Origin of the sequence: Photobacterium sp. GB-1, assembly GCF_003026165.1 — a bacterium.
GTDB lineage: Bacteria > Pseudomonadota > Gammaproteobacteria > Enterobacterales > Vibrionaceae > Photobacterium.
The window spans coordinates 403,700-519,042 of sequence record NZ_PYOB01000001.1 but is presented as its reverse complement, the minus strand read 5'-3'; the positions used below and the strand labels follow the sequence as shown (position 1 = coordinate 519,042).

The following is a 115,343-nucleotide window of genomic DNA, read 5'->3' as shown; positions in this document are numbered from 1 at the left end:
CAAAACTTTATCCTTGTTGTTCAAAATCTAAATGAATAGATTAGAGTCGTTTGTGAACCATAGAGAAGTTTATTAAGCTCTGATCTGAATTTCATTGGATACCTATTTGAGGGAAATGGCTTGTTATATCCGATAGATGCTTATGATCAGCATGGACAATTAAAAATTAATACCGTGTTGTGGTTCGTCTTGCTATTTAACGCCAAAGCTTGGTTAGTGTTTGTTATGGCGGGGGTTAGCCGTACTCAAGGCGGTGAATTACTTGAGCTTATTTATCCAATAAGAGATGTTTTATATATAGGTATGGCAATAGGTAGTCCCGCAATATTATTGATGTGGTTATCAGGTCAACGAAATAAAAATAATAAATTAATACATTTTCTGTGGCGGCAAGGGAAAAGAGTGTTACTTGCTGCATATAGTTTTGATTTTTTAATGCAAATATATCATTTGGTTATCAGTCATGGTGAGTTTAGCTGGATACGGGCAACCACATTACTGTTAACAGCATGGCTTGGGTTGTACCTTCTAAGAAGCTCTCGAGTTAAAGATATATTTGCAGACTAGCCTGTAAAGGGGAGCTGTAATGAATGATTTTAGTCGAGGACAATTGCTGTTAAGCACGTTACTGAGCCCGTTAGCGATGGCTGATTGGTTACTTGATGTTAGCTTTGAATTGAGCAGTTACTGTCATTCGAAGCATACAGTGAATACCTCATTATCATTAGTGCCTGGTGAAGAAACGATATTTTTTAATGGCTTAAGTCAAAGTAAACATAACTTGTGTCGTGAAGTGATTGGTCGTGCTCAACTACTTGATGTTTCTCCAGATGAAGTGAAAATTGCTTTTCAGATCCAAGAGCGATTAGATGATGGTGGTTGGCGTACTATTTTAGCCAAAACTTTGTCTACTGGGCTTAATATGCCAGTATTATTTGAAAGTGAAAATACCGACTTAGAAGAGCGCGTTAAACTTCAAATTGAAATAATGACGGCATAATGTATTAACATCGATAGTTGATCTTTTTCTTCTTAATAACGCCTTCTTTTTAGAAGGCGTTTTAGTATTAAGTCGGTATCAAAATGTCCTATATCGTTGGGATAAGAGTAAAACTTTCTACTAATGTATTAAGATCAAGTGATTTACGTCTTTATATCGTTATAATTACTTTTCATTTTTGACTAAACATCCTGTTAGGAGAAGACACCTATGAGTATTGCCCAACCAGCAATCGTTCCAGATCGTGGCGCCTTTGCCCTTTATGTGGTGATGAATGTTGTAGGTAATAAGCAAAATGTTATTGCTCAATGCCAGTCAATTCATCAGTTACTTGCGGATCTCAATACTGAGCAGCAAGACGCAAAGTTACATGCAAGTGTTGCCTTCGGTAAGGCATTTTGGGAGTCTTTAGGTCAGCAAAGCCCAGCTGAATTAACAGAGTTTCGTCAGTTAGGTGAAGGTGAGACTATTGCGCCAGCAACAGGGGGTGATGTCTTACTGCATATCCATTCTAATCGCCATGATCTTAACTTTTATGCGTTTCGCGTTTTCTTAGAAAAATTGTCTCAAGACGTAGAAGTGTTAGATGAAACCTATGGTTTCCAATACCTTGACCACCGTGACATGACAGATTTCATTGACGGCACAGAGAATCCACAAACAGCAGAAGATCGTGCTAATGTGGGTGTTATTGCTGAAGGTGAGTTTGCGGGTGGTAGCTATGTAATGGTACAGCGTTATGTTCATAACCTACCAGCATGGCATCGTCTAAACGTAAAAGCACAAGAAAAAGTGATTGGTAGAACGAAACCAGATTCTATTGAACTAGAAGATGTGCCAGCTGCGTCACACGTTGGCCGCGTTGATATTAAGGAAGATGGTAAAGGCTTAAAGATTCTGCGCCACAGCTTGCCATATGGCTCTGTAACATCAGATCATGGCTTACTATTCATTGCTTACTGTCAGCGTCAGCATCACTTTGATGCGCAGCTTGAAAGCATGTTTGGTGAAACGGATGGTAAAACAGACCAAATGTTACGTTTCTCAAAACCGGTAACTGGCGCATACTTCTTTGCACCATCGATGGCGATGCTAAAGAGCCTTTAATCACTATAAAATCGATAGATACAAGCATGCGATGAACTCTGTTTTAAGCATGCTTTTTTAAAGCTCAGATAAACAAAAAGCGCTACCGAAGTAGCGCTTTTTTATCAGTTATAGAACTTAACTTATTTCTTAACGCGTAGTACTGGTGTTTCACCAACGTTTACTGCGCCAGAAAGCTTAGTTAGCTCTTTGATCTCGTCCATGTTAGAGATAACAACTGGAGTCAGAGTTGACTTCGCTTTCTCTTCTAATAGTGCAAGATCGAATTCGATGATAGTGTCGCCAACTTTAACAGTTTGGCCTTCTTCAGCGATGCGAGTAAAACCTTCGCCTTTAAGTTCAACAGTATCAATACCGAAGTGAACGAAAAGTTCGATGCCATCGTCAGACTCAATAGAGAAAGCGTGGTTCGTTTCAAAGATCTTACCAATAGTACCGTTTACTGGTGCAACCATTTTGTTGCCAGCTGGTTTGATAGCGATACCATCACCAACAATTTTCTCAGCAAATACGACATCTGGCACATCTTCGATGTTAACGATTTCGCCAGAAAGTGGTGCGATGATTTCAATTGCACCAGCTTCACTGCTGTCGTCAGAAACCAGTTTCTTCAATTTGTCAAACAGACCCATATCGATGCTCCTAAGCGTTGTTATATTATCTGCAGCTATATTAGCAGATGGTCTTTTCTGCGATGAATTTTTCTACGTGCTCTTCGATTTCAGCAGCTGTTGGTAGAGTTAAAGCATACTCTGCCATTGCTTTTACATCAGCAAAGTTAGCGTTACGGATAACTTTCTTGATGCGAGGGATAGAAATCGCACTCATACTGAATTCGTCAAGACCCATACCTAAAAGAAGTAGGGTAGCACGTTCGTCGCCGGCAAGCTCACCACACATACCTGTCCACTTACCTTCAACGTGAGAAGCATCAATAACTTGCTTGATCACTGTAAGTACAGCAGGCGATAGTGGGTTGTAAAGGTGAGAGATTAGCTCATTACCACGGTCAACTGCTAGAGTATACTGGGTTAAGTCGTTGGTACCAATACTAAAGAAAGAAACTTCTTTCGCTAAATGGTGTGCAATTGCTGCAGCTGCTGGCGTTTCAACCATCACACCGATCTCGATGTCAGTATCAAAAGCTAAACCTTCAGCCGTTAATTCAACTTTAAACTCTTCAATTGCAGCTTTAAGTGTACGTACTTCTTCAACCGAAATAATCATCGGGAACATGATACGGATCTTACCGTGTGCAGATGCACGAAGAATAGCACGGAACTGATCACGTAAAATTTCACGACGGTCAAGGCTGATACGAATTGCACGCCAACCCAAGAATGGATTCATTTCTTTTGGTAGATCTAGGTATGGAAGATCTTTATCACCACCGATATCCATAGTACGGATAATCACTGGCTCACCGTGCATTGCTTCTGCAACTTCTTTGTACGCTTGGTATTGCTCTTCTTCTGTCGGTAGAGAATCGCGATCCATGAACAAGAATTCAGTACGGTATAGACCTACACCTTCACCACCATTACGGTTTACGCCGTCACAGTCTTTCACTGTACCTACGTTACCGCAAACTTCTACTTGCTTACCATCAAGCGTGATTGCTGGAAGATCTTTTAGCTTAGCTAGTTCTTCTTGCTCTGCTTTATGTGCGTCGCTGATAGCTTTAAATTTGTTTAATTCATCATCTGTTGGATTGATTACAACCTGATTATTGATTGCATCAAGTACTAGCATATCGCCAGATTTAACTTTTGATGTGATATCGTTTGTACCAACAATCGCTGGGATCTCAAGCGAGCGTGCCATGATTGAAGTGTGTGAGGTGCGACCACCGATATCAGTGATAAAACCACGAACATAATCAAGGTTAATCTGTGCTGTTTCAGACGGTGTAAGATCGTTAGCAACAAGGATAACTTCTTCGTTGATAGCACTTAGGTTGATTACGTTAATGCCTAATGCATTCTTAACAAAACGGCTACCGATATCGCGGATATCACTTGCACGTTCTTTTAAGTACTCATCATCTAAAGATTCAAGTGTTTGTGCTTGTTCTTCGATAACAGAGTAGATTGCAAAGTCAGCAGACATTTTATCTTTAATAAGGGCTATGATTTCTTCTTCAAGCTCCTCATCTTCAAGCAACATGATGTGACCTTCAAAGATCGCTTCTTTCTCTTCACCAAAGGTGACACGTGCTTTTTCTTTGATTACTTCTAGCTGCTCAGACGATTTCTTTCGTGCGTCGAAGAAACGTTGAATTTCGTTATCGATTTGGTCTGCAGAGATCGGTGTTTTATTTAGAACAACCTCTTCTTCTTGCAGCAGTAGTGCTTTAGCAAAAGCAATACCTGGAGATGCCAAGATACCTGAAATCATAGCCTTACCTTAAATTAACTAAAAACTGAAAACTCGTTTGTATATAAACGTAGCTTAGATTTCGCGGAACATTGCAACTGGAGAACCGTCGTGATCTTCTTTTAGCTGAATTAGAGCATCAACAGCTTCTTGAGCTTGAGCACCTTCACCAGAGATAGTGATTTGTGCGCCTTTAATTAGGCCAAGAGTTTGAAGCTTGAATAGGCTTTTCGCACTAGCGCTTTTGCCATTAGCAGTTACAGTCACATCTGCATCGAATGATTTAGCTTCTTTAACGAACTGAGCCGCTGGACGAGTGTGTAAACCATTTGGTGCTGTGATTTCAACTTGCTTCTGATACATAATTCACCCCGATAGATATAGTATTTTATTTAATAATTAAATTATTTATGACAAGCATAATACAGATAATTTGCTTGTGCTGCTGCAGTATAAACTACCTAATATCATATTGTCTTAGCTTTAATCCAAGTCAAAGTTTTATCAGAAACTTACTTGTTAGTAATTAAAGCGCATTTTCACCCCTTTATTTCGGAGCGAAAAATAAAACGTGCGAGTTTTATATTAAAGCTAAGTCCAAAATGCAACAAAAAAGCCCGCAGAGGGGCTTTTTTCATAGTGATATACCTATTAAAAATTATAAAGTGTGATCACTGTTGTGTTTCTTTTTCTGTGAAAATGCCTGCAAATAGTGCTGTTGATAGGTAACGCTCACCTGAACTAGGCAGTATTACAACAATATTTTTATCTGCAAATTCTGGGCGAGCTGCAATGTTATTTGCAGCAACAACCGCTGCTCCTGATGAAATACCAGCAAGAATACCTTCTTCATCCATTAGGCGACGCGCCATTTCAATTGCGTCATCTGAGCTTACTTTTTGAACTTCATCAATTAATGATAAATCTAAGTTACCAGGAATAAAACCAGCACCAATACCTTGGATTTTGTGCGGCGCTGGTTGAATAGTGTCGCCATTTAATGTTTGGGTTATAACAGGTGACTCTAGTGGCTCAACTGCAATTGTAGTAATGGCTTTACCTTTTTGCTGTTTAATAAAACGGCTAACACCTGTAAGTGTACCGCCTGTGCCCACACCTGAGACAAATACATCGATTTCACCATCTGTTGCATCCCAAATTTCAGGACCTGTGGTTTTTTCATGGATCTCTGGGTTTGCTGGGTTATTAAATTGCTGTAGCAGTAGGTATTTAGTTGGATCTGAATTTACAATTTCTTCAGCTTTATCAATCGCGCCCTTCATGCCTTTAGGCGCTTCAGTTAGTACAAGATTTGCACCTAACGCTTTTAATAGTTTACGACGCTCAAGACTCATGCTCTCAGGCATGGTTAATGTGAGTTTGTAACCACGTGCAGCAGCAACAAAAGCAAGTGCAACACCAGTATTACCACTAGTTGGCTCTACAAGTTCAACGCCTTCTTTTAAAAGACCTTTTTTCTCAGCATCCCAAATCATGTTAGCGCCAATACGGCATTTAACACTAAAGCTTGGGTTACGAGCTTCTACTTTAGCTAACACTTTACCGTTACTTACACGGTTAAGGCGCACTAGCGGAGTATTACCAATAGTTAGTGAGTTATCTTCATAAATCTTGCTCATGCTTCGTTCCTTCGTGACACGTTAAAAGTAATATAAATTAAGAATATACTGGATAAGTGATTTGAAAAGTAATTAATGGTTATATCTTATTGTTATCAATGTGTGAATTATATTGAACTAAAGATATATAGTGGGATGAAAAGCGTCAAGTGACTAATTTACAAATATGTTTTACTCAAATAACGATAAACAATGGTGTTTGCAGCAAGGGTAATAGAAAAGAAAAGAGCACTAGAATAAGTGCTCTTTGGTAGATATTTATCGTTGATCTTAATAGCGTTTAAATTGCTCGCGGTAATGATCAACCCACATTGCTGTCGCACCACAAACAGCAACAGGCATGACAAGTAAGTTAATAATTGGGGTCATAGTGAAAAACATTACGATGGCACCAAAACTTAACGCTTGGCCACGATGTTCTTTGAGGGCATCTCGCATATCAATAAATGGCACTTTGTGGTTATCAAACGGATAATCAACATATTGAATCGTCATCATCCAAGCGCTAAATAAAAACCATAAAATAGGACCAAGCGTTTGGCCGATGGCAGGGATCCACATTAGGATCAATAAGCCAATTGCTTTGGGTAAGTAATACTTTAATTTAGTCCACTCTCTGCCCATGGTTCGAGGTAGATCTTTTATTAACGCTTTAAAACTATCATCAGGTGGATTATTACCTGTGAGTTTAGCCTCTATATATTCAGCTAATAGCCCATTAAATGGCGCAGCAATCCAGTTGGCTATGGTACTGAAGAAATAAGAAAACGTCACTAATGCAGCAATAGCAAGTAACGGCCATAACACATAAGATAGCCACTCAAGCCAGCTAGGCAGGTAACTTAACCAACCATCAATCCAGCCATTCAACTGAGTAAGTAAGGTGGCAAATGCGCCACCTAATAAAAGAATATTGATGAGCAATGGGATGATTACAAAACGACGCGTTCCTGGTTGGGTAACCAGTTGTAACCCTGTAAAAAAGTATCCAGCACCGCTGGTTGTTGATTTTATGGCATGCTGTTGCGACATTCGATTTCCTTAATCGGATCTCTCACATTTATTTTGATGAGGGATGATAGAGAGATTATATAGAGTATGTTAACGGGCTATGTAGGATGGAATCAAATGAAAATATGGTTGTCACAGTTTTGACAAACCATTAAATCTCATCATTCATAATGAAAAATGGTGTATAAAGTGTACAAAACTCACGTTGTAAAGACTATCTTGCCTGAATAGCGATATTCAACTTCTCATTATCATTTGAGTTTTGGTACAGTAAGTCATCGGCAAGAAATTCTAGCTAGAGATTTTGTCTGCCTAGTTGATTTTTTACTATTATTAACCCCGTCTAGGGATAACGAGTTAATTTCAGAGTATTCGTATGCAGGAATTGCGTCTAGTTCTTATTATTGTTGGTGCGCTTGCGATTACAGCGCTTCTTTTTCATGGTCTATGGACAAGTCGAAAAGAAAAACCGGCCAAGTTTGGTGAAAAGCCAGTAGGTAAAATCGATGAAACGGCATTTGATCTTCAAGGTGACGTTGAAGAGAGTGTCAGTGAAGCACGTGTTGTAAGTAAGCCACAGGAAGTGGTTGAAAAGACAAAGCCAACAAAACGCAAAGAGCCTGGTTTTAGTTTTGGTGAGCGTCCACAGCAAGATCCATTATTAGGCAATGTTACGGTTGATGACGGTGATGATGATCTCCCTAGAATGTCAGCAACAGATAATGACGATGTACCTACAAAAGTGACAACCGTTCAACCACAAGCTACGACAGTTGAGCAACCTCAGCAAGTATCACCACAAACATCTGTGCAATCTGTACAACCTGTAAATGTTCAACAATCGGCTGCTCAACCGAATAGCGCTCATGTTGAACCTGTTATACAGCCTCAGGTTGCGGCAACTATTAACTCAGCGACTACAGCTCCTGTTGTAGAAACGCAAGCGCCAGTACAGCCTGAAATCATTCAGCAACCACAGCAGCCTACGTATACTCCAGTGCAAGAAACTGTTCAGCAACCTGTAGCGGCCGAGCCAGTGTTTCAGCAAGCACAACAGGTGGTCGTCGACATTCCTGTGGTTGAGCCTGAAATTATTGAACAACCGATTGAAAAATCTGCTGTTGAGCCTCAAGCACAATTTGTTCCTGCTGAAGAGCCTGCACAAGTTGAAGTAGCAACGCCAGTCGTTGAAGAAAACGTTGTGCAAGTTGCCGAGCCTTCGATTCAAGCCAAGCAAGAGCCAAGTGTATCTTTCATGCCAGAGCCAGAGCCAGAGCCAGAGCCAGAGCCAGAGCCAGAGCCATTACCACCAACTTATATATCGCTATGTGTTCATGCGCGCAATGGTAAGATTTTACGTGGGCCGTCACTGTTCGCATGTTTAGAGCGTCATGGTTTAATTTTTGGTGAGAATTCAGTGTTCCATCGTCATGCTGATTTAGCTGGCACGGAACCTGTTATTTTCTCAGTAACTAACTTGCTAAATCCAGGCTCTTTCCCTGAAACTAACTACCAACATTTTGAAACACCAGGTATCGGCTTTTTCTTAATGTTGCCTTGTTACGGTAAGGCAGCCAGTAACTTTAACTTAATGCTACAAACAGCACAGCAAATTGCTGATGAGTTAAATGCAGATGTTCTCGATCAAGATCGTGTAATGATCACGCCAAATCGTATTACGCAATATCGAGAAAAATCAGTGAAATATAATGATGCTTAATCTTTAAAAAGATGAAGTCATTAATGAGCAGGCTCCTTTAAGGGGCCTGTTTTTTTATTTAAATTTAGGCAATAGTCTTAATCGTTTTATTATCGATAGGGCGTTGTTTTGGCAGAAACTATCAAGATTTGTCAGGTAGAAAAAATGAGTATTGACCTTCAGCAACAATTATTAACGCTACGACAGCAACTCGATTACCACGGTCATCGTTATTACGTTGAAGATAACCCAGAAATTCCTGATGCTGAATATGACCGGATGATGCAGCAATTACTAAAGATCGAAGCTGAGCATCCAGAATGGATAACGGTTGATTCGCCAAGCCAACGTGTTGGTGGTACTGCGTTAGAGGGGTTTACTCAAGTTAAACATGAGATCGCGATGCTTTCGTTAGACAATGCGTTTAATGATGATGATTTACGTGCATTTCAAAAACGTTTACAAGATCGTTTGCGTTCAGGAGCAACACTTAGTTACTGCTGTGAGCCTAAATTAGATGGTCTTGCTGTGAGCCTAATGTATGAAAAGGGGGTGTTAGTACAAGCAGCAACCCGTGGTGATGGCGCAACAGGTGAAAATATTACTCATAATGTGCGTACTATTCGCGCTATTCCCTTAAAGCTTCAAGGCGACGACTGGCCTGAGCGATTAGAAGTTCGCGGCGAAGTCTTTATGCCTAAAAAAGGCTTTGAAGCGTTAAATATCAAAGCGCTTAAAAAAGGTGATAAGGCATTTGCAAACCCTCGAAATGCAGCAGCTGGTAGCTTACGTCAGCTAGATCCTAAAATTACCGCGACGCGGCCGTTAAGTTTTTATGCCTATGCTGTCGGTGTTGTCGATGGACGTGAACTTGCCAATACGCAATATGAACGCCTGTGCCAGTTAAAAGCATGGGGGCTTCCAATGTGCCCAGAAATTCGCAAAGTTGACAGTATTGAAGAAGTTATTGCTTATCATCAGAGTATTGGTGAAAAGCGCCAATCACTAGGCTATGAAATTGATGGTGTGGTGATTAAAGTTGATGATGTTGATACACAACAACAGCTTGGCTTTGTTGCTCGAGCACCTCGTTGGGCAATTGCTTATAAATTCCCAGCCCAAGAAGAGATGACAATTCTAAACAATGTCGAGTTTCAGGTTGGGCGTACAGGTGCAATTACACCCGTTGCTAAGCTTGAACCTGTGTTTGTGGGCGGTGTAACAGTCAGTAATGCAACACTGCATAATGCTGATGAAGTGGCGCGTTTAGGCGTGATGATTGGCGATACCGTTATTATTCGTCGTGCTGGTGATGTCATTCCACAAATCGCTTCAGTGGTTGAGTCTCGTCGCCCAGAAAATGCGCAAGCGATTGTATTTCCAACAGAGTGCCCTGTTTGTCAGTCAAAGGTTGAACGTATTGAGGGCGAAGCCGTCGCACGTTGTACCGGTGGCCTCTTCTGTCAAGCCCAGAGAAAAGAAGCGTTAAAACACTTCGTATCACGTAAAGCATTAGACGTTGATGGTTGTGGCGAAAAAGTGATAGAGCAACTGGTTGATCGTGAAATGGTAACCACACCTGCTGATTTGTTTAAATTCAGTGCAGGAGAAGTGACGGTACTTGAGCGTATGGGACCTAAATCAGCTCAAAAACTGGTTGATGCGCTGAATGCTTCAAAACTGACAACATTACCTCGTTTTATTTATTCTCTAGGTATTCGTGAGGTAGGTGAAGCAACGGCTGCAAACCTAGCGAATTACTTTGAGACATTAGAAGCAATTAGCCAAGCAACGAAAGAGCAGTTAATTGAAGTGCCGGATGTGGGCGGTATTGTTGCTGCGCATATCTTTAATTTCTTTCGTGAAGAGCACAATATGGTCGTTGTGAACGAGTTAAAAGAAGTTGGGATACATTGGCCTGAAATTGAAAAAATTGATGAGGATGTCGAATTACCGCTTGATGGAAAAGTGGTTGTACTAACAGGATCTCTATCTCAATTAACTCGCTCTGATGCGAAAGCTGCATTACAAAAATTAGGTGCAAAAGTCACAGGCAGTGTTTCGAAGAAAACTGATTTATTAGTGGCAGGTGAAGCGGCTGGCTCTAAATTAACGAAAGCACAAGAGCTAGGTATTGAGATCTGGGACGAACAAAAACTCGTTGATCTGATGGCTTAATACCTTTTTATAAGGTTGATAAACCTTGTTACAAAAAAAGTCGCTCAATTTTGGGCGGCTTTTTTTTATGAATTAAATGAAACAGTGTATATAACTGTGTGATCAATACGTGTAATAGATGTTTCATTATCAACAATAAATCATTGTGTTAATAATTTGTTTTTAAAAAAAATCAGGTATGTCAATAAAAATGAAAATACGATCAGGGTCACATATATATGCCGTCATGTTTGTAGGTTATTGTTTTTATTGTGATTTTATTTATTGGTGAAAACATTTGAACTGGATCACTATAGGCTGGAAACTTTGCACTGAATCAAATTTTTAACACAAGAAAGTAAGTTCTTATTGATGTTTTGCGCTGCGAAAGTAGTCTTAATAGCGAAGTTACACAAAGTTCAATTTTGAACGAAAAAAATATGAATTGGTCGAAATGATTCGGCTAACATATGGGAAATTTACTTGTAACCTTCGGCGGCCAACCTTTCAGGTTACAGGTAAACAGCTTATATCTTTTAGGAGTTATTCCATGGAATCAAAGTTTTTTAAAGTTTCTGCTTTAACAGCAGCAATGTTAGGTGCAGTAGCAATGCCAGCAATGGCAACGGAAGACAGTGCAGCTGGCCCTGAATATGTAGAACAAGTTAATGAGTTCCTTGAAGGTTCAACACTAGCTGGTGTTGCTGTTGTTGATACACGTTCACGTACTCGTTCAACTGGTGCTCCTGGCGGTGAAGATGGCGATGTATGGAGTCGTTTAAACTACTCTTCTTACAACCTTATTTTAGACTTCACTTCTGGCTACCACAATGGTTGGTTAGGCGCTGACATTGCTGGTTACCTTTCTGGTGACCTATACAATGATAGTGCAATGAACGGTGGTACTGGTGAGTACCTATGTAACGAAATTTCTACTTGTAATAACTTAGACTGGGGTGCTGGTGAAGGCGGTCCTGTTAAAGTTACAAAAGCAGCGCTTAAGTTTAAAGCTGGCGAAAACGTAGACGGTCGTTTTGGTTTCACTCAAGCGAATGGTAACGGTGTTTTAGGTAACGTTTGGTCTTTCGTACCAGGTACATACCGTGGTGCTGAACTTAACGCAAACATTGGTAACTTCAAAGCAACTTACTTCATTGCAGATCAGTTTACAGCTCCTTGGCTACTAAGCAAAAATGATTACGCTCCTGCTCTTTGGGCTGATACAACTTGGGGTATTGCACACTCTCTAGGTTTACAAGGTAATGCAACTGATGATTTATTCCTACAGTTTGGTCTAGGTCAAGTTACAGATGTTAAATACCAAAACGGTGTTGACTGGGCTAACGGTGTTGTAACAGGTTACCACGATCCAGTTGATACAACGGGTTACAAAGTTTACGCTAAATACAATATCAACGACACAATGTCTGTTGCATACGACTTCTACGGCGTAAATGATGATGTTCAGTATGATGGTCTTGGTTACACCACTGGTTTAGCATTTAACGCAAGCTTTGGTCAGTTCTCTTGGATGACTAATCTTAACTACGCTAAGAGTGATAACGACCGTGATGTTAACCCACGTATGATTTACACATACGGTATGACTAACGGTACTTACTCACTATGGTGGGATGCACTATCTGATTGGAACAAATCTGGTGAAGTTTCTATCTACAACCGTCTATCATTTGACCAAGGTAATGGTTGGAACTACTACCTAGGCTTCGGTTACGGTTCTGGCGGTAAGTCAGCAGCTGAAGGTGCTATAGGCGATTGGGATTACAAGAGCGAGTACGCAGTTAATGGTACAATCTCTTACTCTGTTCAAACTGGCGCACTTAAAGGTTCAACCGTTCGTCTACACGGTACAGTGCTAGAGCGTGACGAGTTTGAAGGTGCAAATTCTGCAGATGAAACAGATCTACGTTTCCAAGTTATCATTCCTTACACTTTCTAATATAACTGAAAGTTAAAGAATGTTTTAAAGACCCACTTTTAGTGGGTCTTTTTGTTTGTATTAAAAATAAGATAGTTAATGTTTTATTGGAGATAGCATCATCGACTGTTTATGCTTGTGGAACGAATGGGCATAACGGAATGAGTGGGGCGGGTAGTTATGGTCAAATCGCATGTGTTTACCAAATAGTGATCTCATTTTTTGCGCTTTGGTTTGCTTGTAAGAACAAAAGTGACATAACAAATGATTTTTAATTAAAAAAGAGAATCGATTCTCTTAACTCCTGTTAAAATTATTTATTCTAAATAATCATTGTCTACTGATTATTGTAGATTTACCTCACAGTGCTAAAATACTCCTCATTAGATAAGACACAGTAGTCCTTACTGTATAGTCATTCATAAGGTAATTCCAATGACGGTTAAAACTCGTTTTGCACCAAGTCCAACTGGCTTTTTGCACGTAGGTGGTGCTCGTACTGCACTTTACTCATGGTTATACGCTAAACATATGGGCGGCGAGTTTGTACTTCGTATTGAAGATACGGATCTAGAGCGTTCAACTCAAGAAGCTATCGACGCGATTATGGAAGGGATGGAGTGGTTAGAGCTTAACTGGGATGAAGGCCCTTACTACCAAACTAAGCGTTTTGATCGTTATAACGAAGTGGTTGATCAACTTCTAGCAGAAGACAAAGCGTACAAGTGTTACTGTCCGAAAGAGCTTCTTGACGAAATCCGTGAAGAGCAAATGGCAGCTGGTATTAAACCTCGCTACGATGCAAACCACCCTAAAATTATTGCAGCTAATGCCGCAGCAACAGAAGATTCACCATTCTGTATTCGCTTCCGTAACCCTAAAGAAGGGACGGTCGTTTTTGATGATAAAATCCGTGGTCACATCGAAATTGCGAACAGTGAGCTTGATGATCTTATCATTCGTCGTACAGATGGTAGCCCAACGTACAATTTCTGTGTGGTTATCGATGACTGGGATATGGGTATTACTCAAGTTGTTCGCGGTGAAGACCACATCAACAATACGCCTCGTCAAATTAATATCTATAAAGCGCTAGGTGCACCAGTACCTGAGTTTGCACACTGCGCAATGATTTTAGGTGATGATGGCGCAAAATTATCTAAGCGTCATGGCGCTGTAGGTGTAATGCAATACCGTGATGATGGTTACCTGCCACAATCATTACTGAACTACTTAGTACGCCTAGGTTGGTCTCATGGCGATCAAGAGATTTTCTCACGACAAGAGATGATTGATCTATTTAGCCTAGAATCAGTAAGTAAATCAGCATCTGCATTTAATACTGATAAGCTATTATGGCTAAATAACCATTACATCAAAACAGCTGAACCTGAGTATGTTGCGAAATACCTACAATGGCACTTAGATAAGAAAGAAATTTCTATTGAAAATGGCCCTGCTATTACAGATGTGATCACGCTAGTGGGTGAGCGTTGTAATACATTGATCGAACTTGCTGAACAATCTCGTTACTTCTACCAAGACTTTAACGAATTTGAAGCTGGCGCGGCGAAAAAGCATTTACGTCCTGTGGCAAAAGAAGCGTTAGCGCTTGCACTGGCTAAAGTTGAAGCACTTGAAGAGTGGACAACAGAAAATCTTCATGCCGTTATTGCACAAGTGTGTGAAGAACTTGAGCTAGGTATGGGTAAAGTGGGTATGCCTTTACGTGTAGCTGTTACAGGTCAAGGTCAGTCGCCTTCTGTTGATGCTGTGATGCAGCTTATTGGTAAAGAGCGTGTTGTCGCTCGTATCAAAATGGCGTTAGCATTTATTGCAGAGCGTGAAGCTAACGCATAAGCTTGTTAAATATAATATAAAAAAACGGAGCATTAATGCTCCGTTTTTTATATTTGCTAATTAGAATCTTGCGTTCACAAGAGGGAAAACAGGAAGATCTTTGCTAACGAAAGTACCCGAACGGTCGAAGTTGATTAAACCTATTTGAATACCTTTATTAATATGATTTGTTGCGTTCATAAAGCCAAATTGGAGTCCATTTAAACTACCTGCATAATTAAAGAGTCCCAATTGCGCACCTGTGAAATTACTTGCTGTGTAGTTTACTAGGCCGACATCAGCCCCTTTTGCTGTTCCGCCATTAAAGTTTGCTAAACCTAATTCAAACCCTTTCATACTTGTACGGGTACGGTTTGCACCATAGAACAAACCAAGGTTAATTCCTGTAAAGTTATCAATATCAGAAAGACCAAGAACGGAAAAATTTAACCCTTTCACATTGTGGCTTCGACCATAAAGTGCACTTACTCGAACACCTGATACATCACCTGCAGGCAAGTTAATTGTTGGAACAGAAAGTTGTACTGGAGAATCAGCGTAAACGGATGGAGCACAAATTGCCGCTGCGAGTAAAAGAGAGGTCAGTTGAAGCTTCATGAAAATAATCCTTAAGGTTAGTCGTCACCATTAAAGATATTTAACCGCACTTTATTACTAGAGGTGTCAATGGTAAGTAAATGATATAGGCGTGATTATTTTATGTTTGTTAGGGTTATATTTTTGAGTTAATTCACAAATATGCTTATATCTTTGTAGTTATGTTGACACTGATGCAGTGAGATTTTATTGTATTCTTGTTTTGGGGCTATAGCTCAGCTGGGAGAGCGCTTCGCTGGCAGCGAAGAGGTCAGCGGTTCGATCCCGCTTAGCTCCACCAAATTCTAAACCTCGCCTTGTGCGAGGTTTTTTTATGTCTAAATTTATCCATTTAAAACAAAGCCCCGCATAGTGGCGAGGCTCTTTATTGCTATAGCGAAATCTTAGAATCGCGCATTTACAATAGGGAATACAGGTAAGCTATTACTTACGAAAGTACCAGACTTATCATAGTTAATCAGGCCGATCTGAATACCTTTATTAATATGATCGGTTGCGTTCACTAAGCCAAACTGTAGGCCATTTAGTGTTCCTGCGTAGTTAAATGTACCGAACTGCGCACCTGTAAAGTTGCCAGCAGTATAGTTTACGGCACCAAAATCAGCCCCTTTCGCATTACCGTCGTTCAAGTTTGCAAGACCAAATTCAAGCCCCGTCATCATCGAACGAGTACGGTTCACACCAAATGCTAGGCCAAAGTTTAGACCTTTGAATGTATCAATATCTGAAAGACCTAATAATGAGAAGTTTACACCTGTTACAGAAGCGGTATGCCCATATAAAGCATTTAAGCGAACCCCTGTAACGTTACCTGCTGGTAGGTTTACGCCGGGTACTGAAAGCTGAACTGGTGTGTTAGCCATAGCTGCTGCAGGGGCAAGAAGAGCGGCAGATACAATAAGAGATGCTAATTTCATTTTCATAATGTCCTATACAAACTCATAACATGAGAGTTATGAAGTGCTGGCAGTATAAACACTAAATAATAAAAAACAACGTTCAAATATTGTAACGTTATGTTTCAAGTAATGAGCTAAATAAATCCATTTTATTGATTTAAAACAGTAAAAATATTTTTGATAATAATAGTTGTAGCCGTTTATTAGCCACAAAAATAAGGCTAATAACACGTTATAAAGCAGATTATTCAAAGAAGAGCAGATTAAATCATGCGACCCGAAGTGATAAAGACTGAATCTATATAGTATTGTTACGACACTACATTGTGTGGAAATAAAAAAGGCTTAGCAATAAAAAATCGCTAAGCCTTTGAAAAATATGGCGCTCCCTACTGGAGTCGAACCAGTGGCCTTCCCCTTAGGAGGGGGACGCTCTATCCATCTGAGCTAAGGAAGCATTTGAGTATTATACGGTATATTTTCAAAAATATAAGGGAATACTCTTAACGTCGCGTTTGCTTGGTTAGTAAATCACCAGGTTGGATGCTTGCTGCTAATTCTGGTTGATTAACAATAAGTTCCGCTGACTTTTCATAAACGCGATCAACGGTTAAGCTAATTTTTGTATCAACCATTCGATTCCGCGGTATACCTTTTTGATCAATAAATCCTGCGCTATGCCAAAGTTTTAATTTATCACCTTGTTTTACACCATGAATACGACCAACGTTCATTTGTGCGACATTATTATGGATGTTGATGATTTCTGGGAGGCTGGCTCGGCAAGAGAGCGCACTTTCAATATCTAGCATCATATTTTGGCTGATACGTTGAATGCTCTGTCCATAAGGTGAAACCCAAAAACGTGCTGATTTGGTATCCACATGGCTTGAGCGAGAAAACGGCCATAACCCAATTTCACGGTAGCTATTTTGGTAGATGATCTCGCCTGTTTTACCGTCCATTATTTCCAATGAAACAGCAAACTGGCGATTAACTTGATCTTTCTTAACTAATTTTTCATCAAGGGTGGCGGTCAAATCTGTTATTTCACCACCAATTAAATATTGCGCATCGTGATCTTCAGCCAGCATCGTCATTGCAGATGCTTGGGTTGCACTGAAAGGGACGGTTGTTTTACCAGTAACAATAAAGCTTTGGGAACGTTTTTGAATTTGCTTTCCGAGCATTGAAGCGAAATCAGTGCCTATTTTATAAACGCTACCCATGGCTGCTTGTTGTGGCTCTGTAATTGAAAAACTGCCTAATAGAATGCCTTTTTTATATTGGGTCTTGTGGCAACTTTTTGCCGATGGGTAAATGTCGATACGGCTGGTGACATACATTTTGCCGCCTGCTTTCTTTTGTTCAAGAACCGTTACATTACGGATCTCATTACCACTAAAACGGTATTGTTGCTTAGACTCTGCGAAATAAGGTTTTAATGACGGAAGTGTCGCTATTTCACCGCCCGCATGCCTCATCGCTTGATATACCGCATCTTCTAGTGCATTAACACGTGCTGTTTCTTCACTTTCTAAAATGACAGCTTCACCTGTTACTTCAACCCATTGGGCTGAGCTATAACATGAAAAAAACAAACAAAGTGCACTTAAGCTGCGTAAAAAAAATTTATTCATAAAAGCCCATTTAGGTATGTTTTTTGCTTTTTAATAGTTCGATGAAAAAGTGAATGCAAAGAGTGTTCCCAATTGGGCGCTTGTATTAAAGAATTTAAATGTTCATACGATATAAAGAAAACAATATTTGAGGGCGGGGAAGTAATGAATAAGTGGATTGTAATTGTGTTGTCGTTAGCGATGACTGCTTGTGCCGCACCTCCGGTTTATAACGGTAAAGAGAAATACTCATCAGGCGCCTATTCTTTATCAGACACGCCAAGACATACCGTTGATTATTTTATTGAAGGATTAGCGAATCAATTGGTAACGTCGAACCAATATTTAACGGCAAGTACGCCATTAGCCGTCACCTCGTTTGTTGATTTACAAGATATGACGGAAACCAACTGGCTCGGTAATGTGGTGAGTGAAAACTTCATGTACCAAATGCAGCAGCGTGGTTTTACTGTGGTTGATTACAAGTCAACAGGGGTAATTAAAGTGACTCGTAGTGGCGATTTTAGTATTAGTCGCAACTGGAAAGAATTAGCGTCACAGCAACCTGTTGATTACGTGCTAACAGGTACAATGCTGCGTCAAAGTGGTGGGGTGCTCATCAATGCTCGAATTATCGGTATGCGCTCAAATGTCGTAATTGCAACAGCACAAGGTTTTCTTCCGGCAGAGCGTATTGGCCGAGACTTGGATTTTATGAATAAAATTCAGTTACGAAATGGGGTAATTATGCGTACAGATGTGCGTAACCGTCCTGATAATAATGTAATTTTAAAGCCGTAAGGAAGTAACAATGAAATATTATGTGGCTTTAGCTGCTGCGATGTTATTACTGTCAGGTTGTACTAATACAACATCAGGCAGTGCAACGGTTCCAGGTCCTGACTTGACCCAAAGTAAAGATGTGATCCAAGCGGTAGGGTATGCTTCAATTAGTGAGCAAAAAGGGCGAACCAAAGAAGAAAAAAGTATTCGTGCAATGCGCGCTTCTAAGTTAGATGCTTACCGCGAATTATCAGAGCAAATTTATGGACTACGCATTAGTGCAACCACATCGCTTGATGATCAGCAGTTAGGGTATGAAAGTACAGATGGTGCAGTAGATGGTGTTATTCGTGGGGCAAAAATTATTCGCAGTTATCCTGTCGGTGACAGTTATGTCACGGAAATGGAGTTAAATATTGGTTTGATGGAACGAATGAAGCAACACGGTGAAGTGTTTCATGTGCCGAATAAACAAGAAGTCATGTTTTAACTTTACGCTTTTAGGTTGGTACCTAATGAACGAACATTTTGTGCGACACCATCACAATTGTAGGTCATTTGGTGCCGACCACGACTTTGCTGGAATAAGTTATTTAGCTTATGAAAGCTGAGGTGAGCGCGCTGTAATACTTCGCCATTGATATCATTATATTGTTGGCATTCTTTAACTAGATCTTGAATCGTATTCACTTGTGTTTGGTAATCGTTGATCTGTGTTAACTGGTCGCGCTCTTCATGGGAAGACAATAAATAATCGTGCTGTTGGACTTTGTAGATCAGATCTAACTTCTCTTTGGCAATCTGTTCAATTTCTAATGCCTTGCGGCGAGTAATTGCCACTCTTTCTTGTTTGAGAAGATCGATTAAAGACAATAAGGTGGTTTGTTGAACTTCAAGCAGTTGACCAAGTGTCTGTTTCATTACGCTGATCTCAATTTTAGTATGCAAATGTTATCTTAAAGCCCATTAAGCTCGTCTTCGAACTTTAACATATTTGATGCAAGTTTATCGGCATCAATAGTATATGAGCCATTTGCAATTGCTTGTTTGATCTCTGCCACTTTTCCTGCATCAAAGCTTGGCTCTGTTGCTAATTGTTGATGAATTTGGCCCACAGCTTTACCTTGAGAGCTTAAAGATACTTCGTCATGCTGTTCTTTAGCAATGTTTGAGGTGGTAGTTTGCTCTTCCGTTGTGGTTGTTTTTTGTTGGCCAACACGTGTGGTATTTACAGGTTGTCCACCACGTAGGTGATCAATACTTGCCATAATGTTTTACCTTGATAATTAACTGTGATACCTAGCTATCGGCAAAGTGTGAACAGACTTTAGTAAATATTATGAAGATAAAATGATTTATTTATCGTCATGCGCAATCAACTTTTCTGACTAATACTTTACGGTTACTTCACCAACTGCGGTAATAATAGCATCAATCATGCGTCTTGATGTTTTATTCTGAACTCGGATCTCTTCACCGATAGCTCCATCAGACAGTGCCTTGCCTTCTGTTACTATATTTAGTCCGCCTGTTCCGGCACGGATAATGACAGTGTCGTTACGGCATACTAAACAAATATCACGGGCTTGGATCATTTCTCCTAATTTTACTGAGCGTTTAACTTTTGATCCTATGATTTCATTAGGGTCTTCAAAGCTATTGCCTCGTTGGAAGCGACTTTCAACCATTTGAACGGAAAGTTTATCTCGAGTAATAACCATGCCTCGACCAAGAGCGACGCTGGCGACAACTTTAGGCAGTGTTAATTGTACATTTACAGGGACATAAAGCTGCCAGTTTTCGGTAGGACATTTAACAAGCACAGTAACATTACCACTTAAGTTTTGTTTGCCGGGTAGGCTGGCTTCAAGTGGCGCTGAACAAGTAGAAAAACGAAGACGGTTATCAAGCTCTGCTGCTGTAACTTTTAATTTCCCTTTTTCTGGTAAGGTAACTTGCTGTTTTATTAAGTTTTCAGCGGATTTTTCCACGGAATCTAGCACGTTATAATCAGAAGCAAAGATATTTGTACTAAAGAAAAATAGCAAAAGGCCGATAAAAATTGGCAAGAGTTTTTGATCTCTGTGGCTTGTCACGGTAAATGCTCTTTGGTCATGGTTAGAATTACTATAACATTCGCAGTTATAGCTAGATATTCTAATATCTTGATTATTTATCAGATGTGATCGTGAGTGGATAAAGTGTGTTCGCGAGCGCGATTTATAACACGACAGGGAGTTTATCCAATGACAGGTATTTTAGATTCAGTTAATCAGCGGACACAATTAGTTGGGCAAAACCGATTAGAGCTGCTGACATTTCGTCTTAATCGACGTCAACGTTATGGTATTAACGTATTTAAAGTTAAAGAAGTTCTGCAGTGTCCCCAATTAACATCAATGCCGAATTTACATCCATTGATTAAAGGTGTTGCTCATATTCGAGGACAAACCATTTCTGTTATTGATATGAGTTTAGCGACCGGTGGACGCCCAATCACCGATTTAACGAATTGCTTTATTATCATTTCGGAATTTAATCGTTCTATTCAAGGTTTCCTTGTGTCTTCTGTTGAACGCATTATTAATATGAATTGGGAATCGATTCTTCCACCTCCTCAAGGGGCTGGTCGAAGTAACTATCTGACTGCTGTGACAGAAATAGACGGTGAACTGGTCGAAATTTTAGATGTTGAAAAAATTCTCGATGAGATCTCACCGGTTAATACCAACATTACAGGAACCGTGCTTGAAGAGTTGGTTGAAAATGGCCCTGCCGTGCGTCGGGTTCTTGTTGCTGATGATTCAACCGTTGCACGTAAGCAGGTACAACGAGCGATAGAAGCGATTGGTTGTGAATGCGTACTCGTAAAAGATGGTAAAGAAGCCATTATTAAATTGCGTGAAATGGCCGCTCAAGGCTCTATTTATGATCAACTAGCATTGATTATTTCAGATATTGAAATGCCTGAAATGGATGGGTACACATTAACTGCTGAGATACGAAATGATCCTAAATTAAAAGACTTACATGTTATTTTACATACATCATTAAGTGGTGTGTTTAACCAAGCCATGGTTGAACGTGTAGGAGCAAATGCTTTTATTCCTAAATTTAACCCAGACGAATTGGGTCGAGCTGTAAAAGGGGCAATGCCTGATAGCTCAATTGAATCGGCGTAACAGTTTGAAATTATTAAAAATTATTGAGCATTTAATGCCGAATGTACTGACAAAGAAGAGTTGTAAATGACAGCAGTAACTGTAAATGACCAAGAATATCGTGAATTTTGCCGATTTCTTGAGTCTCAATGTGGCATCGTATTAGGCGATAGCAAGCAATATTTAGTGCGCAGTCGTTTAAGCCCGTTAGTGAATCGTTTTTCTTTATCGTCGCTTTCAGACTTGTTGCAGAATGTATTATCAGGTCGTAATCGTGAATTACGTATTGCCGCCGTTGATGCGATGACAACCAATGAAACATTATGGTTTCGTGATGGTTATCCTTTTACCGTATTATCAGACAAAATTTTGCCTGAACTTTCAGCAAATAAAAAACCGATCAAAATTTGGTCTGCGGCGAGTTCATCAGGCCAAGAACCGTATTCTATGGCGATGACGGTTTTGGAAACCCAAGCTAAGCGTCCTGGTTTACTGCCATCTATTCAAATTACTGCCACTGACATCTCACAGACGATGCTGGAAACATGCCGAGCAGGTGTGTATGACAATCTTGCTTTAAGCCGAGGGTTATCGCCGGAGCGTCGCCGTATGTTTTTTGAAGACAATGGTGATGGCCGTATGCGGGTTAACAATAAAGTTAAACAAATGGTTAATTTTAGGCCGCAGAACCTTAAAGATAGCTATGCATTGCTGGGGAAGTTTGACATTATTTTCTGTCGAAATGTTTTGATATATTTTTCTCCAGAGATGAAATCGAAAGTTTTAAATCAATTAGCGACCAGCTTAAATCCTGGTGGCTATTTGTTCTTAGGTGCATCAGAGTCACTAACAGGGTTAACAGAAAAATTTGAAATGATCCGTTGTAACCCTGGCATCATTTATAAACTCCGTTAATTGAAGAAGCGCTGCCGCTTGTTAATATTGCGTGTAGCGCTTTTTAGTTAATTATTCTCCTCTCTAGTTACCAACCATCTTCTTAATTTCTCAATTCTTAAAATTGGCACTGTCTTTGCTTTATTACTGCTAAGTAATTGTGGAGGCAAGATATGTCCATTTCGTTCGATAAAGCATTAGGGGTTCATCAGTATACTGTTGGCGTACGTGAAAAACGTGCCGAAACCCTAGCGAGTAATATCTCTAATGCCAACACTCCTGGCTATAAAGCAAAAGATTTAGACTTCAGTCGTGCGCTTAAAGCGGCAACATCTGGGGCAGATATTGGCCTAAGCCGAACAAATGGGCGGCACATTAATGCCTCTACACAAGTCAGTGGCGAGCAAAAATATCGCGTGCCAACACAGCCGGATACAGGGGATGGCAACACGGTGGATGCCCAACTAGAGCAAAACTTGTTTATGCAAAATAGTATTGAATATCAAGCATCGTTGGATTTTTTAGGTTCTAAATTTAAGAACCTGAGCAAGGCATTGAAAGGGGAATAATAATGAGTTTATTTAATGTTTTTAATGTAACGGGATCGGCAATGAGTGCTGAATCTGTACGTTTAAATACCACATCAAGTAACCTTGCTAACGCCAACAGTGTCAGTAGCTCAGCAGAAGAAACTTATAAAGCCCGTCATCCTATTTTTGCCGCCGCATTAAATTCTGCGTCTTATCATCAAAGCAGCAGCGTACCTGTGCAAGTTAAAGGTATTGTTGAAAGTGATAAGCCGCTATCAGCTGAATACAATCCAGAGCACCCGATGGCAAATGCTGAAGGTTTTATTTATAAGCCCAACGTTAATGTGATGGAAGAGATGGCGAATATGATTTCAGCATCTCGTTCATATCAAAATAATGTTCAGGTAGCCGATGCAAGTAAGCAGATGCTAATGAAAACCTTGCAGATGGGCAAATAAGGTAAGGAGTTGTCATTATGAGCACAGTTAATGGTGCAGGAAACAGCAATCTTTCTTACCTTGACCAGCTAAAAAGCATGCAAGATAAGAAAGTCGAACAAGAGCAAGAAGTCACAGGAAAAAATCAGCTAAAGCAAGATGATTTCTTGTCATTACTAACCAAGCAGTTAGCACAGCAAGATCCGTTTAAACCTGTGAGTAATGATCAAATGATCGCGCAAATGGCATCATTCGCTACCGTTGATGGCATTAACAAAATGAATGAGCAGTTTGGCTCATTAAATAGTGCGATGACGTCAAATCAAGCACTACAAGCTTCTTCTCTTGTTGGACAAGATGTACTTATTCCTAATTCAACCGCAATGCGCAGTAGCGAAGGCGAAATGTCTGGCATGACGCGTTTAACGCAAAGCATTGATAACGCAATGTTGCGCGTTGAAAATGAACAAGGTGAATTGGTTAAAACCATGAGTCTTGGTGCTAAATCAGCCGGTGAACATCCCTTTACATGGGATGGTAAAGATGATGATGGCAATATTATGCCGCAAGGTATGTATAAGTTTTCTGTGTCAGGCAATGTAAAAGGCGAAAGCCAGAATTTTGAAGTGCTTACACACGCAAACGTGAATAGCGTTTTATTAGGGAATAACGACGGTCAGGTGATGTTAAACCTTGCTGGTTTCGATAAGCCAGTTCAGTTGGCTGATGTTCTACAAATTGGCAAAGCAACACAAAAAGGATAATCGAATATGAGTATGAACATTGCGTTGAGCGGTCTAGGTGCAGCTCAAAAAGATCTAAATACCACCAGTAATAACATAGCCAATGCCAACACCTTTGGTTTTAAAGAATCACGTGCTGAATTTGGTGATGTCTATTCTAATTCGATTTTCTCTAATGGTAAAACGACAACGGGTGGGGGCGTACAAACCTCAACGGTTGCACAACAGTTCCATGAAGGTTCTAGTATTTATACCAATAACCCATTAGATTTACGTGTATCTGGTTCGGGTTTTTTTGCTGTGGCAGATAATAAGAATGAACCTTCGAATAATAATCTTACTCGCAATGGTGCATTTCATCTAAATAACGAAAATGAGTTAGTGAACTCTGAAGGTAAGTTTCTACTGGGTTACCCTGTCAATAAAGATTCAAATACCGTGGCTTCTTATGAAGCAAAATCGATGAAAATTGATGATGTATTTGGTCAGCCAACAAAATCAGGCACGATCAAAGTGTCTTTAAATTTACCTAATAAAGAAACAACGCCTAAAAATAGTCCATTTGACTTTAAAGATCCTGATTCTTTCAATAAATCAACGTCATCAACGATTTATGATTCATTAGGTAAACCGTATAAAATGACGACTTATTATGTCGCTAAATATGATCCTAATGCCGTTCCAACCAATGCTAATACATGGGAAGTACATCAAACTGTTACCAATAACAGTGGTCAAGAGCGGTTATTAAAGCCAGATCCAGCAAGCATCCCTGCAGCTTATCAAGTTATTGATAATACAAACCCTGCAGCCCCTGTAGTGACAGGCTATCGGATGCGATTTGATCAAAATGGTCAGCCATATCCTGGAGACCCTGGTAATCCACCTGCCGTTCCAGCAACTCCACCAATGCCATTAAATATCCAAATGGAGACATTCGCTTCTGCTGGTATTGATGTCGGTGGTGCTGATCCTACGCAATCGTTAACTATGAATTATGATGATCCGACGCAATATGCTTCAGCGTTTGAAGTGCGCAAATTTCAAGATGTAGACGGCGCGACAACAGGTTATTTATCGAAAGTTGATATTGATCCTGAAGGCAATATTTTGGCGTCTTATTCAAATGGTAAAGATATCGTTGTAGGACGTGTTGCCTTAGCCCGTGTTTCTAATGAACAAGGGTTAGCACAGTTAGGTGGCACGCTTTGGAATACCACCCAAGAATCAGGTCAGGCGATTTGGGGCGATGCATCACAAGGTTCATTTGGCTCTGTTAAAAGCGGAACGCTTGAACAATCAAATATCGATATGACTCAAGAGCTGGTGGATTTGATCACCGCGCAACGTAACTTCCAAGCCAGCTCTCGTGCACTAGATGTGAATAATCAGCTACAACAGAATATTCTACAAATTCGTTAAGCTTTATCCTTTCCAGTCCTATTGCCGTTTTACCTTTTCGTTGAAGCGGCAATTTTTTTCCCTCCAGCTTTACCTTCTTGCTCTTTTGCTCTCAATTCACTGTTATTAAACAATAAATATAATTGGCTTAGTTTTTGCTTTATTGATGCTGTTAGATAATAGGAGTGTCAAAAAAATGGATCGTGCTCTGTATCTTGCCATGAGTGGCGCAAAACAAGATATGTATGGTATGCAAGTTCATGCCAATAACTTGGCAAATGTCAGTACAACAGGTTTTCGTGCCGACTTACAACAGGCGCGCAGTATGCAAGCCTATGGTGAAGGTCTACCTAGCCGAGTGTTTTCAATGACTGAGCGCCCGGGTAATGATTTTGCACAAGGTTCAGTGATCAATACAGGGCGTGATTTAGACGTTGCTATTGAAGGTGATGGTTGGCTTGCTGTAATGGATGTCAAAGGCCAAGAAGCTTACACCCGTGCTGGGCATTTGAAAATTGATCAAACAGGCATGCTACAAAACAGTAATGGTCAATTGGTATTAGGCCAAAACGACAGTCCTATTTTTATCCCACTTCCGATCAGTAAAATTGAAATTGGTAAAGACGGTACGGTGTCGGTTTTACCACAAGGTGCGCCGCCTGATGCAATCGCAGTCGTTGATCGCATCAAATTGGTTAAACCTGATAATCAAGCGTTATTTAAAGATACTGATGGTTTATTTAAGTCCATCGGCGAGCGTATTCCGCTTGATGCAGATGCCAGTGTAACACTGGCGAAAGGTATGCTTGAAGGCAGTAACGTGAATGCGGTTTCTGAAATGACCAGCATGATAGATCTTCAGCGCCACTTTGAAATGCAAGTAAAACTGATGAAAACCGCAGAAGAAATGGATAAAGCCTCTTCTTCTCTTATGCGTATTGGCTAATTAAAAGGACAGAACAATGCATCCAGCACTATGGGTAAGTAAAACCGGTCTTGACGCGCAGCAGACAAATATCTCGACTATTTCTAACAACTTGGCTAACGCATCAACCGTTGGTTTTAAAAAAGGTCGCGCGGTTTTTGAAGATCTCTTTTATCAAAATATTAACCAACCGGGCGGTCAGTCAACTCAAGATACCACATTACCAACAGGTTTAATGTTGGGGGCGGGTTCAAAAGTGGTTGCGACACAAAAAGTCTTTACTCAAGGTAATACTCAAACCACCAATAACGCCATGGACATGATGATCGAAGGTGATGGCTTTTTCCAAGTGCTATTACCTGATGGCAATATAGGCTATACCCGTAATGGTCAGTTCACGATTAACTCTGAAGGTCAATTGGTTACCAGTGGTAGTGGCTATCCTGTCCAGCCTGAGATTGTGGTACCTGAAGATGCGGTAGGCATCACCGTCGGTACTGATGGTGAAGTTTCTGCCCGTATTCGTGGAGAGCAAGAAAACCAAGCCTTGGGGCAAATTACGACTGTTGACTTTATTAACCCAGGTGGTATGGAGCCTATCGGTCAGAACTTATTCTTACCAACAGGCGCGAGTGGTGATCCTCAAGAAGGAACGCCAGGCTTAGAAGGATATGGTTCTATTCGCCAATCTATGCTTGAAACGTCCAACGTAAACGTGACGGAAGAGCTTGTGAATATGATTGAAGCACAACGTGTTTATGAGATGAACTCGAAGGTGATTTCAACTGTCGATCAGATGTTGAGTTACGTTAACCAGCAGTTGTAATGATTGGTGGTAATGAATGAATTGCGCTCAGGTAAATAAAATGAATCGTCAGTGGATGAAAAAATCATTACTTCTATTAAGTTTGGCATTAACAGGCTGTGTATCTACACCACCTGATGTTGCTGGCAGTGATATTGAAAAAGCCACCACCAATGTTGATGCGGTAGAAGGTAAAGAGAAAGAGTCGAAAGGGCTGATTGATCGGATCCGTAAACGCGAAGATCCAGAAGCGGGCGATCCCGCTTGGAATCCTGTTCGTCCACAAGATAAACCTGAGCATTACGCAACCGCAACAGGCTCTTTATTTAATCAATCACAAGTGCAAGATCTGTATGACGACACTAAGCCCCGTGGTATTGGTGATATCGTCACAATTTTACTCGAAGAAAAAACCGCAGCGAAAAAGAGTGCAAGTTCAGATTTAGATAAATCTACCGATTTAAATATGAAGCCAATAGAGCTAGGGGGGAAACCCGTCACCATTCGTGATTACAGCTTGTCTTATGGTATGTCGAACAACAACACATTTGCAGGCTCTACTTCTGCCGATCAAAGTAACAGTATTAAAGGTTCTATTTCAGTTGAAGTGGTTGAGGTTTTAAATAACGGTAACTTGGTTGTACGTGGTGAAAAATGGCTAATGCTTAACACTGGCGAAGAATATATTCGGGTTAGCGGACATATTAGACCTGACGATATTAGCCAAGATAACACCATTGCATCAACACGTATTTCTAATGCGCGGATCCAATACTCAGGTACCGGTGATCGCCAAGATATTCAAGAGCAAAATTGGTTATCACGTTTCTTTAACGTTGCTTTCTAATCAGCCAATTTTTGTCAAAACATAGCGTTAGGGACAGGAGAATCCATTGAATTTTCGCGCAATTATTATTACTGGATTAATTTTATTATCTGGCACTGTGGATGCGGCACGTATTAAAGATGTCGCTTCCGTTGCAGGCGTTCGTAGTAACCAACTTGTCGGTTATGGTTTAGTCGTTGGTTTGCCTGGTACTGGCGAGACAACGCCTTTCACCGATCAAAGCTTTAATGCCATGTTGCAAAATTTCGGCATTCAATTGCCGGTAGGTACAAAGCCAAAGATCAAAAACGTTGCCGCTGTTGCCGTTAATGCCACTTTGCCTCCTTTTACCAAACAAGGTCAAAGCATTGATGTTACCGTCTCTTCAATTGGTTCCGCCAAGAGTTTACGGGGGGGGACGTTATTGCAAACTTTCTTAAAAGGTTTAGATGGCAAGGTTTATGCAATAGCTCAAGGTACATTGGTGGTTGGTGGCTTTAGTGCAGAAGGGGCAGATGGCTCTAAAGTGATCGGTAATACGCCAACGGTAGGTCGAATCTCTAACGGTGCAATGGTTGAACAAGAAGTACCGAACCCATTTGGACGTGGTGATTACTTAACCTTTAACCTGCATGATTCAGATTTTACCACGGCGCAGCGTATGGCAGATTCTATTAATCAGTTTTTAGGGCCTCAAATGGCATCAGCTGTTGATGCAACATCAATAAAAGTGCGAGCACCACGCGATGTTAGCCAGCGAGTTGCGTTCCTATCAACAGTTGAAAACTTAGAGTTTGATCCGGCAGAAGGCTCCGCGAAAATTATCGTAAACTCACGTACTGGTACCATTGTTATTGGCCAGCATGTGAAGTTAAAACCTGCGGCAATCACCCATGGTGGTATGACAGTTTCCATTAAAGAAAATCCACAGGTGAGTCAACCCAATGCCTTTGCCGGTGGTGAAACAACCGTGGTGGAGAACAGTAATATCAACGTACAGCAATCTGATGCACGCATGTTTAAGTTTGAGCCCGGTGTGTCGTTAGATGAGCTTGTTCGAGCGGTGAATCAAGTGGGCGCCGCACCATCAGATCTAATGGCAATTTTACAAGCGCTGAAACAAGCGGGTGCCATTGAAGGGCAGTTAATCATCATTTAACCCTGATGATTTAACTAAAAAGTAATCAACAAGGATTATAATATGAAGCAAATTGATCCCGGTTTTGTCCATGATATTAGTAACCTAGACCGTCTACGTGCGGGTATTGGTGAAGATTCAAAGGGATCATTGCGTCAGGCGGCTAATCAGTTTGAGTCTATCTTTACTCAGATGCTATTTAAGTCAATGCGCGAAGCGAACGAAGCGTTTGAATCTGATTTAATGAGTAGCAATAACAGTAAGTTTTATCAGCAAATGCATGATGAGCAGATGTCATCTCAGCTAAGCACCACTGGAAGTTTAGGCTTGGCTGATATGATTGTTAAGCAATTGGGTGGCGAAGATAACGAACAAAAGCCGCATACTCCAACGACAGATTTATTCCCGAAAAAAGACAATACGGATCCATTGCAGATTCGCCCAATCGATAATAAATCCCAGCCATTAACACTACCGCAACGAGAAGATCAAAACAGTGTTGCGGCACAACAGGTATTAGAAAAATATAAGCAGCGATTACAAACCGCTGATGTTCAGCCGCCATTACGACAACCAGAACCTGATCGTTTTGAAACGCCACAAGCATTTGTTGATCATATGGCACCGTATGCAACGAAAGCGGCACGTGCGTTGGGCACCGATCCTGCAATGTTGATAGCGCAAGCGGCGTTAGAAACCGGTTGGGGTAAAAAAGTGATCAAAAATGCGGCAGGAACGAGTAACAACTTATTTAATATTAAAGCCGATCCACGTTGGAGTGGGCAAAAGGTTGCCACGCGTACATTGGAATATCATAACGGTGTTGCTGTACAAGAAAATGCGGCGTTTCGCTCTTATGGCTCTTATCAAGATAGCTTTCAAGATTTTGTGAAGTTCTTACAACAGAACCCACGTTATTCAACTGCGTTAAAACATAGTGGTGAGCCGAATCAATTTATTCGAGAAATACATAAAGCAGGGTATGCCACCGATCCTAATTACAGTAATAAAGTATTAGCAGTAATGAAAAAGGTGAAAACATTAATGTAAAAAGAAGGGATATATAAAAAAAGCGAATTAAAATAAAATATTTATATTCTATCAAATAATATTTGATGGAAGGTTTTTAGTATCTGAAATATAGGGTTATACAACAATGTCAATAATGTTCGATACCATTTTAATTAGATCGTTACTTTCAAATAAAGCATTTTCTACTTCTTTTTCAGGAACTTGCTTTTCTTCTGTTTTTTTATCGTCAAAATGATCATTAACGAGTGGCACAACAACTTCTTTTAATGCGTAACCAATTAATCCTGATACTAATAAGTTCATAATCATTATCCTTTATGTTTTATTTTAATTTGGGTTGAGCTTTTAAATTATAAACAAATAGCGATTTATTACCATCCTTAAATACTCAAAAATAATCGTTTAATTAAAAAAACTTTTATTATTTTTAATTGGTTCGATTTTTGCAAAGAAGCTATCGTAATGCACGCCTTATATGAATAAGCGTCATTAAGATTGATATAAAACATCACGTTGTTAATGAGTTAGGGAATTAATATGGCGTCGGATTTAATGCAGCTTGGTATCAGTGGTTTGCGTACATCGCAAAAGCAACTTGATGTAACCAGCCATAATATTAGTAACGTGCATACCGCAGGTTATAGCCGTCAGGTGGTCGATCAAAAAGCGGCCGATGCACAATGGAGCGGCGGTAACTATTACGGCAGTGGTGCGTACATTGATAGCGTTAATCGTGCTTATGATCAGTTTGCTGCCCGTGAATTAACACTCTCTACCACCCAGCTTGAAGCTTCAAATGTTCGTCAACAGCACATGATGATGCTGGATGATTTCACCTCAAAAAGTGCTGTTAACACCGTTAATAGCATGAATAATTTTTATAACTCGGTACGTTCATTGTCAGATCACCCTAACGATCTTGGCTCTCGTCAAACCGTGTTAGAGCATGCCGAACAAGCGGCAAGAAGTTTTAATAATTCTTATGAAACGTTAACCAATATTCGTCGAGATGTGAATGAGCAACTGGATGTAACACTTGAGCGTGTGAATGCATTAGGGCAAGAACTTGCCGCTATTAATACCAGTTTACAAGGCATGCCTGATGGCGATAAAAACCATGACTTGCTGGATAAACAACGAGGCTTAATTAATGAATTAGCCAAATATACCAAAGTGACAGTATTGGCGGATAAAGGCAGCCTTGCCGATAAAGTCATTATTGGTAGCGGTGATACCTTGGTTTCTGGCGTTGAATCATCACAATTAAAAATGGTTAATGGTGATCCTGATTTGGAAGACAAACAGATGGCATTAATTAATGGGAATCAAGCCAAAGCCATTAAAAGTGATCACATTGGCGGCGGATTAGGTGCCATGTTGTCGATCCGTGATGATGTAATAGATAAAAGCCTCGATGAAATGGGGCGAATGGCGATTGGCTTTTCAAAGCAAATAAACGATTTGCAGCAATCGGGTACCGATCTCTCAGGTGCGGTTGGAGGTGCTATTTTTTATGATGTTAACAACCCTAACTTAATGAAAGAGCGAGTATTAAAGCCATTAGGTAGCCAAACTGACATTGATGTCAAAATTGATGATGTAAATGCGTTAAAAACGGGAGAATACCAGCTTACAACTGAATTTGATGGTACTGATTATAGTTTTCGCTTAATCGATCCCGCTGGCAATGAGATGAAACAGTCAAACGGCAATCCACTTATATCTCCAACGGCGACAATGCCTTTATCAGTCAGTGTCGATGGTTTAACGTTAACCATGAATACTGTGATGGGCAATCCCCCTGCGGCAGGACAAAGTGAGACCGTCATCATTCAGCCGATGCGTCGTGGTGCGGCTAACATTAGCGTGGAGATGTCAGATCCTCGTGGCCTTGCAGGGAATAAAATATCCAGTATTGAAGCTAACCCAAATAACGTTGGAACAGCAGAGCTCAATAAAGCCGGCGGGTTAGTGCCTGACCAATTAGCGGGCACCTACAGAGTCGACATTATTAACAGCGCTGATTTAACAGCGACCAATAATGCAAGTAACACTGGTACAGCGACGCTGACGGCTATTCAAGCTGCTGGTGCCACAGTGGCACAAGGCACGTATACCCTTAGCTTAAATGGTGCGGGCGATAAACTTAGCATGGTAGATGCTGCAAATAATCCGATTAATTTAGTGGATGCTACGGGTGCTGTTGTTAACGAGCTAGACTATCCACTGACAACAACGGGCAATGTATTAACCATGGTTGCTAGCAATGGTGATCAAATCAGCGTAGCAAGTTTAACTTCAGGTGCAGCGATTGGTGATACGTTTACGTTAGCCATCACCGCTTCTGACAAGTTAACAGTAACGAATACTCAAACGAACACCCTAATGGATTTAAAAGATGATGCGGGTAATACCGTCCAATCACTGGCTTATCCATTAACTAACGTGAGTAAAGAAATTACCTTTGCAGGCCAAACAGCCCCGACATTGTCACTGACGGATAATGGTCAAGTTGGAGATAACTTCACGGTGACTTTAGGCAGGACTAATGCGGTAGGTGGCAACAGTAACTTCTTAGCAATGCAGCAAATTCAGCATGGCAAAACCATGAATGAGGGCAAATCGAGTGTGATTGATTTGTTTGAAGGGTTAGCAACAGACATTGGTATGTTAAAGAATAATGCGGATAAAACTGCAGAAGTCAATCAATTGGATTTTGATGCCGCGTCCGAGCGAGTATCGAACTTATCGGGTGTTAATCTTGATGAAGAAGCCGCTAATCTTATGAAGTTCCAGCAATCTTACATGGCATCATCTCGGATCATGTCAGTGGCTAAAGAAACCTTTGATACCTTAATGCGTACCGTGTAGTAGGAGTAAATCATGATTAACCGAGTTTCTACTGCTAGCCAGTATCAAAGTTTAACCTCGAATTTAATGCGTAAGCAGGGTGAACTAAATACCAGTAATGAACATTTAGCGACAGGTCGACGCGTATTAACAGCCGGTGACGATCCTGTTTCATCAGTAATGATTCAGAATTATCGTCAAGAGCAGACACTCATCACGCAATATCAAGATGCGATAACATTAGCGACCAACCGCATGAATGTGACGGAATCAACGTTAACGGGTGTAGAGAATAATCTTGATGTGACGAAACAAAAAGTCATTCGCATGATCAACGGTGCTATGGCTGCAGAAGATCGCAGTGCATTTAAAGATGAATTGCAGAGCCTTTATGATGAATTATTAGGGCTGGCAAATACACAAGATGAATCGGGTAACTATATTTTTGCAGGTACACAATCAGCCACCAAACCGTTTATGCAAAATGGGCAAACGCCGCCAACCATTGTTTATCAAGGGGATGATCAAGCGCGTCATAGCCAAATAGATAAAAACTTAGAGGTGAAGACCAGCTTAACGGGTAATGATGTCTTCATGGAGATACCCAACCCTTACGGTGATTACCGGCCTGACTTTTCTGGTTTACAACCAGACTCGCAGCTACATGTTTTAACGGCAACAAATAGCAATCCGAATGACAGCAACAATTACAGTGTTAAGTTTGTCGATAATGCTGGTGTAATGGAATATCAACTTTATCAAGGGGACCCAACAACGGGGGTACTATTAGATCAAAATACTTATGATCCTACAGTGGGGGTAAACTTTGATCTCGCAGCTGCTGGTGGTGCGGGGACGTTAGACTTTCAATTTGATGGTGAAATCAAACTGGGTGATAGTGTCGCGTTAACCCCGAGTAAAACCTTTAACGTTTTAGATTCTCTTAAAGATGCGATTAACAACGCAGAGCAGCCAACGTCATCAGCAGAAGGTAATGCCAATTTACAACGTGTTATTGATGATTTAAATGGCGCATTCATTCACATGAACCAGCAGCGCTCGCAGGTTGGTAGTGTGTTACAAACCCTTGATAGACAGGGCGAACAACACAAAGATTTTGAATTAACCTTGAATAAAGCACAAAGCGGCTTAGAAGATCTTGATTACAGCAAAGCGATCATTGATATGAATGAACAATCGATGGCACTGCAAGCATCACAGGCTGCGTTTAATAAGACAAAAGAACTCACATTATTTAATTATTTATAGCTATCTGTCATAGAATTAAGCGGCAATAAGTTGCCGCTTTTTTTTGTCTAACTTACTGTAAAAAAATAAAGTTAACCCTTGATAAGAAAAAAATAAAAAAAAACATTAAAGCATTTTCTCGCCGTGCCGTTAAAGAAATCACAACAGGAAATACTTAGTTAGCCCGGGAATCGCTGGGTATCAAATCAAGGAGCTACAATTATGGCTGTTACAGTTAATACTAACGTCTCTGCAATGACCGCCCAGCGTTACCTAAACGGTGCAAGCAACGGCGTTGCTAATAGCATGGAAAAACTTTCTTCTGGTCTTCGCATTAACTCTGCAAAAGATGATGCTGCAGGTCTTCAAATCTCAAACCGTTTAACCAGCCAAACAAACGGTCTAAACGTAGCAATGCGTAATGCCAACGACGGTATCTCAATGGCGCAAACCGCTGAAGGCGCGATGTCAGAAACAACAAACATGCTTCAACGTATGCGTGATTTGTCTCTTCAAGCAGCGAATGGCTCAAACTCAGCTGAAGACCGTGAAGCACTTCAAAAAGAAGTAAGTGCCTTACAAACAGAAATGACCCGTATTGCAGATACTACAACGTTTGGTGGTCAACAGTTATTAGATGGTACTTTCGGTACGAAATCCTTCCAAGTTGGCTCAAATGCGAATGAGACTATTGATGTTTCATTATCAAGTGTTGCTTCTGGCGATATTGGTCAACACCAGAAATCAGGTGCTGGTACTGTATTTGGCGCAGCAGCAGCAGCAGGCACAGCATACGGTTTAGCAACAGGCGCAAGTGATATAGTTTTATCAGGTCCAAATGGTGTTTCAGCTACTACTGATATTTCAACAATGGATGCTAAAGCAGCAGCTGATGCCTTGAGTGCATTGGGTACTGGTGTTGAAGCTAAGGCTACGGCTCGTGTTGAGTTGGATAATTTGACTGCTTCCGATACTGGTACACTGGAGATTGGTACAACAAGTTATGACTTAAGCTCTTATAATGGTGATATGTCTGAGCTTGCAAGTGATATCGGTAAAGATGGTTATAATGCTACTTATGATAAGTCTACAGGTAAATTGCAGATCGAAGCTGAAGATGTTGCAGGTATTAAAGCTGTAGGTCCTGCAGGCGGTACATTAACTATGGCGGCAGTTGATCCTTCAACGGGAGTTGCTGGTACAGCTGCTACTGTTAATGTTGGTGGTGCTGTAGTTAATTCTGAATTAACTTTTAGTTCTAGTGATAAGTTTACGGTAACTGGTACTGCTACAGCCATTACTACTGCAGCTGGTAACTCATCTTTAAGTACTGTTAAAGATATCGATATTACAAGTCAGAGTGGTGCTCAAGGCGCACTAGACGTTATTGACGCAGCTATTGCTGGGATTGACTCACAACGAGCAGATTTGGGTGCGGTACAAAACCGTTTTAACCACACGTTAAATAACCTTGCGAACATCAATGAAAACGTAAATGCATCAAACAGCCGTATTAAAGATGTCGATTTCGCAGCTGAAACCACTAACATGACGAAGAACCAAATTCTGCAACAAGCAAGTACTTCAATTCTTGCGCAAGCTAAGCAGATCCCACAAGCGGCACTTAGCCTACTGGGTTAATCATTCAAATGAAGCCCTGTATATTCAATACAGGGCTTTTTACTTACAGCGATATCGCTAAGGACTGGCTATGGCGATCAATCCGATAACTATCTTTTCATCGTCTTTAACCTCTAATCAGGATATGGAAGGCGATAAGAAAGTTCGTCACACTTCCCCTCAAGGTGTAGAGCAACAAACTGTTAGCTCTGAATCTTCCCTATCATCGATAAAGGCTGTTAATCCTATTGATTCCAGTGACATTGACGATCCCCTTAATTCATCTTTGCTAGAGCAAAAGTCGGAACAAGAGAGAATTAAGCAGATTGAAATGGCATTACAATCTGCCAATCGTTCGTTACGTTTCCATCAAGATGATGAGTCAGGTAAACCAATTGCCACCATAGTTGATAACAAAACGGGTGAAGTTATTCGCCAAGTTCCGGCACAAGAATTGCTAGATTTAAACAAAAATTTGGCCAAGTACGGTTTAGGCTCGTTAAGTCATAAAGTGTAAAAGGAAAACTCATGGGGTTAAGTGCAGGTGGTTTAGCTTCTGGCTTAGATGTGGCGGGCATGACGCAACAATTGGTTGCCGCCGAGCGTACGCCAAAAGAGCAACGCATTAAAGAGCAGCAACAAAAACTGGAAGTACAGTTAAGTGGCTACGGGCAAATTAAATCGGCGGTATCTGGTTTAGAAGATATGGTGAAAAAATTTGCTGAAGATAAAGTATTTGCAGGTCAATCAGCTAAATCATCTGAGAAAGATTTTGTCTCTGTTGAAGCATCAGATAAAGCAAAAAATGGTAGTTATACCGTTGAAGTGTTAGAAATTGCCAAATCTCATAAAGTGGTCACTAACAGTGCTTTTGATGCCGATCCTAAAGCACAACTGGGATCGGGCGATTTGGAAATTACCGTTGATGGTAAAACCATGTCTGTCACCATTGATCAAGATAAAAGCAGCTTAAAAGATGTACTGAATGCAATTAACAATTCTGCAGATAACCCTGGTGTAACGGCAACAGTTATTAATGATGCCAATGGTTCGAAAATTGTTTTTTCAAGCACTGATACCGGTGTTGCCAATGAAATTTCTATTGATGCTTCAGGGATGACGGGCGAGCTAGCCAAATTAAGCTTTGATCCTGCCAATCCAACAGCCAATGCCGATATGGTTGAGATGCAAAACGGTGTTGATGCCAAAATAAAAATTGATAACTTCACCGAGATCACTAGTAGTAGTAATAAAATCGAAGATGCCATTGAAGGTGTGACGCTTGATATTAAAAAACTCACAAATACTGACGATGTTAAGTTCGCAACGATTGATATCACCAACGACACTTCAACGGCAAAGTCTTCAATTGAAGACTTTGTTGAAAAGTACAATGAGTTTATCGATACCGCTGATAGTTTAAGTAAATACGATACAGAGTCTAAATCTAGTGGGCCATTAAACGGTGATAGTTTAACCCGTTCAATTATCAGTCAAATGCGAAATATGATGAATGCGGGTATCGAAGTTGATGGTAGAACTTATAGCTTAAGTGACTTTGGTATTACCACTGACCGTTATGGAAAAATCGAGATTGATGATGAAAAGTTAGATGAGTCTTTAAAAGATAATTTTAATGCATTTAATTCTTTCTTCCATACCGATGAAAAAGGCTTTCTTGATAAGGCTGAAGCTATTTTTAAAGGTTACACCAGTTCAACGGACGGCTCTCTAACCAATAAAGAGAAAAGTTTAAAAGAGCAGCAAGACAGATTAAACGATGATATGGATGATTTAAATGAGCGAATGAAAGCTTATGAAGAACGAACCTATCAACAGTTTACCGCGATGGATGCAGCTATTGGAAAAATGAATAATCAGCTGAATACCATGATGAGCCTAATGACATTTTAAAGTGAATGAAAAATGGAAAAATTAACTCAACTCGAACAGCAGATTGAACAGCTTTTGCAGCAGCAAGATTATCCTGATGATTTTCCTCAACAATTGGAAAATTTGGTTGCTCTGCGTCATCAAGAAGTAGAAAACATCTTAGGGCAACCTGATTTAACGCGTGTCGTGTTTGATGATGTGGTTGCACGAACGAAAGCATTAAAAAGCTTAATTCAAAAACACAAAGACATTATTGGCGAGCGATTAGTGCGTTCTAAAAAGAGCAAACAATCGTTATCACTGTATAGCAATATTCAACAAAACGGTTTATAGCCTTCTTGGTTTTGTTGATTTTGATTTCACTTATTAAATAAGGGATTACATCATGCGTGGTTCTCTTCAGGCATATAAAAAAGTTTCAGTAAACGCACAATTAGCCAGTGCTTCTCCTCACCGTATTATTCAAATGCTGTATGCAGGGGCGATTGAGCGTTTAATTCAAGGAAAAGCGGCAATGGAGCAAGGCGATGTTGCGGTTAAATGCGAGCGTTTAAGCAAAGCATTAGATATTGTACTAAGTCTGCGTGATTGCTTATCAATGGAAGACGGTGGTGATATTTCCAAGAACCTTGATGCCCTATATGAGTTTATGGCTGCAGAGATCAGCCGAGCAAATGCCGAAAACCAAACTAAGCCCATTGATGATGTGATTGGTATGCTACGTGAGATCAAATCAGCGTGGGATCAAATCCCAACTGAGTATCATCATTTAAGTGAAGCGAGTTAATTAATAAAGTTAAGTGTTAAAATGCATATAGGCAGGATAACACTATAAAAAATGGTAATAACTCTTCAAATATAGGATGAATAGCTGTAAATGCGCAATATTCGTCCTATTGTTTTATCTATCCTTGTATTGGTATCACACCTTTCCGTTATCAAATATTGCCTTCTCCTATGGTTTAATTACAATAGATACCAATAATATTGGCAGTGGTTCGCATTTCTATTAAATAAGCCAATAATTACATCATTTTATGAAGGCAGGCTATATCCATTCTATGCAAGGTTTAGCAAAGACACTCGTTATTGAGGACGATCAACAGCAACGTCATGATCTCAGTGTAATTCTGGGGTTTGTTGGTGAGCAGTGTGAAATTATCTCGTCACAGAGTATTGATGCATCATTATGGCAGCAGTCATGGGGCGCATGTTTACTGGGCAATATTGAAGTAAATAAACATTTATCTCATATCGTAGATGCATTAAAAATTCATGCCCATATTCCTGTTGTATCGCTTGGAAATCACCGTGCTCATCTTTCTGGTTTAGCGAATTATGTTGGCGATCTAGAGTTACCTTTGCATTATAACCAACTCGTTGATGCTTTCCGTCATTGCCAAGAATACATGGGTAAACGTGCTTACCAAGTTCCTCAGCTAGGGCGTAAAAATACCTTATTCCGTAGCATGGTTGGTAGTAGTGCCGCAATTAGTCAGATCCGTCACCTTATGGAGCAAGTGGCTGCTTGTGATGCCAGTGTGCTGATTTTAGGTGAATCTGGTACAGGCAAAGAAGTCGTGGCACGTAACGTTCATTATCACTCTGCGCGTGGTAAAGGTCCGTTTGTTCCTGTTAACTGTGGTGCTATTCCGCCAGATTTACTGGAAAGTGAATTGTTTGGTCATGAAAAAGGGGCATTTACTGGTGCGATTTCTGCACGTAAAGGCCGTTTTGAATTAGCTGAAGGTGGTACGTTATTTCTTGATGAAATCGGTGATATGCCGATGTCGATGCAAGTTAAGCTCCTACGCGTTTTGCAAGAACGAAGCTTTGAACGTGTTGGTGGTAGTCAAACCATTAAAACCAACGTACGTATTGTTGCAGCAACACACCGCGATTTAGACAAAATGATCCATGAGAATTTATTCCGTGAAGATTTGTACTATCGCCTTAATGTTTTTCCTATTGATATGCCCGCATTGCGTGAACGTATTGAGGATTTGCCTTTATTACTTCAAGAGTTGCTTACTCGAATGGAAGCTGAAGGTGCGAAACGCATTCACTTCACACCGCGTGCGATTAATTCATTAATGGAGCATAACTGGCCGGGTAACGTACGTGAACTTGCAAACCTTGTTGAGCGTTTATGTATACTGTACCCCGGTGAAATGGTCGATACTAATCATTTGCCGATTAAGTATCGCTACGGCCAACTTCCTGACTTTACGCCAGAAAGTTCTCAACCAAGTGTTGAGGAATTAGAGCAAGAAGCATTAGCAAGTATGTTTTCATCATATGAAGATGAGCAAACAGGTGTAAATAGCGAGCTTCCTCCTGAAGGGCTAAATTTAAAAGAAATGTTAGCTGATCTTGAAGTTGATATGATCAAGCAAGCGTTAGATGCTCAGTCAGGTGTTGTTGCAAGGGCGGCTGATATGCTTGGTATGCGACGCACTACGTTAGTAGAAAAAATGCGTAAATATGGTCTGAATAAAGAAGGCTTATAGAGCGTCATGAATTTATACAAAGCCGATGCCATTAATTTGACATCGGCTTTTTTATTCCTCATAGCAATCGAAATAGCAGGTTGTTAATACATCACTTTCAACAGAGCGGGCTAACAATCCCTTTCTTTTAATTTATTTTTAGCAATAACCTCTCAAAAAACTGCTGCCAATCTGTATTTTTTTAGCCAATTCCATAAAACTCTAATATATTGTCATTTTTTTGACATTGTTTTTTTGTCATGACTATTTTGTAATTGCATGATTTAAAAGAATAATACATGGCATGTAAATTGCTTTTTTATGAATTAGATTGGATTTTTTGTTATTAGGTTTCATGCATGGATGATAAAGCGGTTGTGATTGGGGCATTAGAACAACAAGTTGAACGTTATCAACAAGTGCTGGAAGTGATGCCTGTTGGTGTCATTTTACTCGATCCTAAAGGCATTATTTGTGAAACCAATAATGAAGCATTACGTTTGCTCGGCGAGCCCCTTGAAGGTGAACGTTGGGTAGATATTATCCAGCGCTGTTTTCAGCCTCAGGAAGATGATGGACACGAAATTTCACTGCGCTCTGGCGCTAAGGTAAAATTAGCTATTTCAGCCTCTTCGGCTGGACAGTTAATTGTCATTACAGACATGACAGAAACGCGCCGATTACAATCACGATTAAGTGAAATGCAGCGACTGTCATCATTAGGAAAAATGGTGGCATCCTTGGCGCATCAAGTCAGAACACCATTATCGAGTGCGATGTTATACGCCGCTAATTTATCTGCCCCTAACTTGCCAGTAACAACCCGTGAACGCTTCCAAAGTAAACTTGTCGATCGTCTTCAAGATCTTGAAAAACAAGTTAATGATATGCTGCTGTTCGCCAAAGGTGGTGATAATAAAGTGGTTAATTGTTTTTCATTAGAAAGTTTACTTAATAGTATGGAAAACATGGTTGAAGCCTTGGTGATGAGCCAAAATGTTGATTTTAGTATTGACTGTGATGATGAATCACTGGCTATTTTAGGCAATGAAAATGCACTGGCGAGCGCTATCAGTAACCTAATTACAAACGCTATCCAAATGTCAGGTAAAGGCTGTACTGTTGCTGTGTCTTGTTATGCCGTAGGTGACGAAATTTTGTTATCTGTCACTGATAATGGCCCCGGTATTGCGACAGAGCTCCAAAGCAAGGTCTTAGAGCCTTTCTTTACCACTCGAAAACAAGGTACAGGGTTGGGATTAGCCGTTGTTCAAATGGTGGCACTCGCGCATCGTGGCAAGTTGTCTTTAATATCAGAGTTAGGTAAAGGGGCATGCTTTACTTTAACCCTTCCCATTGCCTCACAGCAGAATATGCAATCACAGTTAGCCGCATCGTGAGCATTAAAGTGCCAGAGCTTACTCATGGAGAGAAGAGATGAATCAAACGAGAGTCTTAGTAGTCGAAGATGATGAAGGATTACGTGAAGCATTGGTTGATACGTTAGCGTTAGCTGGCTATCAATGGATTGAAGCGGAAAGCGCAGAGCATGCTTTAGTGATCATGAAGTCGGAAACGGTTGATATCGTTGTCTCTGATGTACAAATGGCAGGGATGGATGGATTAGCATTACTTCGCAGTATTAAATTAAATTGGCCTAAAATCCCAGTACTATTAATGACGGCTTACGCCAATATTGAAGATGCAGTCGCGGCAATGCGTGAAGGTGCGATTGATTATATGGCAAAACCCTTTGCCCCTGAAGTGCTGTTAAACATGGTCGGGCGTTATGCGCCGATAAAAAAACAAAGCAGTAAAACCGTTGTTGCTGATCCGAAAAGTATCAAGTTATTAGCACTTGCTGATAAGGTCGCAAAAACGGAGGCGAATGTGATGGTGCTAGGGCCGAGTGGCTCAGGAAAGGAAGTACTGTCTCGTTATATCCATGATAACTCCGAGCGTAAAGATGGGCCCTTTATTGCCATTAACTGCGCTGCCATTCCTGAAAATATGCTTGAAGCGACCTTATTTGGCTATGAAAAAGGTGCATTTACGGGGGCGATTCAAGCCTGTCCGGGTAAATTTGAGCAAGCGCAAGGTGGTACCTTATTGCTTGATGAAATCAGTGAAATGGATTTAGGCTTACAGGCAAAATTATTGCGTGTATTGCAAGAACGTGAAGTTGAACGTCTAGGTGGCCGCAAAAGCATTAAGTTAGATGTACGTATTCTTGCGACCAGTAACCGTGAACTTAAAACTTATGTGGCAGAAGGGCATTTTCGTGAAGATTTGTACTACCGACTTAATGTCTTCCCAATTGCTTGGCCTGCTTTAGCTGAACGTCAGGGCGATATTCTGCCTTTAGCGGCATTATTTGCAGAGCGACACAGTATCAAACAAGGAAATGTGGTACCAAGTATAAGCCAATCTGCACAAGATAAATTAGTGCAATACCCGTGGCCTGGGAATGTGCGAGAATTAGATAACGTTATTCAACGCGCGTTAATTCTTTGCGATAACAACCACATTCAACAGCAAGATATTTTATTAGAACATTTTGATTGGCTAGATACGGAAATGCCTCAAAGTGTGCCAGAGCCTGAACCTTGCGTTGTGGCTGCTCGTCCTAAACCGGCGGCAACGGGAGAAGGGCTGGGTAGTGAGTTACGTGAACAAGAGTTTAGTATTATTTTAGATACTTTAATCGCCTGTGAAGGCAGCCGTAAAGATGTGGCAGAGCAGTTAGGGATCAGTCCTCGAACTTTGCGCTATAAATTGGCGAAAATGCGTGATGCAGGTATTGAAATTCCTGCGTAGTGAGCGGTTAAAATAAATACATTGATAGAGAGAATCACGGAATGAAAGTAAACGGATTACAAGCAGAAATGCAAGCAATGAGACTGGATGCTCAAAATACCACTTCCCCTGCAACAGCCCAACAAGTGAGCTCTGATTTTGGCAATCTTTTGAGTGATGCATTGCAATCTGTGAATCAGATACAAGGGCAATCCAGTGAGTTAGCAACGCGTTTTGATCAAGGTGATCGTAGCGTTTCATTAGCAGATGTCATGATTGCAAGAAATAAGTCTAGTGTGGCGTTTGAAGCAACCGTACAAGTTCGCAATAAAATGGTACAAGCGTACAAAGAATTAATGAATATGCCGGTATAAGCCTGACTTTTTAAAGTATGGAAAGTAACACCGTTATTCTTGCAGTTTATGGGTAAAAGTCGTGGCAGAAGAAAACATTAATCAACCTTTGGCGGTATCGGGCAATGGCGCCGCTCCTGTATTACATGATGATATGGGCGCAGATCAAGGTGCTGATATTTCAGAGAAGAAAGCCTCTTCGACTGATAGTATTTTGGGTAACTTGGATTTATTACGTCAAGTTATTCTAGTGCTATCGGTGGCAATTTGTGTAGCGCTAATCGTGTTGGTAACAATGTGGATCAAAGAGCCTGAGATGCGCCCATTAGGTACTTATGATACCGAAGAATTAATTCCAATCCTCGATCACTTTGATCAAAAGAAAATTGAATATCAATTAGATGGCAATACGATCCGCGTTCCTGCTGATGAATACAGTGCGATCAAGTTAGATTTAACCCGTACTGGACTAAATGCCCAAACGGCAGAAGGCGATGATATTTTATTGCAAGACATGGGATTTGGTGTATCACAACGAATGGAAAGTGAGCGTTTAAAGCTCAGTCGTGAACGTCAATTAGCCCGTGCCATCGAACAAATTAGCCAAGTACGTAAAGCGCAGGTTTTATTGGCGACACCAAAACAAAGTGTGTTTGTTCGTCATAATCAAGAAGCGACGGCAACAGTCTTTTTAACCTTATCTTCTGGTGGTTCATTAGGCCAACAAGAAGTAGATTCCATTGTTGATATGGTGGCAACAGCGGTACCTGGGCTTCGTCCAACACGAGTCACGGTAACCGACCAACATGGCCGGTTATTGAGCTCTGGTACTGAAGACCCTAGTACAACAGCGAAACGTAAAGAATACGAATTAGAGCGTAAACAGGAACAAGCATTACGCGAAAAAATTGATGCTATCTTAATGCCTGTTTTAGGGCTGGGTAATTATACTTCTCAAGTTGATGTTGCAATGGACTTCTCGGCGTTAGAAGAAACCCGTAAGCGCTATGATCCATCAACGGCGGCAACGCGCAGTGAATTTACGCTGGAAGATATTAATGGTGGTAACCAAGTTGCAGGTATTCCTGGCGCATTAAGTAATCAGCCGCCTGTTGAATCGGCTATTCCTCAGAATGTGAAAGACATGCAGTCGGGTACAAACGGCAGTGATGGCTCGGTACATAGAGAATCTACCCGTAACTATGAATTAGATACCACGATTAGTCATAAGCGTGCACAAACGGGGGTTATTGACCGTCAAACGGTATCTGTTGCGGTGGATTATAAGACCATCACAGATCCTAAAACGGGGGATGTGACTCGCGTACCTGTTTCAGAAGCAGAAATTGCTAAAATTCGCCGCCTGCTAATGGGGGGGATTGGTTTTTCAGAAGCGCGAGGGGATTTACTTGAAGTGCTTTCCGTTCCTTTTGCGTTACCAGAATCTCAATTAGCTGCCGATCTCCCTATCTGGGAAAATCCGAACTTTAGTAGCTGGGTACGTTGGATTGCAGCGGCGCTCGTTATTATTGTGGTGATTATGGTATTAGTACGTCCAGCAATGCGTAAGCTGTTGTATCCAAACCAAGCACCAGATGGTACGCCATTAGACGAAAATGGTATGCCAGTTATGGCAAACTCAGCGGATGCTGTTGGGCTTATTGGCGCAGAATTGGATGGCGGTGAAGGGTTTGAATTGAGCTCTAGTAGCTTAGATTTACCAAATTTACATAAAGATGAAGATTTACTGAAAGCCGTTCGAGCATTGGTGGATAATGAACCTGATCTCGCAGCACAAGTGGTTAAAAGTTGGGTGAATGAAGATGGCTAATGATGTTGCTATAAGTGAAAATAAATTTGATCCAAATACGCTAAGTGGGACAGAAAAAGCCGCCATTTTACTGCTTAGCCTTAGTGAGCAAGATGCAGCCAGTATTATTCGTCACCTTGAACCTAAGCAGGTGCAACGTGTGGGTGGTGCGATGGCGAGTATGACAGATCTTAGCCAAGAGAAAGTCTCCGGTGTACACCGATTGTTTCTCGAAGATATTCAAAAATACACTAGCATTGGCATGGGTAGCGAAGATTTCGTACGTAACACATTAGTTGCTGCGTTAGGTGAAGATAAAGCGAATAACCTTGTTGATCAAATCCTGATGGGCAGTGGCTCTCGTGGCTTGGATTCGCTGAAATGGATGGATCCTCGTCAAGTAGCGAGCATTATTCTCAATGAGCACCCGCAGATCCAAACCATTGTTTTATCATACTTAGAGCCGGAACAATCTGCGGAAATCTTAGCGCAATTTCCTGAGCGTGTACGTTTAGATCTGATGATGCGTATTGCGAACTTAGAAGAAGTACAACCAGCGGCACTGCATGAATTGAACGATATCATGGAGAAACAGTTTGCAGGTCAAGCTGGTGCGCAAGCGGCTAAAATTGGCGGCTTGAAAGCTGCGGCTGAGATCATGAACTACCTCGATAATAATGTTGAAGGCTTGTTGATGGATCAGATCCGTGAAACGGATGAAGATACGGCGACCCAGATCCAAGACTTAATGTTTGTATTTGATAACCTAACAGAAGTCGATGATCGCGGTATTCAGACCTTGCTCCGTGATATACCGCAGGATCTCTTACAAAAAGCACTAAAAGGTGCGGATGATATGCTGCGTGATAAATTCTTCGCCAATATGTCCAAGCGTGCTTCTGAGATGCTACGTGAAGAATTAGAAGCGATGGGGCCGATTCGTGTTGCTGATGTAGAAGCGGCGCAAAAAGAAATTCTAACCATTGCTCGTCGTCTTTCTGATGCAGGTGAAATTATGCTGGGCGGCGGCGGTGGCGGTGCAGATGAGTACCTATAAAATTATCCCTATTGTTGAATTAGCAGGTGGTCGTCATGAGTGATGAACGTCGTCGCGGCTTTTTTCGAGTTTCAGACCACCAAGCACAAGAGTTAGAACGTTGGGCATACCCTGATTATTCAGAACAGCGTCAAGAACAAAGTGACAACGCTTTTAATTACCAGCCTCGTCCTGTTATTGAAGAATTCGAGCCTGAAGAAGAAGCGGGGCCTCCGCCATTAACGGCTGCTGATTTAGAAGCGATGCAGCAATCGGCGTATGACGAAGGAATAGAGCAAGGACGACAAGCTGGACACAGTGAAGGGTTTAAAACCGGTCACGCTGAAGGGCTTGAATCTGGTCTTGTTGAAGGCAAAGAGCAAGGTTTACAACAGGGGCTAGAGCAAGCCCAACAACAAATAACAGAACAAGTGAATCATTTGGCGTCAGTGGCTGAAAAGCTATTAGCGCCAATTACACAAGTTGATCGTGACGTTGAAGAGCAGGTGATGCAACTTGCTTTAGGTTTAGCGAAAGAGTTGATCCGAGTGGAAGTGAAAACGAACCCACAAGTGATTTTAAATACGATTCGTGAAGTGGTGGCGACGTTACCGGTTGCCAATCGTGATATTACGATGAATCTGCATCCTGAAGATGTAGCCTTAGTAAAACAAAATTTTAGTGATGATGACTTGTTAGAGCGAAAATGGAAACTTATTGCTGAGCCAAGTTTAAATCGTGGTGATCTGCAATTAAATAGCCATGATACTTCGGTTGATTATTTTATCGAAGATCGTATTCGTCACTCTTTAAGTAGCTTTGAAGCGGTTAATAGTAGTATTCGAGATCAATCTAAATGACAGCCTCACTAGCCGAACGGTTAAGTCAATATAAAACGGAAGGGACGGGGTGTAAGCCTGTTGCTTCTGGACGTTTAGTGCGAGTTGTTGGTTTAACACTTGAAGCAATAGGTTGCCGTGCTCCTGTTGGTAGCTTATGTAAAGTAGAAACATTAAATGGTGAACTTGAAGCTGAAGTGGTTGGCTTTTCAGGTGAAACCTTGTTTCTCATGCCGAGTGAACAGCTGCTTGGGGTGATGCCAGGCGCTAAAGTCACGCCAATTCTGCACAATAGTGGTCTACCCGTTGGTCCTGAATTATTAGGTCGGGTTATTGATGGGGTGGGTAATCCGCTCGATGGCTTAGGGCCTATTTTTACCGAGCATCGAGCTTCATTTAATGCCACTCCTATCAATCCTCTCGCCCGTAAACCAATCAAAGAGCCGCTCGATGTGGGTATTAAAGCGATCAATGGCTGTTTGACGGTAGGCAAAGGCCAGCGTATTGGTCTGTTTGCAGGCTCGGGTGTTGGTAAGTCTGTGACTTTAGGCATGATGACTCGTGGCACCAGTGCCCAGATTGTTGTGGTTGGCCTTATTGGTGAGCGTGGTCGTGAAGTTAAAGAGTTTATTGAAGAAAGCTTAGGGCCAGAAGGCCGTGCGCGATCTGTGGTGGTGGCGGCACCTGCTGATGCTTCACCATTAATGCGCTTAAAAGGTTGTCAAACCTCATTGACGATTGCTGAGTATTTCCGCGATCAGGGCTTTGATGTATTACTGCTGATGGATTCTCTGACCCGTTTTGCACAAGCACAACGTGAAATCGCATTGTCTGTTGGTGAGCCGCCAGCAACCAAAGGTTATCCACCTTCGGTATTTGCAAAGTTACCTGCGCTGGTGGAACGCGCGGGTAATGGTAATGAAAATCAAGGTTCTATAACGGCTTTCTTTACCGTTCTTAGTGAAGGTGATGACTTGCAAGATCCTATAGCAGATGCCTCTCGTGCGATTTTAGATGGTCACATTGTGTTATCTCGTGAGATGGCAGACGCTGGACATTATCCTGCGATCGATGTCGAACGTTCGGTGAGTCGTGTTATGCCTGCGATTGTGAGTGAAGAGCATATGTTGATGTCAAAAGCGGTACGTCAAATTCTTTCTATATGCCGTAAAAATCAAGATTTAGTCTCCATTGGTGCTTATAAACCCGGAACGGATAATACGATTGATCAAGCTTTTAGTTTTAAACCGAAATTAGACGCTTATCTGCAACAAGAAATGAAAGAGTCAGTGCCCTATGAGATGTGCGTCAATATGTTGCGCTCAACATTAGGTGGTTAATTGCAGGTGATCATGGATAAGGAAATTAAGTATGTCTAACGCGCTAGGATTAATCATCGAGCAAGCGAAAGAGCAAGAGCATCAAGCCAGTTTAGCGTTAAACCAAGCCCGTATTGAGCAACAAAATTACTTACAGCAATTAGCGCAGATTGAAAAATATCGATTGGATTATCTCAATCAGTTATCTGTTAGGGGCCAACAAGGTTTAACCGCAAGTCAATATAGTCATTTACAGAAATTCTTAACGCAACTGGATCAAACATTAGAAAAGCAAAAGCAAGCGGGAGGGTACTTTGAAGAACAAATTCAAAAGTGCTCCCAGCACTGGCAAGAAATGCAACAAAAAAGACGTTCGGTTGAATGGCTGGTGGAAAAACGCGAACGTGAGCATAAACAGTGGCTTGATAAGCAAGAGCAAAAAATGATGGATGAATTTGTTACGTTGCAATTTGCGCGAAGGTTACAACAATAACCTTATTGATGAGTAACTGGTTTAGTTTTTGCATTACTCCAGCTTATCTCTTTTTGTCGTCGGAAGATCAAATGGTTACGTTTTGTTTTCTCCACGCCCAGTACTAGGTTTGAATTGGCTATGAATCTATTAAATCCCTTATCAACACCGCACGTAAAAGCCACACCTGCGGGATCTTCAAATACTAAAACGGTAGAAACAAATGAAGGTGACAATGATGCTTCGTTTGATTCTCAGTTACAAGCAGCATCAACAGAGAAAACATCGGTAAGCGATTTAAAAATAGAACAAAAAACACAAAAATCGACAGATGTTGAAGCTGGTGAAGAAGCGAACAATAATGCTGTTATTGTCTCTGATGATTTAGTTATCGATACTGAATCTAACGCTGAGGTAGTCTCTAATGAGGTTGTTTCAGATGAGATGGTATCTGTTGTTGATAGTGGCGTTGTATCTATTGATGATAGTGAGGATATCACCAGTGTTGATAACGTTGATGATGGCGAAAGTATTGCTGATGTCGAAAAAATGATGTTTGAAGGTGCGGATTTCCTTCAACGTTTGAACCAATCAAATCAGCAGCTTAGTCAACAATCTTCAGGTGGGGGCAAAGCTTTGCCGCCACAGTCAGAGCAAATGCCATCATCAGATGCGTCTTTAGATGTGAAACCAGAGCTCTCTAGTGACAAATTTGTATTAGATAGCTCTGAAATCACTTCAATCAAGCAAAATGAGCTAACTGAAAAAGAGAAAGTACTACAAACGGATGTGAAACCGAGTGAGTTAAAACTGGGCTGGCACGCTGCAACCGCTGCAGTGAAAGCGGAAAAAAGTGATGAAGCGACACTGCTTTCTCAACCCACAATCGATCCTGAATTAAAATCAACACTATCTGGTGTAAAAGCTGAACATGGTATCGTGAATGCGTTTCTTTCTGGTGAAAAAAATTCTGAACTGATCGCAACCAATGGAATGATGGAAGCGGTTAGAAAAACATTGGTTGATGGTCAGGAACAAGAGCAAGACACTATCTCTTCACAACCATTATCGGCACTAATGAGTAACCAGCAAACCAATGCGATGAAAATGGACTTACAACATGCAAATACACAGGTTCAGTCGCCATTACTGCTGACAAAAGAGCAGGCGGGAGAGCAAGTTTCTGAGCGGATTAATATGATGATGGCTAAGAATTTAAAGCAAATTGATATCCGATTAGATCCGCCAGAGCTTGGCAAAATTCAAATCAAATTAGCCTTGAATCAAGATCAAGCTTCAGTGCAATTTACCGTTAATAATAGCCAAACACGGGATATGGTTGAACAAGCAATGCCAAGGCTACGTGAGATGATGCAGCAACAAGGCTTGCAGTTAGCGCAAGGCTCTGTGCAGCAAGACAGTTCAAATCAATTTGCGCAGCAGTTCTCACAGCAGCATTCAGGGGAGCAATCATCAGGTACTGCCCATGATGAATCTTTTGCAGGCACTAATGAGACTAATTCAGATAAACATCTTGATGCGATTGAGATGTTTGTAACAAACAATAAAGATCGGGTTGATTACTATGCGTAATTAACAATTGCTAATAATTTAATTAATGAAAATAAAGATAAAAAGGAATAAAAATGGCGATGGGCAAGAAAAAGCTGATGTTAATAAGTGCAGTAGCCGTCATTGTAATATTGGCGGCAGGCATTGGCTTTTGGTTGCTAAATGGCGATGACGCTAAAGAGTCGCCACAAGTGGCTGCAACGGTTCAAGAAAGTACAACGTCACCAGCATCTGTAATGTCTGCTTACTATGTTGTATTACCTCAGCCTTTTACTTTCAATGTTACGGGTGATACACGAGATAGAGTGGTTCAAATTAAAGTGCAATTAATGGTACGTGGCGATAAAAATGAAGCCTTGGCGAAACAGCACATACCGTTAATTGAAAGTACTCTTCTTCAAGCATTCGGGGTCGCAACCGTTGAGCAATTACGTAGCCCTAATGGCCGTGATCAGTTACGCCAACAAGCGCTTGAAGCTGTGAAAGCGGCAATGGTTAAAGTGGCTGGAACACCTGCAGTTGAGCGGGTTCTTTTTACTGGTTTTGTAATGCAGTAGGTTTACAGTGAGTGATTTATTAACCCAAGATGAAATTGATGCGCTACTTCATGGTGTCGATGAGCCAGAAGATGAACTTCATGATCACGAGGTCGCGAGTGATGTTGCTACCTTTGATTTTTCATCACAAGACCGCATTGTTCGTGGTCGAATGCCGACACTTGAGCTTATCAATGAGCGTTTTGCGCGCCATATGCGTATCAGCCTGTTTAATATGCTGCGTAAAACGGCGGAAGTGTCTATTAATGGCGTACAGATGATTAAATTTGGTGAGTACCAAAATACACTGTATGTACCAACAAGCTTAAATATGGTGCGCTTTCGTCCATTAAAAGGTACCGCGCTTATTACGATGGAAGCGCGTCTCGTCTTTATTCTGGTTGAAAACTTTTTTGGTGGCGATGGTCGCTTTCACGCCAAAATTGAAGGTCGTGAATTTACTCCTACCGAACGCCGTATTGTTCAAATGCTACTCAAACTTGTGTTTGAAGATTACCGTGAAGCATGGTCTCCGGTGATGGGGGTTGAGTTTGAATATTTAGACTCAGAAGTGAACCCGACCATGGCAAATATTGTGAGCCCAACAGAAGTGATAGTGGTGAGTTCATTTCATATTGAAGTTGATGGTGGCGGCGGTGACTTTCATGTCGTCATGCCATATTCGATGGTTGAACCAATCCGTGAATTACTCGATGCGGGTGTACAAAGTGACAAGATGGACACCGACGTGCGTTGGAGTAAAGCATTGCGTGATGAGATCATGGATGTACCCGTTAATCTTCGCGCCAAATTACTGGATGTGGATTTATCGTTACGTGATTTGATGGAGCTACAAGTTGGCGATGTGATCCCTATTGATATGCCTGAGCAAGCGACCATTTTTGTGGAAGATTTACCGACTTATCACGCCAAAATGGGTCGCTCTGGTGACAATGTAGCATTGAAAATTAGTGAGAAACTACAACGTCCCGATATGGTTAAAACGGATTTGGCGTTTCTCGACCGTGATGAGCTAGGCACAGCATTACTTAATATTAATCGCGATAGTAACGAATAAGAAAAGGACGATGACAATGTCAAATAATAATGACCAACAAATGGCAGATGATTGGGCTGCAGCATTAGCAGAGCAAATTGATGATGTGCAACCAGCACCACTAGAAGAGCTGACTGATGAAACGGTACCGATCACCGATGATGAACGTCGTAAGCTTGATACTATTATGGATATTCCGGTTACCATTTCGATGGAAGTCGGACGTACGCAAATCAGTATTCGTAACCTACTGCAATTAAACCAAGGTTCAGTGGTTGAGCTTGATCGTATTGCGGGTGAATCATTAGATGTGATGGTTAATGGAACCCTTATTGCACATGGTGAAGTGGTTGTGGTCAATGACAAATTTGGTATTCGTTTGACTGATGTGATCAGCCAAACTGAGCGTATTAAAAAGTTACGTTAAGGCTGGCCATGAAAAGGATTATAGGCCAGATAGTTACAGTATTATCGCTATTATTTTTCACACTGTCCTGTTTCGCACAAACAGCGGTTGAGAAAACGATTGAAAAAGCGCCGCCGCCATTAAGACAAGCACCTGACTTAAATATCGCAACCACTCTGGCTTCTTTACTGCTTGTGATTGCGATTATTGTTTTCTTAGCTTGGTTATTAAAACGTATGCGGGTGGCTGGGATCAGTGGTAATGATTCGGGTTTAAAAGTAATTACACAGCTGGCAGTCGGGCAACGAGAAAGAGTCGTGCTATTGCAAGTCGGTGAAGAGCAAATGTTGGTGGGTATTACTCAACATAATATTTCTTTGCTGAGTAAATTGGATAAGCCTTTAAACATGGACGAATCGCCAAGCAGAGATTTCGCTTCTCAGCTTAGCAAGCTAATGAAAAATAATGTTAAAAAATAAATTCACCCTTATCACTTGGATGGCTTTTCTTGCTATCTCTGTGTTGTTATCGTCAATCAATATAGCGCATGCGGTTGAAGCGAACGTGGCTAATAGTACGACGGCGACAGCAATGAGTGCAGAAACAACCTCAGGTCATATGCAAGCAGCCCGTAATGGTGGGGGAATACCGGCATTATCGGTGACAGTAAACCCTGATGGTAGTGAAGATTATTCTGTCACCCTGCAAATTTTAGCGTTAATGACCGCGTTGGGCTTTTTGCCTGCGATGGTTATTTTAATGACCTCTTTCACCCGTATCGTGGTGGTAATGTCGATCCTGCGTCAAGCCATGGGTTTACAGCAAACACCTTCTAACCAAGTGATTATCGGCATAGCGCTGTTCTTAACGTTTTTTGTGATGTCTCCGGTGATTGATAAGATCAATGCAGATGCCGTTCAGCCTTATATTAATGAGCAAATCACGGCGAAAGAAGCGTTGGCAAAAGCGGAAGAACCGATGCGCCAATTTATGCTAAAACAAACCCGGGTAAAAGATTTAGAAACGTTTGTGAATATGTCTGGCTCAACGGCTGATGATCCGCAGACGGTGCCGTTAACGGTATTGATCCCTGCGTTTATTACTTCAGAGCTAAAAACGGCGTTTCAAATCGGCTTTATGCTGTTTTTACCATTTTTGATTATTGATTTGGTCGTTGCATCGATCTTAATGGCGATGGGTATGATGATGCTTTCACCTATGATTGTATCGTTACCGTTTAAATTAATGTTGTTTGTTTTAGTTGATGGTTGGAACCTGATCTTATCCACACTGGCAGGTAGTTTTGGCACCTAATGTGAATAAACATCGGATAAAAAGGATGCTTTTATGACGCCAGAAGCTTTTGTTGAGATATTTCAAGAAGCGCTATACATGGTACTTATCATGGTGTGCGCGATTGTCATTCCAGGGCTGTTAATTGGTTTAGTTGTTGCGGTATTTCAAGCGGCCACCTCAATCAATGAGCAAACATTGAGTTTCTTACCCCGCTTAGTGGTGACGTTACTCGCGCTGATGTTTTTTGGTCACATGATGACGCAAATGCTGATGGATTATTTCTATCGCATTATTGATCAAATCCCACAGTTGCTTTATTAGCAAACGAGCAGCCGTCGATTATGCATTACACCGCAAATCTTTTACTTGATTGGATAGCGAATTATTTTTGGCCTTTTACACGTATCTCATCAATGATGATGGCGATGACGTTTTTTGGGGCGCGCTTTGTTTCACCTAAAATTCGCTTATATTTAGCCTTAGCGATCACATTTGCGGTCTTGCCTGTTTTACCTAAAGTCCCACAAGATATTGAGTTACTTTCTTTAGCTGGATTTATTGTTACTACTCAGCAATTAATCATTGGTGTAGCAATGGGATTAGTGACACAGTTTATTACTCAAATATTTGTCTTACTTGGGCAAATATTAGGTATGCAATCGAGTTTAGGTTTTGCTTCAATGGTTGATCCTGCGAATGGTCAGAATACGCCCGTATTGGGACAGTTTTATATGTTTTTGGCCATTTTATTGTTCTTAGCAACAGATGGGCATTTAGAGATGTTAAATGCTGTTGTTGTGAGCTTTAAAACCTTGCCGATAGGTGAGGCTATGCTACAGCAAAAAGATTACTATCAGCTTGCAGGTTGGTTTGGGCATATGTTTAAAGCGGGCGTGAATATGGCGTTAGCAGGGGTGATTGCTTTGCTAACGGTGAATTTGTCGTTTGGCGTAATGACTCGAGCAGCACCACAGCTAAATATTTTCTCGTTAGGTTTCTCATTTGCGTTATTACTCGGTCTGGCAATTAGCTGGTTTATTGTACTCGGTATCGTGCCGCAATATGAAGCGATATGGCAAGTTGGCTTAGATCAAGTGTGTAGTTTGATCCGAATTGATTGTTAAGTTAAGACAGGGAGTAAATCAGTATGTCTGATTCAGATGGTCAAGAACGTACCGAAGACGCCACGCCCAGACGGCTTGAGCAGGCGCGAGAGAAAGGTCAAGTTCCGCGCTCAAGAGAATTAGCGTCTGTTGCGGTATTAGTGTCTGGTGCTGTTGGGTTAATGTGGTTTGGAGAAGGGTTAAGTAAAGCACTGAGTCATATCATGACAGCAATGTTTAGCTTAACGCGCGACGATATATTCGATCTTGATCGTTTATTCGTTATTATTTTAGATGCGATTGTTTATATTCTCGCGCCTTTATTTTTAGTACTCATTTTTTTGTTTGTTGCCGCTTTTATTGGAGCTGCTGGTGTCGGTGGTGTTCGCTTTTCCACTCAAGCTGCAATGCCTAAGTTATCAAAAATGAATCCGCTCAGTGGAATAAAGCGGATGTTTGGTATGCAAAGTTGGGTTGAGTTAATTAAGTCTATTTTAAAAGTTGGGCTGGTGGGGAGTATTGCTTGCTACTTGATATTTTCGAGTTTAGAAGACTTTTTCCAACTCAGTAATGAGGTTTTTCCTGCCAATTACTTTCATGCTATCGATATATTACTAAACTTTGTTCTTTTAATTTGTTGCTCACTGCTTATTGTTGTTGCCATTGATGTGCCATTTCAAATTTGGAATTTTAATCAGCAATTAAAAATGACCAAACAAGAAATTAAAGATGAATACAAAGATTCGGAAGGTAAGCCTGAAGTAAAAGGGCGTATTAGAATGCTGCAACGTGAAATGGCTCAGCGACGTATGATGGCAGATGTGCCGCAAGCTGACGTGGTAATTACTAACCCTGAGCACTTCTCTGTCGCACTTCGCTACGATCCTAAGTTGGACTCTGCGCCCGTTGTTATTGCGAAAGGAGGCGATCATTTAGCGCTTAAGATCAGGGAGATAGCCAATAAACATAATATTGATATTGTACCTGCCGCGCCATTAGCTCGTGCTATTTATTATACGACTGAATTAGAACAGCAAATTCCAGATGGTTTATTTGTTGCCGTTGCTCAAATATTAGCTTATGTGTTTCAGTTAAAAGAATACCGCAAAGGTAAAGGCAAAAAACCAACACTATCTAAAGCTGCAATGGATATACCTGAAGAATTACGCCATTAATGTTTAGGTACATGATTATTGAAATGATAATTAAGTATATTGTGGCTAAAAATTTATTGTTTATATATTAATCATTAATTCTTTTTTGGAATAAAGTCTATTAGGGGCGTTATTTAATTAAATGTTTATATTAGACAGGAAGTCACAAATATAGCGTTTATCTTTAGCTTTCTGTTATTAATTTGATAGTCTTTTCGCGCTGTCAAAAAAATGACTAATATGTAAGGCATGATAATTGCTTTACCTTATTTTATGCATTCATGGTTCATCGTCTTTATTAAATAACGGACTATTTAATTATCTTCTTTTGTTTATAAAACGAACATTGATACCAATAATAAAAGAATAGATCACTAGACAGAATGAAGCTTTCAATTCCCTTTGCAGATAGATTGCCGTTAGCCAGTATCAAGTCTATGCCATCAATAGGTGCGCCTATAATGGTATTGGCAATGTTAGCAATGATCATTTTACCAATGCCGCCGTTGCTATTGGATATGACGTTTACCTTTAATATCGCGCTTTCACTGGTGGTGTTATTGGTGACGGTATATACCCGTCGTCCGCTTGATTTTGCTGCTTTTCCTACCGTACTACTTATTGCCACGCTATTACGTTTAGCACTAAACGTTGCATCGACTCGTGTTGTTTTATTGCACGGTCATGAAGGGCCTGATGCGGCAGGACAAGTTATTGATGCATTTGGCTCGGTTGTTATTGGTGGCAACTATGCGGTGGGTTTAGTGGTCTTCCTTATTTTGATGATCATTAACTTTATGGTAGTAACCAAAGGTGCAGGTCGTATTTCAGAAGTTAGTGCTCGCTTCACCCTTGATGCCTTACCGGGTAAGCAAATGGCTATTGATGCTGATTTAAACGCAGGGCTTATTGATCAAGAGCAAGCGCGTACTCGTCGTTTTGAAGTGACAAAAGAAGCCGACTTCTATGGTTCTATGGATGGTGCGTCTAAGTTTGTTAAAGGTGATGCCATTGCCGGTATCTTGATCCTCTTTATCAATATCATTGGTGGTTTAATCATTGGTATGGGTCAGCATGGTCTGACATTTGGTGAAGCCCTCGAAATTTACAGTTTATTGACCATTGGTGATGGTCTTGTTGCTCAAATCCCATCGCTACTGTTATCCATCGGTGCGGCAATGATGGTAACTCGTCAAAATACTGACGAGGACATGGGGCAGCAAATGTATTTTCAGATGTTTAACAATCCTCAAGCGCTGATCATCACCGGTATGATTCTATTTGTTATGGGTATTGTTCCTGGTATGCCTCATATTCCTTTCTTATTGCTTGCCGCCATTATTGGTGGTGTCGCTTATTGGCGAATAAAGAAAGAGAAAGCAGAAGCACTTGTTGAAAAGCAAGCGCCGCCGACAGAGTTAGCACCGACCCAACCGCTAAAAGAACTATCGTGGGATGATGTACAGCCTGTTGATACTATTGGTTTAGAAGTGGGTTACCGTTTAATTTCAATGGTCGATAAAGATCAAGGTGGTGAGTTGCTAGAGCGCGTGAAAGGTGTTCGTAAAAAGTTATCACAAGACTTTGGTTTTCTTATCCCACCGGTTCATATTCGCGATAACTTAGAGCTGCCACCGAATAGTTACCGCATTAGTTTGATGGGCGTCGCCTGTGGCGAAGCAAATATTCACCCCAAAATGGATCTGGCTATTAACCCTGGCCAAGTTTTCGGTTCTATTGATGGTGAAATGACAACCGATCCTGCGTTTGGTCTTGAAGCGGTCTGGGTACAAGACTCACAACGTGAACATGCGCAAGCATTAGGTTATACCGTGGTTGATTCAGCAACAGTACTGGCGACTCATTTAAGCCAATTACTGACAAATCATGCATCGCAGTTACTGGGTCATGAAGAGGTACAAAACCTATTAGAAATGTTAGGTCAAACGACACCTAAATTGGTTGATGGTTTTGTTCCTGATCAATTACCTCTAGGGGTTGTGGTGAAAGTGATGCAGAACTTATTAAATGAAGCTATTCCACTGCGTGATATTCGAACCATTGTCCAAACTTTGTCGGAGTATTCCAGTAAGAGTCAAGATCCTGACATATTAACCGCCGCTGTTCGTATCGGTCTGAAACGATTAATTTGTCAAGAAATCAATGGAATAGAAGTTGAGTTGCCAGTGATTACCCTAGTACCTGAATTGGAACAAATATTGCATCAAACTATGCAATCTGCTGGTGGTGAATCTTCAGGTATTGAGCCTGGATTAGCGGAACGTTTACAACGTTCATTAACAGAAGCGACTCAGCAGCAAGAATTGAAAGGTGAGCCTGCGGTATTATTGACCTCAGGAGTGTTGCGTTCAACATTAGCTAAATTTGTTAAAAATACGATCCCAAGTTTACGGGTATTGTCATATCAGGAAGTGCCTGATGAAAAACAAATTCGAATTGTGAATGCGGTAGGTAATTAATGTTAGTGGTTGTAGATGCGCCTAAGCCCTTTCTGATATAGGACGATATTTTGAAAATTAAACGATTTTTTGCCAAGGATATGAGAACGGCACTTAGCGAAGTCAAAGAAGAGCTTGGGCCTGATGCCGTCATTATGTCGAATAAGAAAGTTTCTGGTGGTGTTGAGATTGTGGCAGCGGTGGATGTCGATACAACGCCTCCAGCTGCTCCAAATACTCAGCCTCGCTCTCGTGACGAAGTTACTCAAGGGTTAAATCAAGCAAGACGTAAACTTGCTGATGACAAGGTGCAGTTGAACCAATCCACGGCGCAGAAATTTGCTAGCGTATTACAAAACTATGCCTCAATCCAAGAGCAAAATGAGCAACCTAACGAGGTTGATTCACTTAGTGCATTACTTGATCGCCAATCTAAATTGCGCGAGCAAGGGGATAGTCACAGCTTATATTCAGAAGCGAATGCATTTCGACATGACCACAAGCCAGCATACAGTCCGCAAAATGAACGCGCATCGCAACAAAAGGCTAGTGGTTACTCTCGTTATTCTGACCAACATTATGCAGATACTCCTTCATCACGTGATAACCGTTCATCATCAACATCACCACTATTTCAGCGTCGTCAACCTGAAACCAATAAGCATGATTTAGATATCGGCGATTACCGTCGTCCATCATCAAAACAATATGAACGTGATTTATCCGTTGGTCGTGGGTTATTTGATAGCCCTCAGCATGATCATGGTATGAATGGACGTGAACAGTCACCGCAAAAGCCACGATTAGATCCTTCTCGTTACGAATCTAAAGCCCAACCGAGTAAAGATGAACTGGATCAAGTGCGATCTGAAATGATCTCGATACGTCGCTTATTAGAACATCAGCTATCTGGCTTAATGTGGCAAGAAGTTGAACGCCGCGAACCAATGCGCGCCATGATGATCAAACGTCTTGAAAAAATGGGATTATCAGAGCAATTAGCCGATCAATTAGCGTGTTATATCCCTGAAGATATTCAACCCAATGAAGCATGGCCGGCTTTACTTGATTTGTTATCGGATCAAATTATTACTACCGACGATTGTATTTTAGATACGGGCGGTGTGGTGGCTTTATTAGGCCCAACAGGTGTAGGTAAAACCACGACAATTGCCAAGTTAGCTGCTCGCGCGGCAATGGAGTTTGGTCCAGATCAAATTGCTCTAGTGACGACAGATACATATCGTATTGGTGCTCATGAGCAATTAGCGACTTATGGTCGAATTATGGGCTGTCCGGTAAGAGTTGCTAAAGATGCTGAAGAACTTGCCGATATCTTACATCAGTTGCGACATCGCCGATTGGTATTGCTTGATACCGCAGGGATGGGGCAGCGTGATATTCGGTTATCTGAACAGCTAGACACTTTAATGAAAAACAGCGGAGCGCATATTCGAAGCTACTTAGTGATGCCAGCGACATCACAGCGTCGAGTGCTGCAGGAAACGATTGAACATTTTCGTCGTATTCCACTTTCTGGTTGCGTATTAACAAAGCTTGATGAGTCATTAAGTTTAGGAGAGATCATCTGCGTGGCGATTCAAAATGCATTACCTATCGCTTATTTAGCGGATGGCCAGCGTGTACCAGAAGATATCAAAATAGCATCGGGGAACTACCTAGTGTCACGTGCTAATGAATTATTGGAGATAGAGATAAGCCAGCAATCACATTTCTGGTCTAGTGATAGTTCAGATAATAAGGCGGCAGATTATTATGATTGAGAGCAGAATGTACGATCAAGCAAGCGGTTTACGTCGAATGACTCAGTTAACCTCAACCAAAGTGATTACTGTAACCGGTGGTAAAGGTGGTGTCGGTAAAACCAATGTTACGCTAAATATGGCGATGTCGATGGCACGTCAAGGTAAGCGGGTCATGGTATTGGATGCTGATCTAGGCCTTGCGAACGTTGATGTGATGCTAGGACTTCGTGCAGGGCGTAACTTATCTCACGTTTTAGCGGGTATCTGTGAGCTGGAAGATATCATTATTGAAGGTCCATACGGGTTAAAAATTATTCCTGCTGCCTCGGGTACTCAAAATATGGCAGAGTTAACACCAGCGCAGCATGCTGGGTTAATTCGTGCTTTTGGTAATTTACAAGACGATCTTGATTTTCTACTGGTAGATACCGCTGCAGGTATTTCAGATATGGTGCTTAGTTTTGCTCGCGCTGCGCAAGATGTGCTGGTTGTTGTCTGTGATGAACCAACATCAATTACAGATGCTTATGCATTGATTAAAATCTTAAGTCGTGAATATGATGTTCAACGCTTTAAAATTGTTGCCAATATGGTGCGTAGTTACCGTGAAGGACGCGATCTGTTTACCAAATTGACGCGTGTTACGGAACGATTCTTAGATGCTAATTTAGAGCTCGTGGCATGTATTCCGCTTGATGATAATGTTCGCCAAGCCGTTAAGCGCCAAAAAATAGTGGTCGAAGCTTTCCCTCGTAGCCCTGCTGCATTGGCGTTGAATTCATTATCAACCAAAGCAATGACTTGGCCTATTCCGCATAACCCAGGTGGACATCTTGAGTTTTTTGTTGAGCGTTTATTGATCAAACGTTCTCAGGCCATGGAGGTGCCATACAGTGAATAAAGCGATGGCTTATGGTCAATATCAGCAGAGTCCACAAGCATTTATCGAACGATACTCATCGTTAGTTAAACGCATTGCTCATCACTTAATGGTTCGTTTACCGCCGAGTGTCTTAGTGGAAGATTTAATTCAGGCAGGCATGATAGGTTTACTTGAAGCGCAACAAAATTATGATCCTACGAAAGGGGCAAGCTTTGAAACGTTTGCTGGAATTCGTATTCGTGGGGCAATGCTTGATGATATTCGTCGTGGTGATTGGGTCCCTCGTTCAGTATATAAAAATAGCCGAAAGATAAGTGAAGCAATATCTCACCTTGAAAATGAATTAGGACGCGATCCTAATGACCAAGAAATTGCGCAATATCTCGATATGCCGTTAGAACAGTACCATCAAGCACTAAATGATGTTAATTGTGGACGCTTAGTCGGTATTAGTGATCTTGGAGTGGCAGAAGATACCGTCGCTAATGAAGAAAGTATCGGTGAAAACACACCCTTTCAAGGTGTTGTTGATGATAACTTTCGTGCGTCATTGGCTGAAGCGATAAAAACCCTCCCAGAACGAGAGGCGTTAGTGTTATCACTTTATTACGACGAAGAGCTTAATTTAAAAGAAATTGGTGCGGTAATCGGTGTTAGTGAATCACGAATTTGTCAGATACACAGCCAAGCAATGCAGCGATTACGTGCAAAATTAACAGCATGGACTGCTTAATAATTATTTATTTTTAGAACTAGAAGAACACTGGCTCTCAGTGGAGGCAAACTTGAATAAAAACATGAAAATTCTCATTGTTGATGACTTCTCAACAATGCGCCGTATTGTTAAAAACCTGCTTCGTGATTTGGGTTTTAACAACACCTTAGAAGCAGATGATGGATTAACCGCTTTACCAATGCTTAAAAAGGGTGATTTCGACTTCGTTGTAACGGATTGGAATATGCCAGGAATGCAAGGTATTGATTTACTTCGTCATATTCGTTCTGATGAACAATTGAAGCACTTGCCAGTATTGATGATCACTGCTGAAGCAAAGCGTGAGCAGATCATTGAGGCTGCACAAGCAGGTGTTAATGGTTATATCGTTAAACCATTTACCGCAGCAACGTTGAAAGAAAAATTGGATAAAATTTTCGAACGTTTGCAGTAACGATTACTAACAATAACCATCAGTAGTGCATAAGGACGATAAAGAAGCATGATTTCACTTGAACAGGCAAAACAGCTTGTCAGCTTGCTAGAAAATGGACAACAAGCTGAAGCCAATTCGCTTGTACAAACATTAGTTGCCGATAGCCATGAACCAATGTTTGCAGAGGTGGGTAAAATTACTCGCCAGTTGCATGATTCTTTAATTAATTTTCGCCTTGACCCTCGGGTTAATGATTTAGCGAAAACTGATATTCCTGATGCTCGTGAACGATTGCTTTATGTTATCGATAAAACGGAGCAAGCCGCAAATAAAACGATGGACGCAGTTGAAAGCACGCTACCTATTGCGGATAAACTGCATAACACGTTATTGCAAGTGCATCCTCAGTGGCAGCGTTTAATGGCAGGTAAGATTGGTCTTACTGAATTTAAAACATTGTGTCACGATATTGATTTATTGCTTGTTCAAATTGAAGGTGATAGCAGCACACTGCGTACCCACCTTACCGATATCCTTATGGCTCAGGACTACCAAGATCTCACTGGACAAATCATTCGACGTGTCATTGAGTTAGTTCATGAAGTTGAAGATAGGTTAGTTGAAATTCTTAAAGCTTTTGGCATGGAACAAGACGCGAATACTGTGATTGATGATAAAAAAGACGCCTTAAAGCCTGAAGGGCCAATCATCAATCCAGAGCAACGTAATGATGTTGTTGAATCACAAGATGATGTTGATGATTTACTTTCGAGTCTTGGATTTTAGGGGAAATTTATGAGCTTTGATTTAGACGAAGATATCCTGCAGGACTTTTTAATAGAAGCAGGCGAAATTCTTGAATTGCTTTCTGAACAATTGGTAGAGCTTGAACGAAGCCCCGATGATTCTGAGTTATTGAATGCTATTTTCCGTGGTTTTCATACGGTAAAAGGTGGCGCAGGATTTCTTTCTTTAACCGAACTGGTTGATGCTTGTCACGGTGCAGAAAACGTTTTTGACTTGCTGCGAACAGGCAAGCGTAGCGTAACATCTGAGTTGATGGATGTGATTTTAGAAGCGCTTGACTGTATTAATGTGATGTTTGAACAAGTGAAAGAACATCAGCCTCTTGATCGTGCTGATCAACGTTTATTAGATGCCTTACATTATTACAGCCAGCCTGCAACAGCAGATGAACTCGCTCCTATTTCTAAGCCCGTTGAAGCGCCATCGGTTGATGTTATTGCAGAGGTGACACCAGAACCCGCGAGTACGTCAAGTAGTGAGAATGTTACCACTGGTGACAGTGTTGATGACATGACTCAAGATGAGTTTGATCGTTTACTTGATGAACTTCATGGTACTGGACAAAGCCCATCCAAGCCAACGGCACCAGAGCCAACTGCGCAAAATAATGTAGAAGCACAATTAAATTTTGATAGCGGTGATATTACTGATGATGAATTCGAACGTTTGTTAGACGAACTACACGGTTCTGGCAAAGGGCCGGGAAATAGTGATACGCCTGCGGCAAGTGTTACAACACCATCATCGTCAGTAACCCTATCATCTACCGTGCCAGAAGATACTGGTGCCGGTGATAGTGATGACTTGATGACAGATGATGAATTTGAACGTCTGCTTGATGAATTACATGGTGCAGGTAAAAGCCCATCTTTAGAAGAACAAGCGTCTGCTGCACAATCTACAGCGAATGATTTAACCGAAGTTGAAGCTGCTGTTAGTTCGACTCAATCAACAGCAATGGTCACTCCACCTGCTTCTGCGGCACATCAACCGCCAGTAGAGCGCTCAGCGAAACCTGTTGCGGTCAAAGAGAAGTCAAAACCACAAGCGGATGCGACAGTGCGTGTTGATACTTCAACCCTTGATACCATTATGAATATGGTCGGAGAGTTGGTTTTAGTACGAAATCGTTTAGTTAGTCTTGGTTTAAACACCAATGATGAAGAAATGTCGAAAGCGGTCTCAAATCTTGATGTTGTAACGGCAGATCTTCAAGGCGCTGTGATGAAAACTCGCATGCAACCAATCAAGAAAGTATTTGGTCGTTTTCCTCGTGTTGTACGTGATTTAGCGCGTAGCTTAAAGAAAGAAATCGTACTGGAAATGCGCGGTGAGGAAACAGATTTAGATAAAAACTTAGTGGAAGCTCTTGCTGATCCTCTGGTTCACTTAGTACGAAATTCTGTAGATCATGGTATTGAAATGCCGGATGTTCGTGAGCAGGTAGGTAAGCCTCGTACGGGAACTGTCTTATTATCAGCATCACAAGAAGGCGATCATATTCTACTTACCATCGAAGATGATGGTGGCGGTATGGATGCAGAAAAGCTCCGCAGCATTGCTGTTGAACGCGGTGTGATGGATGCAGATGCCGCTTCTCGTATCACTGACAATGAAGCGTATAATCTCATTTTTGCCCCTGGCTTCTCGACCAAAAAAGAAATCTCTGATATTTCTGGTCGTGGTGTAGGAATGGATGTTGTAAAAACAGGGATTAATCAGCTTAATGGTTCAATTCATATTGATTCAGTGCTAGGTAAAGGCACTCGAATTGACATTAAAGTACCATTAACGTTGGCTATTTTACCGACATTAATGGTAGGTGTTGGTGAACAACCATTTGCATTGCCATTAGCGAGTGTGAATGAAATATTCCACCTTGATTTGAATAAAACCAATACTGTTGATGGCCAGTTAACAATTATTGTTCGTGATAAAGCGATACCCCTGTTTTATCTACAAGATTGGTTGTCAAATATGACAGGCGGTACGAATAAAGATCGTGGCCATGGTCATGTCGTTATTGTTCAAATTGGCCATCAGCGAATTGGTTTTGTGGTTGATACCTTAATTGGTCAAGAAGAAGTCGTGATAAAACCACTAGATAGCTTACTTCAAGGTACGCCAGGTATGGCAGGTGCAACCATTACCAGTGATGGTCATATTGCATTAATTCTTGATGTGCCAAGCTTATTAAAACACTACGCTGGTCATTAATTAGCACGACAAATAATAATAAAAGAGGGGGGCGATGACCCCCTTTGTTTAAGCGTTTCAACGGGATGAAAGTAACATGGCAGTTAAAGTATTAGTAGTTGATGACTCAAGTTTTTTCCGTCGAAGAGTAAGTGAAATAATTAATGCTGATAGTCGGTTGGAAGTTGTTGGCAATGCCGTTAATGGCAAAGAAGCGGTAGAGTTAACCCAAAAACTGCAACCTGACGTGATCACAATGGACATCGAAATGCCCGTAATGGATGGTATTACAGCCGTTCGCGAGATCATGAAAGTGTCACCAACTCCGATCTTAATGTTTTCTTCGTTAACTCATGATGGTGCCAAGGCGACGCTTGATGCCCTTGATGCTGGTGCATTAGATTTCTTGCCAAAGAAATTTGAAGATATTGCGCGTAATCGTGATGAAGCCGTTGAACTGCTTCAAAAACGTGTTGCAGAGCTTGCACGTAAACGTATTTTTATGCGCCGAAGTGCGACGACGCGTTCAACATCTCTTCCATCTTCGCCATTAACAAGCACTCATACATCGACGACGAAACCAACGCTAACGTCACGCTTGCAGGCTGAACCTTCATCTGTTTCATCTTCAAGAGCTGCGCGTGCATCTGTTGTCAAACCCGCATTACGTTTTAAAGCGTCAGGAAAAAAATACCAGATTGTTGCAATTGGCACATCGACTGGTGGCCCTGTCGCATTACAAAAAATATTGACTCAGCTACCTGCTAATTTTCCCTATCCGATAGTGCTTATTCAGCACATGCCTGCGACATTTACCGCCGCTTTTGCTGCACGATTAGATCAGCTGTGCAAAATTGGAGTGAAAGAAGCGGAAAATGGGGATATGTTGAAAGCGGGTATGGCGTATCTTGCTCCAGGCGGTAAACAAATGATGCTTGATGGTCGACCTGGCGCATCAAGGTTACGTATTATTGATAGCGGTGAGCGCATGAATTATAAACCATGTGTTGATGTAACATTTGGTTCTGCGGCTAAAGTCTATCAAGACAAAGTCCTATCAATGGTATTAACCGGTATGGGCGCTGATGGTCGAGATGGCGCAAGAATGCTAAAAAATAGTGGTTCAACTATTTGGGCGCAGGATGAAGACAGTTGTGTGGTATACGGTATGCCTCAAGCCGTTGCTAAAGCGGGTATATCAAGCCACGACTTACCTTTAGATCGTATTGCTGAATGTATGTTAATAGAACTAGGTTTACAGTGAGGATCAAGGGGTGATTGTTTGGAGTATTGCTAATCAAAAAGGTGGGGTGGGGAAAACCACAACCACAATTACATTAGCCGGATTGCTGAGTGAGCAAAATAAACGTGTTTTATTAGTTGATACCGACCCACACGCATCGTTAACAACGTATTTAAACTTTGATTCAGAGCAAGTACCCGCGAGTTTATTTGATTTGTTTCAATTACCCGTAGTGAATAAAGTCAGTGTAAAACCACTTATTCTTAAAACAGCATTTAATAATATTGATATTATTCCTGCCCATATGTCACTGGCAACACTTGATCGTGTAATGGGAAATCGCAGTGGTATGGGGTTAGTGTTAAAAAAAGCGCTGCATAGTTTAGTTGATGACTATGATTACGTACTGATAGATTGCCCACCGATTTTAGGGGTGATGATGGTCAATGCATTGGCGGCGAGCGATCGCATTCTTATACCAGTACAAACCGAGTTTTTAGCCATGAAAGGCTTGGAAAGAATGATGAGGACGTTACAAATTATGCAGCGTTCTAAGCCGTCTGGTTTTAATGTCACGATTGTTCCAACTATGTACGATAAACGAACACGGGCATCACTCCAAACGTTGCAAGAACTCAAGGCTCGTTTCCCTGAACAAGTTTGGGCGTCTGCGGTACCTATTGATACAAAGTTCCGTGATGCCAGTATTAAACATATGCCACCATCATTATATGCCCGAAACTGTCGTGGTGTGTTTGCTTACAAAACGTTATTAAAATATGTAGAACGGTTAGACAATCATGCAAAGTAAGCCACTTTCAAGTGATCAAGCCCTAGATGATTATTTTTTTGATTTATTAGAAGAATCAAATGAAGTTGCTGTACCTGCGGAGATTAAAGATCCCATTTTAGATGTCGATAAACCAAGTATTGAAAATGTTGAAGTCGCGTCTACGTTACTTCAACCTAAGTTAAATGTATTAAAGCCACAGCCTTATGTTGCTGTTGATTATGCAGAGCCGTCAAATCGACAAGATATAGCACGACTATTGAGTCAAGTTGATGAAAATTATGTTGATGATATTCAAGAAAATGTTATACAAACTGCAAATCCACAACAAATTTTTTCAGAAACAGAATACGTCATACCAGAGCAACTAACTTCTATTAAAGAAACTGAACCTAGGTGTGCGAGTACTGAAAATATAGCGGAAGATACCGTTGAAACTGAGGTTATCAAAACCGCAGAAATTGCTGAAGATGCAGGGTTAATTCCGCCAGAGCAGTGGACACATCATGGGATGGAACAAGCGTTTCAAGCGCTATTTTTTGAAGTTAATGGTGTGACATTTGCTGTTGCGCTCACGCAATTGGGTGGTATTCATCAACTTGGCGAGCTTAACCGTTTACTTGGGCGTCCTAATTGGTATTTGGGCCTACAGTCAACACGCGAGCAAAAGTTAGATGTAGTTGATACTGCGCGTTGGGTAATGCCAGAGAAGCTAGTTGGTGATGAGTATCGTGATAATTATCGTTATATTGTGATGCTTGGCGATAGCCAATGGGGGCTAGCTAGCGATAAACTGCATGGCACCAAAATGCTGAATGGCAATGATATTCGCTGGCGAGAGAAGGCAGGAAAACGCCCTTGGCTTGCGGGTATGGTAAAAGATAAAATGTGTGCACTTATCCATGTCGATGCGTTGATCGCAATGCTAAACAATGGATTGGATGTAAATAGTATTGAGTAATACAGGACCTTAAGAGGGAATAGCATGTCACAGGTAAATATCGCTGAGATCCAAAAAGACGGAGCGAATGATCAGGTTCTGCAATGGGTGACATTTCAGCTAGAAGATGAGACTTACGGTATAAATGTTATGCAAGTCCGTGAGGTTTTGCGCTATTCAGAAATTGCACCAGTGCCAGGTGCGCCTGATTATGTGCTCGGTATTATTAATCTTCGCGGTAATGTCGTTACTGTTATCGATACTCGCTCTCGTTTTGGCTTAGCTCCGGGTGAGATTTCTGACAATACACGTATTGTTATCATTGAAGCAGAAAAACAAGTGATTGGTATTCTTGTCGATAGTGTTGCTGAAGTGGTTTATCTCCGTAGTTCTGAAATTGATAGCACGCCAAGTGTGGGTACCGAAGAGAGTGCGAAGTTTATTCAAGGTGTAAGTAACCGCGAAGGACAATTACTTATCTTAGTTGATCTTAATAAGCTGCTATCTGATGAAGAGTGGGATGAGATGGCGTACTTGTAATGAATACTATTCTGCTCCAGTGGATACCTACTGTTATTAGTGTATTGGCGGTTTTAATCTTTACTGTGTTATTGCTTCGCGAGCGTAAAGCGCGACGGAGTTTAGAAACAAAATTTGCCGCTATTGAAACTGTATTGAAAAATGCCCGCTTACAAAATGAACGCTTGAATAAAGAGTTCAATGAATTGCGTGCAGGAACAATGGGTATGAGTCACAAACTGGCGGATATGTCACATCAGTTAGAAGTGGTTGAAGATCGTCAAACAGAGATCATGATGAACGATCCCGAAGGGCGTTTATATAGCCGTGCCAGTAAAATGGTAGAGTTGGGCGCAGATGTACATGAATTGATGAATGAGTGTGATTTACCTAAAGCTGAAGCTGAACTTCTGCTTCGCTTACAGCAGACGATGCAAAAACACCGTCGACGTTAATCGTTATACTGATATATTAATATCTTCAAGCCCCTCCCATCCCGGAGGGGTTTTTCCGTTTAAGTACCATGAAAAGGCAATCAGTTCGGCAATAATCAAGTATAACTCCTGTGGGATTTCATCACCGACATCAAAGCTATTTAGATATTGTGCCAGAACGGGATCTTGATGTATTAAGCCACCTTGCAGTTTCACTTGTTCAATAATATGTTCAGCTAATTGCTGGTGGCCTTTGGCTGTAATATAAGGAGACTTGTCACCATCATATTTAAGTGCAACTGCATGCGAGGTTGTTTTATTATCTGTAGTCATCACTCAGACCTTAATCAATAAGCCATTAGAAGAGGCTAGAGGGTCATTAGACTCTTTATCTTGAGCTTGCAGAAATTTAGGAGATTCACAGTTAATACCTAACTGTGCCATACGAGAAAAAAGTAGCGGCGAGACCTGCTCTATTTTATGTAGTAACAATGGATTAACGGTTTCAAATACCGTTGTTAATGTGCTGTTTTTCCATTGGGCTGTAACATTAAGTATATCGATTGCACCAATAGGTAATGCCAATTTGACCGTCCAACAGGAATTGATACTCTTGTCGGCATTTGAGTTTGAATCCTCATTTTCATTTTTTATTTTAATATCAATAGATTGGTTGTTATTCATCGGCCATTGCAGATAAATGCTACTGGTATCTTGTGTACGTTGTGTTTCTGGTCCTCGTTGCTCAGCGGCAAGCCTTAATAGAGCGGGAATATCTTGCTGTTGCTCAGGGCTTAACGTTTTTAACCATTGGTTTAACTGGCTTTGTGGTTGAGATAGTTGCTGTAATAACTGAGCTAAAGGTTTTCGTTCTCCACCTTGTTGTAACCAAGTGATTAAGCTGGTTTGATTTTGTGGTGCAAAGAGCTGCTGGAAAATAGTATTTAGGTTGTTAGAGGGCGATGTGGCTAATTTAGCTGTACCAGAGTTTAACGGGTTAGATAAAAGTGTAACTAAACGTTGCAAGCTGTTTATGGATAACAATAATTGCGGTAATTGAGAAATGAGGTTTTGCTCTTTTTCTCCTGAGCGAGTAAATAATGGCGCCTGGCTCTTTCGATTATCCGATAAAGGTTTTTCAATTTGAGCAGTGTTTGCTGCGCTAGGGGGGTGAGATGGCGTTAAATTGATGCGCATATATTTCACATTTACTTACGTTAGTTAACGATGAATATGTCCGTAGTTTAGCTAAATTATTAGCCATTGTGGTATCATGCGGACTGATTTGTGACACCTAGGATACATCATTTATATGTTGTCAGTAGCAGACTTAAGCTGCGTTCGTGATGAACGTTTATTGTTTGACGAACTCAGTTTCACTATATCAAGTGGCGAGTTAGTGCAAATTGAAGGCCATAATGGTGCGGGTAAAACCACACTGTTACGTATTATTGCTGGGTTAGGCCGCGCGGATAGTGGGCACGTTCTTTGGAATCAAGAAGATATTCAGGTTGCACGAGAAGATTACCATCAAGAGCTGTTGTTTCTTGGTCATCAAACTGGCGTAAAGCGTGAACTTACCGCCTTTGAGAACTTGGCTTTTTTTCAAGCCATGCATAAATGCAATCAAGGCTCAGATCTCAAGGGTTCACCACAAGTTATGGGTGAGGACGCATTATGGCAAGCATTGGCGCATGTTGGGTTAGCGGGGCGTGAAGATGTACCAGCAGGGCAACTATCTGCAGGTCAGCAACGCCGTGTTGCATTAGCGCGTCTATGGTTAAGTAATCATAAATTATGGGTGCTTGATGAGCCATTAACTGCGATTGATAAGCAAGGTGTCAAGGTGCTTGAAAACTTGTTTTTATCTCATGTTGAACGTGGTGGCATGGTGTTATTAACCACGCACCAAGATATGTTTACGGATAGTAATCATTTACGAAAAATTAAGTTAGGGTAGTGAGCACGGTGTTTAATTCTATTATTCAAATTATTCGTCGTGAATTGTTAATTGCTTTTCGTCGACGTGCAGATGTGATGAACCCATTGTGGTTCTTTATTATTGTGATCACCTTATTTCCATTAAGTATTGGTCCTGAGCCTAAATTGCTTGCACGTATTGCTCCTGGGATCATTTGGGTGGCGGCATTGTTAGCAGCGTTATTATCAATGGAACGCCTCTTTCGTGATGATTATGCCGATGGCTCGCTGGAGCAAATGTTATTAATGCCGACACCATTAGCGGTATCTGCCTTTGCTAAAATGCTTGCACATTGGTTGTTGACAGGTCTACCGCTGATATTAATTAGTCCCTTATTAGCGATTTTATTATCCTTAAATTGGGATACATGGGTCGCCGTTGTACTCACATTGCTAGTAGGTACGCCAACATTAAGCTTTTTAGGGGCAATTGGTGTCGCTTTAACGGTTGGATTACGAAAAGGTGGCGTTTTATTGAGCTTGCTCATATTACCGTTATATATACCTGTGCTTATATTCGCAACCTCTGCAATAGAAGCTGCAGGCCTAGGGATGGCATATAACGGGCAATTAGCATTAATGGCGGCAATGTTGGTGGCCTCTTTAACGTTAGCACCGTTTGCGGTTGCGGCATCGCTAAGGATCAGTGTGAATTAAATCAAGAATGGGAGCGATGATGTCTTCCATTTTGTTTATTTATCCAACCGGTAGAGATTTATAAGGCTAAGGGATGACACAAAATCCTATTATTTTGTGACTGAACTTGGTTTTAATGACGTATTTATAACTATATAACGAGTAGAGAGCATTATGTGGAAGTGGTTACATCCCTACGCTAAAGCCGAGAATACCTATCGCTTGTGCGGTAAGTTACTGCCTTGGTTTTCCATGATTAGCTTAATTGCCATTGTTGTCAGTTCTATTTGGGGCTTAATGTTTGCGCCAGCGGATTATCAACAGGGTGACAGCTTTAGAATTATTTACTTGCATGTTCCCGCTGCAATCTGGTCGATGGGTGCTTATGTATCAATGGCTATTGCCGCATTCATTGGTTTAGTGTGGCAGATTCGATTATCGGATATGGCCGCTGCTGCGATGGCGCCGGTTGGTGCAGTGTTTACCTTTATTGCATTGATCACTGGTGCTATTTGGGGTAAGCCAATGTGGGGCACATGGTGGGTGTGGGATGCGCGTTTAACATCTGAACTCATTCTTCTATTTTTATATCTTGGTGTTATTGCATTGTATAATGCTTTTGATGATCAAAAGACAGCAGCCAAAGCGGCGGGTATTTTAGCGATTGTTGGTGTGATCAATATTCCTATTATTCACTTCTCTGTCGAGTGGTGGAATACCCTTCACCAAGGTGCAACCATTACTAAATTTGCCAAGCCTTCTATGTCAACAGATATGTTATGGCCGTTGCTGATTGGTATTGTGGGTTTTGCTTTTTTCTTCGGTGCGGTGACTATGATCCGTCTACGTAATGAAATTCTTATCCGCGAAAGTCACCGCCCTTGGGTGCGTGAGCTAGTGAAGTGAGGTTGGTATGCATTTTGATTCTATGAGCGACTTTTTTGCCATGGGTGGTTATGCTGCTTATGTATGGAGTGCGTTTGGCATCTCATTTTTGGCGATGCTATGGATCCTCTTTTCTAGTATGGCCACCCATCGTCGCGTATTAGGTGACATTAAAAATAAAATCGCACGTGAACAACGCATTAAAGATGCGAAAAAGATGGAGAATACGCTATGACCCCAAGACGTAAGAAGCGTCTCGCCTTAGTGTTAGCGCTCGTTTTAGGCCTTGGTGCTACCATTGGTTTAGTGCTTTATGCGTTAAATCAAAATATGGATTTATTCTACACACCAACAGAACTGGTTAATGGTAAGCCTGATGGCACCAAACCAGAAGTTGGTCAACGTTTACGTATTGGTGGCATGGTGGTGAAAGGCTCTGTGAAGCGTGATCCTCAATCTTTAGAAGTGAGTTTTAAAGTTGCTGATGTCGGCCCTTCAGTAACTGTCACTTATGATGGTATTTTGCCTGATCTCTTCCGTGAAGGGCAGGGTATTGTCGCGCAAGGTGTACTCGTTGGCCCAACAACAGTAAAAGCACATGAAGTACTGGCTAAGCATGATGAAAATTACATGCCGGCTGAAGTCGCTGATGCGATGAAGAAAAATCACTCAAAACTTCAATATACTGAAGAACAACTACAAGGTAGTGCTCAATGATCCCTGAAATAGGCCATTTTGCCCTTATTACTGCCCTCGCCTTATCGGTACTGGCCAGTATTTATCCGCTATATGGTGCTGCAGTCGGTAACCAAGCAATGATGCGTATGGCACGACCATTGGCATACGGTATTTTTGCTTTTATATCGTTATCTTTTGTTATTTTATGTTGGTCATTCTATAACAATGATTTTACTGTTGCGTATGTAGCCAGTAACTCGACAAGTTTATTACCGTGGTATTACCGTATTACAGCGGTATGGGGCGCGCACGAAGGTTCATTGCTGCTTTGGGTACTTATCCAAGCCGGTTGGGCTGCTGCTGTGGCGCGTTTTAGCCGTGATATGCCACTTGAATCTGTTTCTCGTGTCTTATCGGTAATGGGGATGATTGCAGTGGGTTTCTTACTGTTTATTATCATTACTTCTAACCCATTTTTACGTACGCTACCGGTATTCCCTGTCGAAGGTCGTGATCTAAACCCATTATTGCAAGATCCGGGTCTAATTATTCACCCGCCAATGCTTTACATGGGCTACGTTGGCTTCTCTGTTGCGTTCTCTTTTGCCATTGCATCCTTGATGACTGGTCGTTTAGATACCGCTTGGGCACGTTGGTCTCGTCCATGGACAATCGCGGCATGGTCATTCCTAACGGTAGGTATCGCACTAGGGTCATGGTGGGCTTACTACGAACTTGGCTGGGGTGGCTGGTGGTTCTGGGATCCAGTAGAAAACGCATCATTTATGCCATGGCTTGCAGGTACGGCGTTAATGCACTCGCTATCAGTAACAGAAAAGCGTGGCACATTTAAAGCATGGACTGTACTGCTTGCGATCTCTGCCTTCTCATTAAGTTTATTAGGTACGTTCTTAGTGCGTTCTGGCGTATTGGTTTCTGTGCATGCATTTGCGTCAGATCCGGCTCGCGGTATGTTCATTCTTGGTTTCCTTGTGGTTGTTATCGGTGGTTCTTTACTGCTGTATGCATTACGTGGTGGTCAAATTCGTTCTCGTGGTAACTACAGCTTGTTCTCACGTGAAAACCTGTTACTAGCAAACAACATTTTACTTGTTGCAGGCTTAGTGGTTGTACTTATTGGTACATTATTACCATTGGTACATAAGCAAATTGGTTTAGGTTCTGTTTCTATCGGTGTACCTTTCTTCAACATGCTATTTACATGGTTGATGATCCCGTTTGCTTTTATTATGGGTGTTGGTCCTCTTGTTCGTTGGAAACGCGATAATTTCAAACATGTTCGCAAGCCAATGATTATCTCAGCACTGATCACGATTCCATTTTCATACCTTGTTATTTACTTTACGGCAAGTGTGGTTGAACCGCTTGCGGTGTTAGGGATGATGATGGCGGTGTGGATCATTGTGATGCATGGTTTTGAGTTATTCGAGCGTGCGACACACCGTCATACTTTTGTTGATGGCTTAGGTAAATTAGGTCGTAGCCATTGGGCGATGGTGTTAGGCCATATTGGTTTAGCGATATCTATCATTGGTATCACGCTAGTCTCTAACTACGATATCGAACGTGATTTACGTTTAGCGCCGGGTCAATCTGTTAATGTGAAAGGCTATGATTTCCACTTTGCTGGATTACGTGATGCAGATGGTCCTAACTATGATGGATATATAGCTGATTTCAATATTAGCCGTCGTGGTATTAATGTAACAACACTACATGCTGAAAAACGTTTCTACAGTGTGGCTGGCTCTATGATGACAGAAGCGGCAATTGATAGCGGGATTACTCGTGACTTATATGTTGCTATGGGTGAGAAGCTTGGTGATGGTGCATGGGCTGTTCGTATTTACTACAAACCATTTGTGAACTGGATGTGGGCGGGTGCATTTTTAATGGCGTTAGGTGGTGCATTGGCGATCAGCGATAAACGTTACCGATTCCGCACTCCTGCAAAACTGAGTAATAAATCGTCAGAGGAAAAATTAACCCATGAATAAGAAGTTCCTCTTTATTCCGTTAGTCTTGTTCATTGCACTGGTTATTATGTTTATGGTGCAGTTAACCCGCAATGCTGATGGTGATGATCCAACAAAATTAGAATCGGTATTGGTAGGTAAACCTGTACCGACCTTTAAATTAGAAGATCTATTCCAACCAGGAAAAGAGTATCAACAAACGATTTTCAAAGGTGAACCATTATTGCTTAACGTGTGGGCGACATGGTGTCCGACATGTTATGCAGAACACCAATACTTAAATACGTTAGCGAAACAAGGCGTTAAGATCATTGGTCTGAACTACAAAGATCAACGTGAGAAAGCGATTGGTTGGTTAACTGAATTGGGTAATCCTTATTTGCATACACTTTATGATGGTAACGGTATGTTAGGTATGGATTTAGGTGTGTATGGCGCACCTGAAACATTCATTATTGATGCTAACGGCATTATTCGTTATCGCCATGTGGGTGACGTTAATCCTGAAAATTGGAAAAAAACGCTTGAGCCGTTGTACAACAAGCTAAAAGCGGAGGCAAAAGGTTAATGAAACGTTTATTTGCCCTTGTTATAGCTGCAACGATTGCGCTAACCGCGGCGTTACCAGCATTTGCATCGATTGATGTCTATGACTTTAAAAATGCGGAACAAGAAAAGCAGTTTCAAGAGCTAACGGCAACATTACGTTGCCCTAAGTGTCAGAACAATAATATTGCTGATTCAAATGCAACCTTAGCGCAAGATATGCGACAGAAAACATTTGAGCTTCTTCAAGAAGGCAAAACCAGTCAGCAAATTATTGATTACATGATTGCGCGTTACGGTAACTTTGTTACGTACAATCCACCGATGACAGCTTCGACTGCAATTTTATGGGTTGGTCCTATTCTGTTTATCGTTATTGGCTTTACTGTTCTGGTTTATCGTACGCGTAAAAACGGTGAAAAAGTTGAGCAGGCTCAATTAGATGAGGAAGAAGCTAAACGATTAAAAGCACTGCTTGCAGAGATGGAACAGCAAGATGCTAAAAGTGTTGATACTCAATCAAAGGTAAACAAATGACGCTGTTTTGGATTATAACTGCTGTCTTAGTGCTTATTGCAATAGCATTTTTTGCTGTACCTATGTTGTATGGTAAAGAATACGATGATGTAGCAAGCCGAGATGAATTAAACAAAGCATTCTTTAAAGATCGTATTCATGAACTGGAGCACGAATCAGAAGAAGGCTTGGTTGAGAATCGCCAAGAATTAGTTTCTGAGCTTCAACAGTCATTGTTAGATGATATACCTGAAAGTAAAGAGAAGAAATCTACTCATGTTAGTGCTGGGATGTTGCTACCTGGCATTATCTTAATTGTTGGTGTGAGCTATGGCATGTACGCCTCTGTGGGCGGTATTCAGAAAGTAGAAGCGTGGCATGATGCGGTAAACCGTCTGCCTCAACTTTCTCAACGCTTACTGGGTGATAATGCCGCTAATGAGCCGCTGTCTGATCAAGATATGTCTGATTTGACTTTAGCATTACGTACTAAATTGCACGATGACGGTGATGATCCTATGGGATGGTTATTGTTAGGTCGTATCGCAATGGCAAACCGTGATGGTGAAACCGCTGAAATGGCAATGAAAAAAGCTTATGACTTAAACCCTGTTGATGAGGATATTCAGTTAGGTTATGCACAGTCATTAATGCTAAGTGGTAAGCCGGGCGCAAGTGACATGGCACGTAACTTATTACGCAATGTCATTAAGAAAGATCATACTAACGTGCAAGCATTATCGCTACTCGCTTTCGATGCGTTTGAGCAAAACAAGTTTGAACAAGCGATCGCTTATTGGACGATGATGAAAAAGCTTATCGGACCGGATGATTCGCGTGCACCGATGCTTGATCGAAGTATTGAACGCGCACAAGCACGTTTAAATGCTGATGACAAAGCGAAAGCATTAGTCAATGGTTCTGCTGCAGCTGCGGCAGAAACTGCGCCAAAAGTCAGTGCTGAACAAGCAAAACAGCAGATAGTGGCGACAATTTCATTAGCGCCAAACGTCGTGATGCCAAAGCAGGGCGATATTATTGTCTCTGTTCATAGCGCTGATGGTGCACCAATGCCTATTGCAGCTGTAAAGCTACCACTGACAACGTCTTTCCCATTAACCATTACGTTAACGGATAAAGACAGCATGATGCCGCAGCGCAAGCTATCGTCATTATCTGAAATGATTGTCCGTGCTCGTATTGATAGTGATGGTAACGTCATGACGAAACAAGGTGATTGGTATGGTGAAAGCCAGAAAGTGATGCTTGGTGGTGATACAAAAGTATTAATTAATAAACAATATTGATTCAATACTGGAACAAATAGAGCAGGCTGGATATTATTGTCCAGCCTGCTTTCTATTGGATATATGTTTTGAATAGAATTTTCTTACTAATAATTTGGCTTTCTCTGGGGCTAGTCGGTTGTGCGCAAACACCAGATGAACCGTCAAAACAAATTACCTCTAACAATATTACTGATCATATTGATGCTGACAGTGATAGTAATGGCGTTTATGACCCATTTGAGGGGTTTAACCGTGCTATGTGGGATTTTAATTTTAACTATTTAGACCCGTACGTAGCCCGTCCAGTTTCAATGGCATATGTTAATTACACGCCAACCCCTGTTCGTAAAGGCATCATGAATTTTTTATCAAATTTAGATGAGCCTGCAAGTATGGTTAATAGCCTACTGTCGTTAAATGGCAAAGCTGCGGTCACCCATTTTAACCGTTTTTGGATTAATACAATTTTTGGATTGGGTGGTTTAATCGATATCGCATCTGCGGCTGACATAAATAAACCTGCGGATCGACGATTTGGTGACACGTTAGGTTATTATGGTGTACCAAATGGTCCTTATTTGATGTTACCAGTTTATGGCCCAGTGACGTTCCGAGGTTTTGGTGATGCGGCTGATGAACTCTACCCAATGTTCAGCTTATTAAATATTTGGGAAGGGCTAGGTAAATGGCTTTTTCAGGGGATGGAAGATCGTGCTGCATTAGCACAACAAGAAGCGATGCTAGAAAACTCACCCGATCCATATGTATTTACTCGTGATGCATATATTCAATATAAAGACTTTGTTGCCAGTGACGGTAAAGTTGACCAAGAGCAACAAGCAGATAGTTTTGATGATAGTTATCTTGATGAAATTGATGATCAGTAATATTACTTAACTAAAAAAGACCTCCAATAAGGAGGTCTTTTTATATGTGGTATAGTTTGTAGCGAGCTTGTTTTTCTAAATAAATTTTATTTTACTTAGAAACGGTAGCTTGCTTGTACACCCGCTAACCACACATCACCAGATGTTGTACCAGCGAAAGAGAGTTTAGTTGGTTGTTGAAGTAGGCCGCTAGCCAGGCCATTAATACTCTTATCTGTTTCGTTTAGGTGCGCTTTCTTCGCATAAACGTAGGTCAGGCCTGCATCTAATGTTAAATTCTTAGACCACTGGTAACCCGCACCAAGACTTAACCAAGTACGATCAGTTTCAGGGATCGTTTGAGTTCGGTGGGCTTCATCAACTGCAGCCATGTCATAGGCAATACCAGAACGAAGTGCGAGTTTACTGTTTACTTGGTAAGTAGTACCGATAGCAAAACGGTAGTTGTCTTTCCAGTTTTCTTCTTTAATTAGATCGTTACTGTGTGAACCAAGAGCCGGAATATTCGCTTCTAATTTTTCAAAGCTGCTCCAATCTGTCCAGTTGATGCTGGTATGAATAGCCCATTGATCGGTTAACTGGTGTAAGGTTGCAATCTCTGCAGATGCTGGAAGCTCAAGCGGTAATGAACCGGGTAAAGTTTGGTTGTTGTATGCAAGGCCGCTAGCGTGACCGCTAAGGTTTAGGTCAACAGCTGAGCGATAGCTTACGCCAATACGGTTTGCTGGGTTAATTTGCCATGCTGCACCTGCTTGCCAACCCCATGCATTATCTTCTCCTTCCATATATTTAAGATTTTTACCCGCTAAGCCTTGATCATAAATATATTTCTGTTGTGGTGACAACATTCCAGAAACAGCCGCTGGTAGTGCGCTTGGCAGTGCCGCGCCGAAGTGGCCTTTTGCCATAATATAACGCACACCGGCACCAACACTAAATTGGTCATTAATTTTGTAACCAAGATTAGGGTTGATTTCAACGGTGTGTACTTCCGCTTGATTACCGAAAAGAGAGGCAGTGAACTGGGTGCCAAGTTCGGTACGCATACCAAAGTTTGTACCAAATGCTAGGCCTAATGTTGCTTTATCGTTCAATTGACGAGAAATATAAAAATTGGGAATAACGGCACTATTAGCGATATCACGAGATTCAGTTTGATCTATGGTTTGATCATTAAGTTGTAGATTCCCTTTAACATCAATGTTTGGGTCAACGTAAATTGCACCGACTGATATTTGCGTACCTTCAAGGTATGTCAGCATTGCAGGGTTACGGAATTGGGCGCTGGCATTGTCAGCCATTGCTGCTTCACCAGCAAATGCGCGGCCTAAACCTGTTGCTGAATATTCAGCCAATTGGAATCCTGCAGCTAGGGCGTTAGAGCTCATGCCTAATGCTAATGCAGCCGTTAAAGATAATGTAATTTTATTTTTATTCATCATTTTAATATTAATCGCTAATTGTTCGCTGAAACTAAGTCGCGAATAATACCCTTAACAATTAATAGCGTGACAATTTATCGCTATAAATTCTACTTATTGAAGTAATATTCCTTTGATTTGTTTATTTTGGAATTATATCCGTTACTTTTTGTTCGTGCTGTTCTGATCTGATCTATTTTCAGCGTACACATGTACCAGTTGTTGTATTGTTCTGATTGTTATTTATACAAATTTTGAACGTGTCGAGTGAATTAATGAAAGGAAAGTGAGGTGGAAGTGGTAGTGAAAAGATTAAAAAAGGAGCCAAACGGCTCCTTTTAATCATTTTAGCGTTCAAGTGTACGCTGAAATTAGAATGAACGGCTGTATTGTAGACCGTACAACCATGCATTTGCACGAGTAGTTGCGTCAACCGACATACCGAGCGGATTGGTTTCATCTGCTTTAACATCTTTACCAATAAGGTAAGTTAAGCCAAAGTCGATGGTAGACTTGCTGTCTAGGTGGTAGCTAAAGCCGCCAGATAACCAGTTACGATCTGAATCAGGTACAGAAATAGACGTTTTTGAATCCTGTGCGCTAGTGTCATGCATGTAACCGGCACGAAGTGTCCACTGATCGTTTAGGTAGTAAGTACCACCGATAGAGTAGTGCCATCCATCTTGCCATTGGTAATCATTTAATTTAACGCCACCAGTTGTTTCTAGAACGTCAAACTCGCTCCAGCGGATCCATTGAATGCTGTAGTGAACCGCAAATTTATCATTTAGCTTATTGAAACCAGAAAATTCTGCCATATCTGGTAATGGCATTTTTAGCTTCTGATCGCTAAGGTCGTTGCCCGCATAGTGCATATCACCTTTAGCTTCTAATGTTGGGCTATAGCGGTAAGATAAGCCAAAACGGTTGTTTTGATCGAGTTCGTAGATAGTACCTAGGTTAAAGCCAAGTGCTACACCATCGGCATCAACATCAAGTAAATCAATTTTTGGTGTATTGATCGTACCATTAGGTGTTGGAATTTTTCCTGCAGGTATATAGCGATTTAGTTTACCACTGCCGTAAATTACGTCTAAACCACCACCAATGCTTAGTTGCTGGTTAATGCGGTAAGCAGCACTTAAACCTAAGTTCACACTTTTTACATCAGTTAAACCACCAAATACATTTGCAGCGTAGTTATCACTAAACTCAGTTTTAGTACCGAAGTTTGAGTAAAGTGATGCACCTACAGCGAATTTATCGTTGATAGGCTGAATGTAGTAGATGTTTGGCGCGTAACTAGTACCACCAATTTGATCATCAGGGATCTGATAACCATTGTATGTTGCATCTTTTACTTTAACGTCAGTATCAATGGCGATAATACCAAGAGACAGTGCAGGTGCATCAAATAATGTCATTGATGCAGCGTTTTTTGCCATTGTTGATGCGTTGTCAGCAATAACACCGTCACCTGAAAATGCACGGCCAAGACCGGTTGCAGATTGTGCATTCAGCTGAAAGCCCGCTGCCATAGATTGTGATGAAGCTAAGGCGATAGCAGCAGTAATCACTGAGCGTGTAAAAATTTGCTTCTTATTCATGCTTAGAATAATTCCTAATTATATATATTATTGTTTTTTATTAGCCTATGTTGGCTAATTTTCGATGATTGTAGGGGGTGTACTGACTTAATCAAATCTGACCAGTGTTATGTCTAAGTAAAAATACTTTTTAACGAAACTTATAGTGATTTTGGTATCAAATGTCGATGTTTTAGGTTGTTTTAACGACAAATATCAGATTTGAAAAACGGCAACATAGCGTGTGTTGCCGTTATTAAGAAGGACTAAAAATCAGTAGGAAAATTAGATTTCCCAGCTAAGGTCGTTTTTGATTTTACTCGCAACTGGCATTAAGTTTTGACCCTTATCGCCAACAATAATCAAACTTGCTTCTCTGATCGGTACGACTAAACTTTCATTGTTATTGTCTGTTGAGTTAGAAATAGCATGGCTTGGGGTTGGAACAACAAATACCGTGACTTTACCTTGAGGTGTATCCATCACCATATGTAATGAGCGTTTGCCATCAAAGCCACAATAGTTCACATAATAAATGTGCCCTGGTAAATCTTTCATTTCCGAACCAAAAGGTTGCAGCTTTGCATTCACTTGTTGCAACGTTGCTTTTTCATCGATGTTATCGACAAATTTTGCTTCATAAGAAACATGTTCAAGTGCGACATTGGCAAGGCTATTGATTGGTAACTGTTGGCTTGGTAGCAAATTCATTTGCCCAACAAAGAGACCAATAGCAAAAGCAACAGAGGCGGCGAGGCCATAAGACCAATAGCGATTAATGCCTTTCTTGTTGGTTTCTTCTCCAGCTTGTTGAAATAAAATTTTATCCGCCAGATCATCGGGTACATCGACTTTAAGCGCTTGCTCTAATTGGATATCAAGCTGTTGTAATTCATCGGAAAACTTTTTATTTGCGATCGATTGATGTTTACATGCCGTTACAGTGGGATCATTATCATGTGGATCAGCTAATAATCTCCGTCTAAATTCTAGTTCATCCATTCTGATTCCCCCTTTTTGACTCTTTATTTTCAAGTTGCTCTTTTAATTGGTTACGGGCTCGAAATAAGCGAGTCATCACAGTGTTTCGGTTAAGTTCAAGGATCTCTGCAATTTCATCACCATTAAAACCAGCCATGACCTGTAAAATGAGTGGTTCTCTATACTCCGGTGCCAAATTCATGATTAAACGTTGAAGCATATGTTGCTCAGTATTCATTTCAACACTGGGTGTGGAATCAGCAATTGCATGGTCATCAATATCAACCAAATCAAATCGTTTTCTTTCAAACCGACGTGCGTTTTCACGCCTAAGTATGGTAATTAACCATGCCTTAGCAGCTTTATCATCCTGTAGGCTATCAAGGGAACGCCATGCGCGTAAGCATGTTTCTTGTACCAAGTCTTCAGCAATATGCTGGTCGTGGCACAACCAATATGCGTAACGGTAGAGATCCCGATGCCAAGCCCTAACAAGGGCCTCGTATTTTCTTTGTTTGTCCATATCTAAAGAGACCGAGGGATCGTGTTTTTTCTTACCAAAAAAATTTTTGAACATGGCAATATCCGTCGTTGTCCTTACGAAAAATCTTATGAATAAAGAAAGCTATAAGGTGTTTACCTTTCTTTTTTATAATTAAGCTGATAATTCACACTAAAATTGATCTGGTTCAAAATTTGATTCCAGCAGCGCGTTATAGTGACAGCGTCATCTGATAGCGAGATGGTGGGTTGCAAAACCGGCTATTGTAATGCTATCTGTTGAGCAAGATGACAACTTCCTTTTGAAGGCTGACTTTACTTTCTCCTATCAGGTTTTCCTGATTTGCAATTAGCTTTATGTTGATTGACTTATTCATTACGCAGATTGCTTTCCGCGTGAATTATGACCATACCTTATAAGGTATGGTTTTTTTTTGCCTTTTTATCTTTGTTGACCTCTATTTTTACATCTTTTCTAATTCTCTCTCTAATTATCTGCATTTTTCCGCTTAATATCGTTTTAAAACTGAGAGGATAGATCACAATCTTTGACACTTCTTCCGTTAAATTTAAACACTTGATTGAATTTGGTAACATTTGGCTTACAATTGTGAGGTCTGACCTCTAGTGCACGGTGTGCCAAACGGCTTACTGTAAGCCAAATTATCAAAAGGAGTTGCGATGACACGTCTCCAAAATCTTACTACTCGTCAAGGGGAACGTATTGCCGTTGTTAGCGGTTTACGTACTCCATTTGCTCGTCAATCTACCGCTTTCGATGGTGTTCCTGCTTTGGATCTCGGAAAGCTGGTTGTCAATGATATGCTACAAACGCTTGATTTTGATCCGATGCTTATTGATCAAGTGGTGTTTGGGCAAGTGGTACAAATGCCAGAAGCGCCAAATATCGCGCGTGAGATTGTATTGGGTACTGGTATGAACATTCATACTGATGCTTACAGTGTTACCCGTGCCTGTGCCACTAGTTTTCAAGCCGCTGCGAATGTTGCCGAAAGTATTATTTCAGGCACGATCGATATTGGTATCGCAGGTGGTGCTGATTCATCATCGGTATTACCCATTGGCGTAAGTAAAAAAATGGCTGCTACATTACTTGCACTTAGCAAGGCGAAAACCATGTCAAAACGGCTTAAGTTATTAAGTTCGCTTAACATGAAAGATTTAATGCCTGTGCCGCCTGCCGTTGCTGAATATTCAACAGGATTGAGCATGGGACAAACCGCAGAGCAGATGGCAAAAACACATGGTATTAGTCGTGAAGAGCAAGATGCATTGGCTCACCGTTCACACACATTAGCGGCACAAGCATGGCGAGATGGATTGATCCGTGATGAAGTGATGACGGCATTCCCACAACCTTATCGCCAGTGGATAGATAAAGATAACAACATTCGTGAAGAATCGACTCTTGAATCTTATGCCAAATTACGACCAGCCTTTGATCGTAAATATGGCTCAGTCACAGCAGCAAATGCGACCCCATTAACGGATGGCGCAGCCGCAATACTGATGATGCGAGAAGGGCGAGCTAAGGAATTAGGATTAACACCATTAGGATATATTCGTTCCTACGCGTTTTCCGCAATAGGGGTTGAAAGCGATATGCTGATGGGACCTTCTTACGCGACACCTGTTGCACTGGAACGTGCAGGTTTAAATTTATCTGATCTAACCTTGATTGACATGCATGAGGCTTTTGCTGCCCAAACATTAGCAAATTTAAAAATGTTTGCTTCTACTAAGTTTGCGCGTGAAAAGTTAGGCCGTATTGATGCGATTGGTGAAGTTGATATGGATAAATTCAATGTGTTAGGTGGCTCATTGGCTTACGGGCATCCATTTGCAGCAACAGGCGCACGTATGATCACCCAAACTTTGCGTGAGTTAAAACGTCGTGGTGGTGGCTTTGCATTGAATACGGCATGTGCAGCTGGTGGTTTAGGTGCGGCAATGATTTTGGAGGCTGAATAATGACGCAATCTGCATTTAGTTTATCGTACAAGGATAATGGTGTTGCTTGGCTAAAAATAGATGTGCCAAACGAGAAAATGAACACCTTACAAGCTGAATTTTCAGAGCAAATAACATCAGTGCTCGCAGAGCTTAAAGCACGTTCTGATATTAAAGGGCTTGTTGTCTATTCAGGTAAGCCTGATAACTTTGTCGCTGGCGCTGATATTCGCATGTTGTCAGCCTGTGAAACAGCACAAGAGGCACAAGCCTTAGCTGTAAAAGGACAGGTTTTATTTTCACAGTTAGAGCAACTGCCTTTTCATGTGGTTGCAGCGATTCACGGCCCATGTTTAGGGGGCGGCTTAGAGCTTGCTCTTGCTTGCCATAGCCGAGTTTGTAGTGATGGTGATAAAACCCGATTAGGTTTACCAGAAGTACAGTTGGGATTACTCCCGGGCTCTGGCGGTACTCAGCGTTTACCTCGTTTGATTGGCGTAGCTAATGCGCTTGACATGATTTTATCGGGTAAGCAATTACGCGCGAAAAAAGCGGTGAAATTGGGGGTGATTGATCAAGTTGTCCCTGAAAGTATTTTATTAAATGTTGCCGAGCAAATGGCTTTATCGCCAAAACCTAGCCGCAAATCATCCATGCAAAATTGGGCATTGGGCGGAAATCCATTAGGTCGCTCAGTAGTGTTTGATCAAGCGGCGAAAAAAGCACATGAGAAAACACGTGGGAATTATCCTGCTGTTGATGCCATTTTAGAAGTTGTGAAATATGGTTTACAGCATGGGATGGAAAAAGGGTTAGAACAAGAGGCTAAAGTATTTGGTGAATTGGTGATGTCACCGGAATCCGCCGCGCTTCGTAGTATCTTTTTTGCCACAACAGCAATGAAAAAAGAAACGGGTTCAGAGGCAGAGCCATTAACTGTCGAACGAGTCGCTGTATTGGGTGGCGGTTTAATGGGCGGCGGTATTAGTCATGTTACAGCAACGAAAGCAGGTTATCCGGTACGGATCAAAGATATTAGTAATGATGGTATCCAAAATGCGCTAGCGTACAATTTCAAGCTACTTGAGAAAAAACGTAAGCGTAAAATTATCTCGAAAGCCACATTACAAAAACAAATGCTAACGATAACAGGTGGGACTGATTTTACTGGCTTTAATCAGGCCGATGTCGTGATTGAAGCGGTATTTGAAGATTTAGCGCTCAAACATCAAATGGTAAAAGATGTTGAAGAGCATGCAAAACCAACCACAATTTTTGCCACGAATACATCCTCATTGCCGATCAATCAAATAGCACAAGCGGCAGAGCATCCTGAGAATGTTGTTGGTCTTCACTATTTTAGTCCTGTAGAAAAAATGCCATTGGTTGAGGTCATTCCACATCAAGGCACGGAAACAGGGAGTGCAACGTCAGAAGAGACGATTGCAACGGTTGTAGCCTTGGCGAAAAAACAAGGTAAAACCCCGATAGTGGTCGGTGATAAAGCAGGCTTCTATGTTAATCGTATACTAGCGCCTTATATGAATGAAGCGGCACGCGTACTTCTTAGTGGTGAGCCGATTGAACATATAGATACAGCTTTACTTAACTTTGGTTTCCCTGTTGGGCCAATCACATTATTGGATGAAGTTGGTGTTGATATCGGCGCGAAGATAAGTCCTATTCTGTTAGCTGAACTCGGTGAACGATTTGAAGCACCAGATGTGTTTGATTTATTGCTGAAGGATAATCGCAAGGGACGTAAAAGCGGTAAAGGTTTTTATCGTTATAATACCAAGAAAAAAGAAGTCGATAAGTCGGTTTATAAGCTTCTTGAGTTGGAACCAAAGATTAAAGAATCTGAAACTGAAATCGCGGTTCGTTGTAGTTTAATGATGCTGAATGAAGCAGCAAGGTGTTTAGATGAAGGTGTGATCCGTTCGGCAAGAGATGGCGATATTGGCGCTATTTTCGGTATCGGCTTCCCACCGTTCCTAGGCGGGCCATTCCGTTATATGGATCATATTGGGATAACGCGTTTTGTTGATATGCTAAACGAGTACACAGATAAGTATGGTGATCGCTTTAAACCGTGCGAGCGATTACTTGATATGGCCAAAGAAGAGAAAACGTTCTATTAGCCAATAGATTAATGAAAAAAACCGATGAGCTTAGGCCATCGGTTTTTTTTGCTATTCAATAAAGCCTTAATTCTCTTAATAAATGTTATACACAACGAATGACAATAGACAAAAAGCCATATTTAACACTTATTTGTAAATATGGCTCGTTATGTAGACGGTCGTCTTAATTGTTAGACGAGTCATGCCAGCTTAATAAGCATTATCTTGAAATTCTGTGACTGATTCAATTGGTTGACCTATCTCTAAAGGTGCGTAATCACTATGCGCTTTGCCTTTGTAATACATGACTAATCTATTCGCTGTTCTTGGTTTAATGGTATCAACAACAAATTTGATCATATCTACACGATCTAATTGTTTAAGCGCATCAACAACACGCTGACGTTGTTGGAACGTTTCATCTTTATTGCCGATACTTACCCAAAACCGTTGAGCACGAGATCGTAAATTAGTATCTGGCTCTGAAATTTGAGCAATTAAACCTTGCTTACTGTCTTGCCATTGCGCTTCATTCAATTCGAGCAATACAAGTGCAAAAGCATTGGTAAAATCATCAATTGCCTCTGATAAGTAACTTGGATCGGCAACAGGTGATTGAATATATAAGATCAACCCTGGATGACGATTAAGCGGTAGATTGGCCGTTCCTACCATATAACCCAGTTGTTGTTTCGTGCGTAACTCATGGAAGAACGTGGTCGACATTAAATGATTAGCTAACGTATAAATCGCAATTTGCTCAGGTGTGGTTTCCTGAGATTGGTAATACATTAAGATTGCTGAATCTTCATGATTACAATCTAACTCATACGTTAATGTACCCGCATTGTCTAAATGTACCAGCGGACGTTGTGATTCACCATAAAGTTGGTCAGTCACTCGGAATGCATCTTTTAATATTTCAGCTAATGCTAACGCATCTTTTTTAAGCCAATTGCCATACACAAAGGCATCAATATGAAGCTCTGCGAACATTTCATCAACAAAGCTTGGTAGCTCATCTAACTCGATTGATTCTAACGCTTCAATCATGACAGGGTAGGGCGGATTATTGGGTTGTAGTAATCCTGTTAGCTGATTAAATAATTGTGAAATCGGTTTATCTTCAGCTGCGTTACGCCAATTACGTAGCATTTGTGCTTTGATATTGGTGAAACGATCGTGATCAAATTTTCGCCCAGCAAAGCGCTCAAGTATCAGCGTCATAAGCAAAGGTTGTTTTTCACTAAAGCCTGATAACTGAAGCGTCACTCCCCCTTGGTGAGCATAAAGATTATACGACATACCTGCAATCTCAGCGGGATAAGCGGTCTCATTTATCGCTTCTAATAGCATTTCAACACATAGGCGAGTTTTTACGATATTACGTGGTGAACTCACCGCATGCGGGCTATCAATGGCAACATAAACTATACCTTTAGGTACGCGGAAATCATGTTCTTGTTTATGCCATAAACGAAACCCAGGTAAATCTTGAATTAACTGAGGAGGTAATTCTGAGCCAGGTTCAAGTGGTAAAGGCTCAAAATTATCACAAAGATATATATTGCGCTCGGGTAGTGTTAACTCAGGATCCAGTTCAATATCTTGCCATAACGCTTTTTGTTCCGCGGTAAATGGTGTTACTGAGTAAGGCGTGTCATACCATTGTGCTGTGCGATCATAATGGCCACCTTGAGCAACCAAGGTTAATCGCATATTGGTCGGCTCAAGGTAATCTAAGATCTGCTCGATTAAGGTATGATCGTATTGCTCCATCATATAATCACCGTAGATGATATCTTCCGGTTTATAATGCAACAGGTTTAAAACCAAATAACTGACAGTATCTAATGGACGGCTTTTTTCTTGATAGCGGAAAGCCATTTCAAGTACAGCTTTCTTCTCTTGTTGTCGCCATTGAGCTAAGCCATGTAGCTTAATGAGTTTAAGGCACTGAAAAACGCTAGTGACTATCTCGTCAATGTGATCTTGACCTTTCGGCGTTAAATTCAAACCTACGGTAAATTCTCTGAAATTACTGCCGCTAACGCCGCCACCGGCGGTTAAGGTATTAATAAAACCCCGTTTTTTGAGAACTGACATCAAACTACCTTGACCTTCATTGCCTAGTAAATGGGCAATATAAGATAAGGGTTTCGCGGTATAAAACTCATCTACACACGGCAAAGAAAATGACAGCGTTAACTTTCGTAGTTCTTTAATTGGTTCAATTTGAATAAATTGTTGTTGTTGTTTTTCGGTCACAAACGGCGTAGTAAGCGGTGTTTTTACAACATCTGTTTTTGGAATATGGCTAAAAAAGTCATTCGTGAATTGTTCTAATTCATCTAATGGTTGGGGGCCTAATAAGACGAGACCCATCGCATCCGCTGAATAATGTTGATGGTAAAAAGCTATTAAATCATCCCGTACAGATTTGCCATCACGATCGTCTAGTGTCGTAAGATCACCGACTGAAAACTTAGCAAAAGGGTGCTCTGGGTTAATGGTTTCTTTTTGTACTTGATAAAGGCGGCGGACATCATCTTTTATTTTTAATTTATATTCAGAATCAACAGCTTGTCTTTCTTTATCAACGGCTTCTTCATTAAATAATGGTGCAGTGAAAAACTGCCCAAAACGATCTAATCCTTCTTTAAAAGCATGGGGGCTGACTTCAAAGAAAAACGTCGTGTTTTCTGTTCCAGTCCATGCATTGTTACTGCCGCCACTGCGATTGATAAAGGTTTGAAATTCCCCAACACGTGGATATTTTTCAGTACCTAAAAACAGCATATGTTCGAGAAAGTGCGCCATACCTTGACGATCAAGAGGATCGTCAAAATGACCAATTTCGACGGATAAGGCAGCAGCGGAGCGAGGCGCTTCAGCATCATGAACCAGCAATACGCGTAGTTCATTCGCTAAAGTAAGATAGCGATACTGCTTGTGATCATTTGGGCTTATATGCACAGGAAGAGCCTATTTTTAAAGGAGAATTGGATCAATTATGACCTCCAATACACAGACTGGCAAACTGATAGTTAACTTTATTTACGTAGTTATGAGCGTGATATGAAAACCCAACGTCAAGGCTTAATCCTATTTTAATAAATGATTTGTTCAGGTTGGCTAACCTTGTCACGGATTCGTTATCAAATTTGCGTAAGGAGTATGCGATATGAAAGGGAGTTGCTAGCATGATAGAGAGATACGTTGAAAAAAATGCATTAGCATGTCAATTAGTAATAAAATAAGCCTCATTATCACAACTCATTGAACGACCTGTTTAACGAAGAGAAACGGAAACTTATGCGAATTTATATTATGCGTCACGGTGAAGCTGAAAATTTTGCGGCGAGTGATGCAGAGCGCCCGTTGACAGAGCGCGGTTCACGCCAATCAAAACAGATGGCGGAAATGCTAGCCCAGCAATTAAATCAACCATTAGACACTGTACTGGTGAGTACGTATTTACGCGCGCAACAAACATGGCAATGTATGGAAAGTGTATTACCGGGTGTTGCAAATGTTCAAGTGAGTGATGAGATCACCCCTTATGGTGATGCTGTAACGGTAGTCGATTATTTAAAAGCAATGATTGGGGTTGAAAAGCCACAATCGGTTCTATTAGTTTCACATCTACCTCTGGTGGGATATTTAACCTCAGAGTTGGTGGCAGGCATACAGCCCCCTATGTTTAGTACTTCGGCCATTGCTGCTATTGATTACGATCCTGACATGGATAATGCAGAATTGGTTTGGCAAAACGTACCACAATAATATGGCTTTGATGACGGACAATAGGTAAGTGCTGGTTATGGTAAGAGTATCGTTAATTTCTTTTCTCACTTCGATATTGCTAATGGGCTGCGCTTCTACCGCTGAGCCTGTTCGTATTTCAGCAAATGGTATGATCAAGTGGTCAGATGGACGAAAAGAAGGCATGCATGTATCGAGTACGGGAAGCACATTAACCTTTGCTAATTATTCCAATGCGATCGGTGAAGGGCCTATTCGTATTTTTGCGCGTATTGATAGTGCACGAAATGATGACTGTGAATACTTTTACGATGAAACCGTGATTAAACGACGTTTAAAAATATGCGCCACTGGAGAAGTGACGCTATTTAATCACGGTAAAGTAGTGAAGGTTGGACATATAGTAAAACCAAGCTATTAAAATAGGACAACCGAGTAAGTGATATTGCGATGCGCGTTTTGCTTACTCGATGTTCTTTTATCTTTCAGGTATTTCGATAAGCACGAGTAGTGCGCCATTCCCACCAAATTCAAGGGGAGCTTGGTGAAAAGCGAGTACATCTGGATGTTGTGCCAACCACATCGGCGCTTTTTGTTTCAAAATATGCTTTCCAATACCGTGCATTACACAGGCACAAGACACATTCTCTTTTATACAGGCTGCAATCATAGCGGCGAGTTCTCGCTTGGCTTCTTGTTGCGTCATGCCGTGCATATCTAAATAAATGTCAGGTACGTAAACACCCCGACGTAACTTTTTTACTTCATACTTAGAAACGCCGTCGCGTGCATATTGCACAGGGCCATTTTCATTAAGATGAGGCTCAAATTCATCTGAGAAATAAAATTCATGGTTTTGACTTTCTTTGCCCATGACTTTTGCTTTATCAGCTTTTGTAGTCTGTTTGCGTGGCGTGATTATGGTATCATGCGAAAACTTTTTTACGCCTTTTATCGCATCTTTGAAGAGAGCCATCTCTTCATCAAGGTTTGGATCTTTTTTACTCATAATGAAATTCCAACAACTATATAGCGGTAATGTCGCGTTTTTCGGAGGCTATTTTGGATAAGATTTTTGTCGACGAAGCTGTCAACGAACTTCATACATTGCAAGACATGTTACGTTGGACGGTAAGTCGTTTCAATGCCGCAGGTCTATTTTATGGTCACGGTACCGATAATGCGTGGGATGAAGCGGTTCAGCTTGTTCTTCCTACATTGTATTTACCGTTAGATGTTCCACCTGAAGTTCGAGATTCTCGTTTAACTCGTAGTGAGCGTCAGAGTATTGTTGAGCGCGTTATTCGCCGTATCGACGATCGTACACCCGTATCATACCTAACAAATATTGCTTATTTCTGTGGTATGGAATTCTTCGTTGATGAGCGTGTTCTTATTCCACGTTCTCCGATTGGCGAATTGATTGAAAACCGTTTTGAGCCACTTTTAAACCAAGAGCCTACACGTATTATGGACTTATGTACGGGTAGTGGTTGTATTGGTATTGCGTGTGCACACATGTTCCCAGAAGCGGAAGTGGATATCGTTGATATTTCACCTGAAGCACTGGCTGTTGCTGAGCAGAATATCGCTGATCACGGCTTAGAGCAACAAGTGATCCCACTTCGTTCTGATTTGCTTCGTGATGTACCAAAAGATAAGTACGACTTTATCGTGTCTAATCCACCGTATGTGGATCAAGAAGATATGGATAGTCTACCAGATGAATTCCGTCACGAGCCTGAACTCGGTCTTGCGGCAGGGTTTGATGGTTTAGATTTAGTGCGTCGTATTTTAGCCAATGCACCCGATTACCTAAAAGATGATGGCTTCTTGATCTGTGAAGTGGGTAACTCCATGATCCACATGGAAGATCAATATCCGCATATTCCATTCACCTGGTTAGAGTTTGAAAATGGTGGTCATGGTGTGTTTTTGTTAACACGTGATCAGCTTGTTGATTGTGCAGATGATTTTGCGGCTTTTCGCGACTAATTAAAGCGCAGTTAAACACGATTAAGAAAAACGGCATGATGGTTACTTTCTCTGTACCATCATGCCGTTTTTATAGGTCACTCAGTGGTTATTATGCTTGCTGCGCTTGCTTTGCTTTCAGAGCATTCATCACAGTGGTTTTATGATCTAAGTAATCAGTAAGCCCTGCACGACGTAAATCACAAGATGGGCAATCACCACAACCGTCACCAATAATACCGTTATAGCAAGTCAGTGTTTTTTCACGAACATAGTCTAGTTTTTGGTATTGATCTGCTAGCGCCCATGTTTCTGCTTTATTTAGCCACATTAATGGTGTTGCAATCGTTAATGGGCGATCCATCCCGAGTACTAATGATTGGTTTAATGATTTAACAAATTCATCACGGCAATCAGGGTAGCCAGAAAAGTCAGTTTCACATACACCGGTGATAACGGTTTCAGCACCAATTTGGTAGGCGTAAATACCAGCCAAGGTTAAAAATAGAATATTACGACCAGGAACAAAGGAGTTCGGTAATCCGTTTTCTTGTAGTTCATGAGAGACAGCAATATTGTCACGTGTTAGTGAACTAATGGCTAATTCATTTAATAGGCCGACATCCATTACTTTATGTGCTGTTACGCCAAGATCTTTGGCAATAGCTTCTGCCACTTCAATCTCTAATTTATGGCGTTGGCCATAATCAAATGTAATACAGTGCACTTCATCGTAATGCGCCAGAGCTTGAATAAGGCACGTAGTCGAATCTTGACCGCCACTGAAAACAACAACTGCTTTTGACATATAGGTGTTCCTTTTTTGAAAAATTACCGAGAAACAGTCGGTAGATAGACATTCTTTAGAACGTCTATCTATGCTAACTCAGCTGTTGTCCGCTGCAAAGTTTTAGATGTAATAGACGAAAAAAAGCCGTACATAAAGTACGGCAAAATAACGTATCGCGTTTAAAGATTATCCAAGTTAAGGCAGTACTTGGTTTATCAACGTTCAACGTACACAGACACAAAGTTTAATAGAGGGGGGGAGGCGCTGTGGCTAACCTCCCCAAGGGGTTGTTCATTGAAGCGTGATACTTACCATTGACCGAATTTTTCCAATTGTTCTAACTGTTCGGTATATGCTGATAAATCGCCAATATTTTCGCTGATCCATTCAGGGTTGTAGTAGGTGTCTAGGTAACGCTCGCCACTATCACATAACAGCGTAACGATAGAGCCTGTTTCGCCACGTTGTTTCATTTCGGCTGCGATTTGTAGGACACCAAACAGGTTTGTACCTGTTGATGCACCAGCTTTACGGCCAATAATTTTTTCTAACCAGTGAACAGTGGCAACACTTGCCGCATCTGGGATCTTACGCATTTCATTGATCACATCAGGAATAAAGCTTGGCTCAACTCGAGGACGACCAATACCTTCAATACGGCTGCCTGTGTTGCCAGTAATCGTATTATCACGCTGCATAAAGTAGTCGTGAAATACTGAGTTCTCTGGATCAACCACACACAGTTGTGTTGGTTGCATTTGGTAACGAATATAACGACCAATTGTTGCTGATGTCCCACCAGTACCAGGGCTCATTACAATCCAGCTTGGGATAGGGAAGCGCTCTAACTTCATTTGATCAAAAATACTGTTAGCGATGTTGTTATTACCACGCCAGTCGGTGGCACGTTCAGCATAGGTAAATTGATCCATGTAATGACCATTTAACTCTTTTGCTAAACGGCGAGATTCGTCATAAATTGCAGCAGGAGAGTCAACAAAATGGGCGCTACCCCCATAAAATTTAATTTGTTCTATTTTTTTACACGCTGTTTTACGTGGCACGACAGCAATAAATGGTAACCCAAGTAAACGTGCAAAATATGCTTCAGAAACGGCGGTACTACCTGATGATGATTCAATGATCGGTGTACCTTCTTTAATCCAACCGTTACATAAAGCATATAGGAATAACGAACGAGCAAGACGGTGCTTTAAGCTTCCGGTTGGATGCGTGCTTTCATCTTTAAGATAAATATCAATACCGTCTAGGCTAGGTAACTCTAATTTAATTAAGTGGGTGTCTGCTGAGCGTTGATAATCAGCATCAATTTTACGAATAGCGTTATTAACCCATTGATTGTTTAGTTGTTGTGTCATAGCGTGACTCCACTGTATTGATTTTATTATTGTTGTTGTATTTATGTTGATTGCTTAACAATTATATTACCAAGTTACAGAGAAAAGTCTTTGCTTTGTTTTGCAAAAAAACGATAAAATTTAGAAAATATTTCTACTTAATTGCTTATTGGTGGTATGGGATGTCAAGTTTGGATGCTGTAGATAGAACATTACTGCGTTTGTTGCAACAAGACGCAACGCTAGCGTTATCTGAATTAGCAGAAGCTGTTAATTTAACGACCACGCCATGCTGGAAAAGGCTAAAGCGTTTAGAAGAAGATGGCATATTACGTCAACGTGTTGCGCTATTAGATGCGGCAAAACTAGGATTATCTTTTATAGCATTTGTACAGATTAAAACCAGTAATCATTCTAAAGAGTGGTATAACGGTTTTGTTCATACGGTTGAAGAGTTCCCAGAAGTCATGGAATTTTACCGTATGGCGGGGGATTATGATTACATGATGAAAGTACAAGTGGCAGATATGCAGGCTTTTGATCTGTTTTATAAGAAATTGGTGAACAGCATTGAGGGACTAACGAATGTAACATCGACATTTGCAATGGAACCCCTTAAGTACACCACGGCATTACCTGTATAGGTTATATAATCAAGGCAGCCACTATTTATTACTAGTGGCTGCCTTGATTGCGTTAACCTTCAGCCGATAAGTTTATCGTTGACGGATCAAGCCTTCTTGTACTGCCGATGCAACAAGTTCGCCTTTTTGGTTATAAATCTCACCACGAACAATACCGCGAGAGCCACTTGCTGATGGGCTATCAATAGCATAAAGCAGCCATTCATCCATCTTAAATGGACGGTGAAACCACATTGAATGGTCAATGGTTGCAACTTGCATATTCGGGCTAAATAACGTCACACCATGTGGATGCATTGATGTGACAAGAAATCCCCAATCAGATGCATACGCCAATAGGTAGTGATGGATATTAAGATCTTCAGGCATTGTGCCATTGGCTTTAATCCATAAATATTGTTTAGGCTCAGCAATGGTTGGCTTTAATGGATTAATAATAGTTACTGGACGCACTTCAACTGGGCGTTTCTTACCAAAGTTTTCCACTATTTTAGGTGGTAGATATTGCGCAATGGCATCAACAAGTTGAGTTTCAGATGCTAAACCTTCAGGCCCTACTACATTGGGCATTGTTGATTGGTGGTTAAACCCTTCTTCATTGGCTTGGTATGAAGCCGTTAAGAAAAAAATAGGCTCACCATTCTGAATTGCTTTTACACGACGAGTACTAAAGCTTTTACCATCACGTAGTTTTTCTACATCATATATAATTGGCTTTTCAGAATTACCAGGGCGTAAAAAGTAGCTATGAAAGGAGTGTAAGTAGCGTTCTTTTTCAACCGTTTGCTTAGCTGCGGATAAGGACTGCCCAATCACTTGTCCACCATATACTTGCGGTAGGCCAAGGTTTTCACTTTGACCTCTGAAAAGATCAAGCTCAAGTTGTTCTAATTGTAGAAGATTGAGAAGTTCATTCAGTTCTTTACTCATCTAAGCACCATTAATTATGTTACTATCAGTACGATTTAGGGAAATCAAGTTCAAATAGAGATTGGATTGGTTTTATTATATTTGAGCTTTATAGCAATATAGATTAGGGATTAATAGAGAAGAATATGAAAAATTCTTTTGCATGGTTTGGGGTTTTGATTGCGGCATTAGTGATCACGGCTTGTACTAACCTCATGCCGACCGATAATGATGTTGGAACATTAAGTGGAACAGTAAGTTATCGTGAGCGTGTAGTGTTACCGAATAATGCACGCATTATAGTGTCATTGGTTGAACAGTCTACTCAAGCTGATCATAGTGCGAGTAAAGTTATCAGCCAACATTCATTTTTAGCTGAAGGTGAACAGCCACCTGTTTCTTTCACGTTGAATTATGTGAAAAGTAAATTAAAGCCAGATACCTCATATCGTGTTATTGCTAAGATTGAAATCAATGATGAAGTATTGTTCAGTAATCAATCAACAGTAGATTTAAGCATTGAACCGTTAAAAACCACACACCTAGATATTCCATTGGTGAAAGTGTAATCCAATCGTTTTATACAATATTAGTAATGCCCGATTTATTCTATTTATTATGATTGAATAAGATAGTCGGGCATTTTGCTATTCAGGGTACCCATCCCAACGGTATGTTTTAAGGCTTACTCGTCCTTGTTCCGTCACAATAATCCCTTCATTACGCAATGCTGCTATTTGGCGAGCTCTACCGTTATCACATATTGAGATCTTTCCTTGGCTATTAATAACACGGTGCCAAGGCAACGCTGAACCTTGGGGAAGGTTCGAGAGTAAGCGGCCTACTTGACGTGCATAGCCAGGAAATCCTGAAAATTTTGCAATATCGCCATAAGTCGATATTTTACCAATAGGTATTTGATGCACTTGGCTGTAGATTTGCTGAGAAAAATCGTCCATATTTATAATTAGAGATAAAAAAAACCATCTTTTCTTAAACAACAGGATAACGCAAGGAGGTGTTGCCATGTTGTATAAAACATTACTAATCATTGTCACTTTATTATTGACCGTATTAGGGGTTAATGCCTTGGCGCATAGTCAGGGAGAGTTACCTATTCTTGCCCTTGCGATCCCAGCATTATGGCTGCTACCTCAGGGCGGTGTTGCGGCATGGCTATTATTGTTTGGACTAGGTGTATTTGGTTATGTATTGCCAGAACAACCAGTCGCGTTGTCTGTCAGCTTATTTATGATGTTACCGATTTTGATGATTTGCACATCGCCTAAGGGATGTTGGCAGTTAGGTTCATTGATGATCTCCATTGTATTAGCCATGAATGCAGGTTTAATGGCATTACAAGCGGAGGGTAAACTGCCAGGCTCTATTGGTGCGACTATTATTCAAATTATTGGTATTGCCATTATTTGGTTTGCTGCTAGAAGTTGGCGGCCTGTTGAAGGCAATACATGGTGGCCGCTTTTACTTGTGGTTCCCTTATGGGTTGGTGGCATGGAGCATGCTGCATTATTGGCTTTAAGTGTTACCGGTATTATTGCGGCACTTCAGTCTTTAAATAAATTACATCTTGATGAATGGATCCCTAAATTGGCTTGTGTATTACCTGCTGTTGGTTTTGCCACGCTAGTCATCATGCCGCAATTTGATGTTGCTAATCCGATATTAGTGTCTTGGCTACTGGTACTGGGTGGTGGGCTACTTGGTGAATCTTTATTAGACGATCCCGAGGAAGAAGAGTAAGTTAAATGAAGCAAGGCGATGGTTTTATTTTCAATATCTTAGTGTTTGGATAAATAATACACACTTGAACTATTGTTGCTATATAACAACTTGCAATATCGATGCGCTTAATAGATAATCTTCTCCGTTCTCGCAAGAGACAAGGAATCTATGGAGGCCCCCATTGGTCCTCCCGCAACACTAACTTGTGAACTCGGCCAGGCCCGGAAGGGAGCAACCGCAGCAGGCGATGTGTGTGCCGGGATGTGGCTGGTGGGGGCTTCCACCCATCTGCTATTCCTGTTGTTTACACCATACCTCTGCATAATTCTACTTTCTCACTGCTTAACTTGCACCATACCTCTGCATAACCTATTTTTGTTGTAGTTTAGCTACAAAAAAGAGCGTTGTTATGTACAGGCGAAATCTAAGACATTCCCGCGTTAAAAACATCTTCAAATTTGTTAGCTCTAAGATGAATAAGGTCTTAACTGTAGAATCAAGATTAGAGTTTGATACCTGTTTCCATCTTGAATGCTCGCCAGATATTTCTTTTATAGAGGCGTAGCCAGAAGGTTTATACTATCTTTACGTTTAAAAATGATGAATGAATATCAATATTTATGCTTTATACGGCTCGATGTAGTACTGCAATAGAATTTCGTTATTCGCTTCTCCTCGTTTCTTGAACATAATACAGTAAGAGTCGTCTTCAGGTATTGTAAAATTATTCAGGTTCGTCTTGATTGAAGAAATTTTTTCTAAAAAGTAAATATCGTCGTTTTTATGCCAATGAATATTAAAATCAATATCTTCTAAGCTGTTGAATTCAAAATGCAGAACGTCATTAGTATGCGCTTTAAAGCACTCTTCTATAATATCACTTCTGTTTTCTTTAAAGTTAAAGGTCTTTTTTATCGTATCCTTTGAAAATGAAGCAGCAGAAAAGAGAAATAAATAAATATAAACCAATTTCATAAATATCCTTAAAAAATAGAAGTTATTTAAAGGCTAGCCTACTTATGAATATTATAAAGGTGGCTTTGATCAATATTTATACATTGAGAGACTCATAATACCTATTAGTTATTATCGTACATATTCGCTAATTGCTCTAAAAAAACAATATTACTGAATAGTTCTTGAAGCTCAGATAAGGCAGCTAATGTTTCTTCTAACGTTGGTTCTTTGTAGACAGTATCTTTGTATGTAGAACAGTTAATTAACTGGCTATACTCTATATCCGCTTTTTTCATGTAGATCCAAGAATTGTTATCGCTACGATCTTTTGGGATGGTTTTTGTTATATTGTTAATATTGGGAGAAATGAGTTTAAATAGTTCTAGTTCACCACTTTCAGAGTTGTCGTAAAGGAAAATATCTCCCATAACTAAGTCTTGTTTATTATGTTCAAAAAATGGGCCTCTGAATTGCCAATTTGAATTGTCATTATGGGAGTCAGGCAGATTACGATAGCTATCATTCGTTATTTTAGATAGTTCATAATAGTTATAACAACCATCTTGTTTTTTCACCTGGTAATAATCTCCAACTTCTCCTGCATTATTGTCTTTTTTTATGGTCAGAAATGTTCTACTTAAAAGTTTTACATCGCTATAAACACTCTTAATCCAATCAATCTTCTTTGATAGACTGGATCCCAAGGCAAGATTATCTTTGCCTTTAGTCGTAATGGCTACCATAACATTTAAGCCTTTATGTTTATACCACCAAGCGGAACCACTATCACCTGTGGTTGGCAGGGCCCATTTGTTACTATTGTTGTTTACTAGCCATATCAGAAAGGCATGTTGAGATATGATATGCGTTACAATATTTTCACCATATAAACGACGTTGTTGTCCATATGCAGGTTTGTAATCGTTTGATATGTCATTCCCAACCCCCCATAAACCGTAACCGACAAAGCTCACTTTAGCATTCTTCTTCAGAAAATTATCGTTAAGTATTGGAGAGGGTACAGGAAAACCAAATTGATCTAATAAAATGTCAACAGTCGGTAGTTTCAATATTGCCATATCATAATAGATGTGATCATTTTTGTGTGATAATGGTTTTCTAATTAGTGGTTTAGGTACAAAAATTTTACCTTTCCCCTTTGCAATTGTTCTTTTATTCCAAGATGTAAATGTTGCATTAATATCTGATTGTTGTTTGTTTTTATTATATTTCATACAATGTGCAGCAGTGAAAATATATGAAAATCCATTATTGTCTTGTCCTAATAACGTTGCAGTACATCGACCTTTTTTAGAACTTATACTTCCTACAGTTAAATATTCAGGGTGTAAACTCATTTCTCTAAGTATTTCATTGTCTACTTTGATACTTTCTGGGATATTATGAATATTTCCACCAATTTCTTGAAACTTGCTTTCAGAGAGAATAATTGAATGAGATGTTGAAATAGTAAGAAGCATTGATAAGACAATTAAAAATTTCATTGTTTCTAACCTTTTTAGGATATCTTAAATAAGACCGTGTTATTCGATTTATAATTTCAAAAAATAAATTTATTTTTTTATTTAATAAAATTAGATGTTTATAACACTTGTTTTTTTAATATGATTAATTGTCATTTTTTTAAATGAACTATAATTAAATAACATTCCGTCTTCATCTACGAGATGTTAACAATGAACATTAAATCCTATTTATTTACCTTACTTGCAATGTTTTCAAGCTATTGCTATTCAGATACCTATATATATATTACTAATAACTCCTCTGAAACTCTTAGCATAAATGTCAGTCACAGTGGTAAAGGAGATACATTAAGAGAAGGAAGTGAATGGACTCAGGATGCACAAACATTGATGCCATGGGAAACGAAAAAAGTATTAAGCTTTAATCGAAACTGGGGCGTTAAGAATAAAAAGAAATATTATTTTACAACATCAGTCACTTCCGAAAGTGGTAAACAAGTAAATTTACAGCAATATATGCGAGGCAGTTGGTGGGGATCTTCTCTCAAATACAAACTAAGTGCTGCTGATGTAAATACTTCTTACAAATCTGGTTATTCAATTTATAGATTTACATCTCATGATTATAGTGACTTATCGGCTGAATTAGCTTTTCGTGCTAAGAGAACATCGGGTTATGACGATATTTATTACACTATAACGCCAGTTAAACACTCTGAACCTCTAATTACTGATGACTCTTCCCTCAAGTTGATGACTTATAATATATGGGCTCTACCATTTATTGCTTCTCATATTTCAGATAGATTAGACGCCTTACCAGAATTTTTATCAGATTATGATGTTATTGCTTTCCAAGAAGTTTTTTCTGGAGAAAGATATTCTTTCTTGCAAGAGTTATCATCAGAGTATCCTTATCAAACCGAAGTATTAGATGCTCCAGGATTTAATGCGATGGATGGAGGAGTGATTATTGTTAGCCGATATCCAATTGTTGCAACAGATTACCATATATTCTCGCGTTGTAGCGGAACAGATTGCTTAGCAGATAAAGGTGCTGTTTATGCTGAAGTAGTTAAAGGTAGTAAGTCATATCATGTATTTGCGACTCATGCAGCTTCAACTGATTCTATTGATGCTAGAGTTGATCGTATTTATCAATTCTCTGAAATTAATAGTTTTGCTAGAAAGCAAAATATTCCAAATAATGAAGTCGTTATCTATAGTGGTGATTTTAATGTAAATAAAAATAAATTCTTTACACAAGATTACCAGTGGATGCATATGCTATTGAGAGCAAATGAGCCTACTTATACCGGATATACATCTGCAACCTATGATCCGACAATAAATAGCTATGCGAGCTCAAGTTCTGAATATTTAGACTACGTAGTCGTAAGTACTGAATATGGTCAGGTTGAATCAAATACAAATAGGGTTGATATTCCACGTTCTACGTCCTCTGGTTTGTGGTATCACTGGGATTTATCAGATCACTTTCCTGTTGTGGCGACAATTGCACAATGAGATGGCTCGCGCTTGTTTTCGTTATTTTTCTTATCAGCGTCGTTTATATGACGCTGATCACTCCTGCAAAAGTTATAGAGCCAAAAACGGTTAAAGCAGACAGGCTTATAAAAAGCCACGTAAACGAATTGATAGAACCTGAAATAGCCTTAAATGAGCACAATAATTTTGAATTGAAGAAGGTTGAAGAGAGCACTGATGAAAAGATTATGCGCATACATGTACTCAGCGACGAATTGCAATCACTAAAGGGAAATGCGTTATTAAATAAAATGACCAATTTTTGGGTTGAATGCAAGTCGACCCATACATGCGATGGGCAACTAATAGAATTAGAAAAACAATTACCTTACTCGTTATTTAAGCTGTTGAGTGACTTTGAATCACTTAGAGATGAGTGGTTGTTAGCTTCTCTAAGTATTCCGATGGAAATTCCCTTTAACGAAAAAGTCAATCAAGTTAGACAACAATACGAGACTGTCTGGGGGGAATATACTGATCTTTTATTTGAGGAAGAGTTTAAATATTATCGTTTTAGATCCGAAAGCAGGATATTGCAACAAGTCCCGCCTTCTGAATATATAGAACAATTAAACCGGATATTTGAACAACAGGCAGCGACAAACCTTGATATGTTTTTTCAATCAAAAAGTGCCACATTTGATTATGCTCTAAGGAATATACCTAATACATACAGTGAGGAAGAGCGAGCATTGCTCGTAAGAGAGCTTTCTTTGCTTTATTTAAATGAACAAGAAACAACCGATTTTTACAGAAGGGATCTGCAAATAAAAAATCAAAGGAAAGAAGTTGAAACATACCAGAAACAGCTTTTTGAGTTAAAAAAGAGTTTGGAAAGTATGCGTAATAATGAATATAGAACGTTATCTGATAATGAGTGGCAGAGGGTATACCAGGATCGGATCGGGGAATTTAAAAAGAGATTTTTTGACTATCAATGATATATAACTTATGTGCTATATAAATTGTGCAACACACACCGACAGAGCATTTTTGAAAGTAATGTTGATAAGATCACGATTTGTATTGGTAATTTATATTTCATGGTAATTATTCATAGCAAATAACAAATAGCATGAGATAATAGTGCGAACTTTTTGTGGTGAGACAACTAGTTAACAAAATGTGGTTAAAAAGTGTGCAATTAATGCTTTATTTTTGTCAGTGAAAACGGCAGAATGGCCTCACATTTGAACTCGGTCACTCTATTTGAATTGAATTTTCATAAAACACATTGTTGTTTACCGAGTTGGTGATAATGTCTCGCCGCATTCCGAATTCCTAAAGTAAAAAGGTTACAAATATGTCTGATGTACCAGAGTCTGTTGCAAATATTGCTGCTGTCGCTCAGCCAGTTGCTGAGTCTTCAGGTTCAGTGTGGGGTTATGTAGCAGGTGGCGTGGTTTTATTAATCATTGCCGGTATTTATGGTTATAAGAAAATTAACCAACCTGCATTTGTGATTAAGCAGGTACGTAAGAAAAACCTGAAAGAAATGAAAAAGCAGGGCATTGAAAACTCTGAGTTTATGGTAGATATGGATAAGCTACTAGAATCAATGCTTGCATACACGACTGAAAATAAAATGAAAGGTGCAGACGTTGTGACGTTGTTGAAGCCTTTGAATGATAAAGATCGTGTAAAAACGCCAAAAGATATGTACAACTCTATGATTTATATTGCTAATGAAATTAAAGATGTGTCATTGGCTAAAGAGTTTAAAAATAAGTCTAAGCAAGTGAAATCAAGCTCAGCATTAATGGCTGGCTTGTTAAAGCGTGCTGGTATCTAATTGATACTTAATATATATACGAAGGGCTGATTATTATCAGCCCTTTTTTTATTGTGACGCAGTACGATAAATTTTTAACGGGTCAAATATCAATAGAAGGGCTATGATAGTTCAATGTAACGCAACGCTTTGTGCATTTATCCATTGTTTTTAGAATCAGTTCATTATGCTCTATTTTAAACGCGATAAAACCACAACGGCTAGTTGGAGCACTAAAGTAAAAGCCTTGTGTATAGTCAATCAGCAACGATTTTAGGGTATTTAACTGCGTCTCTGTCTCTACACCCTCTGCGACTAACTTACATTCTAACTCTTTTCCGAGTGAAGCGATGTTATTCAAAATTGAGCTTGTGACTGCATCTGTATCAGCAGAATTTACAAACAGTTTATCAATTTTAATAATATCAAAATTGAGCTCTTTTAAGCTTGATAGGCTGGAAAAACCCGTTCCAAAATCATCAAGAGCCCAACGAACACCTAAGCTACGAAAACGCTGCATGATGTTATCTAATTTGATAAATGCATTGGTTGTGTTTTCTCTTTCTGTCATTTCAAAGACTAAGCCTTGTTGTAATGACGGGTTCTGCTTAATTAACAATATGACATCATCAACAAATTTGGGATCGTTGAGCATAGATAGAGTAACGTTTATCGAAACGTAAAAATCTTTATTTGAATGAGCTATTAAAGGCTTATCAATTGAAAGCTGTTTTAATAATTGTAACGTTATCGGTTTTATTTGCCCATTCGATTCTACTTTTGTAATAAATTGGTTTGGGGTGATCAATTTGGCATGACGATATAGCCAGCGACAGAGTAATTCGGCTCCAATGATCTGGTGAGTTTTATTACACACAATAGGTTGATAATAAGGAATAAACTCATTATTTTTTATTGCTCTGTCTATATCCTTTTTAAATGAGAAGTTATTAGTTTGAATGTAATTAATAATAAGGATAATGAACATGCACAAAATAAAAATAAAAGCAGACAATGCAGCTATACTCAATAACACCTGAGAAGGTTTAGCACCAACAATCACTTTAAAAGGAAATTGAGTTGAATGGTATGACTTATGGAATAAATAGTTTCTCTTATGATTAATTAATATATTCCCGCTATTGGTAACGACATAACCTCGTAAATACTCATCCGCATTAGTTAACCAGTCATCCATATAAGGTGCGTTTATAAATAACTGATAAAAGCCCTTTTTACCTTTAACGACAAGATGTAATTCATCGATCTGATCAAGTGAGCTACGTTTGCGATAAAGTAGTGGTAATTTATCCTTTTTTAATCGTTCAATCAGGCTAGGTGAAATTGGAGTATGCAAAGAGGCATTACGATCTGAATAGATGTAATGATTGTTTTGAAAGTAGGCAACACTTCGTAGAGAGCGAGAAGAAAGAACCAATGTCACCAAATCATGCATACTTTTAGCGTCTGGTTGGTTCTCTGGTAGATCTAAAACGCTAGAAATACGTTTATTTAACGTTTTATTTAATGCGCTCGCAATATCTTTACTTAAATTACTACACCGAATATTTAAGTATGTAAAGGTAATAGGCGTAGCAATTAAAAGAGCTAACAAAGCTAGTTGAAACATTTTTTTTACTGTAAATGACATAATGAAGTTTGTTTCATACTGTTAAATAACGCCAATTAAAAGTATACCTTTATAGTATATTATTGCCATTTTAAATATTTGGTTGAGTCGATAAAAGATACTAATGGTGAAAAGTTGTATCTTTTATCTTTTGGTGAGAATTGAGCTAATTTTTTAAAAATATGGCGTCTATGCTTTATTTTCAAAGTCTTTGCGAACAATTTCTAAAGCGGAAAGTACGATCTCTGGGGCAATGTCATTACTCTCTAATAAATAAATTAAATCTACCGCGAGCTTTATTTCTTCCGGTGCATTTTCTAATGTATTTGTTGTTATTTGGTTATCAGGCATAATTTCTCTTTATCGCTATTTGTTGTGTACGAATAATGCTGCATAAATAAGTTGTAAGTGTAGCTCGACTAAATCTTGATGATTTGTTCTATATCCACCACCGATGACTGCGGCAACAGGAATATTCTGCGCTTTAGATTGGGTTAAAATATAATGATCTCGTAGGTATAGACCTTGTTTAGAAACATCAAAATATCCCAGTTCATCATGCTGGTGGATATCAACGCCGGCATCGTATATGACCAAATCGGGTTGGTGCTGAGCAAGCAGAAGAGGGAGAACACCTTGCAATGCCGTGAGGTAATCATCTGTTGAAGTGTTTCTTTCTAAAGCAAGGTCTACATCTGAATCAGGCTTACGAGCTGGGAAATTTTTATCACAATGAACAGAAAAAGTAATGATGTTGGGATCATTGGTAAGTAGTGTTGCTGTGCCGTCACCATGATGTACATCACAATCAATAATCATGACTTTGTCGATATGAGAATAAGATAAAGCATGCTTAGCTGCGATGGCTAAGTCATTAAATAGACAAAAACCACTACCAAAATCATGATGGGCGTGATGATAACCACCACTTAAATGAATGGCTATACCGTGCTCAAGTGCTAAATCAACCGTTAATTGAGTGCCACCTGTTGAGAGTAGGGTTCGAGTGATTAATTCATTACTCCAAGGGAACCCGATACGGCGCATTTTTGCTGCTGGCAATCTATTAAAGAGTAAGTCATCAACATATTCACTATTATGAATGGCCTTAATTTTGGCAATATCAGCCCTATTAGGTTGGTGAATACTTACCTTGTTACTTAATTCTGAGTGAAAAATAGCCTCAAACAGCAGTCGGTATTTATTAATAGGATAACGATGCTTTTCTGGCAAGGTTAGAGCCGAGTATTGAGAATGGTAAATCAGAGGAAGCATTGTTAGCCTTTTCTCTCTCTGTTACTGATGTCAGTTTCAATTTTTATCAAAGCAGCTTGGCAGCGGCTTATCCTACCTTCAAGGGCTAGAATTTCTTTTTGAAGCTGTTGCTGCTCAAATTGTGAAGCACAACGACTAATTAATAACTCTTTATCACGAAGCATGGCTTTTAAACGGCGTTCCCAATCTTTATGTTGATTAAGATCTTGATATATTTCATTAATTGGTCTGCGCCAGACAGCTTGATTTTTCGGCTCTTTTTTACGAATGTTTTGTGTGGCTAGTTCACGTTGGATAGCTTGAATTTGGCTCACAATTTTTTCACAGAGATGCTGTGTTCTTGCGGGTAATAAACGTCCGGCTTGTTGCTCTTTTTGTAATAACTGGAGCTCATTATGGACTTCATTGACGCAAGGGGTAAGCAACTTACTACGTGTTTTAAATAGCGTTTCGTCAAACAGAGGCTTAAAGGATTCGCCACGTTTACGGTCAACGTCAGCTGTTTGTTGTTTTAATTGTTCAATCAGTGAAATAAGACGAGATAAGTCAATCATAGAGAAACCTTGTATTACAAGCTAAGTTAGAACCAAGCTTGCCAAGCTAATTTAATTGCTAAAATTAAAACAACAGTGACAAAAACAGGTCGAATAAACTTTGCGCCAAAGCGTATTGCAGAATGAGCACCAATGTAAGCACCTAGCATTAAACATATCCCCATTGTTAAACCTAGTGCAAAATTGACTTGCCCTAAGACAATGAAAGTAACTAATGAAGTAATGTTACTGGTGAAATTCATCGCTTTTGCAAGGCCGCAAGCACGGAGCATGTCTAACCGATATAAAATCATGCTAGAAACTGTCCAAAAAGCGCCTGTGCCAGGGCCTGCAATGCCATCATAAAAGCCGATACTTGTTCCTTGAAGCCATTGCTTAAGTTTTAGCATAGGGGTGACTGATGGTAATACGTATTGCTCTTCTTTTGGCTGGGGATGCCAAATAGTATAGATAGCCACGGCAAAGATAAGCAGAGGTAAGCCTTTTTCTAGCCACTCACTACTAACTAGATTAACAATTAAGGTGCCTGTTATTGCGCCAATAAATGTAGCGATAAAGGAAGCAAGCCAAAAACGTGGTGAGAATAGGTTTTTTTTATAATAAGTCCAAGCCGCTGTTGCAGAGGCAAAGCTTGCAGCAAGTTTATTGGTACCTAAAGCAATATGTGGCGGTAACCCTAGTGATAGCAAGGCAGGGACAGTGAGCATTCCGCCACCGCCTGCAACCGCATCAATAAAGCCAGCGGCAAGGGCAATAATACCGAGTATCAGTAAGGTACTCGGTTCTATCATTTCAATCATTAATTATTCTTTTTTATTCATTTAGTTATATTCAATAACCCGTTTAAAAGGAGGCAGAGAGTCTAATAATGATTTTCCATATCGACGGGTAATAATTCGACGGTCAAGAATCACTACTCTACCAGAGTCCTGCTCTTTTCGCAGTAAGCGACCGACGGATTGAATAAGCTTTTTACTGGCTTCTGGTACTGATATTTGTAAGAAGGGATTTCCGCCTCTGCTTTCAATATATTCAGCGTGGGCTTCTTCTACTGGTGATGTGGGTACAGCAAATGGAATCTTGGTAATAATTAAATTCGTTAGTAAATCACCAGGTAAATCAAGACCTTCAGAAAAACTTCCGGTACCAAATAAGATGCTAGCTTTACCGCTTTTACAGTTTTCTTTATGTTTTTTTAGGGTTTCATTACGTGACTCTTCGCCTTGTACCAATAATTCCCATTTATTCTTTTTCGCTAGTGGGCGTAATGCATCGGCGACTTTATTCATTTGCCAATAGGAAGAGAACAACACCAAACTTGCAGTTTCACCTTCAAGGTATTCAGGTAATATTTCAATTAATAAGTCAGTAAATGCTTCGGCTTGTGGTTCCATTTTTAAAGAGGGGATCACTAATCGCGCATTATTTTGATAATCAAATGGAGATGCCAGTGCTAAAAAGCGTGTTCCATCCGTTTCTGAAACACCAGCTTGACGGCAGAAAAAGTTAAATTGGTTTAAAGCACGCAAGGTTGCTGAAACTAAAATAGATCCTGCTGCGCGACTCCAAAGTAACTGATCTAAACGATAGCCGACTTCAAGTGGTGACACTTCAATAATGTAGTCATTTTCCCGTTCAGGACTTTTTTCTATCCAACGAGCTAACGGAGCACCTTTTTTATTGTTTGGTTGCGCCATCAGTGTCCAGACTTTTTCAAGGTTTTCCACGCGCTGAAGATAAAAACCGATTTCAGTAAGTGCTTGCTCACCTAATCGAGGAATAATTTCGTTTTCTTTCGTACGCTCGGAGATTAAATCTTGGATCTTACCCAATGATTGCATGACTTTTTTACTGGCTTCTTTACAGCCTTTCGCTTCTTCTTCTAACCATTGTGGTAATTCACCATGTTCAAAACGATACACGCCATCTTTATTAAAAATAGCGGGATCAATATTATTGGCAATCTGACTCAATGTTGGAATTAAGTGCTGGATGTTATCTTGTATTGCATTTTGAAAGCGATTAGCTTTTTGATAGTCAGCGAGCTCTGCGTATTTACTTACATTTTGATTGAGTTTTTCAAGCCAACTTGCTGCGCCTTTCAAACTCGCAGCGGCAGATGAGAAGTCACGTGCGACTTGTGGCAGGTGGTGGGCCTCATCAATCACATAAATGGTTTGCTCTGGCTCAGGTAAGATAACCCCACCACCTAGTTCAATATCAGCCATTAACAAAGCATGGTTAGCCACAATAACATCCGCTTTATCTAAGTGCTCACGTGCTTTAGCAAAAGGGCATGTACGATGTTTAGGCATACCAGCATGACAGCTATGTTTATCTGCCATAATTTGCATCCAAACACGATCAGGAATTGTTGTTGGCCAACTGTCTCTGTCGCCATCCCATTTCTTTTGCTCGGTTGCCTTTAGCATTCGTTTTAGCAGATCGAGATCAGATTTTTTAGGTTTTTCTTCCCACATGGCGAGTTGAGGATCACCATCAGGTGAACAGCATGCTTCTAACTTATGGTTACAGCAATAGCGTTGACGCCCTTTGGCGAGAATAAAACTGAATTCCTTTGGGAAAATTTGATTAAACAACGGGAGATCTTTGTTGATTAGCTGTTCTTGCAGCGCAACGGTTGCTGTCGAGATCAATAGCTTTTTATTATTGAATAACGCGAAAGGGATCCCACCGAGTAAATAGGCTAAAGATTTACCGATCCCTGTACCAGCCTCAGCCACTAACATTCGATTTTTTTTGTGGTATTCCCCAGCCAGCGTTTTTGCTATTTCTGACACCAAATAGTTTTGTGCGCGACGCGGAATAAAGTTATCTAGCTGTTTTCCTAAATTCTCATAGCACTGCTTGATATCGGTTTTTACTTGGCTGTGTAACATGGCTGAAATTTCATAATGGCAGGGGACGGCATTGTAGCATGAAGTATCGGTGTTCAAAGTGAATAACGTGGAGTGAGGTGAAATTCAGAGCGTTGAACGGTGCATAATAAGTGATGTGTTTGTTTTAGTACTGACATTTAAGAAACAAAGATAACAATCTCATCAAGTATTAAAGGTGGAATGACAGGAAAGGTGTTTATAAGGAATTGATTTGAGTGATAGGAGCGATATACGGAGACAAAATAATAGTTGTATTGTGCTTTGGATCACGATTGCGAATAGAAAACTGTAATATTAAATACCATAAATGACGACTGGAAACGATCGTCCATTCAAAATGTTTTTTAAAGTTTAAATAGCTAAAATGCCTATTTTTATGTTTTGTTTTTAGTTTTTTATTCTGTTTATTTACACTTTTTAATGGTTTAAATAAAAGGAAAAGCGCCATTTGATAGTGTTTGTTATTTGTATTTCTTTGCTGTAACTGATTGAAAATTATGATCGTTTTATATTTTTTTATATTTATTTTATGAAATTTGACAAAAATATTGAACTTCTGTCAGGATGCGAGCCACGAACACCAACTCCTTGTTATTTTAGTTTTTTATTTTTAGAACTGTTGCATAACAAGGAGAAAATAAACAGGAGTGCCGGGAATGGTTCTCCATAAATAAGATAAAGAAAGGCAGTGGACTTATCATGAAAAAAACTCTTTTAGCTCTTGCTGTACTAACAGCTGGTTCTGCAAATGCAGGCATCAACCTATATGACGCAAACGGTGTTAAAGTTGACCTATCTGGTGCTGTTGAAGTTCAAGTTTATGACGGTTATGCAAAAAACGAAGATACAACAATCCGTCTGGATGACGGTGATTTATCTCTAAATGCATCTGTTGCAGTTAGCGATAATCTAAATGTTGTTTCTGGTACTGCGTTTAAATACGAAAGTAAAGAAGTAAAAAATGATGAACTATGGGCTGGTTTCTCAGGTGATTTCGGTACGCTAACATTTGGTCGTCAATTACTTGTTTCAGATGATTCAGGTATTGGTAAAGACTACGAAATGGGTCTAGAGCAAGTAAGCTTTGCTCAAACTGAAGGCGACCGTGCAATTAAGTACGTTTACGACAACGGTACTTTCTACGCTGCTGCTTCTCATAACTTAGGTTCTGATAACAAAACAGAGATCACTGATGGTCGTTTAGGTTTCCGTACTGCTGGTCTTGACGTGCGTGTATACGGTTACGATGCTGAGCGTGTTGGCTACAAAGGTCTAGAAAATTTTGGTGAAGTTGACGGTAAGCCAGTTGTTAAGCCTGGTAAAGCTGGCGATGATGTTCGTGGTTACAACCTAGAAGCGGAATACGCATTCGGTGCTGTAAACCTAGCTGCTTCTTTCGGTCAAATTAAATACAAACACTCTGATACTAAGAAAGTTCAGAAAGACTTAGATCTATACGAAGTTAACGGTTCTTACACATTAGACAAAACAACGTTCGCTCTAGGTTATGTTCACGCTAAAGACCGTCACGAAGATGTTTCTCATGACAACGTATACGCTAACGTAACGCAACAACTACACAGCAATGTTAAAGCATACGCTGAAGTTGGTTACGCTGATAACGACAAGATCTTCAACGAAGTTGAAGAGTTCGGTTACGTTGCTGGTCTAGAAGTTAAATTCTAATTATAGAGTTTACTACCAATAAGCCGCCATTTTGGCGGCTTTTTTATTACATTTTTTCTATAGCTGTTGATATAAATTGCTATAGAAAGAGTTTGATGATCCAACGCTGTATATAAGGGATGTAAAATGAAAAAAATCTTATTGCTAGTCGCATTATTTTCTGGTGCTGTTAATGCGGCAACCTTATCGGTAGGTAATAATCTTGAGTTGTTGGTTGTAGATGGTAAGGAAGTAAAATCAGGCCGCTTCTCTCATGCTGAAAGTATTGAATTATCTGAAGGCAAGCACCAAGTAGTGGTACGTTTTGATGGTGAAGTGAAGCGTGGCTCAAAAACAACAATTTATACAACGCGTCCATATCTATTTGATATTAATATGACTTCGCAAGATGCGGAAATCACCTTGCCACGTTTAACCACAGAATCACAAGCAAAAGCACATTTTGACCGCGATCCAAAATGGATATTAGAGACAGAAGGTGGTGAGAAATTATCGTTAGATGCGGTTGAACTTATTGGTGAAGGTTTTGGAGCGTATAGTGACATGCCGGCACTTGTGGCTGAATATAATAAAAACAACGGTATCATTATTGAAAACGGTAACCCTGTTGATTTACAAAAAACAGTGGTAGAAGTTGATGATAAAACAGGAAAAGTTCAGATCACGGGTGATGCGTTAACGCAATTAAAGTTATGGTATAGCAAGGCATCTAAAGACGATAAAAAAGCGTTTAAAATTTGGATGGCAGAGCACGATTTTAATTAAGACTTGCGCTACATTGTAAAAAGCAAAAGGCAGCGACTATCGCTGCCTTTTTCTATATATGTCATTTATTAATGAAGATCAGTCGTGGTGATAACGGCTATGTTCACGACATGCTTTACAGCGAGGTTGTGCTGGATCTTGTTCTAAATCACTGTATTCAATTTCTTCTTCACAATCAGTACATAAACCATACATACCGAGTTTAAATGAACAGACTGCGGCATCTACTTTTTCAAGACGAATTGCAGTATCAAAAAGAGCAGGAATGAATGATGCTTTCGCCATCGCAATCAGGTCGTTAAGTTCTGCATCATTAATCTTTGCAGGATCAGTAACTAGGCTATTGAGCTGTATTTTATTTTTTAATTCTTCCGCTAGGGTTAAAAATTCTGTATTTAGCGGGCTCTGAAATTGTTGATAATTCATGTCTACCATTGCCGTAATGATTGATTCAATAGAGAAAATTAAACATCACTGTCATTAATTATGGGGATTGATATGAAACAAGAGAGTTGCGAGAAATTTTACATATTAACGAATCCTCCCAAGTTCATTTTTAGTTTAGGTGATATTCATTTTTGAGTTGTGATTTGAATCAAGTCTTAGTGTAAATTTATATCAATAACCCTATTTTCTTTCGGTTTTTGCTAAAAAAATTATCAGATAGAATTTTTTTTTAACAAATATAAAGAAAAAAAAACAAGTTCAGTATCTTCGTCACAGCACTGTCAATTATCTTATATAAAGAAGTAGAGATGGATCATGAATTTGAAGACCCGTTTAGCGTGAAGTATTTCTGTGGTCTGTTGTTATTAATTGCTCTATCGACTTTGCCTGCGAACCTCACTTCTCTTGGGATTATATTAAACTAGGTTAGTCATATGATTAATTTGTTTTGTTACTTATTATTTGATTTATAAGTTTTAATCATCGCTATACTAACCTTATATCTTGCTTCAATATGGAGGTAGCAATGGACACAAGGAATAGCATGATAATGCGACAGAATGCCAATTTAAAAACAAAAGTTGTCTCATCTTTATATGTGGTTACAGGAGCCACCTGTGTTGTCTTAGGGGTGATAGGGATTTTTTTACCACTGTTGCCAACAACCCCATTTTTACTGCTAGCCAGTGCGTGTTTTATGCGAGGTTCACCACGTTTAAATCATTGGCTACGTCATCATCCTACCTTTGGACCGATTTTAGATAATTGGTACCAGCATCGTGCTGTCTCTTCTACCGTAAAACGTCGTGGAAACATCATGATAGTGTGTAGTTTTGCACTGTCTATTTTTCTTGTGCCGTTATGGTGGCATAAATTGATGTTGTTGGTGATGGCGATGACATTGCTCTTTTTCTTTAATAGGTTGACAGTAATTGATAAAACTATGGCTGCAGAGCTAGTTGCTGACAAGCAGGAAAACCAATAAACTGCAACAATAATTCATGACAGATAATTTTGATATTTATCTGCCGGAGTTGATGATATTGCCTGCGATTGAGTAGGCATTTTATTTCTCGCTTGATACTTATCAGCATTGTGAAAGCACGGAAACGATTATGAACCAAGAAACACTTAACTTGATTAAAAATAGTATTCAATCAATTCAAGATTACCCAAAACCGGGGATCTTATTCCGTGATGTGACGAGTTTGATGGAGCAGCCTGAAGCTTACCGTGCAACGATTGCTATTTTAGCTGAAAAGTATAAAGATCAAGGTATTACCAAAATTATCGGTACTGAAGCGCGCGGATTTCTGTTTGGTGCGCCATTAGCATTAGAACTTGGCGTTGGTTTTGTGCCTGTTCGTAAGCCAGGTAAATTACCGCGTGAAGTGATTGCTGAAAGTTACGAGTTAGAATACGGCAAAGACACATTAGAAATTCACAAAGATGCAATTAAACCTGGTGATCGCGTATTGCTTGTAGACGATTTATTGGCAACAGGTGGCACCATTGAAGCGACAACGA

The 115,343-nt window shown here is 40.4% G+C and carries 115 protein-coding genes, 2 tRNA genes and 1 other RNA gene (1 of these 118 cut by a window edge); 84 read left to right on the top strand and 34 right to left on the bottom strand.

Annotated elements, in window-relative coordinates; translation table 11 throughout:
* Positions 1-120: 120 nt before the first annotated feature.
* The 3 genes from C9J45_RS02265 to C9J45_RS02255 all read left to right on the top strand — a co-directional run bounded on the left by C9J45_RS02265 (position 121) and on the right by C9J45_RS02255 (position 2,107).
* Positions 121-567, top strand: a complete 447-nt coding sequence (locus C9J45_RS02265) for a DUF2919 domain-containing protein (protein ID WP_107205460.1) — start codon at positions 121-123, stop codon at positions 565-567.
* Positions 568-586: 19 nt separating this feature from the next.
* Positions 587-1,000 carry a hypothetical protein gene (locus tag C9J45_RS02260; protein WP_107205461.1) on the top strand — a complete coding sequence of 138 codons (414 nt, stop codon included), beginning with the start codon at positions 587-589 and terminating at the stop codon, positions 998-1,000.
* Positions 1,001-1,210: 210 nt separating this feature from the next.
* The gene (locus C9J45_RS02255; protein ID WP_107205462.1) at positions 1,211-2,107 is read left to right on the top strand and encodes a Dyp-type peroxidase; all 897 of its coding nucleotides are present in this window, start codon (positions 1,211-1,213) and stop codon (positions 2,105-2,107) included.
* 122 nt (positions 2,108-2,229) lie between these two features.
* On the opposite strand, the gene crr is transcribed toward C9J45_RS02255, so the two are convergent.
* The 5 genes from crr to cysZ form a co-directional block, all read right to left on the bottom strand.
* On the bottom strand, positions 2,230-2,739 hold the full coding sequence (gene crr / locus C9J45_RS02250) for a PTS glucose transporter subunit IIA (protein WP_005370195.1): 510 nt from the start codon (positions 2,737-2,739) through the stop codon (positions 2,230-2,232).
* A gap of 40 nt (positions 2,740-2,779) precedes the next feature.
* Positions 2,780-4,504 (bottom strand): phosphoenolpyruvate-protein phosphotransferase PtsI, encoded by a 1,725-nt coding sequence (gene ptsI, locus C9J45_RS02245; protein ID WP_107205463.1) that lies wholly within the window; start codon positions 4,502-4,504, stop codon positions 2,780-2,782.
* A 54-nt stretch (positions 4,505-4,558) separates the two neighbouring features.
* Positions 4,559-4,846, bottom strand: coding sequence for an HPr family phosphocarrier protein (locus C9J45_RS02240; RefSeq protein WP_008986407.1), 288 nt, complete (start codon positions 4,844-4,846; stop codon positions 4,559-4,561).
* A gap of 308 nt (positions 4,847-5,154) precedes the next feature.
* On the bottom strand, positions 5,155-6,123 hold the full coding sequence (gene cysK / locus C9J45_RS02235; protein WP_107292098.1) for a cysteine synthase A: 969 nt from the start codon (positions 6,121-6,123) through the stop codon (positions 5,155-5,157).
* Positions 6,124-6,393: 270 nt separating this feature from the next.
* On the bottom strand, positions 6,394-7,155 hold the full coding sequence (gene cysZ, locus C9J45_RS02230; RefSeq protein ID WP_107205465.1) for a sulfate transporter CysZ: 762 nt from the start codon (positions 7,153-7,155) through the stop codon (positions 6,394-6,396).
* Positions 7,156-7,510: 355 nt separating this feature from the next.
* Here cysZ and zipA point away from each other — a divergent pair, with 355 nt between their 5' ends.
* The 4 genes from zipA to gltX all read left to right on the top strand — a co-directional run bounded on the left by zipA (position 7,511) and on the right by gltX (position 14,789).
* Positions 7,511-8,854: a cell division protein ZipA gene (gene zipA / locus C9J45_RS02225; RefSeq protein WP_107292097.1), complete on the top strand. Its 1,344-nt coding sequence runs from the start codon at positions 7,511-7,513 to the stop codon at positions 8,852-8,854.
* Between the two features lie 144 nt (positions 8,855-8,998).
* A complete protein-coding gene (gene ligA, locus C9J45_RS02220) occupies positions 8,999-11,011 on the top strand; it encodes an NAD-dependent DNA ligase LigA (protein WP_107205467.1) in 2,013 nt (670 codons plus the stop codon).
* Between the two features lie 529 nt (positions 11,012-11,540).
* Positions 11,541-12,950 (top strand): porin, encoded by a 1,410-nt coding sequence (locus C9J45_RS02215; protein WP_107292096.1) that lies wholly within the window; start codon positions 11,541-11,543, stop codon positions 12,948-12,950.
* A 414-nt stretch (positions 12,951-13,364) separates the two neighbouring features.
* Entirely contained in the window at positions 13,365-14,789 is a 1,425-nt protein-coding gene (gene gltX / locus C9J45_RS02210) for a glutamate--tRNA ligase (protein WP_107205469.1), read from the top strand.
* Positions 14,790-14,849: 60 nt separating this feature from the next.
* Here the strand turns inward: gltX and C9J45_RS02205 are convergent, their stop codons facing one another.
* Complete coding sequence (locus C9J45_RS02205; RefSeq protein ID WP_107292095.1) at positions 14,850-15,386, bottom strand: LA_2272 family surface repeat-containing protein; 537 nt, start codon at positions 15,384-15,386, stop codon at positions 14,850-14,852.
* A 204-nt stretch (positions 15,387-15,590) separates the two neighbouring features.
* Here C9J45_RS02205 and C9J45_RS02200 point away from each other — a divergent pair.
* Positions 15,591-15,666: transfer RNA gene (locus tag C9J45_RS02200), tRNA-Ala, on the top strand.
* Positions 15,667-15,769: 103 nt separating this feature from the next.
* On the opposite strand, the gene C9J45_RS02195 is transcribed toward C9J45_RS02200, so the two are convergent.
* The 3 genes from C9J45_RS02195 to C9J45_RS02185 all read right to left on the bottom strand — a co-directional run bounded on the left by C9J45_RS02195 (position 15,770) and on the right by C9J45_RS02185 (position 17,925).
* Positions 15,770-16,303, bottom strand: a complete 534-nt coding sequence (locus C9J45_RS02195) for a hypothetical protein (protein WP_233217610.1) — start codon at positions 16,301-16,303, stop codon at positions 15,770-15,772.
* Positions 16,304-16,665: 362 nt separating this feature from the next.
* Positions 16,666-16,742, bottom strand: a tRNA-Arg gene (locus C9J45_RS02190).
* A gap of 46 nt (positions 16,743-16,788) precedes the next feature.
* Positions 16,789-17,925: a flagella assembly protein FlgT gene (locus C9J45_RS02185; RefSeq protein WP_107245638.1), complete on the bottom strand. Its 1,137-nt coding sequence runs from the start codon at positions 17,923-17,925 to the stop codon at positions 16,789-16,791.
* Between the two features lie 144 nt (positions 17,926-18,069).
* Here C9J45_RS02185 and C9J45_RS02180 point away from each other — a divergent pair, with 144 nt between their 5' ends.
* Positions 18,070-18,705, top strand: a complete 636-nt coding sequence (locus tag C9J45_RS02180; protein ID WP_005370226.1) for a FlgO family outer membrane protein — start codon at positions 18,070-18,072, stop codon at positions 18,703-18,705.
* Between the two features lie 10 nt (positions 18,706-18,715).
* Positions 18,716-19,177: an LPP20 family lipoprotein gene (locus C9J45_RS02175; RefSeq protein WP_107205473.1), complete on the top strand. Its 462-nt coding sequence runs from the start codon at positions 18,716-18,718 to the stop codon at positions 19,175-19,177.
* A 2-nt stretch (positions 19,178-19,179) separates the two neighbouring features.
* Here C9J45_RS02175 and C9J45_RS02170 read toward each other — a convergent pair whose 3' ends face one another.
* The 3 genes from C9J45_RS02170 to flgA all read right to left on the bottom strand — a co-directional run bounded on the left by C9J45_RS02170 (position 19,180) and on the right by flgA (position 20,783).
* Positions 19,180-19,608, bottom strand: a complete 429-nt coding sequence (locus C9J45_RS02170) for a flagella synthesis protein FlgN (protein WP_107205474.1) — start codon at positions 19,606-19,608, stop codon at positions 19,180-19,182.
* A 35-nt stretch (positions 19,609-19,643) separates the two neighbouring features.
* Positions 19,644-19,955: a flagellar biosynthesis anti-sigma factor FlgM gene (flgM, locus tag C9J45_RS02165; protein WP_105060722.1), complete on the bottom strand. Its 312-nt coding sequence runs from the start codon at positions 19,953-19,955 to the stop codon at positions 19,644-19,646.
* Positions 19,956-20,075: 120 nt separating this feature from the next.
* On the bottom strand, positions 20,076-20,783 hold the full coding sequence (gene flgA, locus C9J45_RS02160) for a flagellar basal body P-ring formation chaperone FlgA (protein ID WP_107205475.1): 708 nt from the start codon (positions 20,781-20,783) through the stop codon (positions 20,076-20,078).
* Between the two features lie 150 nt (positions 20,784-20,933).
* Between flgA and C9J45_RS02155 the strand changes: the two genes are divergently transcribed.
* The 11 genes from C9J45_RS02155 to flgJ all read left to right on the top strand — a co-directional run bounded on the left by C9J45_RS02155 (position 20,934) and on the right by flgJ (position 30,597).
* Complete coding sequence (locus C9J45_RS02155) at positions 20,934-21,869, top strand: chemotaxis protein CheV (protein ID WP_107205476.1); 936 nt, start codon at positions 20,934-20,936, stop codon at positions 21,867-21,869.
* 66 nt (positions 21,870-21,935) lie between these two features.
* On the top strand, positions 21,936-22,763 hold the full coding sequence (locus tag C9J45_RS02150; protein WP_107292094.1) for a protein-glutamate O-methyltransferase CheR: 828 nt from the start codon (positions 21,936-21,938) through the stop codon (positions 22,761-22,763).
* Positions 22,764-22,915: 152 nt separating this feature from the next.
* Positions 22,916-23,311 carry a flagellar basal body rod protein FlgB gene (flgB, locus tag C9J45_RS02145; protein WP_005370239.1) on the top strand — a complete coding sequence of 132 codons (396 nt, stop codon included), beginning with the start codon at positions 22,916-22,918 and terminating at the stop codon, positions 23,309-23,311.
* Between the two features lie 2 nt (positions 23,312-23,313).
* Entirely contained in the window at positions 23,314-23,730 is a 417-nt protein-coding gene (gene flgC, locus C9J45_RS02140) for a flagellar basal body rod protein FlgC (RefSeq protein ID WP_045082774.1), read from the top strand.
* Between the two features lie 17 nt (positions 23,731-23,747).
* The gene (gene flgD / locus C9J45_RS02135; protein WP_107292093.1) at positions 23,748-24,473 is read left to right on the top strand and encodes a flagellar hook assembly protein FlgD; all 726 of its coding nucleotides are present in this window, start codon (positions 23,748-23,750) and stop codon (positions 24,471-24,473) included.
* A gap of 6 nt (positions 24,474-24,479) precedes the next feature.
* Positions 24,480-25,874, top strand: a complete 1,395-nt coding sequence (gene flgE / locus C9J45_RS02130; RefSeq protein WP_107205478.1) for a flagellar hook protein FlgE — start codon at positions 24,480-24,482, stop codon at positions 25,872-25,874.
* 175 nt (positions 25,875-26,049) lie between these two features.
* On the top strand, positions 26,050-26,799 hold the full coding sequence (flgF, locus tag C9J45_RS02125; protein ID WP_107205479.1) for a flagellar basal-body rod protein FlgF: 750 nt from the start codon (positions 26,050-26,052) through the stop codon (positions 26,797-26,799).
* A gap of 16 nt (positions 26,800-26,815) precedes the next feature.
* Entirely contained in the window at positions 26,816-27,604 is a 789-nt protein-coding gene (gene flgG / locus C9J45_RS02120) for a flagellar basal-body rod protein FlgG (protein WP_107205480.1), read from the top strand.
* 55 nt (positions 27,605-27,659) lie between these two features.
* On the top strand, positions 27,660-28,430 hold the full coding sequence (gene flgH / locus C9J45_RS02115) for a flagellar basal body L-ring protein FlgH (RefSeq protein WP_199187034.1): 771 nt from the start codon (positions 27,660-27,662) through the stop codon (positions 28,428-28,430).
* Between the two features lie 46 nt (positions 28,431-28,476).
* A complete protein-coding gene (locus tag C9J45_RS02110) occupies positions 28,477-29,568 on the top strand; it encodes a flagellar basal body P-ring protein FlgI (protein ID WP_006646763.1) in 1,092 nt (363 codons plus the stop codon).
* A gap of 42 nt (positions 29,569-29,610) precedes the next feature.
* Positions 29,611-30,597, top strand: a complete 987-nt coding sequence (gene flgJ / locus C9J45_RS02105; RefSeq protein WP_107205482.1) for a flagellar assembly peptidoglycan hydrolase FlgJ — start codon at positions 29,611-29,613, stop codon at positions 30,595-30,597.
* A gap of 96 nt (positions 30,598-30,693) precedes the next feature.
* On the opposite strand, the gene C9J45_RS02100 is transcribed toward flgJ, so the two are convergent.
* Entirely contained in the window at positions 30,694-30,882 is a 189-nt protein-coding gene (locus C9J45_RS02100; protein WP_107205483.1) for a flagellar hook protein, read from the bottom strand.
* Positions 30,883-31,116: 234 nt separating this feature from the next.
* Here C9J45_RS02100 and flgK point away from each other — a divergent pair, with 234 nt between their 5' ends.
* The 37 genes from flgK (at position 31,117) to C9J45_RS01915 (ending at position 69,637) form a co-directional block, all read left to right on the top strand.
* Entirely contained in the window at positions 31,117-33,450 is a 2,334-nt protein-coding gene (flgK, locus tag C9J45_RS02095) for a flagellar hook-associated protein FlgK (RefSeq protein WP_107245634.1), read from the top strand.
* 12 nt (positions 33,451-33,462) lie between these two features.
* On the top strand, positions 33,463-34,698 hold the full coding sequence (gene flgL / locus C9J45_RS02090; RefSeq protein ID WP_107292092.1) for a flagellar hook-associated protein FlgL: 1,236 nt from the start codon (positions 33,463-33,465) through the stop codon (positions 34,696-34,698).
* Between the two features lie 201 nt (positions 34,699-34,899).
* A complete protein-coding gene (locus C9J45_RS02085; RefSeq protein ID WP_107205486.1) occupies positions 34,900-36,318 on the top strand; it encodes a flagellin in 1,419 nt (472 codons plus the stop codon).
* A 70-nt stretch (positions 36,319-36,388) separates the two neighbouring features.
* A complete protein-coding gene (locus tag C9J45_RS02080) occupies positions 36,389-36,814 on the top strand; it encodes a flagellar protein FlaG (RefSeq protein WP_107205487.1) in 426 nt (141 codons plus the stop codon).
* Between the two features lie 11 nt (positions 36,815-36,825).
* The gene (gene fliD / locus C9J45_RS02075; protein WP_107205488.1) at positions 36,826-38,211 is read left to right on the top strand and encodes a flagellar filament capping protein FliD; all 1,386 of its coding nucleotides are present in this window, start codon (positions 36,826-36,828) and stop codon (positions 38,209-38,211) included.
* Positions 38,212-38,223: 12 nt separating this feature from the next.
* Complete coding sequence (locus tag C9J45_RS02070; RefSeq protein WP_107205489.1) at positions 38,224-38,523, top strand: flagellar biosynthesis protein FliS; 300 nt, start codon at positions 38,224-38,226, stop codon at positions 38,521-38,523.
* Between the two features lie 52 nt (positions 38,524-38,575).
* Positions 38,576-38,977, top strand: a complete 402-nt coding sequence (fliS, locus tag C9J45_RS02065) for a flagellar export chaperone FliS (protein ID WP_107292091.1) — start codon at positions 38,576-38,578, stop codon at positions 38,975-38,977.
* A 274-nt stretch (positions 38,978-39,251) separates the two neighbouring features.
* Positions 39,252-40,700, top strand: a complete 1,449-nt coding sequence (locus C9J45_RS02060) for a sigma-54 dependent transcriptional regulator (protein WP_107259332.1) — start codon at positions 39,252-39,254, stop codon at positions 40,698-40,700.
* Positions 40,701-41,038: 338 nt separating this feature from the next.
* On the top strand, positions 41,039-42,079 hold the full coding sequence (locus C9J45_RS02055) for a PAS domain-containing sensor histidine kinase (protein ID WP_107205492.1): 1,041 nt from the start codon (positions 41,039-41,041) through the stop codon (positions 42,077-42,079).
* A gap of 37 nt (positions 42,080-42,116) precedes the next feature.
* Positions 42,117-43,496, top strand: a complete 1,380-nt coding sequence (locus C9J45_RS02050; protein ID WP_107292090.1) for a sigma-54 dependent transcriptional regulator — start codon at positions 42,117-42,119, stop codon at positions 43,494-43,496.
* A gap of 41 nt (positions 43,497-43,537) precedes the next feature.
* Positions 43,538-43,849 carry a flagellar hook-basal body complex protein FliE gene (fliE, locus tag C9J45_RS02045; RefSeq protein WP_107205494.1) on the top strand — a complete coding sequence of 104 codons (312 nt, stop codon included), beginning with the start codon at positions 43,538-43,540 and terminating at the stop codon, positions 43,847-43,849.
* 61 nt (positions 43,850-43,910) lie between these two features.
* The gene (gene fliF / locus C9J45_RS02040; RefSeq protein WP_107205495.1) at positions 43,911-45,659 is read left to right on the top strand and encodes a flagellar basal-body MS-ring/collar protein FliF; all 1,749 of its coding nucleotides are present in this window, start codon (positions 43,911-43,913) and stop codon (positions 45,657-45,659) included.
* A complete protein-coding gene (fliG, locus tag C9J45_RS02035; protein ID WP_107205920.1) occupies positions 45,652-46,695 on the top strand; it encodes a flagellar motor switch protein FliG in 1,044 nt (347 codons plus the stop codon). The genes fliF and fliG overlap by 8 nt, the downstream gene beginning before the upstream one ends.
* A 35-nt stretch (positions 46,696-46,730) precedes the next feature.
* A complete protein-coding gene (gene fliH, locus C9J45_RS02030) occupies positions 46,731-47,534 on the top strand; it encodes a flagellar assembly protein FliH (RefSeq protein WP_107245628.1) in 804 nt (267 codons plus the stop codon).
* Complete coding sequence (fliI, locus tag C9J45_RS02025; RefSeq protein ID WP_005370306.1) at positions 47,531-48,853, top strand: flagellar protein export ATPase FliI; 1,323 nt, start codon at positions 47,531-47,533, stop codon at positions 48,851-48,853. The genes fliH and fliI overlap by 4 nt, the downstream gene beginning before the upstream one ends.
* 31 nt (positions 48,854-48,884) lie before the next feature.
* Entirely contained in the window at positions 48,885-49,325 is a 441-nt protein-coding gene (gene fliJ / locus C9J45_RS02020) for a flagellar export protein FliJ (RefSeq protein ID WP_045148062.1), read from the top strand.
* A 120-nt stretch (positions 49,326-49,445) separates the two neighbouring features.
* Positions 49,446-50,897, top strand: coding sequence for a flagellar hook-length control protein FliK (locus C9J45_RS02015; RefSeq protein WP_107292089.1), 1,452 nt, complete (start codon positions 49,446-49,448; stop codon positions 50,895-50,897).
* Positions 50,898-50,950: 53 nt separating this feature from the next.
* Positions 50,951-51,433: a flagellar basal body-associated protein FliL gene (fliL, locus tag C9J45_RS02010; RefSeq protein WP_107205498.1), complete on the top strand. Its 483-nt coding sequence runs from the start codon at positions 50,951-50,953 to the stop codon at positions 51,431-51,433.
* A 7-nt stretch (positions 51,434-51,440) separates the two neighbouring features.
* Entirely contained in the window at positions 51,441-52,490 is a 1,050-nt protein-coding gene (gene fliM, locus C9J45_RS02005) for a flagellar motor switch protein FliM (protein WP_107205499.1), read from the top strand.
* Between the two features lie 16 nt (positions 52,491-52,506).
* Complete coding sequence (gene fliN, locus C9J45_RS02000) at positions 52,507-52,896, top strand: flagellar motor switch protein FliN (protein ID WP_107205500.1); 390 nt, start codon at positions 52,507-52,509, stop codon at positions 52,894-52,896.
* 8 nt (positions 52,897-52,904) lie between these two features.
* Positions 52,905-53,354, top strand: coding sequence for a flagellar biosynthetic protein FliO (fliO, locus tag C9J45_RS01995; protein ID WP_107205501.1), 450 nt, complete (start codon positions 52,905-52,907; stop codon positions 53,352-53,354).
* Complete coding sequence (gene fliP, locus C9J45_RS01990; protein ID WP_107292088.1) at positions 53,341-54,189, top strand: flagellar type III secretion system pore protein FliP; 849 nt, start codon at positions 53,341-53,343, stop codon at positions 54,187-54,189. The genes fliO and fliP overlap by 14 nt, the downstream gene beginning before the upstream one ends.
* A 33-nt stretch (positions 54,190-54,222) precedes the next feature.
* Positions 54,223-54,492 (top strand): flagellar biosynthesis protein FliQ, encoded by a 270-nt coding sequence (gene fliQ, locus C9J45_RS01985; RefSeq protein ID WP_005370314.1) that lies wholly within the window; start codon positions 54,223-54,225, stop codon positions 54,490-54,492.
* A 20-nt stretch (positions 54,493-54,512) separates the two neighbouring features.
* Positions 54,513-55,295, top strand: coding sequence for a flagellar biosynthetic protein FliR (gene fliR / locus C9J45_RS01980; RefSeq protein WP_107205503.1), 783 nt, complete (start codon positions 54,513-54,515; stop codon positions 55,293-55,295).
* Positions 55,296-55,318: 23 nt separating this feature from the next.
* A complete protein-coding gene (gene flhB, locus C9J45_RS01975; RefSeq protein ID WP_045148070.1) occupies positions 55,319-56,449 on the top strand; it encodes a flagellar biosynthesis protein FlhB in 1,131 nt (376 codons plus the stop codon).
* A gap of 362 nt (positions 56,450-56,811) precedes the next feature.
* Positions 56,812-58,908, top strand: a complete 2,097-nt coding sequence (gene flhA, locus C9J45_RS01970) for a flagellar biosynthesis protein FlhA (RefSeq protein ID WP_107205504.1) — start codon at positions 56,812-56,814, stop codon at positions 58,906-58,908.
* 50 nt (positions 58,909-58,958) lie between these two features.
* On the top strand, positions 58,959-60,671 hold the full coding sequence (gene flhF, locus C9J45_RS01965) for a flagellar biosynthesis protein FlhF (RefSeq protein ID WP_107292087.1): 1,713 nt from the start codon (positions 58,959-58,961) through the stop codon (positions 60,669-60,671).
* On the top strand, positions 60,664-61,554 hold the full coding sequence (locus C9J45_RS01960; protein ID WP_005370324.1) for a MinD/ParA family protein: 891 nt from the start codon (positions 60,664-60,666) through the stop codon (positions 61,552-61,554). Before flhF ends, C9J45_RS01960 begins: the two co-directional genes overlap by 8 nt.
* A complete protein-coding gene (locus C9J45_RS01955) occupies positions 61,547-62,269 on the top strand; it encodes an RNA polymerase sigma factor FliA (RefSeq protein ID WP_045082753.1) in 723 nt (240 codons plus the stop codon). Before C9J45_RS01960 ends, C9J45_RS01955 begins: the two co-directional genes overlap by 8 nt.
* Before the next feature lie 64 nt (positions 62,270-62,333).
* Complete coding sequence (cheY, locus tag C9J45_RS01950; protein WP_199187030.1) at positions 62,334-62,705, top strand: chemotaxis response regulator CheY; 372 nt, start codon at positions 62,334-62,336, stop codon at positions 62,703-62,705.
* Positions 62,706-62,753: 48 nt separating this feature from the next.
* On the top strand, positions 62,754-63,473 hold the full coding sequence (locus C9J45_RS01945) for a protein phosphatase CheZ (protein WP_107205507.1): 720 nt from the start codon (positions 62,754-62,756) through the stop codon (positions 63,471-63,473).
* 9 nt (positions 63,474-63,482) lie between these two features.
* Positions 63,483-65,711 (top strand): chemotaxis protein CheA, encoded by a 2,229-nt coding sequence (locus C9J45_RS01940; protein ID WP_107205508.1) that lies wholly within the window; start codon positions 63,483-63,485, stop codon positions 65,709-65,711.
* A 76-nt stretch (positions 65,712-65,787) separates the two neighbouring features.
* Positions 65,788-66,954, top strand: a complete 1,167-nt coding sequence (locus C9J45_RS01935) for a chemotaxis response regulator protein-glutamate methylesterase (RefSeq protein ID WP_107205509.1) — start codon at positions 65,788-65,790, stop codon at positions 66,952-66,954.
* 10 nt (positions 66,955-66,964) lie between these two features.
* Positions 66,965-67,744 (top strand): ParA family protein, encoded by a 780-nt coding sequence (locus C9J45_RS01930; protein ID WP_107205510.1) that lies wholly within the window; start codon positions 66,965-66,967, stop codon positions 67,742-67,744.
* Positions 67,734-68,684: a chemotaxis protein CheW gene (locus C9J45_RS01925; RefSeq protein WP_107292086.1), complete on the top strand. Its 951-nt coding sequence runs from the start codon at positions 67,734-67,736 to the stop codon at positions 68,682-68,684. Before C9J45_RS01930 ends, C9J45_RS01925 begins: the two co-directional genes overlap by 11 nt.
* A 24-nt stretch (positions 68,685-68,708) precedes the next feature.
* Positions 68,709-69,203, top strand: a complete 495-nt coding sequence (locus tag C9J45_RS01920; protein WP_005370336.1) for a chemotaxis protein CheW — start codon at positions 68,709-68,711, stop codon at positions 69,201-69,203.
* A complete protein-coding gene (locus tag C9J45_RS01915; protein ID WP_107205512.1) occupies positions 69,203-69,637 on the top strand; it encodes a DUF2802 domain-containing protein in 435 nt (144 codons plus the stop codon). The genes C9J45_RS01920 and C9J45_RS01915 overlap by 1 nt, the downstream gene beginning before the upstream one ends.
* 3 nt (positions 69,638-69,640) lie before the next feature.
* Here the strand turns inward: C9J45_RS01915 and C9J45_RS01910 are convergent, their stop codons facing one another.
* Both C9J45_RS01910 and C9J45_RS01905 read right to left on the bottom strand, forming a co-directional pair.
* Positions 69,641-69,949, bottom strand: coding sequence for an EscU/YscU/HrcU family type III secretion system export apparatus switch protein (locus C9J45_RS01910; protein WP_107205513.1), 309 nt, complete (start codon positions 69,947-69,949; stop codon positions 69,641-69,643).
* A gap of 3 nt (positions 69,950-69,952) precedes the next feature.
* Positions 69,953-70,813, bottom strand: coding sequence for a hypothetical protein (locus tag C9J45_RS01905; protein ID WP_107292085.1), 861 nt, complete (start codon positions 70,811-70,813; stop codon positions 69,953-69,955).
* A gap of 115 nt (positions 70,814-70,928) precedes the next feature.
* Between C9J45_RS01905 and ccmA the strand changes: the two genes are divergently transcribed.
* From ccmA to C9J45_RS01855, 10 genes are all read left to right on the top strand, one after another.
* Positions 70,929-71,576: a cytochrome c biogenesis heme-transporting ATPase CcmA gene (gene ccmA / locus C9J45_RS01900; RefSeq protein ID WP_107245620.1), complete on the top strand. Its 648-nt coding sequence runs from the start codon at positions 70,929-70,931 to the stop codon at positions 71,574-71,576.
* Between the two features lie 8 nt (positions 71,577-71,584).
* A complete protein-coding gene (gene ccmB, locus C9J45_RS01895; RefSeq protein WP_107245708.1) occupies positions 71,585-72,253 on the top strand; it encodes a heme exporter protein CcmB in 669 nt (222 codons plus the stop codon).
* A gap of 153 nt (positions 72,254-72,406) precedes the next feature.
* Positions 72,407-73,138, top strand: a complete 732-nt coding sequence (locus C9J45_RS01890) for a heme ABC transporter permease (protein WP_107245619.1) — start codon at positions 72,407-72,409, stop codon at positions 73,136-73,138.
* Positions 73,139-73,145: 7 nt separating this feature from the next.
* On the top strand, positions 73,146-73,352 hold the full coding sequence (gene ccmD / locus C9J45_RS01885) for a heme exporter protein CcmD (RefSeq protein WP_045127283.1): 207 nt from the start codon (positions 73,146-73,148) through the stop codon (positions 73,350-73,352).
* Positions 73,349-73,834, top strand: a complete 486-nt coding sequence (gene ccmE, locus C9J45_RS01880; protein WP_107287247.1) for a cytochrome c maturation protein CcmE — start codon at positions 73,349-73,351, stop codon at positions 73,832-73,834. Before ccmD ends, ccmE begins: the two co-directional genes overlap by 4 nt.
* Positions 73,831-75,813 carry a heme lyase CcmF/NrfE family subunit gene (locus C9J45_RS01875; RefSeq protein WP_107245615.1) on the top strand — a complete coding sequence of 661 codons (1,983 nt, stop codon included), beginning with the start codon at positions 73,831-73,833 and terminating at the stop codon, positions 75,811-75,813. Before ccmE ends, C9J45_RS01875 begins: the two co-directional genes overlap by 4 nt.
* Positions 75,806-76,360 carry a DsbE family thiol:disulfide interchange protein gene (locus C9J45_RS01870; protein ID WP_107205519.1) on the top strand — a complete coding sequence of 185 codons (555 nt, stop codon included), beginning with the start codon at positions 75,806-75,808 and terminating at the stop codon, positions 76,358-76,360. The genes C9J45_RS01875 and C9J45_RS01870 overlap by 8 nt, the downstream gene beginning before the upstream one ends.
* Positions 76,360-76,875 carry a cytochrome c-type biogenesis protein gene (locus C9J45_RS01865; RefSeq protein ID WP_107205520.1) on the top strand — a complete coding sequence of 172 codons (516 nt, stop codon included), beginning with the start codon at positions 76,360-76,362 and terminating at the stop codon, positions 76,873-76,875. The genes C9J45_RS01870 and C9J45_RS01865 overlap by 1 nt, the downstream gene beginning before the upstream one ends.
* Positions 76,872-78,161 carry a c-type cytochrome biogenesis protein CcmI gene (gene ccmI / locus C9J45_RS01860; RefSeq protein WP_107205521.1) on the top strand — a complete coding sequence of 430 codons (1,290 nt, stop codon included), beginning with the start codon at positions 76,872-76,874 and terminating at the stop codon, positions 78,159-78,161. Before C9J45_RS01865 ends, ccmI begins: the two co-directional genes overlap by 4 nt.
* A gap of 68 nt (positions 78,162-78,229) precedes the next feature.
* Complete coding sequence (locus C9J45_RS01855; protein ID WP_107205522.1) at positions 78,230-79,030, top strand: VacJ family lipoprotein; 801 nt, start codon at positions 78,230-78,232, stop codon at positions 79,028-79,030.
* Positions 79,031-79,125: 95 nt separating this feature from the next.
* On the opposite strand, the gene C9J45_RS01850 is transcribed toward C9J45_RS01855, so the two are convergent.
* The 4 genes from C9J45_RS01850 to C9J45_RS01835 all read right to left on the bottom strand — a co-directional run bounded on the left by C9J45_RS01850 (position 79,126) and on the right by C9J45_RS01835 (position 83,595).
* Complete coding sequence (locus C9J45_RS01850; protein WP_199188046.1) at positions 79,126-80,469, bottom strand: outer membrane protein transport protein; 1,344 nt, start codon at positions 80,467-80,469, stop codon at positions 79,126-79,128.
* Between the two features lie 353 nt (positions 80,470-80,822).
* The gene (locus C9J45_RS01845; protein ID WP_107290580.1) at positions 80,823-82,058 is read right to left on the bottom strand and encodes an outer membrane protein transport protein; all 1,236 of its coding nucleotides are present in this window, start codon (positions 82,056-82,058) and stop codon (positions 80,823-80,825) included.
* Positions 82,059-82,322: 264 nt separating this feature from the next.
* A complete protein-coding gene (locus C9J45_RS01840) occupies positions 82,323-83,039 on the bottom strand; it encodes a DUF3379 family protein (protein ID WP_107259364.1) in 717 nt (238 codons plus the stop codon).
* Positions 83,032-83,595, bottom strand: a complete 564-nt coding sequence (locus C9J45_RS01835) for a sigma-70 family RNA polymerase sigma factor (RefSeq protein ID WP_107205526.1) — start codon at positions 83,593-83,595, stop codon at positions 83,032-83,034. The genes C9J45_RS01840 and C9J45_RS01835 overlap by 8 nt, the downstream gene beginning before the upstream one ends.
* A 605-nt stretch (positions 83,596-84,200) precedes the next feature.
* Here C9J45_RS01835 and fadI point away from each other — a divergent pair.
* Together fadI and fadJ are read left to right on the top strand one after the other, a co-directional pair.
* A complete protein-coding gene (fadI, locus tag C9J45_RS01830; protein WP_107205528.1) occupies positions 84,201-85,511 on the top strand; it encodes an acetyl-CoA C-acyltransferase FadI in 1,311 nt (436 codons plus the stop codon).
* On the top strand, positions 85,511-87,631 hold the full coding sequence (gene fadJ / locus C9J45_RS01825) for a fatty acid oxidation complex subunit alpha FadJ (protein ID WP_107292084.1): 2,121 nt from the start codon (positions 85,511-85,513) through the stop codon (positions 87,629-87,631). Before fadI ends, fadJ begins: the two co-directional genes overlap by 1 nt.
* A 192-nt stretch (positions 87,632-87,823) precedes the next feature.
* On the opposite strand, the gene C9J45_RS01820 is transcribed toward fadJ, so the two are convergent.
* Positions 87,824-90,589 carry an insulinase family protein gene (locus C9J45_RS01820; RefSeq protein WP_107292083.1) on the bottom strand — a complete coding sequence of 922 codons (2,766 nt, stop codon included), beginning with the start codon at positions 90,587-90,589 and terminating at the stop codon, positions 87,824-87,826.
* Positions 90,590-90,928: 339 nt separating this feature from the next.
* Here C9J45_RS01820 and sixA point away from each other — a divergent pair, with 339 nt between their 5' ends.
* Complete coding sequence (gene sixA / locus C9J45_RS01815; RefSeq protein ID WP_107205531.1) at positions 90,929-91,399, top strand: phosphohistidine phosphatase SixA; 471 nt, start codon at positions 90,929-90,931, stop codon at positions 91,397-91,399.
* A gap of 37 nt (positions 91,400-91,436) precedes the next feature.
* On the top strand, positions 91,437-91,799 hold the full coding sequence (locus C9J45_RS01810) for a hypothetical protein (RefSeq protein WP_233217609.1): 363 nt from the start codon (positions 91,437-91,439) through the stop codon (positions 91,797-91,799).
* 57 nt (positions 91,800-91,856) lie between these two features.
* On the opposite strand, the gene smrB is transcribed toward C9J45_RS01810, so the two are convergent.
* Positions 91,857-92,387, bottom strand: coding sequence for an endonuclease SmrB (gene smrB, locus C9J45_RS01805; RefSeq protein ID WP_107205533.1), 531 nt, complete (start codon positions 92,385-92,387; stop codon positions 91,857-91,859).
* 53 nt (positions 92,388-92,440) lie between these two features.
* Here smrB and prmB point away from each other — a divergent pair, with 53 nt between their 5' ends.
* Complete coding sequence (gene prmB, locus C9J45_RS01800) at positions 92,441-93,373, top strand: 50S ribosomal protein L3 N(5)-glutamine methyltransferase (RefSeq protein WP_005370403.1); 933 nt, start codon at positions 92,441-92,443, stop codon at positions 93,371-93,373.
* Positions 93,374-93,464: 91 nt separating this feature from the next.
* Here prmB and queC read toward each other — a convergent pair whose 3' ends face one another.
* Together queC and C9J45_RS01790 are read right to left on the bottom strand one after the other, a co-directional pair.
* Positions 93,465-94,160: a 7-cyano-7-deazaguanine synthase QueC gene (gene queC / locus C9J45_RS01795; RefSeq protein ID WP_107205534.1), complete on the bottom strand. Its 696-nt coding sequence runs from the start codon at positions 94,158-94,160 to the stop codon at positions 93,465-93,467.
* Between the two features lie 290 nt (positions 94,161-94,450).
* Positions 94,451-95,521, bottom strand: a complete 1,071-nt coding sequence (locus C9J45_RS01790) for a PLP-dependent cysteine synthase family protein (RefSeq protein ID WP_045148102.1) — start codon at positions 95,519-95,521, stop codon at positions 94,451-94,453.
* 161 nt (positions 95,522-95,682) lie between these two features.
* On the opposite strand from C9J45_RS01790, the gene C9J45_RS01785 reads away from it, so the two are divergent.
* Positions 95,683-96,144, top strand: a complete 462-nt coding sequence (locus tag C9J45_RS01785) for an Lrp/AsnC family transcriptional regulator (RefSeq protein WP_107205535.1) — start codon at positions 95,683-95,685, stop codon at positions 96,142-96,144.
* Between the two features lie 72 nt (positions 96,145-96,216).
* On the opposite strand, the gene tesB is transcribed toward C9J45_RS01785, so the two are convergent.
* The gene (gene tesB / locus C9J45_RS01780) at positions 96,217-97,074 is read right to left on the bottom strand and encodes an acyl-CoA thioesterase II (protein WP_107205536.1); all 858 of its coding nucleotides are present in this window, start codon (positions 97,072-97,074) and stop codon (positions 96,217-96,219) included.
* 125 nt (positions 97,075-97,199) lie between these two features.
* On the opposite strand from tesB, the gene C9J45_RS01775 reads away from it, so the two are divergent.
* Positions 97,200-97,622, top strand: coding sequence for a YbaY family lipoprotein (locus C9J45_RS01775; protein ID WP_107205537.1), 423 nt, complete (start codon positions 97,200-97,202; stop codon positions 97,620-97,622).
* A gap of 78 nt (positions 97,623-97,700) precedes the next feature.
* Here C9J45_RS01775 and C9J45_RS01770 read toward each other — a convergent pair whose 3' ends face one another.
* Complete coding sequence (locus C9J45_RS01770) at positions 97,701-98,012, bottom strand: MGMT family protein (RefSeq protein WP_107205538.1); 312 nt, start codon at positions 98,010-98,012, stop codon at positions 97,701-97,703.
* Positions 98,013-98,079: 67 nt separating this feature from the next.
* Between C9J45_RS01770 and C9J45_RS01765 the strand changes: the two genes are divergently transcribed.
* Positions 98,080-98,814, top strand: a complete 735-nt coding sequence (locus tag C9J45_RS01765) for a hypothetical protein (RefSeq protein ID WP_107205539.1) — start codon at positions 98,080-98,082, stop codon at positions 98,812-98,814.
* 161 nt (positions 98,815-98,975) lie between these two features.
* An RNA gene (gene ffs / locus C9J45_RS01760) (signal recognition particle sRNA small type) lies at positions 98,976-99,072 on the top strand.
* A gap of 342 nt (positions 99,073-99,414) precedes the next feature.
* Here ffs and C9J45_RS01755 read toward each other — a convergent pair.
* A complete protein-coding gene (locus tag C9J45_RS01755; protein WP_107292082.1) occupies positions 99,415-99,771 on the bottom strand; it encodes a hypothetical protein in 357 nt (118 codons plus the stop codon).
* Between the two features lie 104 nt (positions 99,772-99,875).
* A complete protein-coding gene (locus tag C9J45_RS01750; protein WP_107292081.1) occupies positions 99,876-101,258 on the bottom strand; it encodes a trypsin-like serine protease in 1,383 nt (460 codons plus the stop codon).
* Positions 101,259-101,450: 192 nt separating this feature from the next.
* On the opposite strand from C9J45_RS01750, the gene C9J45_RS01745 reads away from it, so the two are divergent.
* The 3 genes from C9J45_RS01745 (at position 101,451) to C9J45_RS01735 (ending at position 104,580) form a co-directional block, all read left to right on the top strand.
* Positions 101,451-102,767: a sphingomyelin phosphodiesterase gene (locus C9J45_RS01745; protein ID WP_107205542.1), complete on the top strand. Its 1,317-nt coding sequence runs from the start codon at positions 101,451-101,453 to the stop codon at positions 102,765-102,767.
* A gap of 47 nt (positions 102,768-102,814) precedes the next feature.
* The gene (locus C9J45_RS01740; protein WP_146144052.1) at positions 102,815-103,729 is read left to right on the top strand and encodes a hypothetical protein; all 915 of its coding nucleotides are present in this window, start codon (positions 102,815-102,817) and stop codon (positions 103,727-103,729) included.
* Positions 103,730-104,091: 362 nt separating this feature from the next.
* Complete coding sequence (locus C9J45_RS01735; RefSeq protein ID WP_005370451.1) at positions 104,092-104,580, top strand: hypothetical protein; 489 nt, start codon at positions 104,092-104,094, stop codon at positions 104,578-104,580.
* Positions 104,581-104,662: 82 nt separating this feature from the next.
* Here the strand turns inward: C9J45_RS01735 and C9J45_RS01730 are convergent, their stop codons facing one another.
* The 6 genes from C9J45_RS01730 to dinG form a co-directional block, all read right to left on the bottom strand.
* Positions 104,663-106,189 carry an EAL domain-containing protein gene (locus C9J45_RS01730; RefSeq protein WP_233217608.1) on the bottom strand — a complete coding sequence of 509 codons (1,527 nt, stop codon included), beginning with the start codon at positions 106,187-106,189 and terminating at the stop codon, positions 104,663-104,665.
* Positions 106,190-106,378: 189 nt separating this feature from the next.
* On the bottom strand, positions 106,379-106,540 hold the full coding sequence (gene rsmS / locus C9J45_RS01725; RefSeq protein ID WP_107205544.1) for a pleiotropic regulatory protein RsmS: 162 nt from the start codon (positions 106,538-106,540) through the stop codon (positions 106,379-106,381).
* A gap of 15 nt (positions 106,541-106,555) precedes the next feature.
* A complete protein-coding gene (locus tag C9J45_RS01720; protein WP_107259376.1) occupies positions 106,556-107,464 on the bottom strand; it encodes a histone deacetylase in 909 nt (302 codons plus the stop codon).
* Positions 107,465-107,466: 2 nt separating this feature from the next.
* Entirely contained in the window at positions 107,467-108,018 is a 552-nt protein-coding gene (gene priC, locus C9J45_RS01715) for a primosomal replication protein PriC (RefSeq protein ID WP_107245602.1), read from the bottom strand.
* A 26-nt stretch (positions 108,019-108,044) separates the two neighbouring features.
* Positions 108,045-108,818, bottom strand: a complete 774-nt coding sequence (locus C9J45_RS01710; protein ID WP_158259263.1) for a TSUP family transporter — start codon at positions 108,816-108,818, stop codon at positions 108,045-108,047.
* 21 nt (positions 108,819-108,839) lie between these two features.
* Complete coding sequence (gene dinG, locus C9J45_RS01705; protein WP_107259378.1) at positions 108,840-110,918, bottom strand: ATP-dependent DNA helicase DinG; 2,079 nt, start codon at positions 110,916-110,918, stop codon at positions 108,840-108,842.
* 699 nt (positions 110,919-111,617) lie between these two features.
* On the opposite strand from dinG, the gene C9J45_RS01700 reads away from it, so the two are divergent.
* Both C9J45_RS01700 and C9J45_RS01695 read left to right on the top strand, forming a co-directional pair.
* Positions 111,618-112,604, top strand: a complete 987-nt coding sequence (locus tag C9J45_RS01700) for a porin (RefSeq protein WP_107205548.1) — start codon at positions 111,618-111,620, stop codon at positions 112,602-112,604.
* Between the two features lie 126 nt (positions 112,605-112,730).
* A complete protein-coding gene (locus C9J45_RS01695) occupies positions 112,731-113,369 on the top strand; it encodes a DUF2057 domain-containing protein (RefSeq protein ID WP_107292080.1) in 639 nt (212 codons plus the stop codon).
* A gap of 78 nt (positions 113,370-113,447) precedes the next feature.
* Here the strand turns inward: C9J45_RS01695 and C9J45_RS01690 are convergent, their stop codons facing one another.
* Positions 113,448-113,795: a hypothetical protein gene (locus tag C9J45_RS01690; RefSeq protein WP_005370461.1), complete on the bottom strand. Its 348-nt coding sequence runs from the start codon at positions 113,793-113,795 to the stop codon at positions 113,448-113,450.
* A 571-nt stretch (positions 113,796-114,366) separates the two neighbouring features.
* Between C9J45_RS01690 and C9J45_RS01685 the strand changes: the two genes are divergently transcribed.
* Together C9J45_RS01685 and apt are read left to right on the top strand one after the other, a co-directional pair.
* Complete coding sequence (locus tag C9J45_RS01685) at positions 114,367-114,801, top strand: YbaN family protein (protein ID WP_107292079.1); 435 nt, start codon at positions 114,367-114,369, stop codon at positions 114,799-114,801.
* Between the two features lie 130 nt (positions 114,802-114,931).
* Positions 114,932-115,343: the 5' portion of an adenine phosphoribosyltransferase gene (apt, locus tag C9J45_RS01680; protein ID WP_005370463.1), read on the top strand. Its footprint extends 134 nt past the window's final position; the window shows 412 of its 546 coding nt (coding positions 1-412); its start codon is at positions 114,932-114,934; the stop codon falls past the right edge of the window.

Excerpts from the sequence above, each read along its gene's own strand:
- C9J45_RS02260 (WP_107205461.1), top strand. The coding sequence starts at position 587 with ATGAATGATTTTAGTCGAGGACAATTGCTGTTAAGCACGTTACTGAGC.
- C9J45_RS02255 (WP_107205462.1), top strand. The coding sequence starts at position 1,211 with ATGAGTATTGCCCAACCAGCAATCGTTCCAGATCGTGGCGCCTTTGCC.
- crr (WP_005370195.1), bottom strand. The coding sequence starts at position 2,739 with ATGGGTCTGTTTGACAAATTGAAGAAACTGGTTTCTGACGACAGCAGT.
- ptsI (WP_107205463.1), bottom strand. The coding sequence starts at position 4,504 with ATGATTTCAGGTATCTTGGCATCTCCAGGTATTGCTTTTGCTAAAGCA.
- C9J45_RS02240 (WP_008986407.1), bottom strand. The coding sequence starts at position 4,846 with ATGTATCAGAAGCAAGTTGAAATCACAGCACCAAATGGTTTACACACT.
- cysK (WP_107292098.1), bottom strand. The coding sequence starts at position 6,123 with ATGAGCAAGATTTATGAAGATAACTCACTAACTATTGGTAATACTCCG.
- cysZ (WP_107205465.1), bottom strand. The coding sequence starts at position 7,155 with ATGTCGCAACAGCATGCCATAAAATCAACAACCAGCGGTGCTGGATAC.
- zipA (WP_107292097.1), top strand. The coding sequence starts at position 7,511 with ATGCAGGAATTGCGTCTAGTTCTTATTATTGTTGGTGCGCTTGCGATT.
- ligA (WP_107205467.1), top strand. The coding sequence starts at position 8,999 with ATGAGTATTGACCTTCAGCAACAATTATTAACGCTACGACAGCAACTC.
- C9J45_RS02215 (WP_107292096.1), top strand. The coding sequence starts at position 11,541 with ATGGAATCAAAGTTTTTTAAAGTTTCTGCTTTAACAGCAGCAATGTTA.
- gltX (WP_107205469.1), top strand. The coding sequence starts at position 13,365 with ATGACGGTTAAAACTCGTTTTGCACCAAGTCCAACTGGCTTTTTGCAC.
- C9J45_RS02205 (WP_107292095.1), bottom strand. The coding sequence starts at position 15,386 with ATGAAGCTTCAACTGACCTCTCTTTTACTCGCAGCGGCAATTTGTGCT.
- C9J45_RS02195 (WP_233217610.1), bottom strand. The coding sequence starts at position 16,303 with ATGAAATTAGCATCTCTTATTGTATCTGCCGCTCTTCTTGCCCCTGCA.
- C9J45_RS02185 (WP_107245638.1), bottom strand. The coding sequence starts at position 17,925 with ATGAATAAATTTTTTTTACGCAGCTTAAGTGCACTTTGTTTGTTTTTT.
- C9J45_RS02180 (WP_005370226.1), top strand. The coding sequence starts at position 18,070 with ATGAATAAGTGGATTGTAATTGTGTTGTCGTTAGCGATGACTGCTTGT.
- C9J45_RS02175 (WP_107205473.1), top strand. The coding sequence starts at position 18,716 with ATGAAATATTATGTGGCTTTAGCTGCTGCGATGTTATTACTGTCAGGT.
- C9J45_RS02170 (WP_107205474.1), bottom strand. The coding sequence starts at position 19,608 with ATGAAACAGACACTTGGTCAACTGCTTGAAGTTCAACAAACCACCTTA.
- flgM (WP_105060722.1), bottom strand. The coding sequence starts at position 19,955 with ATGGCAAGTATTGATCACCTACGTGGTGGACAACCTGTAAATACCACA.
- C9J45_RS02155 (WP_107205476.1), top strand. The coding sequence starts at position 20,934 with ATGACAGGTATTTTAGATTCAGTTAATCAGCGGACACAATTAGTTGGG.
- C9J45_RS02150 (WP_107292094.1), top strand. The coding sequence starts at position 21,936 with ATGACAGCAGTAACTGTAAATGACCAAGAATATCGTGAATTTTGCCGA.
- flgB (WP_005370239.1), top strand. The coding sequence starts at position 22,916 with ATGTCCATTTCGTTCGATAAAGCATTAGGGGTTCATCAGTATACTGTT.
- flgC (WP_045082774.1), top strand. The coding sequence starts at position 23,314 with ATGAGTTTATTTAATGTTTTTAATGTAACGGGATCGGCAATGAGTGCT.
- flgD (WP_107292093.1), top strand. The coding sequence starts at position 23,748 with ATGAGCACAGTTAATGGTGCAGGAAACAGCAATCTTTCTTACCTTGAC.
- flgE (WP_107205478.1), top strand. The coding sequence starts at position 24,480 with ATGAGTATGAACATTGCGTTGAGCGGTCTAGGTGCAGCTCAAAAAGAT.
- flgF (WP_107205479.1), top strand. The coding sequence starts at position 26,050 with ATGGATCGTGCTCTGTATCTTGCCATGAGTGGCGCAAAACAAGATATG.
- flgG (WP_107205480.1), top strand. The coding sequence starts at position 26,816 with ATGCATCCAGCACTATGGGTAAGTAAAACCGGTCTTGACGCGCAGCAG.
- flgH (WP_199187034.1), top strand. The coding sequence starts at position 27,660 with ATGAAAAAATCATTACTTCTATTAAGTTTGGCATTAACAGGCTGTGTA.
- flgJ (WP_107205482.1), top strand. The coding sequence starts at position 29,611 with ATGAAGCAAATTGATCCCGGTTTTGTCCATGATATTAGTAACCTAGAC.
- C9J45_RS02100 (WP_107205483.1), bottom strand. The coding sequence starts at position 30,882 with ATGAACTTATTAGTATCAGGATTAATTGGTTACGCATTAAAAGAAGTT.
- flgK (WP_107245634.1), top strand. The coding sequence starts at position 31,117 with ATGGCGTCGGATTTAATGCAGCTTGGTATCAGTGGTTTGCGTACATCG.
- flgL (WP_107292092.1), top strand. The coding sequence starts at position 33,463 with ATGATTAACCGAGTTTCTACTGCTAGCCAGTATCAAAGTTTAACCTCG.
- C9J45_RS02085 (WP_107205486.1), top strand. The coding sequence starts at position 34,900 with ATGGCTGTTACAGTTAATACTAACGTCTCTGCAATGACCGCCCAGCGT.
- C9J45_RS02080 (WP_107205487.1), top strand. The coding sequence starts at position 36,389 with ATGGCGATCAATCCGATAACTATCTTTTCATCGTCTTTAACCTCTAAT.
- fliD (WP_107205488.1), top strand. The coding sequence starts at position 36,826 with ATGGGGTTAAGTGCAGGTGGTTTAGCTTCTGGCTTAGATGTGGCGGGC.
- C9J45_RS02070 (WP_107205489.1), top strand. The coding sequence starts at position 38,224 with ATGGAAAAATTAACTCAACTCGAACAGCAGATTGAACAGCTTTTGCAG.
- fliS (WP_107292091.1), top strand. The coding sequence starts at position 38,576 with ATGCGTGGTTCTCTTCAGGCATATAAAAAAGTTTCAGTAAACGCACAA.
- C9J45_RS02060 (WP_107259332.1), top strand. The coding sequence starts at position 39,252 with ATGCAAGGTTTAGCAAAGACACTCGTTATTGAGGACGATCAACAGCAA.
- C9J45_RS02055 (WP_107205492.1), top strand. The coding sequence starts at position 41,039 with ATGGATGATAAAGCGGTTGTGATTGGGGCATTAGAACAACAAGTTGAA.
- C9J45_RS02050 (WP_107292090.1), top strand. The coding sequence starts at position 42,117 with ATGAATCAAACGAGAGTCTTAGTAGTCGAAGATGATGAAGGATTACGT.
- fliE (WP_107205494.1), top strand. The coding sequence starts at position 43,538 with ATGAAAGTAAACGGATTACAAGCAGAAATGCAAGCAATGAGACTGGAT.
- fliG (WP_107205920.1), top strand. The coding sequence starts at position 45,652 with ATGGCTAATGATGTTGCTATAAGTGAAAATAAATTTGATCCAAATACG.
- fliH (WP_107245628.1), top strand. The coding sequence starts at position 46,731 with ATGAGTGATGAACGTCGTCGCGGCTTTTTTCGAGTTTCAGACCACCAA.
- fliI (WP_005370306.1), top strand. The coding sequence starts at position 47,531 with ATGACAGCCTCACTAGCCGAACGGTTAAGTCAATATAAAACGGAAGGG.
- fliJ (WP_045148062.1), top strand. The coding sequence starts at position 48,885 with ATGTCTAACGCGCTAGGATTAATCATCGAGCAAGCGAAAGAGCAAGAG.
- C9J45_RS02015 (WP_107292089.1), top strand. The coding sequence starts at position 49,446 with ATGAATCTATTAAATCCCTTATCAACACCGCACGTAAAAGCCACACCT.
- fliL (WP_107205498.1), top strand. The coding sequence starts at position 50,951 with ATGGCGATGGGCAAGAAAAAGCTGATGTTAATAAGTGCAGTAGCCGTC.
- fliN (WP_107205500.1), top strand. The coding sequence starts at position 52,507 with ATGTCAAATAATAATGACCAACAAATGGCAGATGATTGGGCTGCAGCA.
- fliO (WP_107205501.1), top strand. The coding sequence starts at position 52,905 with ATGAAAAGGATTATAGGCCAGATAGTTACAGTATTATCGCTATTATTT.
- fliP (WP_107292088.1), top strand. The coding sequence starts at position 53,341 with ATGTTAAAAAATAAATTCACCCTTATCACTTGGATGGCTTTTCTTGCT.
- fliQ (WP_005370314.1), top strand. The coding sequence starts at position 54,223 with ATGACGCCAGAAGCTTTTGTTGAGATATTTCAAGAAGCGCTATACATG.
- fliR (WP_107205503.1), top strand. The coding sequence starts at position 54,513 with ATGCATTACACCGCAAATCTTTTACTTGATTGGATAGCGAATTATTTT.
- flhB (WP_045148070.1), top strand. The coding sequence starts at position 55,319 with ATGTCTGATTCAGATGGTCAAGAACGTACCGAAGACGCCACGCCCAGA.
- flhA (WP_107205504.1), top strand. The coding sequence starts at position 56,812 with ATGAAGCTTTCAATTCCCTTTGCAGATAGATTGCCGTTAGCCAGTATC.
- C9J45_RS01960 (WP_005370324.1), top strand. The coding sequence starts at position 60,664 with ATGATTGAGAGCAGAATGTACGATCAAGCAAGCGGTTTACGTCGAATG.
- cheY (WP_199187030.1), top strand. The coding sequence starts at position 62,334 with ATGAAAATTCTCATTGTTGATGACTTCTCAACAATGCGCCGTATTGTT.
- C9J45_RS01945 (WP_107205507.1), top strand. The coding sequence starts at position 62,754 with ATGATTTCACTTGAACAGGCAAAACAGCTTGTCAGCTTGCTAGAAAAT.
- C9J45_RS01940 (WP_107205508.1), top strand. The coding sequence starts at position 63,483 with ATGAGCTTTGATTTAGACGAAGATATCCTGCAGGACTTTTTAATAGAA.
- C9J45_RS01935 (WP_107205509.1), top strand. The coding sequence starts at position 65,788 with ATGGCAGTTAAAGTATTAGTAGTTGATGACTCAAGTTTTTTCCGTCGA.
- C9J45_RS01925 (WP_107292086.1), top strand. The coding sequence starts at position 67,734 with ATGCAAAGTAAGCCACTTTCAAGTGATCAAGCCCTAGATGATTATTTT.
- C9J45_RS01920 (WP_005370336.1), top strand. The coding sequence starts at position 68,709 with ATGTCACAGGTAAATATCGCTGAGATCCAAAAAGACGGAGCGAATGAT.
- C9J45_RS01915 (WP_107205512.1), top strand. The coding sequence starts at position 69,203 with ATGAATACTATTCTGCTCCAGTGGATACCTACTGTTATTAGTGTATTG.
- C9J45_RS01910 (WP_107205513.1), bottom strand. The coding sequence starts at position 69,949 with ATGACTACAGATAATAAAACAACCTCGCATGCAGTTGCACTTAAATAT.
- C9J45_RS01905 (WP_107292085.1), bottom strand. The coding sequence starts at position 70,813 with ATGCGCATCAATTTAACGCCATCTCACCCCCCTAGCGCAGCAAACACT.
- ccmA (WP_107245620.1), top strand. The coding sequence starts at position 70,929 with ATGTTGTCAGTAGCAGACTTAAGCTGCGTTCGTGATGAACGTTTATTG.
- C9J45_RS01890 (WP_107245619.1), top strand. The coding sequence starts at position 72,407 with ATGTGGAAGTGGTTACATCCCTACGCTAAAGCCGAGAATACCTATCGC.
- ccmD (WP_045127283.1), top strand. The coding sequence starts at position 73,146 with ATGCATTTTGATTCTATGAGCGACTTTTTTGCCATGGGTGGTTATGCT.
- ccmE (WP_107287247.1), top strand. The coding sequence starts at position 73,349 with ATGACCCCAAGACGTAAGAAGCGTCTCGCCTTAGTGTTAGCGCTCGTT.
- C9J45_RS01875 (WP_107245615.1), top strand. The coding sequence starts at position 73,831 with ATGATCCCTGAAATAGGCCATTTTGCCCTTATTACTGCCCTCGCCTTA.
- C9J45_RS01870 (WP_107205519.1), top strand. The coding sequence starts at position 75,806 with ATGAATAAGAAGTTCCTCTTTATTCCGTTAGTCTTGTTCATTGCACTG.
- C9J45_RS01865 (WP_107205520.1), top strand. The coding sequence starts at position 76,360 with ATGAAACGTTTATTTGCCCTTGTTATAGCTGCAACGATTGCGCTAACC.
- ccmI (WP_107205521.1), top strand. The coding sequence starts at position 76,872 with ATGACGCTGTTTTGGATTATAACTGCTGTCTTAGTGCTTATTGCAATA.
- C9J45_RS01850 (WP_199188046.1), bottom strand. The coding sequence starts at position 80,469 with ATGAATAAAAATAAAATTACATTATCTTTAACGGCTGCATTAGCATTA.
- C9J45_RS01845 (WP_107290580.1), bottom strand. The coding sequence starts at position 82,058 with ATGAATAAGAAGCAAATTTTTACACGCTCAGTGATTACTGCTGCTATC.
- C9J45_RS01840 (WP_107259364.1), bottom strand. The coding sequence starts at position 83,039 with ATGGATGAACTAGAATTTAGACGGAGATTATTAGCTGATCCACATGAT.
- C9J45_RS01835 (WP_107205526.1), bottom strand. The coding sequence starts at position 83,595 with ATGTTCAAAAATTTTTTTGGTAAGAAAAAACACGATCCCTCGGTCTCT.
- fadI (WP_107205528.1), top strand. The coding sequence starts at position 84,201 with ATGACACGTCTCCAAAATCTTACTACTCGTCAAGGGGAACGTATTGCC.
- fadJ (WP_107292084.1), top strand. The coding sequence starts at position 85,511 with ATGACGCAATCTGCATTTAGTTTATCGTACAAGGATAATGGTGTTGCT.
- sixA (WP_107205531.1), top strand. The coding sequence starts at position 90,929 with ATGCGAATTTATATTATGCGTCACGGTGAAGCTGAAAATTTTGCGGCG.
- C9J45_RS01810 (WP_233217609.1), top strand. The coding sequence starts at position 91,437 with ATGGTAAGAGTATCGTTAATTTCTTTTCTCACTTCGATATTGCTAATG.
- smrB (WP_107205533.1), bottom strand. The coding sequence starts at position 92,387 with ATGAGTAAAAAAGATCCAAACCTTGATGAAGAGATGGCTCTCTTCAAA.
- queC (WP_107205534.1), bottom strand. The coding sequence starts at position 94,160 with ATGTCAAAAGCAGTTGTTGTTTTCAGTGGCGGTCAAGATTCGACTACG.
- C9J45_RS01790 (WP_045148102.1), bottom strand. The coding sequence starts at position 95,521 with ATGACACAACAACTAAACAATCAATGGGTTAATAACGCTATTCGTAAA.
- C9J45_RS01785 (WP_107205535.1), top strand. The coding sequence starts at position 95,683 with ATGTCAAGTTTGGATGCTGTAGATAGAACATTACTGCGTTTGTTGCAA.
- tesB (WP_107205536.1), bottom strand. The coding sequence starts at position 97,074 with ATGAGTAAAGAACTGAATGAACTTCTCAATCTTCTACAATTAGAACAA.
- C9J45_RS01775 (WP_107205537.1), top strand. The coding sequence starts at position 97,200 with ATGAAAAATTCTTTTGCATGGTTTGGGGTTTTGATTGCGGCATTAGTG.
- C9J45_RS01770 (WP_107205538.1), bottom strand. The coding sequence starts at position 98,012 with ATGGACGATTTTTCTCAGCAAATCTACAGCCAAGTGCATCAAATACCT.
- C9J45_RS01765 (WP_107205539.1), top strand. The coding sequence starts at position 98,080 with ATGTTGTATAAAACATTACTAATCATTGTCACTTTATTATTGACCGTA.
- C9J45_RS01755 (WP_107292082.1), bottom strand. The coding sequence starts at position 99,771 with ATGAAATTGGTTTATATTTATTTATTTCTCTTTTCTGCTGCTTCATTT.
- C9J45_RS01750 (WP_107292081.1), bottom strand. The coding sequence starts at position 101,258 with ATGAAATTTTTAATTGTCTTATCAATGCTTCTTACTATTTCAACATCT.
- C9J45_RS01745 (WP_107205542.1), top strand. The coding sequence starts at position 101,451 with ATGAACATTAAATCCTATTTATTTACCTTACTTGCAATGTTTTCAAGC.
- C9J45_RS01740 (WP_146144052.1), top strand. The coding sequence starts at position 102,815 with ATGACGCTGATCACTCCTGCAAAAGTTATAGAGCCAAAAACGGTTAAA.
- C9J45_RS01735 (WP_005370451.1), top strand. The coding sequence starts at position 104,092 with ATGTCTGATGTACCAGAGTCTGTTGCAAATATTGCTGCTGTCGCTCAG.
- C9J45_RS01730 (WP_233217608.1), bottom strand. The coding sequence starts at position 106,189 with ATGTTTCAACTAGCTTTGTTAGCTCTTTTAATTGCTACGCCTATTACC.
- rsmS (WP_107205544.1), bottom strand. The coding sequence starts at position 106,540 with ATGCCTGATAACCAAATAACAACAAATACATTAGAAAATGCACCGGAA.
- C9J45_RS01720 (WP_107259376.1), bottom strand. The coding sequence starts at position 107,464 with ATGCTTCCTCTGATTTACCATTCTCAATACTCGGCTCTAACCTTGCCA.
- priC (WP_107245602.1), bottom strand. The coding sequence starts at position 108,018 with ATGATTGACTTATCTCGTCTTATTTCACTGATTGAACAATTAAAACAA.
- C9J45_RS01710 (WP_158259263.1), bottom strand. The coding sequence starts at position 108,818 with ATGATTGAAATGATAGAACCGAGTACCTTACTGATACTCGGTATTATT.
- dinG (WP_107259378.1), bottom strand. The coding sequence starts at position 110,918 with ATGTTACACAGCCAAGTAAAAACCGATATCAAGCAGTGCTATGAGAAT.
- C9J45_RS01700 (WP_107205548.1), top strand. The coding sequence starts at position 111,618 with ATGAAAAAAACTCTTTTAGCTCTTGCTGTACTAACAGCTGGTTCTGCA.
- C9J45_RS01695 (WP_107292080.1), top strand. The coding sequence starts at position 112,731 with ATGAAAAAAATCTTATTGCTAGTCGCATTATTTTCTGGTGCTGTTAAT.
- C9J45_RS01690 (WP_005370461.1), bottom strand. The coding sequence starts at position 113,795 with ATGAATTATCAACAATTTCAGAGCCCGCTAAATACAGAATTTTTAACC.
- C9J45_RS01685 (WP_107292079.1), top strand. The coding sequence starts at position 114,367 with ATGCGACAGAATGCCAATTTAAAAACAAAAGTTGTCTCATCTTTATAT.